This is a genomic window from Mastigocoleus testarum BC008, assembly GCF_001456025.1.
Taxonomy (GTDB): Bacteria; Cyanobacteriota; Cyanobacteriia; order Cyanobacteriales; family Nostocaceae; genus Mastigocoleus; species Mastigocoleus testarum.
In genome coordinates this window covers 173,015-288,357 of sequence record NZ_LMTZ01000085.1, presented here as the reverse complement: position 1 = coordinate 288,357, position 115,343 = coordinate 173,015, and the positions used below count along the sequence as shown (strand labels likewise).

At 37.2% G+C, this 115,343-nt stretch carries 81 protein-coding genes and 1 other annotated feature (2 of these 82 running past the window's edge); of the genes, 42 read left to right on the top strand and 39 right to left on the bottom strand.

Annotated features, from left to right (window positions below):
* Both BC008_RS47495 and BC008_RS14905 read right to left on the bottom strand, forming a co-directional pair.
* Window positions 1-883, bottom strand: partial view of a caspase family protein gene (locus BC008_RS47495; protein WP_058183643.1) — the 5' portion only. 695 nt of this gene lie to the left of the window's left edge; only the first 883 of its 1,578 coding nucleotides appear in the window; the start codon lies at window positions 881-883; its stop codon lies off the left edge, out of view.
* Window positions 884-955: 72 nt separating this feature from the next.
* On the bottom strand, window positions 956-4,177 hold the full coding sequence (locus BC008_RS14905; RefSeq protein WP_036265125.1) for an NB-ARC domain-containing protein: 3,222 nt from the start codon (window positions 4,175-4,177) through the stop codon (window positions 956-958).
* 53 nt (window positions 4,178-4,230) lie between these two features.
* On the opposite strand from BC008_RS14905, the gene BC008_RS14900 reads away from it, so the two are divergent.
* The 5 genes from BC008_RS14900 to bioF all read left to right on the top strand — a co-directional run bounded on the left by BC008_RS14900 (window position 4,231) and on the right by bioF (window position 9,779).
* Window positions 4,231-4,695, top strand: coding sequence for a hypothetical protein (locus BC008_RS14900; RefSeq protein WP_027842620.1), 465 nt, complete (start codon window positions 4,231-4,233; stop codon window positions 4,693-4,695).
* Between the two features lie 13 nt (window positions 4,696-4,708).
* Complete coding sequence (locus tag BC008_RS14895) at window positions 4,709-6,151, top strand: hypothetical protein (RefSeq protein ID WP_027842621.1); 1,443 nt, start codon at window positions 4,709-4,711, stop codon at window positions 6,149-6,151.
* A 470-nt stretch (window positions 6,152-6,621) separates the two neighbouring features.
* Window positions 6,622-7,371 carry a sucrose-phosphate phosphatase gene (locus BC008_RS14890; RefSeq protein ID WP_027842622.1) on the top strand — a complete coding sequence of 250 codons (750 nt, stop codon included), beginning with the start codon at window positions 6,622-6,624 and terminating at the stop codon, window positions 7,369-7,371.
* A complete protein-coding gene (gene ruvA / locus BC008_RS14885) occupies window positions 7,368-8,003 on the top strand; it encodes a Holliday junction branch migration protein RuvA (protein WP_027842623.1) in 636 nt (211 codons plus the stop codon). The genes BC008_RS14890 and ruvA overlap by 4 nt, the downstream gene beginning before the upstream one ends.
* Window positions 8,004-8,564: 561 nt before the next feature.
* Window positions 8,565-9,779: an 8-amino-7-oxononanoate synthase gene (gene bioF, locus BC008_RS14880; protein ID WP_036265126.1), complete on the top strand. Its 1,215-nt coding sequence runs from the start codon at window positions 8,565-8,567 to the stop codon at window positions 9,777-9,779.
* 217 nt (window positions 9,780-9,996) lie between these two features.
* Here bioF and BC008_RS14875 read toward each other — a convergent pair whose 3' ends face one another.
* Window positions 9,997-10,575 carry a BON domain-containing protein gene (locus BC008_RS14875; RefSeq protein ID WP_027842625.1) on the bottom strand — a complete coding sequence of 193 codons (579 nt, stop codon included), beginning with the start codon at window positions 10,573-10,575 and terminating at the stop codon, window positions 9,997-9,999.
* Between the two features lie 2,325 nt (window positions 10,576-12,900).
* Between BC008_RS14875 and BC008_RS14870 the strand changes: the two genes are divergently transcribed.
* On the top strand, window positions 12,901-14,439 hold the full coding sequence (locus BC008_RS14870; protein WP_058183642.1) for a sensor histidine kinase: 1,539 nt from the start codon (window positions 12,901-12,903) through the stop codon (window positions 14,437-14,439).
* A 146-nt stretch (window positions 14,440-14,585) separates the two neighbouring features.
* Here the strand turns inward: BC008_RS14870 and BC008_RS14865 are convergent, their stop codons facing one another.
* The 4 genes from BC008_RS14865 to mgtE all read right to left on the bottom strand — a co-directional run bounded on the left by BC008_RS14865 (window position 14,586) and on the right by mgtE (window position 20,158).
* Window positions 14,586-16,064 carry a DICT sensory domain-containing protein gene (locus BC008_RS14865; RefSeq protein WP_027842626.1) on the bottom strand — a complete coding sequence of 493 codons (1,479 nt, stop codon included), beginning with the start codon at window positions 16,062-16,064 and terminating at the stop codon, window positions 14,586-14,588.
* Window positions 16,065-16,323: 259 nt separating this feature from the next.
* Window positions 16,324-17,814 carry a UDP-N-acetylmuramoyl-L-alanyl-D-glutamate--2,6-diaminopimelate ligase gene (locus BC008_RS14860; protein WP_027843792.1) on the bottom strand — a complete coding sequence of 497 codons (1,491 nt, stop codon included), beginning with the start codon at window positions 17,812-17,814 and terminating at the stop codon, window positions 16,324-16,326.
* Between the two features lie 320 nt (window positions 17,815-18,134).
* On the bottom strand, window positions 18,135-18,401 hold the full coding sequence (locus BC008_RS14855) for a glutaredoxin family protein (RefSeq protein ID WP_027843793.1): 267 nt from the start codon (window positions 18,399-18,401) through the stop codon (window positions 18,135-18,137).
* A gap of 410 nt (window positions 18,402-18,811) precedes the next feature.
* A complete protein-coding gene (mgtE, locus tag BC008_RS14850) occupies window positions 18,812-20,158 on the bottom strand; it encodes a magnesium transporter (protein WP_027843794.1) in 1,347 nt (448 codons plus the stop codon).
* 1,363 nt (window positions 20,159-21,521) lie between these two features.
* Here mgtE and BC008_RS14845 point away from each other — a divergent pair.
* On the top strand, window positions 21,522-24,752 hold the full coding sequence (locus BC008_RS14845; protein WP_027843795.1) for a glycoside hydrolase family 15 protein: 3,231 nt from the start codon (window positions 21,522-21,524) through the stop codon (window positions 24,750-24,752).
* Window positions 24,753-24,856: 104 nt separating this feature from the next.
* Here BC008_RS14845 and BC008_RS14840 read toward each other — a convergent pair whose 3' ends face one another.
* Window positions 24,857-25,903, bottom strand: a complete 1,047-nt coding sequence (locus BC008_RS14840; RefSeq protein ID WP_027843796.1) for a zinc-dependent dehydrogenase — start codon at window positions 25,901-25,903, stop codon at window positions 24,857-24,859.
* A 746-nt stretch (window positions 25,904-26,649) separates the two neighbouring features.
* Between BC008_RS14840 and patX the strand changes: the two genes are divergently transcribed.
* Window positions 26,650-26,847 carry a heterocyst-inhibiting protein PatX gene (gene patX / locus BC008_RS49500; RefSeq protein ID WP_058183641.1) on the top strand — a complete coding sequence of 66 codons (198 nt, stop codon included), beginning with the start codon at window positions 26,650-26,652 and terminating at the stop codon, window positions 26,845-26,847.
* A 413-nt stretch (window positions 26,848-27,260) separates the two neighbouring features.
* Here patX and BC008_RS14830 read toward each other — a convergent pair whose 3' ends face one another.
* On the bottom strand, window positions 27,261-28,316 hold the full coding sequence (locus BC008_RS14830) for a class I SAM-dependent methyltransferase (protein WP_027843798.1): 1,056 nt from the start codon (window positions 28,314-28,316) through the stop codon (window positions 27,261-27,263).
* A 573-nt stretch (window positions 28,317-28,889) separates the two neighbouring features.
* On the opposite strand from BC008_RS14830, the gene BC008_RS14825 reads away from it, so the two are divergent.
* A complete protein-coding gene (locus BC008_RS14825; protein WP_027843799.1) occupies window positions 28,890-29,090 on the top strand; it encodes a hypothetical protein in 201 nt (66 codons plus the stop codon).
* 115 nt (window positions 29,091-29,205) lie between these two features.
* Here BC008_RS14825 and glnA read toward each other — a convergent pair whose 3' ends face one another.
* Entirely contained in the window at window positions 29,206-30,621 is a 1,416-nt protein-coding gene (gene glnA, locus BC008_RS14820; RefSeq protein WP_027843800.1) for a type I glutamate--ammonia ligase, read from the bottom strand.
* A 383-nt stretch (window positions 30,622-31,004) separates the two neighbouring features.
* Here glnA and apcB point away from each other — a divergent pair, with 383 nt between their 5' ends.
* A complete protein-coding gene (gene apcB / locus BC008_RS14815) occupies window positions 31,005-31,514 on the top strand; it encodes an allophycocyanin subunit beta (protein WP_027843801.1) in 510 nt (169 codons plus the stop codon).
* Between the two features lie 245 nt (window positions 31,515-31,759).
* Window positions 31,760-32,656: a TlyA family RNA methyltransferase gene (locus tag BC008_RS14810; RefSeq protein ID WP_027843802.1), complete on the top strand. Its 897-nt coding sequence runs from the start codon at window positions 31,760-31,762 to the stop codon at window positions 32,654-32,656.
* An 11-nt stretch (window positions 32,657-32,667) separates the two neighbouring features.
* Here the strand turns inward: BC008_RS14810 and BC008_RS14805 are convergent, their stop codons facing one another.
* The 4 genes from BC008_RS14805 to BC008_RS14790 form a co-directional block, all read right to left on the bottom strand.
* The gene (locus tag BC008_RS14805) at window positions 32,668-32,919 is read right to left on the bottom strand and encodes a Calvin cycle protein CP12 (RefSeq protein WP_058183640.1); all 252 of its coding nucleotides are present in this window, start codon (window positions 32,917-32,919) and stop codon (window positions 32,668-32,670) included.
* 749 nt (window positions 32,920-33,668) lie between these two features.
* Window positions 33,669-35,027 carry a GTP-binding protein gene (locus BC008_RS14800; RefSeq protein ID WP_027843804.1) on the bottom strand — a complete coding sequence of 453 codons (1,359 nt, stop codon included), beginning with the start codon at window positions 35,025-35,027 and terminating at the stop codon, window positions 33,669-33,671.
* 101 nt (window positions 35,028-35,128) lie between these two features.
* The gene (locus BC008_RS14795; protein ID WP_027843805.1) at window positions 35,129-36,442 is read right to left on the bottom strand and encodes a DNA cytosine methyltransferase; all 1,314 of its coding nucleotides are present in this window, start codon (window positions 36,440-36,442) and stop codon (window positions 35,129-35,131) included.
* A 636-nt stretch (window positions 36,443-37,078) separates the two neighbouring features.
* Window positions 37,079-38,161 carry a glycosyltransferase family 4 protein gene (locus BC008_RS14790; RefSeq protein WP_027845928.1) on the bottom strand — a complete coding sequence of 361 codons (1,083 nt, stop codon included), beginning with the start codon at window positions 38,159-38,161 and terminating at the stop codon, window positions 37,079-37,081.
* Window positions 38,162-40,026: 1,865 nt separating this feature from the next.
* Between BC008_RS14790 and BC008_RS14785 the strand changes: the two genes are divergently transcribed.
* Window positions 40,027-41,865 carry a sodium:solute symporter family protein gene (locus BC008_RS14785; RefSeq protein WP_036267749.1) on the top strand — a complete coding sequence of 613 codons (1,839 nt, stop codon included), beginning with the start codon at window positions 40,027-40,029 and terminating at the stop codon, window positions 41,863-41,865.
* A 1,851-nt stretch (window positions 41,866-43,716) separates the two neighbouring features.
* Window positions 43,717-44,172: a hypothetical protein gene (locus BC008_RS14780; RefSeq protein WP_027845929.1), complete on the top strand. Its 456-nt coding sequence runs from the start codon at window positions 43,717-43,719 to the stop codon at window positions 44,170-44,172.
* Between the two features lie 656 nt (window positions 44,173-44,828).
* Here BC008_RS14780 and BC008_RS14775 read toward each other — a convergent pair.
* The 5 genes from BC008_RS14775 to BC008_RS14750 form a co-directional block, all read right to left on the bottom strand.
* The gene (locus tag BC008_RS14775; protein ID WP_027844599.1) at window positions 44,829-46,340 is read right to left on the bottom strand and encodes a hydroxysqualene dehydroxylase; all 1,512 of its coding nucleotides are present in this window, start codon (window positions 46,338-46,340) and stop codon (window positions 44,829-44,831) included.
* Window positions 46,341-46,520: 180 nt separating this feature from the next.
* Entirely contained in the window at window positions 46,521-46,859 is a 339-nt protein-coding gene (locus BC008_RS14770; protein ID WP_027844600.1) for a hypothetical protein, read from the bottom strand.
* A 1,500-nt stretch (window positions 46,860-48,359) separates the two neighbouring features.
* Complete coding sequence (locus BC008_RS14765; RefSeq protein WP_201026129.1) at window positions 48,360-49,832, bottom strand: FHA domain-containing protein; 1,473 nt, start codon at window positions 49,830-49,832, stop codon at window positions 48,360-48,362.
* Window positions 49,833-49,943: 111 nt separating this feature from the next.
* The gene (locus tag BC008_RS14760) at window positions 49,944-51,653 is read right to left on the bottom strand and encodes a 4Fe-4S binding protein (RefSeq protein ID WP_058183639.1); all 1,710 of its coding nucleotides are present in this window, start codon (window positions 51,651-51,653) and stop codon (window positions 49,944-49,946) included.
* Between the two features lie 1,055 nt (window positions 51,654-52,708).
* Window positions 52,709-54,622, bottom strand: coding sequence for a vanadium-dependent haloperoxidase (locus tag BC008_RS14750; RefSeq protein WP_201026128.1), 1,914 nt, complete (start codon window positions 54,620-54,622; stop codon window positions 52,709-52,711).
* Window positions 54,623-55,024: 402 nt separating this feature from the next.
* Between BC008_RS14750 and BC008_RS14745 the strand changes: the two genes are divergently transcribed.
* The 5 genes from BC008_RS14745 to BC008_RS14725 all read left to right on the top strand — a co-directional run bounded on the left by BC008_RS14745 (window position 55,025) and on the right by BC008_RS14725 (window position 61,313).
* The gene (locus BC008_RS14745) at window positions 55,025-55,891 is read left to right on the top strand and encodes a hypothetical protein (RefSeq protein ID WP_027844602.1); all 867 of its coding nucleotides are present in this window, start codon (window positions 55,025-55,027) and stop codon (window positions 55,889-55,891) included.
* A gap of 126 nt (window positions 55,892-56,017) precedes the next feature.
* On the top strand, window positions 56,018-56,941 hold the full coding sequence (locus tag BC008_RS14740) for a DUF1822 family protein (RefSeq protein ID WP_027844603.1): 924 nt from the start codon (window positions 56,018-56,020) through the stop codon (window positions 56,939-56,941).
* 90 nt (window positions 56,942-57,031) lie between these two features.
* Window positions 57,032-59,467 (top strand): CHASE2 domain-containing protein, encoded by a 2,436-nt coding sequence (locus tag BC008_RS14735; RefSeq protein WP_027844604.1) that lies wholly within the window; start codon window positions 57,032-57,034, stop codon window positions 59,465-59,467.
* A 280-nt stretch (window positions 59,468-59,747) separates the two neighbouring features.
* On the top strand, window positions 59,748-60,731 hold the full coding sequence (locus tag BC008_RS14730; RefSeq protein WP_027846970.1) for a DUF928 domain-containing protein: 984 nt from the start codon (window positions 59,748-59,750) through the stop codon (window positions 60,729-60,731).
* 210 nt (window positions 60,732-60,941) lie between these two features.
* On the top strand, window positions 60,942-61,313 hold the full coding sequence (locus BC008_RS14725) for a hypothetical protein (protein WP_058183637.1): 372 nt from the start codon (window positions 60,942-60,944) through the stop codon (window positions 61,311-61,313).
* Window positions 61,314-61,614: 301 nt separating this feature from the next.
* On the opposite strand, the gene BC008_RS14720 is transcribed toward BC008_RS14725, so the two are convergent.
* Window positions 61,615-64,968 (bottom strand): two-partner secretion domain-containing protein, encoded by a 3,354-nt coding sequence (locus BC008_RS14720; protein WP_027845548.1) that lies wholly within the window; start codon window positions 64,966-64,968, stop codon window positions 61,615-61,617.
* A gap of 349 nt (window positions 64,969-65,317) precedes the next feature.
* Window positions 65,318-67,318 carry an AAA family ATPase gene (locus BC008_RS14715; RefSeq protein ID WP_235595867.1) on the bottom strand — a complete coding sequence of 667 codons (2,001 nt, stop codon included), beginning with the start codon at window positions 67,316-67,318 and terminating at the stop codon, window positions 65,318-65,320.
* 309 nt (window positions 67,319-67,627) lie between these two features.
* Between BC008_RS14715 and BC008_RS50510 the strand changes: the two genes are divergently transcribed.
* On the top strand, window positions 67,628-67,831 hold the full coding sequence (locus BC008_RS50510; RefSeq protein ID WP_201026130.1) for a hypothetical protein: 204 nt from the start codon (window positions 67,628-67,630) through the stop codon (window positions 67,829-67,831).
* A 45-nt stretch (window positions 67,832-67,876) separates the two neighbouring features.
* Here the strand turns inward: BC008_RS50510 and BC008_RS14710 are convergent, their stop codons facing one another.
* Genes BC008_RS14710 through BC008_RS14700 form a run of 3 tightly spaced genes read right to left on the bottom strand, consistent with a single transcriptional unit; the run spans window position 67,877 to window position 69,587 of the window.
* The gene (locus tag BC008_RS14710; protein WP_027845546.1) at window positions 67,877-68,266 is read right to left on the bottom strand and encodes a type II toxin-antitoxin system VapC family toxin; all 390 of its coding nucleotides are present in this window, start codon (window positions 68,264-68,266) and stop codon (window positions 67,877-67,879) included.
* Window positions 68,263-68,481 carry a hypothetical protein gene (locus BC008_RS14705; protein WP_027845545.1) on the bottom strand — a complete coding sequence of 73 codons (219 nt, stop codon included), beginning with the start codon at window positions 68,479-68,481 and terminating at the stop codon, window positions 68,263-68,265. The genes BC008_RS14710 and BC008_RS14705 overlap by 4 nt, the downstream gene beginning before the upstream one ends.
* 20 nt (window positions 68,482-68,501) lie before the next feature.
* Window positions 68,502-69,587 (bottom strand): TniB family NTP-binding protein, encoded by a 1,086-nt coding sequence (locus BC008_RS14700; RefSeq protein ID WP_027845544.1) that lies wholly within the window; start codon window positions 69,585-69,587, stop codon window positions 68,502-68,504.
* 173 nt (window positions 69,588-69,760) lie between these two features.
* On the opposite strand from BC008_RS14700, the gene BC008_RS50505 reads away from it, so the two are divergent.
* Complete coding sequence (locus BC008_RS50505; RefSeq protein WP_201026127.1) at window positions 69,761-69,937, top strand: hypothetical protein; 177 nt, start codon at window positions 69,761-69,763, stop codon at window positions 69,935-69,937.
* Window positions 69,938-70,063: 126 nt separating this feature from the next.
* On the opposite strand, the gene BC008_RS14690 is transcribed toward BC008_RS50505, so the two are convergent.
* From BC008_RS14690 to petN, 3 genes are all read right to left on the bottom strand, one after another.
* Complete coding sequence (locus BC008_RS14690) at window positions 70,064-70,945, bottom strand: ion channel (protein WP_027845543.1); 882 nt, start codon at window positions 70,943-70,945, stop codon at window positions 70,064-70,066.
* A 151-nt stretch (window positions 70,946-71,096) separates the two neighbouring features.
* Window positions 71,097-71,264 carry a hypothetical protein gene (locus BC008_RS50500; protein WP_201026126.1) on the bottom strand — a complete coding sequence of 56 codons (168 nt, stop codon included), beginning with the start codon at window positions 71,262-71,264 and terminating at the stop codon, window positions 71,097-71,099.
* A 7-nt stretch (window positions 71,265-71,271) separates the two neighbouring features.
* Window positions 71,272-71,361 carry a cytochrome b6-f complex subunit PetN gene (petN, locus tag BC008_RS14685; protein ID WP_058183634.1) on the bottom strand — a complete coding sequence of 30 codons (90 nt, stop codon included), beginning with the start codon at window positions 71,359-71,361 and terminating at the stop codon, window positions 71,272-71,274.
* 51 nt (window positions 71,362-71,412) lie between these two features.
* On the opposite strand from petN, the gene BC008_RS49495 reads away from it, so the two are divergent.
* Complete coding sequence (locus BC008_RS49495) at window positions 71,413-71,595, top strand: alpha/beta hydrolase (RefSeq protein ID WP_161938120.1); 183 nt, start codon at window positions 71,413-71,415, stop codon at window positions 71,593-71,595.
* On the opposite strand, the gene BC008_RS14680 is transcribed toward BC008_RS49495, so the two are convergent.
* Window positions 71,567-72,577, bottom strand: coding sequence for an alpha/beta fold hydrolase (locus tag BC008_RS14680; RefSeq protein ID WP_058183633.1), 1,011 nt, complete (start codon window positions 72,575-72,577; stop codon window positions 71,567-71,569). The genes BC008_RS49495 and BC008_RS14680 overlap by 29 nt on opposite strands.
* Before the next feature lie 98 nt (window positions 72,578-72,675).
* Between BC008_RS14680 and BC008_RS14675 the strand changes: the two genes are divergently transcribed.
* On the top strand, window positions 72,676-73,563 hold the full coding sequence (locus BC008_RS14675) for a shikimate dehydrogenase (RefSeq protein WP_027846738.1): 888 nt from the start codon (window positions 72,676-72,678) through the stop codon (window positions 73,561-73,563).
* A 240-nt stretch (window positions 73,564-73,803) separates the two neighbouring features.
* Here the strand turns inward: BC008_RS14675 and BC008_RS14665 are convergent, their stop codons facing one another.
* A complete protein-coding gene (locus BC008_RS14665) occupies window positions 73,804-74,403 on the bottom strand; it encodes a hypothetical protein (RefSeq protein ID WP_027846736.1) in 600 nt (199 codons plus the stop codon).
* Between the two features lie 125 nt (window positions 74,404-74,528).
* On the opposite strand from BC008_RS14665, the gene BC008_RS14660 reads away from it, so the two are divergent.
* Window positions 74,529-74,987 carry a hypothetical protein gene (locus BC008_RS14660; RefSeq protein ID WP_036268832.1) on the top strand — a complete coding sequence of 153 codons (459 nt, stop codon included), beginning with the start codon at window positions 74,529-74,531 and terminating at the stop codon, window positions 74,985-74,987.
* A 221-nt stretch (window positions 74,988-75,208) separates the two neighbouring features.
* Here BC008_RS14660 and BC008_RS14655 read toward each other — a convergent pair whose 3' ends face one another.
* The 3 genes from BC008_RS14655 to upp all read right to left on the bottom strand — a co-directional run bounded on the left by BC008_RS14655 (window position 75,209) and on the right by upp (window position 76,799).
* Window positions 75,209-75,487: a YggT family protein gene (locus BC008_RS14655; RefSeq protein ID WP_036265022.1), complete on the bottom strand. Its 279-nt coding sequence runs from the start codon at window positions 75,485-75,487 to the stop codon at window positions 75,209-75,211.
* 128 nt (window positions 75,488-75,615) lie between these two features.
* Complete coding sequence (locus BC008_RS14650; protein ID WP_027842291.1) at window positions 75,616-75,969, bottom strand: hypothetical protein; 354 nt, start codon at window positions 75,967-75,969, stop codon at window positions 75,616-75,618.
* Between the two features lie 179 nt (window positions 75,970-76,148).
* Window positions 76,149-76,799 carry a uracil phosphoribosyltransferase gene (gene upp, locus BC008_RS14645; RefSeq protein ID WP_027842290.1) on the bottom strand — a complete coding sequence of 217 codons (651 nt, stop codon included), beginning with the start codon at window positions 76,797-76,799 and terminating at the stop codon, window positions 76,149-76,151.
* Between the two features lie 754 nt (window positions 76,800-77,553).
* On the opposite strand from upp, the gene crtH reads away from it, so the two are divergent.
* The 9 genes from crtH to BC008_RS14600 all read left to right on the top strand — a co-directional run bounded on the left by crtH (window position 77,554) and on the right by BC008_RS14600 (window position 88,765).
* Window positions 77,554-79,092, top strand: coding sequence for a carotenoid isomerase (gene crtH / locus BC008_RS14635; RefSeq protein WP_058183632.1), 1,539 nt, complete (start codon window positions 77,554-77,556; stop codon window positions 79,090-79,092).
* A gap of 945 nt (window positions 79,093-80,037) precedes the next feature.
* Window positions 80,038-80,349 carry a PqqD family protein gene (locus tag BC008_RS14630; RefSeq protein ID WP_027842287.1) on the top strand — a complete coding sequence of 104 codons (312 nt, stop codon included), beginning with the start codon at window positions 80,038-80,040 and terminating at the stop codon, window positions 80,347-80,349.
* A gap of 329 nt (window positions 80,350-80,678) precedes the next feature.
* Window positions 80,679-81,116, top strand: a complete 438-nt coding sequence (locus BC008_RS14625) for a lasso peptide biosynthesis B2 protein (protein ID WP_027842286.1) — start codon at window positions 80,679-80,681, stop codon at window positions 81,114-81,116.
* Window positions 81,113-83,383: a lasso peptide isopeptide bond-forming cyclase gene (locus tag BC008_RS14620; protein WP_027842285.1), complete on the top strand. Its 2,271-nt coding sequence runs from the start codon at window positions 81,113-81,115 to the stop codon at window positions 83,381-83,383. Before BC008_RS14625 ends, BC008_RS14620 begins: the two co-directional genes overlap by 4 nt.
* A gap of 174 nt (window positions 83,384-83,557) precedes the next feature.
* Complete coding sequence (locus BC008_RS48355; protein WP_153009591.1) at window positions 83,558-83,725, top strand: lasso peptide; 168 nt, start codon at window positions 83,558-83,560, stop codon at window positions 83,723-83,725.
* A gap of 200 nt (window positions 83,726-83,925) precedes the next feature.
* Window positions 83,926-84,807: a phosphoenolpyruvate carboxykinase (ATP) gene (locus tag BC008_RS14615; RefSeq protein ID WP_027842284.1), complete on the top strand. Its 882-nt coding sequence runs from the start codon at window positions 83,926-83,928 to the stop codon at window positions 84,805-84,807.
* Window positions 84,808-84,844: 37 nt separating this feature from the next.
* Complete coding sequence (locus BC008_RS14610; RefSeq protein ID WP_027842283.1) at window positions 84,845-86,659, top strand: ABC transporter ATP-binding protein; 1,815 nt, start codon at window positions 84,845-84,847, stop codon at window positions 86,657-86,659.
* A 174-nt stretch (window positions 86,660-86,833) separates the two neighbouring features.
* On the top strand, window positions 86,834-87,460 hold the full coding sequence (locus BC008_RS14605) for a class I SAM-dependent methyltransferase (RefSeq protein WP_027842282.1): 627 nt from the start codon (window positions 86,834-86,836) through the stop codon (window positions 87,458-87,460).
* A 168-nt stretch (window positions 87,461-87,628) separates the two neighbouring features.
* Window positions 87,629-88,765, top strand: a complete 1,137-nt coding sequence (locus tag BC008_RS14600) for a nucleotidyltransferase domain-containing protein (protein WP_058183631.1) — start codon at window positions 87,629-87,631, stop codon at window positions 88,763-88,765.
* Window positions 88,766-88,812: 47 nt separating this feature from the next.
* Here BC008_RS14600 and BC008_RS14595 read toward each other — a convergent pair whose 3' ends face one another.
* Window positions 88,813-89,358, bottom strand: coding sequence for a GIY-YIG nuclease family protein (locus BC008_RS14595; protein WP_027842280.1), 546 nt, complete (start codon window positions 89,356-89,358; stop codon window positions 88,813-88,815).
* Window positions 89,359-89,430: 72 nt separating this feature from the next.
* On the bottom strand, window positions 89,431-89,760 hold the full coding sequence (locus BC008_RS14590) for a hypothetical protein (protein WP_027842279.1): 330 nt from the start codon (window positions 89,758-89,760) through the stop codon (window positions 89,431-89,433).
* A gap of 794 nt (window positions 89,761-90,554) precedes the next feature.
* Here BC008_RS14590 and rpsT point away from each other — a divergent pair.
* The 10 genes from rpsT (at window position 90,555) to BC008_RS14545 (ending at window position 111,789) form a co-directional block, all read left to right on the top strand.
* Window positions 90,555-90,860 carry a 30S ribosomal protein S20 gene (gene rpsT / locus BC008_RS14585; protein ID WP_027842278.1) on the top strand — a complete coding sequence of 102 codons (306 nt, stop codon included), beginning with the start codon at window positions 90,555-90,557 and terminating at the stop codon, window positions 90,858-90,860.
* Window positions 90,861-90,974: 114 nt separating this feature from the next.
* The gene (locus BC008_RS14580; protein WP_027842277.1) at window positions 90,975-91,769 is read left to right on the top strand and encodes a TatD family hydrolase; all 795 of its coding nucleotides are present in this window, start codon (window positions 90,975-90,977) and stop codon (window positions 91,767-91,769) included.
* Window positions 91,770-92,248: 479 nt separating this feature from the next.
* Window positions 92,249-92,386 (top strand): hypothetical protein, encoded by a 138-nt coding sequence (locus BC008_RS51345; RefSeq protein ID WP_235595866.1) that lies wholly within the window; start codon window positions 92,249-92,251, stop codon window positions 92,384-92,386.
* A gap of 108 nt (window positions 92,387-92,494) precedes the next feature.
* Window positions 92,495-95,893: a DNA-directed RNA polymerase subunit beta gene (rpoB, locus tag BC008_RS14575; RefSeq protein ID WP_027842276.1), complete on the top strand. Its 3,399-nt coding sequence runs from the start codon at window positions 92,495-92,497 to the stop codon at window positions 95,891-95,893.
* 353 nt (window positions 95,894-96,246) lie between these two features.
* Window positions 96,247-98,124 (top strand): DNA-directed RNA polymerase subunit gamma, encoded by a 1,878-nt coding sequence (locus BC008_RS14570; protein ID WP_027842275.1) that lies wholly within the window; start codon window positions 96,247-96,249, stop codon window positions 98,122-98,124.
* A 581-nt stretch (window positions 98,125-98,705) separates the two neighbouring features.
* Complete coding sequence (locus BC008_RS14565; RefSeq protein WP_058183630.1) at window positions 98,706-102,758, top strand: DNA-directed RNA polymerase subunit beta''; 4,053 nt, start codon at window positions 98,706-98,708, stop codon at window positions 102,756-102,758.
* A 1,938-nt stretch (window positions 102,759-104,696) separates the two neighbouring features.
* Window positions 104,697-106,061: a histidinol dehydrogenase gene (gene hisD, locus BC008_RS14560; RefSeq protein WP_058183629.1), complete on the top strand. Its 1,365-nt coding sequence runs from the start codon at window positions 104,697-104,699 to the stop codon at window positions 106,059-106,061.
* Between the two features lie 625 nt (window positions 106,062-106,686).
* Complete coding sequence (locus BC008_RS14555) at window positions 106,687-107,121, top strand: universal stress protein (protein WP_027842274.1); 435 nt, start codon at window positions 106,687-106,689, stop codon at window positions 107,119-107,121.
* A gap of 757 nt (window positions 107,122-107,878) precedes the next feature.
* The gene (locus BC008_RS14550) at window positions 107,879-109,429 is read left to right on the top strand and encodes a protein kinase domain-containing protein (protein ID WP_058183628.1); all 1,551 of its coding nucleotides are present in this window, start codon (window positions 107,879-107,881) and stop codon (window positions 109,427-109,429) included.
* 314 nt (window positions 109,430-109,743) lie between these two features.
* On the top strand, window positions 109,744-111,789 hold the full coding sequence (locus tag BC008_RS14545) for a protein kinase domain-containing protein (RefSeq protein WP_027841810.1): 2,046 nt from the start codon (window positions 109,744-109,746) through the stop codon (window positions 111,787-111,789).
* Window positions 111,790-111,855: 66 nt separating this feature from the next.
* Here BC008_RS14545 and rplL read toward each other — a convergent pair whose 3' ends face one another.
* The 5 genes from rplL to nusG all read right to left on the bottom strand — a co-directional run.
* Window positions 111,856-112,266 carry a 50S ribosomal protein L7/L12 gene (gene rplL, locus BC008_RS14540; protein WP_027841811.1) on the bottom strand — a complete coding sequence of 137 codons (411 nt, stop codon included), beginning with the start codon at window positions 112,264-112,266 and terminating at the stop codon, window positions 111,856-111,858.
* 64 nt (window positions 112,267-112,330) lie between these two features.
* Window positions 112,331-112,906, bottom strand: a complete 576-nt coding sequence (gene rplJ, locus BC008_RS14535) for a 50S ribosomal protein L10 (RefSeq protein WP_027841812.1) — start codon at window positions 112,904-112,906, stop codon at window positions 112,331-112,333.
* Window positions 112,907-112,991: 85 nt separating this feature from the next.
* Window positions 112,992-113,146: a sequence feature (ribosomal protein L10 leader region), on the bottom strand.
* 270 nt (window positions 113,147-113,416) lie between these two features.
* Window positions 113,417-114,133: a 50S ribosomal protein L1 gene (gene rplA / locus BC008_RS14530; RefSeq protein WP_027841813.1), complete on the bottom strand. Its 717-nt coding sequence runs from the start codon at window positions 114,131-114,133 to the stop codon at window positions 113,417-113,419.
* A gap of 169 nt (window positions 114,134-114,302) precedes the next feature.
* On the bottom strand, window positions 114,303-114,728 hold the full coding sequence (gene rplK / locus BC008_RS14525) for a 50S ribosomal protein L11 (RefSeq protein WP_027841814.1): 426 nt from the start codon (window positions 114,726-114,728) through the stop codon (window positions 114,303-114,305).
* A gap of 5 nt (window positions 114,729-114,733) precedes the next feature.
* Window positions 114,734-115,343 carry the 3' portion of a transcription termination/antitermination protein NusG gene (nusG, locus tag BC008_RS14520; RefSeq protein ID WP_027841815.1) on the bottom strand. 29 nt of this gene lie beyond the right edge of the window, so 610 of the gene's 639 nt are visible here — the last part of the coding sequence; the start codon falls outside the window, past its right edge; the stop codon is at window positions 114,734-114,736.

Below are 115,343 nucleotides of genomic sequence, written 5' to 3'. Positions count from 1 at the left end.
GGACTATCCTTGTTTGTTCCTGAAAGTCTACTTGTAGCAGCAAGTCAAACATCAAGGTATGTTTCATTTTGGGAGAATAAGTTTCTGATTCTGAAGCTGGTCTAGCTTCTCTTTGAACCAACCTAATTACTTCTCCGCGATCGCTAATCAGTGGGGTCTGGGGAATATTGACCGAATCGTAGTATTTTTGCAAATTTTGTTCAACAGAAACTGCTAGCATCCGGTTTGTAATCCATTTACCTTTGGGGACTAAATCTGGGTTAAGTCCAGCTAAAATAGCACCCGCAAGTATCCCATGTTTACCATCTAGCTGCTCATAGGCAACTTCATAGTCACGGGATGCTGCAATCAAAGAGCGATCGCACCCTGGACTTTGTCTTCTCAATTCAGTATCCTTAAAATTAAGTAATTCTCCAGCGAAGCAGCAATCGAGCCAAATAATCTGCTGTTTGACTTGGCTTTGCAGTAGTATATTCCATAAAAGTTCCAGTGAAAAACCCCACTGATTCTTTCTTGGAGAACTATCACTGGCTGCTAAAAAACCCTGTGTTAAATTTTGTCTTAATTGCTTCCGCAATCCGTGTCCAGCGAAGAATAGTAAAGCTGTTTCTGGGGGTCTTTCAGTTTCAGGAAGGAATAGATCGAGGATTGCCTTTTCTAATTCTTCAGTTTTGAAAGGGTTATCTGGATTTGGATCAACCTGTAATTTTCCATTGATGATACTTGCTGGGAAGCGTTTGACTCGAAAGTTTTCGTTAGCTTCTAACTGTTGGGCAATAACTTCTGCGTCAGTTGCTGGGGTGGTGAGATGCTTGCATTTACCTAATGGATCTTTGAGGAAAGGATATTTGTTTATTCCTATTACTAAAGCATCTCGACTCATATTGCATTTATATATCCAAATCTATTTATATATTTATTCAAGTATAAAAAGTTTTATAAGCTGTAGCTGACTTTAGCCTATTAATCTAAGCAATGAAGTTTCAACTTCTTTAAGAGATTCTCTTGTTTCTGCAACCCTTTCTCGACGACCAATACGCTCAAAAATTTCTAACGCCTTCTTAAGCCATTTTTCAGCTTCCCTTAGTTTACTTATTGTTCTAGAAATCTCAGACTCTCTTTGAGCAGAACGTTGTTCTAGAAGACCATAACCTCGATAGCACCATGCAATTGTATGGGTTCTACCAATAAATTCAGCTATTTTCAATGCTTCATCAAACCTATGACGTATTTCTTCTATTGGCTTTTCTTGCAACAAAATCTCCACATGACCTAAGTTTGCAGCACTAAAAGTTATTAGAGCTTCCTTATTTTGCCATTGGCTTTTCTGAGCATTTTCCAATACTTGGGAGTATAGTTTTTGTGCAAATTCATAATTTTGTCTACTTTCAAGCTTTTCGTTAATTTCATTTTTCCAATAGCCTATATCCATTGCTAAATCACCTTGATTAGAATCAATTAAAGCAATTGAATAATCTGGTTCTTCAAAAGTCCATACTGTACCTTTATTCTCAATATACAAATTCATGAGACTACGAGCTTTGTTATGATAATCATTGGCGTTCTTAAAAATTGTTTCTATTTTATTATTTAATGAGTTACTCTGATTACGCTTGAATTGTTCCATCGCCTTACCATGGAAAATTAGTGCACGTAGTTGAGCAACTTTAGCCTTATAAAGGGTTACAAAAGAATTATTTCGAGGAATTTTATCCAGATTTTCTTCAGCCTTTGCTAACCACTTTTTTGCTTCTTCATAATTATTCTGACGACAACAGACCCAACCTGCTCCAAAAGCAGAACGCCAGACAGCTTCATAATCCTTACTAGGTAAATCTTGCTGCAATTCAGAAGCAGAAGTGCAAATTTGAATACGAGTATCCCAGAATCCTCTTTCAAATAAGAAATGATTTAAAGAATCAACTATTTTAAATGTGTTTGTAAATTCTCTTTGATTGCGACACCATGAAAATGCTGCTAAACAATTGGGTAAGTCTTGTTCTAACTCTTCATATTTATCGAGCCCCAACCCAGGTCTTGCTAATTTCTCCATTAGAGCAATAAAGTATCTAACTGCTTCACTGTATATTGCTCTTTTCAAGACTGTATCATCGTCAATTTTATTTCCAGCAAAACTTCGAGTTAGGGGATGAATTGAAAAACGAAGTTTTTCACCCCCCATTAGGTCTCGATTTGGTTGTATTAATGACAACGTAATTAAATATTCAATTGCCGACTGAAAATTTTCTTGCTTAATACCACTTATTACTTGGATTGCTTCTTCCGATGCTGGAGCAGTAAAAAAAGTCATGCTCATAAGAATTCGACGGGCTTCTGTATTAAGTAAATTCCAAGAATTGCCAAAAATACTCACCAGCATATTATTTACCTGGGATTCATTTCCGGTAATTCCGCTACCTGTTTGTCTCTCACGGTTTGTTAAATTTCTTAGAACAAGTTCGAGAGGAATTCTTTGAGACAGTTGTCCAATAATCCATTGCAGAGCGAGAGGCAATCCAGATGTTATATTGTGAATATTTTTCAAGTCATCTTCAGCTAAATACTGTTTTACACCTTTATTTTTCCCAACTTCTTTCAACATTTGATAAGTTTGAGAAAAGGTGAATCCTTCTAAGTTAATAACTGAATAATCTCTTGGTAAAATATGTCTAGTTGTAATTAAAATCTTACTTGGATAAAAATTGTTATTTGCAAGAAATTTGTCTACTTGTTTATCACCAATTCTTTCAAAACTATCGACAACCAAAAGATATCTATCGTGACGAAGAAGTTCAGATACTTTTTCTTGTTTCTGACTCATTGTTAATTGGTCTGAACGATAATCAATCGCCCTTAAGACAATATCCAATAAATCAGCTAAATCAATAGGAGAGTCATTGGCTGATACCCAAATAACTTTTCTGAATAATCCTTCTACTTTTCTAGCAGCTTCTGCAGCTAATACAGTTTTACCTGTCCCACCCATCCCACGTATGACTATATTCCTAACCCATTTTTCTTGAGATTTTAAGGCTTCTTCAATAAATTGTTGCTCTTCTGGTCTTTCAATAAATTGTATTGGTGATGGAATACTGTTTTTTGATAAATTACCTGCTGCTATAGAAGCATCATTTGATGATACTTTTTCTTCTATAAGTGAGATTTCGCGACGCAATTCTAAATAACTTTGTAGAAGATTTTCTGAACACTTACTCATCCCACCTGTATTTTCAATATTTTGCTCCAAATCACTTAATTGAGATTTCTTTTCTTCCAATATTTTCAAATAATTTGGTGGTGTCATTTGAGTATTTTCACTTAAGTTATATTTATTTACGTATGATGTTGGCAATTGTTCTATACTATTTTTATTTAAGTTAGATTCTTGTATTTTTTCTTCAGAATATCTTATGGTTTTAATTAAGTTAATTTTTCCCCCATGTTTACTAATTTCTGGTTTCTGAGAAATTTTAGCCTGGGTATAGTATTTTTCTAATTGCTTATCAACAAAATTTGCTACGTCCAAATCAGTTATCCAATTGCCTTCTTGTATTCGATAAGGGTCAAGTGCTTTTAGCAAAGCGCCAGAAAGCAACCCATGCTTACCATCCAACTGCTGATAAGCGACTTCAGAACTATGAGATGCAGCAATTAAAAAACGATCGCGTTGAGAACCTTGTGCTGAAATATTAATCTCTTTGAAGTCAAGCAAGCCACCACTAAAACAAGAATCTAGCCAGACAATTTGCTCAGTAACCGGACTTCGTTGTAGTATTTCCCATAAATCTCTAAGTAATAAACCCTTTAACTGATTTTTGCGATAACCAGCATCACTAGTTGCTAAAATAGTCTGTTTAATACTTCCCAATTGCTTAACCAGTCCATGCCCTGTAAAGAATAATAATGCTGAACTTCGCTTATCTTCTGATATAAACAGTCTAGTTACGGCATCTACTAGTTCATCAGAATTAATTGGTTTTCGGGGATCTACTTGTAATTTACCATTAGTAATGCTTGAGGGTAAGCGTTGTACTCTGAAGGAACCATGATTTTCGAGTAGTTGTGCAATCGCTTCTGCATCTGTAGCAGGAGTTGTCAGATGCTTTGCTTCACTTGTGGGTGTATCCTTCAAAAAAGGATATTTGTTAATGCCAACTACTAGAGCCTGTCGCAGCATGATTGTTTTAAGCACTAGTATGATTTCAAACTATAGCGTATTTAATTAATTCTATGCATGAACCTCCTAGAATTATTTTGCTAGCTTTGCTTATAGCTTTAGAACAATTAAAATCTCCCCTTACTCCAGAAGAAAAAGAAGCTTTAGAAACTACTGCTTCACAACTATATTTAGATCCAGATGACTGGGATTTTATTAAGGAAGGATTAATTGTAACAATTGAGAAAAATCCTGATTTGTATAAGAATTACCAAACTACTTTAGTTAAATTACAAGCAGTTAAGGGTAATATTCCTTCAGAATTAATGCCTACCAAGAAAGAACTAGAAGCCGAATTAGTTCAGGGAAATAAGGAACCCATAACTTTTGGACACTTTGAAGGAGAGCCAGATCGCGAAAGTGACGAAATTTTAAACGTAACAATTAATGTATTGAGAAAGGAACCAGAAAAAACTGTTAAGAATCTCAGCTTTATTGAACGAATAAAAAACTGGCTTTCAAATCAACAAAATCCCTAATAAAACCAAATTTATGAGCGAACTTATTTATCCCACCTTGGATTTATTTCTCTATGATTTGCGGGAAGGATTGGGTGACAATGATACAGATATAATTACTAATCAGAAATATTTTTTGCGCAAACTTCCGGAACAAGTTCACCCCCGAATCAAACAAAGGGATGATATAGAAGGGGAATATATCGAATTATTGGGTAAACGAGGTAGAGAACATTTTGATAACAGTACTCAAAAGTATACTTTGAAGGGATGGTATTATCCCGTACGCTTGGGGGATTGCTATGGATTACTTTTAGATTCTTCAGTTGAGCATTCCTTTGGAAATGTACAACAGGCTAAAAATGAAGCTATTACTGTTAGTTGTTTTACAGAACTAAAGGCAGAAATAGAAACTCGATTAAATGAAACTTCCAGCACTGTTGGACAGGTATGGATGCTATCGGGACAACTCTCGAATTTTTCCCATAATGATGCGGAATTTATTGCTAAGGAATGCTGCAAGGTCAATGAAATTAATCTGAATTGGGATTCGGATTTTCGTGGTCAATCTTCTTTTTTGGGAGGAATGTTATTTGAATTATGGCATTATCGCTTAAATATTCTAGCGAATTTACCAGATCGTCTTAATATTCACCATATCCAAGATAATCACTACGTTATCATTGCTATTTATCCAGATAGAAAAACTGCCAGAGAAGCTTCTAAGTTTAACTTTGATTGGCTACGTTTGTTTGCTTACCGTAGTAAAATTATTTGGGCTTATGGTCAAAGCCAGTATTTGAAAAAAAAGTTACAAAATTATAACGTTGTTATTGATGAATACCAAAAAGCTTTTAAAGCAGAAAAGTCTGGTAAATTAGATTTGAATAAACTAAGGCATACTTTAATTAATGCTCAGAATACTCTTTGGGACTACTCTGTAAATCTTAATTATCTTTCTACTCTAAGACGTACAATTGAAATTAATTTACTTAACTATGAAAGGCGATTAGGAAGAATAAAGCAAAAGCTAAACGACTTACAATCGCCTAGTGATTTAAAATTTTTACATGATTTTATTGAAGACGTAGAACGCAGATATTTAGGGCAAACAAAAAATGATCACGAAAGCTTAAATATTGGTTTAACTCTATTGACCGATCTAATTAACGCTATTCGTGGAATCACAGAAATTGAACGTTCACAACGCGATCGCACTTTTCAAAATACCATTGCAATATTAGGTGTATTTTTGGCTACTAGTTCCTTCATTGCTTCTATTACAGGTCAATTCCCAGAAGCAAAAAATGCCGAGCAAGCAGCAACATATCCTGTCGTCGGATCGATAATATCACATTGGATTCCTGAACCTTGGCTTGCTCCAGTCCTTTCTGTAACGATTAGTATAGGAATAGGGATAGTATTTGCCCTTATTACTTGGTTGATAATTAAAATATGGGAACTTATCCGAAAATAGTTTTTAGAGAATTGAATCCTCTACAAAGGAGACAAGGAAATATTTTTCCAAATAAACTTAGCAGAAACAGAGATGTCTGCATTGGCTCGCATACATTACCCAAACTTAGTAATTATTCTGTATCAGAAAGAACATAAATATAATTAATTTGCAAATATTTCCTTAATTTAGAGAGACGTTAGCACCTAACAGAAACATAACCTATCTGTTAATTACATGACTGTGAGGTCATAATTTTGCATCTTTATTTTTCTATTTAAATAGCCTTAATTTCAAATCAACAACAATACATTCAAATAGCTCGCAACTATTGCATCAAGCTAAAAACCACCTCTATCAAGTAATGCAGTGTTTCAAAAAAAGTTACAACATCTCACAAATTAGTTAAATAACTAACAAAGAAAGAAGGATAATAAATATACAAAGCATCTACTTTTTTATACAACTGCAGAGACAAGAGGTTGAACAACGTGGCGAAATTTATGTTTGTAACCGACTTGGATAACACTTTAGTCGGTGACGACAATGCTTTAGTAGAACTAAATCAGGAATTAAGTCGACATCGCCAAGAACAGGGAACTAAGATTGTTTATGCTACGGGGCGATCGCGAATTCTTTACCAGGAACTTCAAGAAGAAAAAAACCTCTTAGATCCAGATGCATTAGTTGTTGCTGTCGGCACAGAAATGTATCTAGACGGTAAAAATGAACCAGATCCAGCTTGGTCAGAAAAACTTTCACCAGGATGGGATAGAGATCTGGTATCATCAATAACCACTGACTTCCCTGAGTTAATTATGCAACAACAATCGGAACAAGGTGCTTTCAAATTGAGTTTTCACATCGAACAAACGGCAGCGACAAAAGTGCTACCGCAATTAGAATCAGCATTACAAGATGCCAATTTAGATATAAAGTTAATTTATAGTAGTGGTATTGACCTTGACATTGTTCCTCATCACAGCGATAAAGGTCAGGCAATGCAGTTTCTGCGCCAAAGATGGCAATTTGGATCTGAAAGGACTGTAGCCTGTGGCGACTCGGGGAATGACATAGCTTTATTTGCCGTCGGTAACGAACGGGGAATTATTGTTGGTAACGCTCGTGAGGAGTTACTCGGGTGGCACAATGAAAATCCTGCTGAATATCGCTATTTAGCGAAGAATAAGTGTGCAGGTGGTATTTTAGAAGGTTTGAAACATTTTGGTTTCTTGGAATGATTAGCTATCTTAAAGGTATTGTGGCTGGCATCCAGAACAGTAGCGCCAATCGCTACCTCTTGACTCTGGAAGTAAATGGTTTGGGTTATGATTTGCAAATTCCGGGACGAGTGGCAAAGCAATTGCCAGAATCGGGCACAACTGTGCAGGTTTTCACCCATTTTCAAATTCGGGATGAGGTTCCATTTCTCTATGGTTTTAGCTCCCCAGCAGAAAGGGATTTATTTCGATATTTGCAAAGTGTGAGTGGAATCGGTGCAGCATTAGCGATCGCAATGTTAGATACTTTGGAATTACCAGAGTTGGTTCAAGCGATCGTTAGCGCTAACGTGCAGTTATTAATCCAAACTCCAGGAATCGGCAAAAAAACCGCAGAACGGATTTGTTTGGAACTGAAGAGTAAATTGATTGAATGGCGCAAATCTGCTGGCTTCTTCGTTGCTACCGGTGGACCTGCACCAGGAATTTTGGAAGAAGTACAAATGACATTGTTAGCCCTGGGTTACACCCCCAATGAAGTCAGTCATGCTTTGCACTACGTCAGCGAGGAAATTGGATTAGATGATGATGCTTACGTAGAAGATTGGATTAAACAATCAATTGCTCACCTTAGCAGCGAACATATTAAGTAGAGTGTCACCAGGTTTGTTTTAAACGAATGCTATGACTTTGTTTTGAGTAGAATAGGGTGCACAACAAAATCTTTTGGTAGACTGCCCATTGAGCAGAGGTTCGTAAGTTATGAGTAATCCTATGGTTAGCTTAATACTTAAGGTTTTTTACCGGGCTTTTGAATTATTTTTATTTGAATTGTTTTTAAAATATTCTAGATTTAGACTTCAGATTTAAATATTTATATATTCTTTAGAAGATGATTTGAAAAGGCAATTTGAAAGGGTAATTCATTTTTATATTCTTAAGTGCAAGATTGTTAAACAAAGGTGTCAACTCAACATTGATATAACAACATAAATGTTGCTTGATTAAAGGATAATCTTGCCCCCTAACTTCCCTATTGTGGTGGGATTAACTTTCAAAATTCTCCAGTATTGGGGAATTTAGGAGGCTTTCATTTATAAATTTTCTCAGACGTAGTTGCTAATAGCTGATTTACTGTACAAACCTACATATTTCTACCTTAGACGTACTTTTTTGTTTGCGAATATAGTCTATGAAGTTCTATTTGCACAACAATGCACTGTTATGACCCCTACGCTTGGCTCGAAAAATCTCTGACCACCATTCACCGTGCTGATTGGTACCGTGCAGTTAAAACTATTGCAGGGCGTCCAGGTGCAAAAATAATCTTAGATGGGCATGAAGTAATTAATTTTGCTAGCAATGATTATTTGGGACTTGCAGGGGATGAGCGATTAATTGCAGCGGCGATCGCAGCCACTCAAGAATATGGTACGGGAAGTACGGGTTCTCGCTTACTCAGCGGACATCGAAAATTACATCGAGATTTAGAAATAGCGATCGCATCATTAAAGGAAACAGAAGATGCAGTAGTTTTTAGTTCCGGATATCTAGCAAATTTAGGTACAATTACTGCTTTGGTTGGGACGCGAGATTTAATTTTATCAGACCAATACAATCATTCCAGTTTGAAAAATGGGGCAAAACTCAGTGGTGCTAATGTAATTGAATATTCCCATTGCAATGTTACTGAGTTAAAAACTCATTTAGTTGAACAAAGACAATTGTACCGGCGCTGTTTGATTATTACTGATAGCGTATTTAGTATGGATGGGGATTTGTGTCCTTTACCAGAACTCTTCGAATTAGCAACAGAATTTAGTTGTATGCTACTGCTTGATGAAGCCCATGCAACAGGTGTGTTGGGTGAAAGGGGAAGTGGATGTGTAGAACACTTCGGCTATAGCGGTAAAAATATCATTCAAGTAGGAACCCTCAGTAAAGCACTTGGTAGTTTAGGTGGTTATGTTGCGGGTAGTAATCTATTAATTGATTTTTTACGCAATCGTGCTCCCGGTTGGATTTACACTACAGGACTTTCCCCAGCAGATACAGCAGCAGCTTTAACCGCAATTAAAATTCTCCAGCAAGAACCTGAAAGACGAACTAATTTGTGGAATAATATTAACTTTTTAAAAGAAATAATAGTTAAACAGATAATCTCACAACAAACAAGCTCAAAACAAATAGCTACATCAGAACAACCAAATCTAAAACTACTACCTTCAAATTCACCGATTCTTTGTTTCCAATTACCAAATAGTAGTACAGCACTTAAATTAGGACAGCAATTAATAGATAAAGGAATTTTTGCTCCAGCAATTCGTCCACCAACAGTCCCCACAAGCAGAATTCGGATTTCTGTAATGGCTACCCACGAATTATCTCAAATTCAAAAATTAACAACAATCTTGAAAAATATTTTGTAGTGTAGTACCAAGCATCAAGGTTAGGACATTATATTCTGGCTGAAAAGGAAACAGGGAACAGGAAGTAAAAAATTTTCTAAACCAAAGAGGTAAAACTATTAAAAAAACTTAAAAAATCACAAAAAAATAAAACAGAACTTGCATTTTTGCTACAAGTTCTGCTCTATCAATTCAGCAAATAAAAACTGAATTCAAATTTTTGCACTGTCTGTACTCATTACTCCGCAGGAGCACCTTCAACAGTTGCATCTACCTTAACTTCTGTAACTCCTTTAACGCTTTTAACAGTAGGTTCAATCTCCTTAAGTTCTGCGTCGCTAGATACGGTTCCAGAAACGGAAACAACACCTGCTTCTTCTTCTTTTGCTTCCAGTTTGCTGGTAGGTAACTTGTCTTTTAATGCTTTATTAGCTTGAGTTGCGACATCACCATCAACAGCAGTTGCATCTTCTGCGGTACCTGCTGCGGTTGGATCTGTTACACCTTCAGCTGCAGCTGGATCTGTCGCGCTGTCGGTAGCTGCTGGATCTATTTTAATGTCACTAGCTGCTGTATCTGTTGCAGCCTCACCCTCAGTAGCTGCTGTATCTGCTGCACCTTCACCTTCAGTAGCTGCTGTACCTTGCTTGGCTTCTGTTTCAGCAGTTGTATCGCTAGCTTCTTGTGCAGCAGGTTGAGTTGCTTCTTCTGTAGTATCTGAAGCCTCTGGATTTGTCTGAGCGGCTTCCTGACCCTGACAACCGAAAGTACCAATCGCTAAAACACCACTTATCAGAAATGGAATAAACTTTTTCATTTCTATCTCCTAGTAAACTACTTGAAGCAATTCATTAACTTTGCGTTTGATGTTTAGGAACGAATCTTAAAGGAAAATTTTAAGACCGAAATTGAATAGACTTAAAAGGGAATTTACTTACCAATAATTAAACATGCTTAGCCAAATTTAAACAAAGATTCTTGAATCATCTTTGGCGGCAACAATTTTACATTAGGTGAGTAAAATATGACTACTGCTTGAGCCATTTAAACAGATATTTTATAGCTTGGCAACATATAAAATATTAGTCTAGTTTTAAGTCAAAAACGTCACGTTGACGATGAAAGTTACATCAAAAAATATCGATATGTTTCATCGATAAATCTTGCTAAAAACAGCATCCGTAGTTCAATCAGAGGTAATGAATAACGAACGCTCACCTAAACTATCAGCATTTTCAGACATTCACACTTAAAGCCAATAAGACTAATAAATTGCATAGCCTGAAAATATACTCTCACCATTCTACACGCGTTTTTTTATATGGACTCATTAAAGAGTAATTTAATGATTTAGATTTTAAATCATTGTTTGATAGTTTATTTTCGTAGTTTTAATTATTGTTTTATTTGTTTTTTAAGTCAGTAATAGGATAATGTCAATTTATAACTGTGATATTTTGCTCTTTACTTAAAATTAAATAGTTTTGAAATACTTATGAGTCGAAAGTAATAATATTTTTGAGTTGAAAAATATAGGTGTCCATACAAGGATAGATATAAGACGAGAAATAAAAAATTCTTAGAATGTAGATGTTGGAGTCGCAGTATAATCTGTTTCTTTTATATATATCCTCTGTCTACGATTTATATATAGAAAATTCTCAAAAACGGTTAACAATATCTGAATTTAGATATTAGGGATTTTCACATTAGTAATTTAAATAAGAATATCTTGAATGATTTTGAAGAGAAATACAATAGTCAGTATTTAATTTTTGCAGTTACATTCGAGACTGTTAATGTAAATAAACAGGGCAAATTAAGCTTTCAGCTTCAAAGCAGTTTTCCTCGGTCAACAGTAGGATGTGAAGGGTTACCTACTTTTAGAATATTCTAATCCAAGATCTATCTTAAATTCTGTGTTGATAAATTTTTTCTTAAAACTGTCATCTATATTATAAAAACGAATTTAATTATCTCTATATTGCAGGAATTTATAACTTATATAAGGTTTTAAAATTACTTAAGTCGTCATATTGTTGATTGTAAGTCGTTAATGATGCAATTTAGCATCAATGCTGCGAACAAGATGAACTTTCAGGAAGCCCGAACTCTTCAAAAATCTAATTTTCTGATTATCTGATTTTAAATTACTTCAAACACCTGAATATTGTGAAGACTAATTCATCCTTTAGACGCTTCAATCACAGATTTTGGCAAGACTCAGATTTGATTGCAAATTCTTATGCAAACTAATAATCAATACTTAAGAGTTTTGTTTTTCCTCGTTTTCTAAAAATAAATTCCTCAAAATAAAAATCTTGAAACTAAAAATATGAAGGGAATATTAAATAAAAAAACAAAATCAAGAACAAATTTAATTTTTGTTTTACCTTTACTCGGGCTGATATCAAACATTAGAGAATTAGAAAATTTTGCACCATATCGAGTTGATGCCTCCAAAAGTGTAGAATATTAGTACATAGATCCTTCCTTGATAAGTACTTGAATCGGATTAATTGGATACTTGTCATTGCATATGAATCACGTCACGCTTGTGCTAAAAGCTTTGCTGGGGCTAGTGGAGTGCTGCGTAATGTAGCATATGTCCTGTCAGACACGTAACAATAGCTGTAGCTAGAGGCTCCACCGATACCACAGGTTATAACTTCGCTACCTACAGATCCGGTATCCTATCGCTAGGAGCTAACGCAAAGCTTTGAGATTGCGATGTTTTGTAGGACAAGCTGTGCTAACACTGCCGTTTATTTTGACGAACACCTTGCGCTAACGCAATGACATAAATATTTATATCCACTTACTTAAGCAAAGCGACAAAGCGGCAAAAATTTGGAGGCAAAAATTTGGAAGTAAGACCTCTGAACGCAAAGCTTACTATTAATGACATGGGATTTGGTAAATCAACATTAAAAATTGAGGTTGTGCCTGGTTCGCCATAGAATAAGAATAATTGAATTTTGTATACCGGGTAACCAAAGGGGAAATTGCACCTGATGATGTTCGGTTCTACGACTTTCATCCGCAGGTAAATGTCGATAACCTCGTAATGTAAGGAACCGATAAATCTGGAACAAGGTTCCAAACAAGCTTTGTGCGCAGTTAAATCAAGGGGTGATAACCATTGTATCAGTGGATTTTGCCAAGCTTAAAGGACATTTTAATTAATACCCAATCAATGGTAACAGCAGCCTGTGACTCGGCAAAAGCACAAGCCCAATGGCGTGTCAGTCTAGCCGCAGCAGAGCAGTTATTATTGAATACATTATCTGGAACAAGCTCAGAATCTGGAATAAATTCAGAGGAAACTCAGGGACTGGTATTAGCTGCACCTGCACCTGTATTTAGCCAACCCGAACTAATTCAAGGTTTGCATGCTGTTACTTTCAGTGCAAAACCTTTCAATCCTCTTGCTTTACCATTTGCCTTGTCTTCAGAAGAAATATCATCGGAAAAGGAAAATTCGAGCCAAGAATCTATTTTACCTTTGCTAGCGGGAGACCCTTTGGCAAACGAGCAATTTTGTTTAGTGTTCACAAACAAATTTAGATTAATTTTGGTTTTAGCTGAAGACAGTAGTGGCGAAAAAAACTTTTTATTTTCCTTCGATGCAGAAGTCGTCGAACGGGCTTGGCGATCGCTTGGTGCAAGGGTAATCCTTAATAATCCAGATTTTTTCGCTCAACTGGAAGAAATAGTCCAAAAATATAATCCTAGAGTTCTAGACCCACAAATTTTGATGCAATTTAGTCAATTTCTGTTGGCTAATGTACCGGCAAGTGAAACAGGTAATTATATTACAGCTAATCATAAAATCAACAAACAGGCTGATCGAGTTGAGCCTTCTAATAATACTTCTAATTGTCTCGATGTCGAACTTTTACAAGCTTTTGCTCATGAAGTTCGTACCCCACTATCTACTATTCGTACAATCACGCAGTTACTACTTAAAAAACAAGATCTACCGGGAAATGTCATTAAGCGACTGCGAATTATCGATCGCGAATGTACAGAACAGATAGATCGCATGGAGCTTTTGTTCAGGGCTGCAGAATTGGAAACTTTACCTGTGGACAAGCCAGCTAACACTCAACTGACTACCATGTGTCTAGAACAGGTATTGAAGCAAAGTATACCTCGTTGGCAGCAAGCAGCAAATAGGCGCGACTTAACCTTGGATGTCCTTTTACCACAGCAGGTTCCGGCGGTAGTAAGTAATCCAAATATGCTGGATCGAGTTCTTACTGGCTTGATGGAAAACTTCACGCGTAGCTTACCTGCAGGAAGTCATATTCAAGTCCAAGTAATCCCTGCTGGTAATCAATTAAAACTTCAGCTTTTACCGCAACTACAGCAGCAAAAGCATAGTAATAGTTCGGAACCATTATTTACACCACCGATCCGTAAAGCAATTGGAGAATTACTCACTTTTCAGCCAGAAACAGGTGTTGTAAGTTTGAATCTAGCAGCAACAAAGCATCTATTTCAGGCAATTGGTGGTAAGTTGATCGTGCGTCAGCGCCCACATCAAGCAGAAGTATTAACTATTTTTCTGCCTTTGCAAGGAGTTGAAAACTCAGATGCTTACATGGGAAAAATGAAAAACTGGCATCATAAAAATACAAAGGCTCATAAGGTAAGCAATAAAGTAGCGGAAAGATAAAGATAGAATTTTGCATTTACTACTTGCTTGAGCTTTTTTAGGGTTGAGAATCATAACTTCAGAAGCAGACTGTGAAAATAATACTTCAATTGATAACTTCTGAGAGTTGATAATTCAGTTGTTCGGTTATTACTACTTGCGTATTTTTATTTTGATAAGCGTTTTGGTATTTGTGAAACGCGATCGCTCTCAAAAACTCTTGGTAAACTTACTGTGAAAGCAGACCCTTCAGACAATTTACTTTTAACAGAAACAAAGCCACCACTACGCCAGAGTAATTGCTGCACAATTGTCAAACCTAATCCTGCGCCAGTAGAATCTTCAGTAGCTCCCGAACGTACTCGGTAAAAACGTTCAAATATTTTGGGAATCTCATGTTCTGGAATTCCTACTCCAGTGTCCCGAACTTCCAACTCAACATATTTTCCGTGAACTCGTCCCCTTACCCATACTTGTCCATTACTAGAAGTAAATCTAATGCTGTTAGCAATCAAATGAATTAAGATTTGTTTCAAGCCTCCACGAACGCACCAAACGGACGGTAATTCATTGGATACTGTGTAAGCAAGCATTATACCTTTTTCATGGGCAATTGGTTGATATGTACTGACGACACCAGGAACTATATCTGCTAAATGCACGCCTTCTAAGGTCATTTCCTCAAGATTGCGTTCTATCTGAGCAAGGTCGAGTACGCCGTGAATAAGAGAATTTTGACGTTCGCATTGACTGCTAAGCATTTGTAGATAACGCTGACGTTGGGTATTCTTCATAGATGGAGAATTTAAAAGGCTCAGCGCTGTTTTCATATGTGTAAGAGGAGTGCGTAACTCTTGACAAACATTACTCAGATAATCATCTTTAAGCTGCAAGTTATTTTCTAATTTTTGATTTTGTTGTTTTACTTTGAATAAACGCTTATTACTTCTATGATATTGAATTTCATCTTGTCGCTGTAATTGCTTTGTAAAAAATTTAGCTATTAATGTCGGATCTGTAGCTGAGTTTGATTTGAGATCTACGATAGTGCTTGTTGAATTAGATTTAACAGTCTCTTTTTCAATTGCTTCTAAAGTAGAATGGATTATTTTTGGTTCGAAATTAGTAACTGTTAATAAAAAATGTTTTTTATTTATTTTTATTCTGGAAGCGACTTGTTTTCGAAGTTTTTTTCGTGGTCGATGAGACAATATTAGGCTGCACCATCGGGGCGATTGTACAATCAGAAAATATTCTCTTTGTAATTGATGTTCTCTTTTGAGTTCAATATTAGTGAAGGGAATTCCATTCTCTTCAAAAGGTGTAATATTATTTTTTGAACGCCAAGAATTTGAACCTGAAGCTTTGTTCTCTAAAGTTAAATCACTAACATAATAGTTAAAAATATTAACAGAATTTCCCAGCCAAGAACAATAACGCTGAATTTCCGAATGCCAAATTTTACCGGGAGGTAACTTAAACCACAAAGTTGCTCTAACTTCTTCTTCAATTAATAAGTCAATTTGCGAACTCAGCAGTGATAGAAAACTTGCCGGACTAAGAGACGAAACTGACTGTGAATTGTATAACTTTTGCTCCAAAAGGAGCTGAAATAACGATTTTTCAGGACTTAGAGAGACTTTCATGATTTAAGCTGTAAAATTGACACAAACAAAAAATAGAGCAAAAAATAATACTCTCTTATCTTTTTACCCTTAAGTGTCTATTTTTAACAAAAAATTAGGGAATTGCGGTGATTGGAGATTGGAGATTGGGGATTGGCGTTAGCAAAGCGTGACGCGACAGCGTCATATGGGGACTGGCGACTGGGCATTAAAATATATTATTCATTACCAATTACCAATTACCAATTACCAATTACCAAATCCCTAATCCCCAAGTTCTCTACTTCATTCGTACCACTAAAGCATCATGTGCATGTTCTCGGTCATCAAAATGAATTTTCTCAGTACCTAAAATTTGATAGTCTTCATGTCCTTTCCCGGCGATTAAGACTCCATCTCCAGATTCTGCATTCAAAATTGCTGTTTTGATCGCAGTTGCGCGATCGCAAATTACAGTTGGATTAACTGAGTCTGGGATTCCTTCCAGAATATCTTCCAAAATCTTCTCTGGGTCTTCAGTACGAGGATTATCTGAAGTCACAACAGCCTTGTCGGAAAAATCAGCAGCGATTTTACCCATTTGGGGACGCTTGGTACGATCGCGATCGCCACCACAACCGAAAACGCAAATCATTTTACCCCGAATAAATGGACGGGATGCTTTCAATAAATTTTCTAAACTGTCAGGAGTGTGGGCATAATCGACAATTACACTAATATCTTGTTGAGAATTAATTTGTACCCGCTCCATTCTTCCCGGAACTCCAGGGAATTGTGGAATGGCATTAGCTATTAGCTGTAAATCTAATCCTAAATGTAAGACAGCACCTATAGCAGCCAATAAGTTTTCTAAATTATATTGACCGATTAAAGGCGAACGAAATTCTACTTCACCCTTGGGTGTATGAAGTTTACCACTAACCCCATTGGACTCGTAGTTCAGGTCACTCATCCACAAATCAGCAGTAGAATCATTGACGCTGTAACTCCAAACCTGACTTTTCTCTAAAGATTCAATTAGTTTTTTCCCATAGGAATCATCAGAATTAATTATGGCTCTTCCTTTAAGATAGTCAGGACTAAATAATAATGCTTTAGCAGCAAAATAGTCATCCATGTCTTTGTGATAGTCCAAATGGTCTTGAGTAAGGTTAGTGAACACACTTACATCAAATTGACAACCCAATACCCGACCTTGGGCTAAAGCATGGGAACTGACTTCCATTACACTGTACTCGTTACCAGCATTTATGGCTGCAGCTAACTGTTTTTGTAAATCAACAGCAAAGGGAGTGGTGTGAATCGCAGTTTCGGAAAATCCCTGCCAACGAGTATAAAGGGTACCCATCAAAGCTGTAGGCAATTTGCTTTGATGTAAAAAATATTCAACCAGGTGAGAAGTAGTGGTTTTACCGTTTGTGCCGGTAACTCCCACCATCTTAAGCTTTTGACCGGGATAGTCGTAAAAGGTAGAAGCTATTTGAGCGCAAATTTTCGGCATATCAGTACCACTTATCACGCAATCGGCAGCTGTTGGTGGATGTTTCTCAAAAGCTTGGGAAGAAATAACAGCACCAATAGCCCCAGATTTTAAAGCACTTTGCCAAAAATCACCACCATCAACGCGCGTACCGGGCATTCCAATAAATAAATCCCCCGGAGCTGTTGCGTGGGAGTTTGTTGTTAAACCCTTAACTTCCTCATCCATTGCTGGATGTTTGGGTAATTGAATATTTTCATCGATCGCCGCAAGCAATTCCCGCAGTTTCATTGTATCAACCTCGTCACAAACAAAGGGATGAGAAATCAAAGTCAACGACGTCGCTTGAGAATAAATGAGTAGACAGTCACCGTTAATAAGAGCAATAAAACTATGTTGTTTGGTCAAGATCCTTTGAATTATGACCCTATACTAATGCTCCATACTTGCAACCAAATATATTAAGCTGAGTTTTGGCGAATATTACTGTTTACTTGTTTACCCTGATTTTAAACTTCGTCGTTGCCATGAGGTAAGTTTATATCCTGCCTCTGTTTCTCTGTGCCAATTTATCCGCTTATTTTGCACTATTTTTTTCTACATACAAATACTCAAAGATACTTCTGGAGAATTTTTTCTAGTTGTTTTACTGTTGCACGAGGTGAAGGGCGCGGTATCGGTTGCAAACTTTCTGAATCAGTTTCAGCAGCGAATAAAACAGGAACTTCGTATTGATATGCTGTAAACCAATCTTCACGAGTTGTGATATCACGAATTTCTAACTTAAACGGGATATTTTGAATTTGTTCTAATTTTTCTTGTAAACCCTCACATAAGTGGCATTCAGGTTTACCGTATAAAATTAACGTTTTAGTCATTGGTTATTTTCTCGATGTCCTACAGACACTTTAGTCTAAAGCTCGTTGATTAATGCCTAGGAAAATAAAATACCTGTTGAAACACAGAAAATAACTGTGCCCATCCAATCTCCAATAATCAATCAATATTTCTAACGCTTTCTACCAATATAACGAGCTATTATTTTAAATTGAACCTAGTTAAATTAGACCTAGGGTAATCCCAAACAAGAACCTATAGCAGTAGATATATAGGCCGAGACATCGCATATTTTACTTGAAAGGGAATAGGAAACGAAATACAGGGAACAAAAAAATTTCCTAGGTCGAGAATGTAGTGCGATCGAACCAATGACTAATAGCTTTCGAGTACACGAGTGTTCACAGTATCTTGCCCATGCATAGCAGCAACAATCTTTAAATTCTGGAACTTAGGGCAATACTTGCAAAGCAAATGAAACTAACGATAAAAATGTCAAAAAACCAATAGCATCTAACGTAGTTGTCATCAAAGGTCCACAAATTAATGCCGGGTCCAAGTTTAATTGTTTGAAACCCATCGGCAATACTGTCCCTAAGGTTACAGCAATGAGAACGTTTACTGACATTACAGCACCAGCGACAAAGGATACCCAATGTTCTCCCGATGGTGCCCACATTAACGATAATCCAGCCAAAGCACTACCTAATCCAATCGCTGTACCTAAACCAGCTAAAAGCTCCTTACGAAGCACTTTAAGGGTATCTTTTGGGGTTATTTCACCTACACCTAACCCCCTGACAGTAACAGATAAAACTTGGAAAGCCACATTGCCGCTACTATTTGCCAAAATCGGCATAATAATTGCCAATACCGGGACAATAGTAATTACTTGCTGAAAAGGTGCAATTACATTCGCAGCAGTAACATAAAGAGCAATGTTCCCCAATAACCAGGGTAAACGCTTGCGAATTGTTACTTGGGGAGGTGATAAAGCTGCTTCATCTCCACCACTTACACCGGCTAGTTTTTGAATATCTTCTGTAGCTTCTTCCTCAAGAATATCTACGACATCATCTATGGTAACTATTCCAACTAACCTTTTCTCGCGATCAACTACGGGTAACGCAATCAAATCATAACGCTTCATTAATTGCGCTACTTCTTCTTGGGGAGTTTCAGTTTTAATTTTCACTACACGATCGCTAGCTATATCCCGCAACAGTGCATCAGGTAACGAAAATAATAACTGCCTCAGGGAAACCACACTCCTCAGTTTGCGGTTGTAGTCTGTAACGTAAGCGTAGTAGATAGTCTCTTTATCCCGATCTTGACGACGAATTTTTTCTAGAGCTTCCCCTACAGTTAATCCCTCTTGCAAGCGTACGTATTCCGTAGTCATGACCCGTCCTGCAGTTCCTTCGGGGTAGCCCAAAATTGTTGCTGTTGCTTGACGCTGCTCCGGACTGAGTTCGTGTAAAAGACGCTTGACAACCCCCGCAGGTAGTTCGTCAAATAAAACAGCCCGCTCGTCTGGGCTCATTTCTTCAACAATTTGCACGACTCGACCGTCGTGCAATGAATTAATTAGCTGTTGCTGTATTTCCGGTGGTAAATATTCAAAAACGTTAATCGCTTGACCCTTATTCAGAAGCCGAAATGCAAGTGCCCTTTTTTTGCGAGGCAACTTGCTAATATACTCCCCAACATCAACAGCTTGTAAACGATTTAAATCTGATTTGAGTCGGCTCAAGTCCTCTATGTCAACAACATTATTGCTAACATTCTGTGCAAGCATAATCCCCTCCTATTGTCTCCCCCGTACTGGGAGACAAGCTCGCCAGTTCAGAGGAGGATATTACTGCCTTCGTGTGGACTGTTGTCCATAAAATCTCAAGAATTGGAATTGATAAACCAATTAGACACTATAATTAGACACTATAAGTCATAATACTAACCCGGAAGTTACTTATCCGGTAGATCCTACCCCTCTATAGAGAAAGTATGTGATATTCAGCACACATTTATTTTTATGTGCTGTAATTTCAATTTTCTTAGAGTAAATTTTACTACTATGAAATTCTGTGTCAAGGGAATCTTCTATTTTTATTCTAATTTCGAATGGGTCAAAATTTTTACAATTTATTTGATGTTTTTTTTTGATATGATAGGAGGTAAAAACATGTAATAACACCGATTATTTTGTGAAGATATTGTAGTTTTTATTTCTTGACCTCCAAATTTATCCTTGTTAAGGGCGAAATATATTAATTAACAAACGCAGGATTTTTATCTAACTTCCGATGTTATTCTGATGATTACAGCACTTGGAAGTAATAATTTGTAGACTTATTAGCTTTCTTCGTCGATTTGGTCGGAGCGAACAATAATGTTAACCCTATAAGTTAATAAGGAGCGAACGGAATCAAATATTTATTCGCTGGAAATACAATAATTACACCTTCTAGGTAATTTTATCTTGGCAGCTAAATAACTTGATTCTTGCATGTTGGCGTACATTTAGTGTTATTAATAAAAGATTGAGTTCAGCTTAAATTTAAGAGTAGACAAGTTTGAGAAAATGTGCATTATTTGACACTAGCGCTCAGTGTCATCGCCTTTCTTAAGTATATTTTATTTTGTCTAGAATTTATGATTAAATGTAGAACGTCAATAAAATTAGAGTTTAGCAAACTATAAACTATGATTATTCTTGATAGTACAAGTCAAAATAATTTACTAAGCTAAGATGGGTGTGAATATATCTTGAAAGTAAATCTTAAAAGTACGTCCCGAACGCACATGTTGAAAATATACTCCAAAGATATATCCTAAAAATTTACCTTTAAAATACATCTTGAAAAATAAACTTAAGTTTATTTTATAAAATGATTTTTATGAGACTTAACTATCGGCATTTTTCACATATTTACTTTAATTTTCTTCTAAAATCTCTAAATGCCGAAAAAATATTATTTTTAAACAATACTTCATCCAAAAATAAAATCTAAATACATTTGTATATAAGTTCCATAGCAATTATTCTCTAAAAGATTAAATTAGTAATACAATCATTAATTACAGAAAATTTTATATCTTAATAGATATAATTTACTTCAAGGCTGAAGGGTGATAATTCCTTAAAAGCTCTGGAAATTAACATGAAAATAGCCACGGACGTACCAATTCGCCTCGAATATTATTATCAGCAAATCAAGACTATTATTCTTCAACGCCAGAATCCAATTACTGGTTTGTTGCCTGCTTCCACAGCCATAACTGCTCACGGTGACTATACGGATGCTTGGGTGCGGGATAACGTTTATAGTATTTTGGCCGTTTGGGGATTGGCATTAGCATATCGCAAAATTGATGAAGACCTTGGTCGGACATACGAGTTAGAGCATAGTGTCATCAAATTGATGCGGGGATTGCTATTTGCAATGATGCGACAAGCTGATAAAGTTGAGCAATTTAAGCATAATCAGTCACCCTCGAATGCTCTTCATGCCAAGTATGATACGACAACGGGGGATGTTGTCGTTGGCGATCACGAATGGGGTCATTTGCAACTGGATGCCACGTCCATCTTTATTTTGATATTGGCACAGATGACGGCATCAGGGTTGCAGATAATCTATACCATTGATGAAGTTGATTTTGTTCAAAATCTTATTTACTATATTGGGCGGGCTTATCGCACTCCAGACTACGGAATTTGGGAAAGAGGTAACAAGATTAATCATGGTAATCCAGAATTAAATGCTAGTTCTGTAGGAATGGCTAAAGCCGCGCTACAAGCTATTGATGGACTGGACTTATTTGGAGTCAGGGGTTCCCAAGCATCTGTAGTTCACGCACTTCCAGATGAAATTGCCCGTGCCAGAATTACCTTAGAATCCCTATTACCTAGAGAATCAGCTTCAAAAGAAATAGATGCAGCATTATTGAGCATCATTAGTTTTCCGGCTTTTGCAGTCATAGATAAGGAATTACAAGATCGTACCCGTGCTGAGATAATTAGTAAACTAGAAGGAAAATATGGTTGCAAGCGATTTTTACGGGATGGACACCAAACAGTTATAGAAAACACCGAACGTTTGCACTACGAACCTGAGGAACTACAGCAATTTGAACATATAGAATGCGAATGGCCTTTATTTTTCACTTATTTATATTTAGATGGGCTATTTTGCAAAAATGAAGCGCAGGTTAAACGTTATCGAGAACTTTTACAGAAAATAGTTATCGAACGAAATGGTTCGTATTTGCTCCCAGAATTATATTATGTACCGCGAGAAAAACTTGAAGCTGAAAAGTTAGAGCCCCATTCCCAACCTCGTTTGCCGAACGATAATATTCCTTTGGTTTGGGCACAAAGTTTATATTTCCTCGGACAAATGTTGGATGAGGGATTGCTAGCATTGGGTGATGTGGATCCTTTGGGAAGACACCTGTATATCGGTAGAGAACGCCAACCGATGGTGCAAATTGCTTTGATTGCTGCAAATGAAGATTTGCAAGAAAAACTTTTAATTTACGGGATTCCAACTCAAACACCCCAACAAGTTGCACCAATTCAAATTCGTCAAGCTAAAGACTTAATTACCATTTACGAACAGATTGGGTGTAATGAAAAATTAGGTTTAACTGGACGTCCTGCAAGGTTACCCCGTAGTTTAACAACATCGAGATTTTTCCGTATTGGTGGCGAAACTGTAGTTCTTTTACCTTCGTTTTTAGATTCTCAGCAGTTTTATTTAACTTTAGATTACCATTTTCTCCTAGATGAATTTACCACCACATTGGCTTATATCCAGAAATATTGGCGAGATCCGGGACGTCCTACCTTAACTTTGATGCTGACTCGTATGACCCAGACTATGATGGAAACCGGTAATCCAGAATTAATGAAGTCACTTCAAGATCTCAAAGACGGTTTATTTAATGGCGTCAGAGTAAAACTGGGTCGTTTAAATCAGTTTATGTTGACTTCTGCAATTGAAAGAATTGATGTTTCACCTAACTTTGAATTTTCCTATTCCTCTGTTGATAATGCTGTCCCCCGTTGTTATTATCTCTCCTGCGATCGAGAACAAACTTGGCCATTAGCTCATACCCAAGAATTTCAGATGGAGTGTGAAACTAATTTAGAACTATTATTGTCTTATTTACACGCATCAGAAAATTTATACGAACAAGTTGAGCTATTACAAACTCTAACTCGCTTACATGGACTTGAATTTGAAACCGGTTTTGGTACTTTTGAATGTCCTGCAAGGGTAAAAGATTTACTGAATGAAGTTTATACCAGAGCTGGAGAATTAGGTATTTGGGCTGTGGTACGACGGGCTGCTGGTTTGCTGCAAATGGCTGATATGCACCTGTCGGATGTTGTTACAAGTCTACTGGTGCGGGGTAAGCAAATCGCTATTGGTCGGTCTTACAATGAGGATTCTCTGATTACCGTACCCCTATCCCATAAAGAAATTGTCGAAAAAATCAATCATTTTTGTGGTGAGGATATTCGCGATCGGGTCTTAACTCAAGAGATTCTGATTTATTTGAGTAACTTAATTAATACCGAGCCACAATTATTTGAGGGACTGATAACTATTAAAGTTGGCTATCTGATTTTACTAATTACTGGTGAATTGGCGTGGAAATTAAATGTTACTCAAGATGAAGCGTACGAACATTTAATGCAACTTTCGCCGTTTGAGGTGCGAAATAAGTTACGTTACTGTTTGGTAGAGTATGTGGGTGTAAGTGAAGTTTTACGCCAGCAAGAATCTTTGCACAGCCAACAAAGGGAAAGTGAAATTAATTGGAACCTGCAAAGAGAAGGTTCAGAAAAAGTTGAAAATCCACTCAACGGATGGCGACATTTTCGTAATATTGAAGGTACTACAGGAAGGGTACCAAAAGATTTTTATCAGCAAGTATGGTTGTTAATGAAGCATTGTCAAGGCTTAGTTGTTGGCGATAAATTAGAACGTCGCAATCGCCTTGAGAGTAAATTATTGATTTCGGAGATGACGCCAGGAGAAAAGAATTTTGCCCTAACGGTAGAACATTTGTTGAATAAAATTGAATCTCCAGAGTACCGTCAGATAAATATTGAAGCATTAATGCAACTTGCTGTGATTGTTGCGAAAAATCCTAAATTACAAATTGCTGAATATATAGTGCTTGATGTTGTGATCGGTCATGCTGTACGTCTATCTTGGTTGGAAGATAAACCAAAAAGAACAAGACACTACGATGAAGATAAAGCTCAAGCATGGCAATCATTTTACGATTCTTCCCCTCAGGAATGCGCTGTTTATATTGTCAAAGCGTTTAGGTTCTTAATTATGTTTGCGCAGAAAGTTGGGGTTAGTAATGGGTAATGGGTAATGGTTAATGGGTAATGGGTAATGGGTAAGAAATGGTAACAGGATTAGTGATTCCGATTATTCTCAACTCTGATCGGCTTACCTTTACCCCTACTTTTTTAAGGATGAATTAAAATTTTATAAGTATCTGATGCTGGGGAAATAGCTTGTTCCACTGCAGCAGATAAATCTTTTAGATGATAGCGATCGCTAATTAATGCTCCCACATCAATCCGACCCTTAAAAACAATATCTGCAGCTAAATTTTGTAAGCGGTATGAGGAACTGTAACTACCCATCAAATCAATTTCACGTCGGTAAAGAATATTTGGATTAATAGGAATTTCGACTTCATCGGGAAATTCTGCAAAGAATAATATTTTTCCACCCTTGCGGGTACAATCCAAAGCCTGAAAAAAAGCTTTATCGCTTGGAACTGCAAGTAAAGTTACATCTACTCCCAAACCATTAGTCAAATCATTTATTTTGCTAGGTAAATGGGGATCGCGAGCATCAAACGCAGCTTCTGCTCCCAAAGTTACAGCTTTTTCAATTCTTGACGGTAATAAATCAGTAGCAATCGCTTTTGCACCAAAATACTTGACTAACATTACGAACATCAAGCCAATTGGACCCGCACCGGTAATCAAAACTGTTTGACCGGGAGCAATTCCGGCTTTTTTAACCGCTTTCAGACAGCAGTTGGTGGGTTCAACAAAACTAGCAACTTCAAAGCTGACATCATCAGGAATAGGAATTAAACCACCATTGCTGACTATATGACCGGGAACTTTAACATATTCAGCAAAGCCACCACCACTAGGTACAAAACCTGCAGTAGTACAAATATTTTTATAGGTATCACACATAGAAAAATTATCATTGAGGCAATAAGCGCAGTGCATGCAAGGAATATGATGCATTACTGCTACTCTCTGTCCTACTTGCCAATTCTTCACGGATTGACCAACTGCAGTAATTGTACCTGCTGTTTCATGCCCAAATATACGTGGCGGTTGATAAAGAGGATAGCGAATCTTTTTGATATCTGACTGACACAAGCCAACAACTTGCATTTTTACCAGTACCTCATCTGGAGAAAGGGAAGGTACTGGAATATCTTCGTAGGACAGTTGGTTTACACCTCTAAATACTTGTGCTTTCACCTTTTTTCATCTGCGATCAATGCTTATAGATCTACCATCTCTTGTACCATTTGAAAATTTATTAAATGGAATTAAATGGAATTTTGTTTTACTAATGGAAAATCAACGGTTTTAAGACCTACTTTGGTTTATCCTGATTTCTCAATTTTTCTCAAATAACACCTGTGATTGATACTTATATGTTTTGACATGGAATTCACATGCGTTTGGCATAACTATACTTATAAATATAGATTTTTTTTAGAATTACTTTTACTGTAAATTTTGTTTAAATTCACTAGTTGATTTTACGTAAAAATACAAAATTGTAATCTTCTTAACTTGATATTTTTTCAATTTATTTGAAAAATAAATCAAATATTACTCCTACAAATAAATAGTATAAATACTTAAAATAAATAATTTTTGAGGAATTTTAATTTTTAAATTACGTAAAAGCACAGATTAAAAATATATGTCTTAAATTTTGTCCAAGATAGGTAATTAAGTAGATTACCAGAGAAGTATAGATATTTAATTTTATTGGAAGTATTTAAAGCTTTTCTCAAGATTAATCATTTGTATTTAAATGCATTGCATCTCTTTCTCTAGTGTATTAAATTACTGTTCAGGCATGAATCTAATACATTTAAATACTTGGTAGGCCAAAACAGAAAAATTAGAAAAAATACTCACGACAAAATATCCGGATGCACTAAATAAAACTCAGTATCAGTGATTTGAGAGTCTTAAAGTAAAAATTTATTATGCGTACTGCCACTTCTATTTTTGTCACAATTTTCATGTTCGGTTCTCTAGCTTTCAATGCTGTTTCCACTTCCGCACAGGCAATTGAACAATCATTTATACCTAGCGACAACCAAGAATTGATAGCCAATAGAGATTCAACAAGGCCCAGTAAAGGTACACCTTACAGAGGTAGTGGGCGTAGAAAGTTTATGTAGTATTTCATTGATTTATATTTAAGCACCTGAAAAAATAATTCTATCTGATTACAAGATTTACAGTTAAAATTTTAACCGTAACGACATTTGGCCTTATTGTTAGATATATTACTTTTGTGATTTTCGGCAATTATATATAACAACTCAATCTATCTAAATTTAAATGATTTAGTTATGATGTATTTGTTGTTGATTATGTATATGAGTTTTAGAAATTTTTACAGAAGACTATTGAAACTTATTTGGTAATACTGTAATCAGTAATTATTAATTGAAAATACCAATCTACTTTAATGAAATATTGCAGCAATAATTTATTTGCAGCAATATTTTTATTTGCACATATAAAGACGCGACATTTCGCGTCTTTAACTATTTGAAAATATTTGAAAAATATTAGGTTGACATCAAAATCAAACTGGTTTGCGAGCAATCAAATACTTACTCATTAAATGAACTTGGGTATCAACACTTTCAAAACCAGCTTTATGCAGACGTTCCATTAAATCATCAGTCATATAGTTTCTGTAGTAAGGTTCGTGAAAGGTTTCTGAAAAATTCTCCATTATTACCTGCATTTGAGGTGAATCACTCATTTGAATTGAGTCGCAGATAATAAAAGTCCCTCCTGGCTTTGTTACACGAAAAGATTCTTCTATAACTGATTGTCGAACCGGTGCTGGTAATTCATGAAACAGAAATACGGAAGTAACTGCATGGAAATAGTTATCCAAATAAGGCAACTCTTCTGCATTAGCCTGTAGTAATTGCGGTAGTTCTCCAGGAATTTGAGATAAAACCTCATTAGTTTTGCGTAGATAAGCAGGAGATAAATCCACACCAAACAAGGATGCTTCAGGTAAGGTACTGCGAATGGATTTGAGTGTCCGACCTGTTCCACAAGCAACATCTAACACTCTAATTTGCTTGGGTAATACATCGCTGAAAACTTCCAAGGAGTTCTTGAGGGGTGCGAGAACACGTCGTCTCATTGGATCCGCAGAACCACCAAACAAAATTTCGACTTGCAAATCATATAAATTTGCTGATGCATCACTCAAATAGCCATCGGCTTGGTGGTGAAAGTTTTGTGCGTAGTAGTTTGGATACCCCTTAATATCAACCTCAGGAGCAAATTCTTGATATTTTTTGTTTTTAGCACGCTCCCACATTTGGGGCATATCTATTAAGATTGCAGGATAATAACGAAAAAAGTCTTCCCAAGAATTATCAAATAATACTTCCTTGGGATATATTCCCCGTTGCGCATCTTCCCAATCAACCTCTGACAGATGATTTAGTCTTTCTTGTAACTCAAGTAAAACTTCATTTGGTATGGGTTTACTTTTTGTCTCTAGGGGAGAAACAATATCCATTAAGCGATTACTGAGAGTCTTGTGCGCCAAAGCAAATAAACTCTTACCCTGCTGAAAACTTTGGTATGTAAATTTCGTTATCGTATCGGACATAGAAAACCCAGGTTGTTAACTTTTGTTTCTTAAATTTTAAATAATTTTCACTAAGAAATCATAAGCTTCTTCATTATTTGCTTATTTTCACCATTAATACTTTATGCAAGGATATAACCGAAAAGAATAACTTTCAGACCTTTTAAGGCTATTAGGTCGATAAAAATACGTATGGCATGAGTCAGGAGCAATCGCCTTCTCTCAGTATTACTCTGGAAGTATATTAGTTTTTATTAAAAAGTTAGTATTTTGTGTTGTTCGTTACAGTTTTTTGGATATATTAATGATGGGGTAAATAAAAGCGAGCGATAACTGATTAATAAGAAAGGGCAACCCTATTGAGGAAATATATCTACCTTCTTCATAACCGTAATAGCTTGATCGAAAATAAAAACTTGGGTAAGCCCTCCAATAAACCTGTATGAGGTTGATAGAAAGAAAAGTGTAAAAGCTAGCCACCTAGCAGAGTGTAGTGTGGGTAGTATTTGGTGTTACGCCAGCAGCTTTTATCCCATCGTTAAACTTGTGTGTCCGATTGGTGATTAAAAGTTACAGATTCAGGAGAGTTGTGAGATGACTACTCAAGACAAAGCACGCGCCTTAATGATGCAGCACTATCATCAAATTAAAAACCGCCAACAATCTATGCTAGAACGTGTAGTAGAAGAAATTGGTTTACCAAAAGAAATTGCTGATTATTGGCAACCAATTCAAGGAAAAATCAGTCCTAGCGTCAGGATAAGTTGTGATCGCTCCTACGCATCAATGAGCTAATGCACTAGTATAAAAGAAAGCCACCCGTAGTAGGTGGCTTATTCATATAATTAGGTGTTACTTTGTCGCAGGGTAATAAACAATTTAAGAATAATCTTTTGTCAACCCTTGCAAATTAAACATCGTAATAGAGGGAGAACTCGTAGGGATGGGGACGAAGACGTAAAGGATTAACCTCATTATCCAGTTTGTAGGAAATCCAGTTTTCAATGAAGTCTTCAGTAAATACGCCCGATTCTGTCAAGAATTTATGATCTTTTTCCAATGCTTCTAAAGCTAGTTCTAAAGAACCTGGCGTTGAAGGAACTTTTGCGAGTTCCTCTGGAGAAAGATCGTAAATATTTTTGTCTAGGGGCTCGCCAGGATGTATCTTATTCTTGATACCATCTAAGCCAGCACATAACATTGCAGCAAATGCTAAGTAGGGGTTACAAGTTGCATCAGGACAACGGAACTCCAAGCGCTTAGCTTTAGGATTATCACCACTCAAAGGAATACGCACGGAAGCAGAACGATTACCTTGAGAGTAAGCCAAGTTAACAGGTGCTTCGTAACCTGGAACTAATCGCTTGTAAGAATTAGTGCTGGGGTTAGTAAATGCTAACAATGCTGGGGCATGCTTGAGAATACCACCGATGTAATATAAACCCATTTCGCTCATGCCGGCATATTGATTGCCAGCGAATAAGGGCTTACCATCTTTCCAAATGGATTGGTGAGTGTGCATTCCAGAACCATTATCTTGGAATACTGGTTTCGGCATGAAGGTAACAGTTTTGCCGTATTTGCGACCAACATTTTTGATGACATATTTGTAAGTCATCAACCAGTCAGCAGCTTCAATAATCTTACCGAAACGGAATCCTAGTTCGCACTGACCACCTGTTGCAACTTCGTGGTGATGTTTTTCAATCGGTACCCCACACTTTGCCATTGTCAACAGCATTTCCGAACGAATATCTTGTGAGGTATCTGTTGGAGGAACGGGGAAATAACCTTGCTTGTAACCGGGTTTATAAGCTAAGTTAGGACCTTCATCTTTACCAGAATTCCAACGACCCTCTACGGAATCTACGTAGTAGTAACCTGAATTTTCATTTTGGTCGAAGCGGACATCATCGAATATGAAAAACTCAGCTTCCGGACCAAAAAAAGCAGTGTCGCCAATTCCTGTAGAAACTAAATAATCTAATGCTTTTCGAGCAATTACTCGCGGACAACGGTTATACCACTCCCCGGTACGAGGTTCTTTAATACTACAAATTATACTTAGAGTTGGCTCTTTCATGAAGGGGTCGATCCAGGCAGTGTCAGGATCGAGTACCATTGCCATGTCAGATTCATTGATAGCTTTCCAACCCCGAATACTTGAACCATCGAAAGGAACCCCTTCGGTAAAAGAACTTTCATCGATTTGGTCTTGATAAACCGTAAGATGCTGCCATATTCCTGGCATATCGATGAACTTCAGATCAATCATCTGAATATTTTGGTCTTGAATCATTTTCAAGACTTCTTGTGGGGTTGTCATGGTCACTCCTTAATCTGCCTATTTACAATAATCAACCGATAAATTTTAAAGCATTGCTGACCCTGCGATCTTAAAACCGAGATGGTGACACACCTGGAATATCTTATGAAGACCAAATTCAGTATTTTGTCATTTTTGTTACAGAACTCTTTATTTAAAGGTTAGATTAACCTTTTATAGAACTAACTGAAGAAGTTACTACACAAAACTCCACAGTTTATGTGTTCGGGGCAACTTTGGCATAGAATCCTAAAAGTAGGTCACATAGGTCACAGATTAATGTGCCAGAGTCTTACTTAGTTTGCTGGTGCAAATCGTGGCATATAATAGCAGCCAATTAAATAAATATCAAACTATAGATAGGAACCATAGGGAGAAAAGCGATGCGCGATGCAGTGACAAATTTGATTCAGAATTATGATATTGCAGGGCGTTATTTTGATAGAAATGCTATAGATAGCCTCAAGTCTTATTTTGAGAGCGGTACATCAAGGGTAAAAGCTGCTGCAATGATAAATTCTAATGCTGCGGCTATTGTTAAACAAGCTGGTTTGGCTTTGTTTGACGAGCTACCAGAATTAATTCGCCCTGGCGGTAATGCTTATACTACTCGCCGTTATGCAGCTTGTTTGCGAGATATGGATTATTATTTACGCTATGCTAGCTATGCGTTAGTTGCTGGAAGCATGGATGTTTTAGATGAGCGGGTGCTGCAAGGATTACGAGAAACTTATAATTCCTTGGGAGTCCCTATTGGACCTACAGTTCGTGGAATCCAAATCATGAAAGATATAGCCAAGGAGCAAGTAGCAGAAGCTGGTATTAGCGATACTAGTTTTGTTGATGAGCCATTTGATTATATGACAAGAGAATTAAGCGAGAAAGATATTTAACAAGCAATGGGGTATTGGTGATTTGGTAGTTGGTATTTGGTAATTGCTAATGGGTAATTGGTAATTGCTAATTTATTAATTTATTATCTCCCCAATCCCCACGCACTTGTGCGTTAGCATTAGCGAAAGCGAAGTGTGACGTTAGTCAGAGGCTTTGCCAACGTCGTAGGCTCTAGCGGTGCGTTAGCACAGGCAGAGAAGCGGCACGCCGCAGCCCTATCCCCGATCCCCAATCCCCAAAAAATTTGACTAAGCAACGACTGGATATTTTATTAGTACAAAAAAATTTATGTTCCTCTCGCACTACCGCACAACGGTTAATTCAAGCAGGAGAGGTGTTTGTTAATAACCTACTAATTGACAAAGTGGGAACGGAAGTTGATGTTGCAGCGATAATTAAGCTTAAAGAGCGATCGCGCTACGTTTCCCGTGGTGGAGAAAAACTGGCTAAAGCTCTAGAGGAATTCCAAATTCAAGTTTCTGGACGTGTTTGTTTGGACGGTGGAATCTCCACTGGGGGTTTTACAGATTGTTTGCTTAAAGCCGGTGCAAAACGCGTTTACGGGATAGATGTGGGTTATGGACAGGTGGACTGGGGCTTACGAAATGATTCGCGGGTTGTACTACGCGAACGTACGAATTTGCGCCACCTTACAGCAGAAAATTTGTATCGGGATTTAAAACATGAAAATCCAGATAATAAAACTTTAAATGATAATGAAACTTTAGATGATAATGAAACCCTCCCCGTAGTAAAGGAGGGTTATGCTGACTTAGCTGTAGTTGATGTATCTTTTATTTCACTGACCAAGGTATTACCTGCAATTTGGTTGCTAACTCAATCACCTCGCGAAGTAGTATTGCTAGTTAAACCACAATTCGAGGTAGGAAAAAGTCGAGTTGGTAAAAAAGGTGTTGTGCGCGATCTTGACGACCAAGCAGATGCTATTTTCCAAGTCCTAGGAGCCGCACAAAAGCAAGGATGGAATTACGCCGGTTTAACTTGGTCGCCAATAACAGGTCCCAAAGGAAATATCGAGTACCTGTTATGGTTGAATGTTGATAACAAAGAGTCTGCACCAGATCTGGATGCAATTAAGAGGGTGACAAAATCTGCTTTTGCTGAACTAAAGAAAAATTAAACTGAAGAAAGCTAAACGTCGTAAACTAGGCATTCAATAGCTTCGGGGTGATTTTCGCAGTACACTTCTAGGGAGTTTTTGCGCTGAGCTGCTTGTTTCTGGTGAGATTTTTCTGCTTGCAATTCTTCAACGATATCCCAAGCTACGGCACACTCACTCGAACCATCTCCTTTCTCTTGACAGGTGGAACGAGCTTCAACAACAGCTTTCTGAATTTCTTCTGTGAGCATTGGGTTTGTAACTGTTTCCATATTATTTGCCATTACCTTAAGCTCCTCAATCGCTAAAGAATGTAATTTGAATTTGGAACGTTCCGCATTTCAAGATAACAAGAATAGAGTGTTAAATGCAAACATTTTGTTGGAGAAATTTTGTGTTTTTGAAAATTATTTTTACTTTCAATTTTTAATATTAATTGCAATAAGTAATAGTACTCATTTTTTGATATTGGAGTCAAAATTTAAGCAATAAATCAATAGTAAATCTAAAGTAAATTATAAGTTCAACAAATTTAACTCTGAATTATATCTGGGAATTTTATTAATTTAACAATTGTTCAAAATGTCAACTGCTATACTTATATTTTGCTATATTTTAAGAGTATCTTTTCAGCTAAAGTTATTAAAGACACCTGTTATATTGAGTACTTCTGTTAATCTTTAATAAATCTAAAACTCCTTAATTTTGACAAAAATCAGGCATGAATCTTGCCATGTCTTGCTTACAGATATCCAAGTGTTCGAGATTGTATGCCGAACAAAATTTATGGAAGTGCATATTTTATTTAAATAAAATATCTGAGAGCAAGTTTATATAAATACTTAAAATCATATTTAGATATTGCCTCAGTAGATTTGCTTGCAATACCAAGCACATATTTTTTTATGATTAACTAATATAAACTGATATTTTCTATATATATTTCAAATCAAAAATCGAGTGAAATATTTTTATTTACGAGTTTCTATAACCCAGGGAAATTAAAGGTTGGAAGCGATAAATAATACGAACATTAAATATTTCTTTTTTTGTTACTTAATTCTTGTTGCAAGCGATACAGAATCGTATTTGAATCTACTTCAGAAAGAATTTCTGTAATTACTGTGCTTACACCTAATTGACCCCAGCTACAACCTTTTTCTAAATATAATTGAGCAGCTTTACCAACTACATAGGCTCCATAACCTGCGATCCCACCTTGAGTTATTGCAGTTCCTGCAAATGCTGTGAGATGCATGGGATTTTCTCCGGATGCGATCGCAGTTGCACTTTTCCCTAAACCCAACATAAAGCTGCTGGCTAACTCACTTAACAATAAACCACCGGAACTAAATAAAATGGTCTTAAGGATTTTTCCGGCTTGGTAACCAGTCATTGGTAAACCGTATAATTTTGCAAGAGCGCGAATTAAAGCTAGGTCGGTAAGAGTTCCACCCACAACATCTAAAAATGCAATCGGGTTCAAGCCAACAGCTAAAGCTTTGTATCTAGCAAATCGCCAAATTAAATCTTCTGCTTGGGCTTCGCGCAGGTCAACACTTTTAGAAGCAATTGATTCTTCAGCAGTTTTTGCTTGTACTAATGCATTGAGTGCCAGTAGCGATCGCCCCTCCCGGTTAAGAATTTTGAGAATAGTTTCCTTTAACTGTTCGATTTGAGGAGGTGGAGTTTCCCATTCATAATTTACAGTACCGTCAGGATATTCAACTCTTACTTCTAAAGGTGTTGGCTCAGCTGCAACCATAACAATTTCATCTGGTTGCAAAGGTTTTTCCTGTAAGATGACTGCACCTAATTGTTGTAAATTGTTGTAGATATCTGCTTGATCTGTATCTGGATACAAATCAATTTTGTTGAAAACTAAGATTAATGGCTTTTGTGCTTGTCGTAATTCGGATAGTGCTTTATATTCCGTTCTTGTAATATCCCCAGAAACTACAAATAAAATTAAATCAGCTTGGTGAGCAATATCTCGCGCCATTTGAGCCCGTACTTCTCCAGCAATTTCATCTAAGCCAGGAGTATCAATTAATTCAACTTGAACTTTCCCTCCCGGTTGCCAACGTATGGAACGAGGATACTGAGTAACACCATGAAGAGGACCTGTTTGAAGCACTTTTTGCCCAAACAAAGCATTTATAACTGCAGACTTACCACGACTTACTAATCCAAAAGCAGCAATACAAATTACGTTATTATCTAATTTGTTCAGGGTAGAAGTTAAAGACTCCAGTTCTGGTTTAACCAAACCTGCTAACTGCGGATTAGATGATAAGTGTCCGGGCTTGCGAAAATTACCATACCAAGATATTGCTTGTCTGAGACTAGCACGAGCACGGTTTAAATGAGTTTCTTGCTGATTTCTAGACACGAGGAGAAAAAGTTAAAGTCAAAGGTGTATATTATTTGATTTTAAATTTTATATTGGGGAAGAAGATAATAACGGGAAATTAAAGTATTCCTGGGCTTGGGCTAATTGTTGATTTTTCTCTTTCTCTGCTCGATGACACTTGCAGAAACACCATAATACTCAGCTGCTTGAGACATATTTAGTCGTAGTAGATATTCTGTTCCTAATTCCATTGGTGATTCTGGCTTTGAAGGAGTAATTTTCAAAGCACGCATGATTTCTGCTGCAACAGCTTTTGCAAGTAGGGGGGGAACAGAATTTCCTACCTGGCGAAAACCATGCCATTTTGTTACATGAAAACGAAACCAGTCCGGATAAGAATGTAGTCTTGCGGCTTCTCGAACGGTAATACATCTTCCAGTAATGGGATGAATCGGACGAGGAGAGGTAAAAGCACCCCTATTTCTGGCGGTTCCAGCCCTTAGAGTATTGGAAATGCCATTTTTATCAAGTTTACGAAAATGGCTAATGGGTTCTGTTTTCCCCGGTAAAGTCTCTTGAAATCTTTTAATTGACAATTCAGAATGTTTTGTACGAATACTTGAGGTCAAGATTTGTGCATCAAATACACGCCCATAAGAATAGTCTTCTTTCCAAAATAAAAACCCCCGTAACTTACTGCTGTAATTACTCGGTTTACCATAACCGGAGTTTTCTCCAGAGATTTTTGTCCAATCCTTATCTAATAACTCTGGATGTTCCTCAACTTCTGGTAAATCGCCAATAGCATCCCATACCGTAGGAGTTGGAATTAAATGGGGTAAATCTACAATATATTTTGATTTACTAGTATTAGCGGGCTTAGTAATTGGTTCGGGATATTTGGGTAAAGATAAATCTTGGCGAGATCCTAACAAAAATAACCTGGCTCTACTTTGAGGTACACCGTAATTGGCTGCATTAAGTACGCGATATTTGCTTTCTACTTGATAACCTTTAATCTTAAATAATTCTATAATTTCCGAAAGAAATTTTTTGTGTTTTCCAATAGTCAAACCGGGTACATTTTCAAATACAAAATACTTTGGTTTTAGTTCTAAAACTAAGCGCAGATAGTGAAATACTAATTTATTCCGGGGATCGTCTAAAGCACGTTTACCAATAGTTGAAAATCCTTGACAAGGAGAGCCACCAAATACCACATCTACTTCTCGATCACCAATTTGAGATTTATTTCTGATGTCTTTGCCAGTTAGATGTTCGACACCATGACATAAAATAGACCAGAAGGGAAAGTTAAATTCATGAACTGCACAATGAATTGGGTCTAACTCCACCGCTGCAAGTACGTCAAAACCTGCTTGCTCAAAACCAAGGCTCATACCGCCCGCACCAGCAAATAGATCCACTGCTATGGGTCTTTCTTGAATATTCATTTTATGTTTCAAACTATCCCACAGCCTAGAATACACATTATTCTTGCTTGGTTAGTCTTATCAATTTGTTTTTTTAACAAAAACAATAGTTGCGTGCGTATTTCTGGAGGTTATCAAGTATTTTTGGAGTAACCTGAGGTTGATTTTGTCTGTCCCCATTCACAATTGATACTAAGTTCGGGTTAATTACCCCTTTTTAGAATGAGAGAGGGAAGTGTGGGAGGTGTGGGAAGTGTGGGGTGAAATCCCAAAAAATATAAAGAGGTTTTAAAAATCGGATTTGGTATGAGGGCGTGAAAAAAAATAAGGAAAGGTATCCCTTTCCCCTACAAAAGCTATATTAATTTATGTTCTAGAAAAGCAAAAAACTTGGAGATTGCGCTAGTGAATAAAATCCGTAGAGGTATTTCGAGCGAGACATTACATTCTGTAACTATCTCTTCAAAGTACCAAAAAATTCGATTCACAAAGGGTCCATACATCTTCTATGGATCTTGCTTACTGAAGTTATAAACTAAACATCTCTACTTTTTTCTACTAGTAAGTTACATCTGCAGGAAGCAACCAGGTATTTTCAAGTAAAGTATGTTCTCAGTAGCTTGGTATATTTTCTTTTGTTTTAAAATCGCTACTCACTCATGACACTATCTTTGGTAACGGGTAGAGTCGAGCAGGATGGGAAGGATAATTTTTTACAGAACCTTGTAACACTTTCTCATAAGCAGCTTCATAACCATCCACCATTTGGGTAATGGTAAAGTTATTTTTTACATATTCTCGGCATGTTTTACGATCCAATTCTAAAGCTGCTGGGATCATCTCTGCCATCTCATCATAGGTTTGACAAACAAAACCTGATTTTCCATGAGCTATAACTTCAGGTACTGAACCCATTTTTATACCAATTACTGGTGTACCAGTAGCCATTGATTCAATCATTACTAAGCCAAAAGGTTCGTCCCAAGTAATAGGAAAAAGAGTGGCGGATGCATTACCAAGCAAATCTGCTTTCTCAGCATGATTGACTTCACCTAGAAACTCAATTTGCCGGTTATCAATCAGAGGTGCAATCTCTCGTTCAAAGAATTTGACGTCTACTACATCAACTTTTCCTGCCATTTTTAATCGCCAACCTGTTTTCTTGGCAATTGCAATCGCATGTTGTGGTCCTTTTTCTGGGGAGAAACGTCCTAAAAACGCCAGGTAAGGTGGATCTTGAGGTTTGGGATAGTAAGAGTAATTGCCAATATCAATGCCGTTATAAACAGTCTTAACATAATTAAGATCTATTTGACGTTGTGCATCACTAATACTGATATAAGGTTGCGTTGAGTGATAACCAAATATTTCGCCACTGTCCCGGCTAAACCGACCATGTAGAGTATGTACTGTTGGTGTTGAGACTACCTCAGCTAAAGGTAATGCCCAAACTCCCACATGGGAATGAATTATGTCGAATTCCGTAGCTCGCTGATAAGCTTGGCTAGGCGCTAGTACTTCGTACAAAGGTCGTTCTTGAATTTTTGAATCCAAGCGTAATGCACGAGGATAAACAGCTTCTAGAGATGCCAATGTTTGCGAATCACCTGAAGCAAACAAGGTAACTTCATGACCTCGACGCACAAGTTCATCAGTCAAACGACCCACTACAAGCTCAATTCCTCCATAAGTAGGAGGCGGAACTCTTTCCCACAACGGGGCAATCTGAGCAATTTTCATAAGTTGTTTTGGTTCAGAAGTTAAATTCTTCATTGGACAAGGGGTTAAATAACCAAGGAAGTCAAATTTTAAGAATTTGTTTTCCTAAAGTTTGAGATAACCAGAAACTGCCACTAAATTAAGCAAATTTAGTTAGTGTTAACCCTTTGCACGCACCTCCAAATTAAAGCTTTTATAGAACTATAGTTCAGCTTTTACATCACTAACTATGTTTTTTGCTTTTGACCACGACATCTATAATTAGGTTTATATGAAAATTATGTATTTGTCAACATTAAGTAGATATAGGTGTAAGTAATAATAACTTTTTATCATCTTTTTGCGGGAGATTTAAATATTGAAGTTCTGAAAATTTGGCAATCTCAAAAAATATCCTATCTAATTACAAATAAATATTTTGTTGATTTATTTTCAAATATTTAAATTATTTTCTTGACTTAATTTAATTAATCAGCCACTTATAATTAAGCAATAAAAGGTCTTAATATTTACTAATTAATATTAGTGACATAATTGATTATGTATAGCCTTATTCATATAAAGAATTTATATAAATCTTCAATAAATAAGCTTATATCTATAAGTTTAGCATTTGAAATTATTTAACTCTTACCCTGCGAAAAGAATCAATCTTCAGCAATAAAGCTCTTTATATAAATTTATATTTTCCGAATTAAGTTTTATTTAAATAATTTATAATATTTTTTATTGTAATTTAGGTTAGATTTTCTTACTTTAAACAAGATGTACATGCTACTATTTAAATCCTACCAATGAAACGATAATGAATATCTATATAGTTAATTGTGATTGTTCTTAGGTATAACGAAGACTTAAATAATTTTTTAGAACAGTAAAAATATATCCCATTAATAAGTATGAATAAAAGTCGTAAAATATTATTTTATATCCTGTAAAACCTAATATTTTCTTCATCTTAAGCGATCCCAATCTATAAATAAAAATATTTGAGAAAACAAAAATTACTACTACGAATAGAAGAAAGTATTGCTTTAGTACTTAGCAGAAGCTTGCAATAGCTATTACATCTTCTAAAAAAGATAAAGATAACAGTTTTTAGGGATATTACGTCACTTTTGTGTAAGCACCAAGTAAAACTTGTCTGGCTAAAAATAACTCATCATGATTACTAAGTAATGACGAACCGCAAGCTATGTGGAGTTCAAATCTTCAACCTGTTCTGAAATATGAGTAAATTAAGAAATTGAAGTAGATCTACCAATAAATTAATTCTTGCTTGAGAGAAGGTATCTGGGTAAAGTTATATTTTAATTATTAAAATTAGAAAAGAAGCGCAAATTAATGCCTTAAGATGCTTACATAGTTTACTAGAAAATTATCTTCACCCGTGCAAGCCAAATAACTTGCAAGATATCGTTGAGTTTTATACTGCTTGTCAAGAATGTTTAGATTTGTCCTTGACATATTAAACGGTGGGTAAAATTGAAGAAATAAACTGTGTAAAGAAATTCAGGCTTGTGTTGCAGTTGGGAATTTTGGTTTTGTTCTAACGCTCACAATAATTTGCACCTCAGCAATATAAAGCTTGCAAGGATAATCACTGTGCTAGAAGCACAAGAATAAATTTTAGTGTATCTTAGTTCATACTTAGCTACTTAAAATGGTGAATTTAGTTAAGTATTTTCACCTCTTTGCCGGTATCAATATCTATCATTACTTGGGTACATATCGCTTCAAGTGCAGTTATTCTGAATTTGGATGCGAACATTGAACAAGAAAATACTTACATTAATAATCACTACTGAGTAGTTAAACTTGCCAGTAAAATGAATGATTCATTCTTAGTTTTTTGTGTGGTGTATAGTGAGTAAAAATTAAGTCTTATGCATGAGATTGATTACTTCATTGTTGCAATTTACTTGCTTGCCATAATTGCATTTGGTATTTTTTTAGAGAAAAAAGCATCAACTGGTATAGAATCTTACTTTTTGGGCAATCGTAATTTGCCTTGGTGGGTTTTAGGAGCTTCGGGAATGGCTTCTAATACTGATTTAGCAGGGACAATGGTGATTGCAGCTTTAATTTATGCCTTGGGAACTCAGGGATTTTTTATTGAAATCCGAGGTGGAGTAGTTCTAATCATGGCAATTTTGATGGTCTTTATGGGGAAGTGGAACCGTAGAGCAAAAGTAATGACCCTAGCCGAATGGATGCGCTTACGATTCGGAACGGGAAGAGAAGGTAATACAGCCAGAATTATCAGCGCGGTAGCGAATATCATATTTTCTATTGGTGCGATGAGTTACTTTGCTGTAGCCGGGGGAAAATTTTTAGGTCAATTCCTTACTGTAGATGACCATACAGCATCAATACTACTCATTGGGATGGCACTGGTATATACGGTAGCCAGTGGTTTTTATGGAGTAGTCTGGACTGATGTTTTTCAGGGAATATTGATTTTTCTGGCAATTATTTATGTTTGTGGGATCGCTTTACATACTGCAACTATTCCAGAAACTTTTTCTGTATCTATCCCTAATGGCACAGGTTTTGAATTATACAATTGGAATTTTTCTGATTGGAGCAGTATATCTCCGTCATTTACCCTTGATTTACCAGGAAATTACGCCATTTTTAACTTATTTGGTGGAGTAATCTTTTTCTACGTGGTGAAGGTTTTTATGGAAGGCTTTGGTGGTGCTGGTGGTTATATGATCCAACGCTATTTTGCCGCCAAAAGCGACAGAGAAGCCGGTTTATTATCTCTTTTTTGGATTTTCTTACTATCATTTCGTTGGCCTTTGGTAACAGCTTTTGCAATGTTGGGCATTCATTATGGGGCCACCAAAGAAGTGATTTCCGATCCAGAATTAATTTTACCAACTGTAATTGGTGAATACGTTCCCACTGGTGCCAGAGGACTACTGATAGCTTGCTTTATTGCTGCAGCTATGTCTACCTTTGACTCTATTATTAACGCCAGTGCAGCTTATTGGGTCAAAGATATTTATCAAGCCTATCTCAAACCCCAAGCCTCAGAAAGTCAGTTAGTTGCGCAAGGTCGTCTTGCATCTATTCTTATAGTTCTGCTGGGATTGTTATTTAGTTTCAATATCACTAGTATCAATGATATTTGGGGATGGCTTACCTTGGGTCTTGGTGCAGGTTTATCCGTACCATTAGTATTGCGCTGGTATTGGTGGCGTTTTAATGGTTATGGTTTTGCTATAGGCACAATTGCTGGCATGCTAGCTGCAATTATTACGAAGTTAATGATAGAACCTAGCTTAAGCGAACCACAATTTAAAGAGTATGCTTTATTTCTAGTTCCCAGTATCTGTTCTTTTGTTGGTTGTATTTTAGCCACAGTTCTAACAGAACCAACTGAATGGGAGACAACGAGCAACTTTTATTTAACTACCAGACCATTCGGATTTTGGGATGAAGTACGCGAACAACTTCCTAATAATATCCAAGCAAAAATCAAACAAGAGAATCAACGAGATATTTTAGCTACTTTCGTCGCTATACCTTGGCAACTAACTTTATTTATGACGGGAATAGCTTTTATGATGAAACGTTGGGATACCTTTGGTTTTTTGCTATTAGGCTTTATAGTCTTATCCATAGCTTTATACTTTACCTGGTTTAGATATTTATCTAAAGAGGTAAAAATAGAAAACAATCTCCAAAATAGCGATAAAATTTCCAAAAATCAATAGAATCAGAATGTAGGATGAGTAATGAGATTGAAAATATATTCCCACTTAGAACATAATATTTTGTGAACACGTAATTGAATTGAATGGTTTCAAAAACAGTAACAGATAGTTGGCAAATTCTCGGTTAGACATATAGTATATGCAACTCAAGTCTCCTCACACAATTAAGTAAACTGTGGATTTAGCTGATAGAATCCGCAGTTTTATTTTATTTTCTCCTTGGCTGACAACTAAAAATTCTTTAAGATAAATATTAAAACTAGGCATTTTCAAATAAATTCGCAATTTTATCCACTAAATTTAAGGTTATTAAGTACTAACTATTTATGACATAAATTTCCCAGATTAATTTATATATACATGAAAACGGGGGAAAACTAAGAATGCTTATTTTTCAAGGAAAATTGTATTAACACAATTGTTACAATTCTATTTTGCTAGTATGATTGTATATAGTTAAGCTCCTCACACCACACTTAAAGCTGTGAAACTTATAGTTTCACAGCTTTTTATTTTTCATACATATCAAAACTCTAAACTTATTAATAACAAGTAATGTCAACCCCCTTCGGGGGAATTCAAAATATGGCTAAACATCACGCAGCGCTACCTACGGATCCGGTACGCTATCGCGCTTGCGCTAACAAAATTCAAAATTATTATCCCATCGATAAATCGAGGGGCTTGAAATAAGGAAAATATATTTTTTCTTTCCACGGATAAATCCGGGGCTTGTATCCAGTCTATTTTTTGGTCATGATTTGCTGATAATAATATTTATATAGGTTACAATTAATTACTTTTTATTGTGAACAGAGAAAAGTAAAAATCTATTAACAAAAATTGTAACTGATTCGTGAAACTTAGATAAATTGCTCCTAATTATAGGAATCCTATTTGAGTTGCGAACAGATAAATTCTGTAAAATGCAACAGGCGCAACACTGAAGCCTTTTGTCATAGGTGCTGTTCAGGTTCTGTCGCATCTCTACAATATTGATTTTTATAAACGATTTAGGACGACTATATCTGAAGCTTTTTTTATTTTCTTGTGGGATCGAAGGCTTGGTTTTCCATGTAGTAATTTATGGCGCGAATTTTACTGGGTTTTGACCTATGGAAGAATTCAAGGGCCAAGAGTATAATTCTCTCGATAACAGACTTTCAGCTTCTGAACTGTACCTCACTTACTTACAATCCGCTATAGGTAATTCTGTAATGGATATACTAACTTTTATTTCTAGAAGAATGACGAGTGATTGAATTAGGTATTGGTGTAATTAAGTTCATTAGATTACGGTTTAATCTAAATATTTTTAAGTAAAGTATGATGTCCTTAGGCTGACGTTTAATATTAGATATGGATATTTGGAAAAATTTAAAGTGTCTAGGTTTTAGTAATGAGTTTATAAATATATTCACAGGTATTATGTCAGGTGATATTTTGTCATTAAATAAGAATTGGTGGTGTGTGAATTATTGATTTATTATACCTATCTGCTCTTGTAGATCTGTTTATTAACTAAGATTTACATAAACTATCTATAGAAATTTATGAAAATTTAGATACATTCTATATTTCAAAGTTAAATAAGCATTACTCTAACTATATTTGGTGTGATATTTTTAAATAAAGAGCTAACAGCAAAATTGGCGAATAAATTATAATAAATACTCTCAGCACTTTCAGACACAATGGGAGTATGGGTGTATTTTATGCCATATTTCGCTAGCTTTCTTTGATAGAAGTCTAAGAGCAAAATAATTTCTTGGGCTATATCTGCTTGAGAAATATTTCCTAATTAATCAGCTTGGGCTTTGGTATTTAAACTTACACCAAAGGAGACTGGATATGGGTCGTCTACTATACGAGGAATCCGTTTCATACAAAGGATATCTCATCATTCCTTTTGTTTTCGGTAAAGCCGATAAATACGATATTTTTTCCTACAAATTACTATCGGCTGTTGGTTATAATAGTCAATTTCATAAGGTAGAGAATCCTGCGACTATCTACGGTAGTAACATTGAGAATATAATTAAGATAGCTAAGGAGCATCTCGATCTGCATTCCGATTTAGTCGCTTATAGTGATGCTTTTAAGCTTCGCTATACATATCGGAATAATTTGATTATTGTCTTTAATCAAGGTGGTAAATATTTTTACGACCACTACCCGTCAGATTCGTTAAATAATATTGCAGCGCCAAAATTATTTAGATCTGAATATGAGTGTTTGCAGTGGATTAAAGAGGGATTGGATCGTTTAAACATCAGAAAAAAGATCCAGAGTTGTACTAATCAATAAATTTTTAGATCTCAATATTCCGATTTATTTCGCAATTCTCAGACTAATTGTATCGGTGAGATCTTTACCAAGAGTTTAAAAATAGGTTAACTAATCACAAGTAGTGATTTTGAGGCGGGTACCTTACCCGTTTTTTTTATTCTTTCTTATTAATGTGTAGAACTACGTAGCTATGTTAGGACATTGATGAGTTCTAAAACCAAATCCGATTCTTAAAACCCCTTTATATTTTTTGGGATTTCCCCCCACACTTCCCACACCTCCCACACTTCCCTCTCTCATTCTAAAAAGGGGTAATTAACCCGGATTTAGTATAAAACCTATGTCCTCGCTTAGCCTGCGGCTTTGGAGTCCGCAAGGTGAAGTTAGTCAGAGCTGAGCCTCTAGCTGCGCTACCTATGGATCTGCTAATGACTTGCACGTAGCGCTATATCTATCCAGCCTATAAACTCTTGTAGGATTTCTATTCTATGCTCCCCCAAACACAAACTAATTTCTAAAAAATGGGCAATCAAGACGCTCTTAGTATTATTTTATTCTGGGGCAATCACCAATCGAGTTAAGTAACTCAATCTCCCAGCTACCAACACAAATCAAATTCAAAATAATAATTAAATTTAAATTTGAAATAAAAATCAACAATAGCAAAAATCAAACTAGGGAAGCCAAAAATTAGGTAACACTGATTTACCCACCTCGCGCACAGTTTGATTAATTCGTCTGGCGACTTGAATATGTCCTTCGTCTTCTTCCACTGGTAAAATGTTAGCCGGCACTCCTTCTTGTAAATACTCGATCGCTAGGTTTGCAGCTTCTAAACCGGTAACATAAGCTTTTTCCTGGGACCAAGAACCATGACGATTAATAATCCAATCACCACTCATAAATAAGTTAGAAAAACTAGTTTTAGCTGGAAGCATATGACTATAACTACCAGGAGCAAAATGAGTAACTGCTTGTGGTAAACGAATAACACTACTGTCAATAACTTTTGCTTCCCTGAAAGCAGGAACACATGTTGTTAAATAATTATGAACTATTGAAATAATTTCTTTATCTTCCAAGGCAATGAATTGATTGGCGTGGTAAAAATCTACTTCTACAACTGTCTCTGGTTCATCTTTATATTCATCATGCAAAGCATTTAAATCAAAAAATGTCCATCCGGTAGTGGAATCAAAACCAAAACAAGCATTGGAAGGACGGGGAATATTAATTTTGCGATCGAACCACAGACGAGTTGCTAAAACATCTATTCCCCCTAAATTACTTAAATTCCGAAATTCTGCTCGGCTTTGCAAAACGGGACTACCCGAGACAATTTTTTTCATCCCATTAATACCAACTGCGAAAATCGCTGCATCCGCAGTAAAAACTTCATCACCACAGACAACACCTGTGATTTGGTTGTTACTATCGCTGATTAAATCGGTAACTCGTCGATTTGTTAGGATTTTTCCTCCGGCTTGTTCAATTTTTTCTGTCCAAGGACGGAAGATTTTTTCCCCAACAGTTCCTCTACACCAAACAACATCAAAATCTGCTTGATGAGCAAGGATAAAAAAGTAAAGCATTCCCAAAGTAGCTGCTGCGGAACATTGTTCTCCTGGTGCGAATAAACCGACCAGCAACATAGGTTCAAAAGATTCTTTATATAGTCTTTGCGACACACCAAATTGTTTGAATAATTCCCTTGCTGTAACAAAGTCATAACGTCGCCATGCCGCATCTGAATTATCAAAATCAATAACAGCGTAAAGTAAAGGTAGAGCGCTAAGACGATCAACTAAGGGCAAACGTTGGAATTGGGTGTATACAAAAGTTCCAAGAGGTGTTGGTAACCGAGGTAAATCCTGAAAAATAGGTGATTCTGCTTCTAAACCGATGGGAGAATATTGTGAAGAACGAGTCCAAGTAGTGAAAGGGTTAATTCCCAATTCGTTAATTAAAGCGAAAATATTTCTGTAGGGATACCAAAAACCATGAATCCCCGCTTCTGTCGAACGTCCACCCTTAGTTTTCCAACCTGCTACTAACCCGCCAGGGTAGGAACCTGCTTCCAGAAGTGTTACTTGATAACCCTGTTTTGCTAAGTGGTAGGTTGCCCCTAATCCAGCCCAACCAGCACCAACAACAACAATTTTTTTTTGCCGTAACGCTTCTGACATTTCTGCCTCCTGATTTTGTTTGTTGTTAGTTGCAGCAAAGACTATATCATCTGTATTATTACACTCCTCATATACTTTTTATACCTTTTATTCCCTATGTTGTGACTTTTTGAGATTAAGCAGTATATCAACCAAGCATAAGAATCGCTTGGTTGAAATGCTTAAATTACCGATAATAAACTAATATTCCTCCTCAATTAAACGCTTGCCGATATACCAAGAAACAACCCTATCTTTACGCCACTGATAGCCGTACCATGCAGTATGTTTCTTACCTGATGGCTTTTTACACCAACAGTACTTATTACTACATTCAAATGCCTCAAGCTGGTACGCAAATTTACCAACCCGCTTAATCTCTAAAACCTCTCGTCTTGGCTTTGTAGGGATATCAAATTCTTCCTCCAATTCTCTTTTAGCGATTTGCGTTCCTAACCAAGATAGAAGAGCCCTTTGCTGCGGTAATGGTAATTTTGAGATGTGCTGCTTGAGCTCGAAATTTTCTGTGATAATATTCATCGACTCAAGTGTTTAAACTATATTCAATCTTTCATCGTACTATTTGAATTTTCTTCGTCATTCTGACTATAAGTTATTTAAAACACCAATATTGGTAAGTAGGTTTGCTTGATAAATAGTCATAGGACTTACCCAGTATTGGTTGAATACACTGTGTTGAGACTAACGTTAAGCAATCGTCAATTGATATTGCGATCGCCCTTAAAAGCTCCAAAAATCGTGAGTACGCTTGGAGAGTAATCCATAAGATATTTTTATATGCAAAAAGAAAAATAGACTCGGTCTGATATCGAGTAAAAAAATCATACATAGTAGACCCTAAAGAAAAATTCACAATTCAAAAGCGAAAATATACTTTCAAATAAAAATTGAAAACATACGCATAAGAAGCAAACTATGTTGTAGGTAAATACATTATTCGGCGAAATACCTACAAAGTCTATCTGCTAATTTCTTGCTTAGTTTGTACTGCTGGTAGAAAGGAAATGATTTTTCCCAAAACTAAGTATTTGATGTAGGGCGTTTCATTACACCCAATAAAGACATTCTCACCCTGGTCAAGTAGATAGAAAATTTCCATGAAAACGTAAGTAGCAAAACACTTTGCTCTTATCTAATTGCTAGCACACTTCAAATTTATAGTATGTCTGGGGTAGAAAAGATTCAGAAATAGAATTTACTACGGCTTAAGGTGTATTTGCAATAGAGCTGGATAATAGATGCATGCCTAATATAGAAAATAACTTTACGAATGCGTTTGTTGTCAATGCGACTGAAAACGATCAAAAATAACTTATTTTCACTTAGGAAGTAGCTATGGGGGAAGATGCAAACAAAAACTCAAGACTCAAAGCATAGCATGCATTAACGCTTTTTATAACAAAATATTTTACGCGGTCGATATTTTATTCATTTTACATACTACTTTCTTTATCAAATTTGACTGTTCTTAAGAAATATGTGCTGTAATATTTTTATCGCACAAGTTTTTGTTGCAAAAGTTATGTTCTAAAAATTTATGTTCTAAAAATTTATGTTCTAAAAATTTAAAACGTGCTCTAATTTCATAGAATTTATTTAAAAGTAATCTATTTAATAAATTAATCTGTCTATTTGATTAATTTATTTAAAGAAACCAAAGAGCTTAACCTAAATTTGTAGAAATAAGTAATTGGCTCAGGACATTAATGAATCCTGAGACATATAAGTAAATATTAAAATTTTGCTGTGCTTACACTCCAAAAAACCTCTCGTTTCTTGTAGCTGGACTTTAACATCCTATGGGCATGGTCTTTTTTCATTGTACACAGCACTATAATAAGAGCCTCTTATCTCTTATTATTAGGATCGAAATCGATCTAGTGATAAGTTTGTAGAGGCTCTATCTGTAGCACTAATGATTAGTATACTTTGTTACGCTTAAGCATTTTAGTGAAGAAGTAAAAGAAATAAGAGTATTTTTAGTTACATATCATTATGTAATAATAACCTTGTGTAAATCTAGCCTTCAATTGTTACACGTCCAGCAGCTTTAGCAACGCAGGTTAGAACAAAATCATTTTCACAATCAGAATCTTCTTCATAAACAACTTCTCCAGACACTTTATGTAACTTGCATTGACCGCAAGCTCCCATCTGACATCCATAGGGTAATCTAATACCTTCCCTTTGAGCCGCTTCTAAAATAGTTTCTTCTGGTTCGCAAATTACTTCCTTTTGAGATTTAGTAAAAACTACAACATCAGTATTTGAGGAAGTGGCAGCTATATGGGTATCTTGCGGAGAAAATTCCGATTGTCTATGGATTTCTGGTTTTGGTGATGGTAAAGATTTTCTTCGTTTGTTGGAGCCAAAACTTTCTTCATGGTAGGAAGACATCGGGAATCTCATTCCTTCAAGGGTTGTTTTCACACCATTTCTAAATCCATCAGAACCACAAACATACACAAGACGTTCTTTGAAATCGGGTGCGATCGCTTGTAGCATTAAATTATTTAGCCTACCGCTATAACCCGACCAAGTTGGATGATGAGTACCAGTTAAAGTAATAGCTAATTTAAAATTCGGGTACCTTGACGCCATCAACTCTAATTCTTGGCGGAAAATAATATCCCTTACTGTTTTCGCACTATGAACAAATATAACATCAGCATCTGGTTTTACATCACATAACCATCGAGACATCGACATCATTGGTGTGATACCACTACCAGCAGAGATAAACAAAAATTTTTCGTTGGGATGTTCAAAACAAGTAAACTTACCCATTGGTGGGCTGATTTTTACTAAGGAACCAACCTTGAAGTTATCGTGTAACCAGTTAGAAACCAAACCAGGGGGAATATTAGATACCTCTGAAGTTGAGGGAACCCGCTTAACAGTTATTTCCAAAGCATGGGGACGTGAAGGACTAGAAGAAATTGAGTAAGAACGTTTTACTTGCTGACCGTTAATTTCTAAATCTAGGGTGACAAACTGACCGGGTTTGTAGTCATCAAATACCGTAGATTGAGAAGAAACTAAGCGAAATGTTTTTACATCATGGGTTTCATCTATGATTTGAGAACAACGAAATATAGGTTGAACTTCACTACCAATAGTTACTTGTTTGGGACTACTGGTTTCTTGTGGTTTTAGGAACCAGTAAGGTTTCGATTCATCGTTGATTTCTTCAAATAAAAGAATAAAATCGCCAATTCGGATCGCATCACCGGCTTTTAAAGAATATTCTTGGTTGAATTCAACTTCTTGATTATTGATGCGAGAACCATCGGTACTAGCCAGATCGATAAAGCAGTGATTTCCCTGATGAGCCAGGATAATACCATGGACCCGACTGATTTCTGGACTGTTGAGAATTAAGTCACAACTGGGATGTCTTCCAATTACACATCGTTGTAAGATTTCTGTTTTTGAGGAAAATATTTTTTCTTCTAAGGCTCCGGTTAAATGATTAAAAGCTGTAATTTTCATAATTATTTGAACTCCAGTTGGATTGACAAGCGCAAGGGGGTTTTGATTGATTGGGAGCTATTCGTTATTTTTAAGACTCAAACCTGAGATTTGGGCTACTTTTGGCTGCTATTAGTTATTTTTCGGAGGGCGTCGTTTCGCTCTGATTTCTGTTTTTGCTGGGGTTGCTTGTACCTTTTTGGGCGAGTCTGAAAGTTTTTTGGGTCTTAGGACTGTTGTTACTTGCTGGGAAGGTACCGGATAAACAGTCGATGGTTCTTCTTGAGTTAGATTGGACAATACACTGTAGTGTTCATCATCATTTAACGCTAGTTGCTGACGTAACTCTCTAAGAACTTCAAAGGTGTTTTGAGGAGTTATATTTCCTTGGGTCAAAGTTTCCCGCAATATTTCTTTATAGACTTGCAAGCGGTCTCGACGTTGAAATTGAGGTAAAACAGCAGTCAGGATAAATAATTCATTGGATGTCAGGTCATCAAGAGAACGACCTTTTAAAAAGCGGGAAATATCAATTGGTAATTTTTTGAGTTGACGACGAAAACTGTAAATTAGAGTATCTCTTTGGTACTGCTCAGAACTACGTCCCCAAGTTTTAGCCAACCACAAAGTACTAACTAGGATTACAAAGCCGTTAAATACTAAGTTCACTTCGGAAGGAAAGCGTAGAAGTTCCGGACGACCACCATAGATGAAAAAAGCATTGAAAGCGATGAAGGTGCAAATAGAAAGAGATCTGTGCAATACTTGCTCGGAACTTATGTTAGGATGACGTCTTCTAAGATGAGCACGATATACTTTCTCTAATTTGCTGCACAGCAAATAAACGGCGATGACAAAGAATCCTAAAGTTAAAGGAACTGCAAGGATTTTAGGTATATTAATTGCCCGCTCGAATATATAGAAACCTGGGTCAAACAAAGTTCCTAACTGATTTTCTTCATGGGTCCAAGCACCGGAAAAATAATAATCAAAATTGCCAGCATACAATCCGTAGTAAACAAAATAACCAATAGCTAGTCCAAGATAGCCGTACTGTATAAATCTGCGCCCGGGTTTTTTTAGGTCACTCCAGTAGGAATTTTCTGCATTTATATCCATACAATTGGATTTACAAGCCACACAAGCACTTTTCTCTTTAGCTGTTTTTTTGTCTATTTCTCGACACATGGACTGGGTAATGCTTCTCGGAGGTGCAGAAGAAGCGTCGCTTCCTAATAAACCAGCAGGACCGGTAAAAACAGTTTGGACAAGTCCAAATGGACAGACGTAATGACACCAACTACGACCACCATAGAGAAAGACTATTAAGATTGCAGAGAAAATTGAAAGCAGAAACCATGAGGCTAAAGCCCATCTTGTAGAGTTAATGAATAAAATTCTAAAATTTAAACCAACAAATAAGTAAGCAAATTGTACGTACAGATGATTGCGAGTTAGCCATTTATTCTGGCTGATATCTAGTTTAGATTTCAAACCTAAAGCACGAGGGATTTGGGAGAAGAAATATAAAGGACAAATACGTCGCCAAGTTTCGTGTCCGAAAACTAGTACGATCATGACTGCACTGGGTACAACCATACCCCAAAAAATTCTCGCTCCAATTGGATAAGCATTTTGTATTAATTCTTTTCCTTGGACGAAAACCTTTATTGGTGGATCGTCACTTAACTGTAAGTCACGTAATGGAGACAACAAGTTGCTGGGTTCCGTTAAATACTGGCTTATGGGATCGTAAAATAGTGAGACAATTAACAGCGTCCATCCGATTACAAGCACCCATCTAATAGCGTGCATTGTTTTTTCAGAAGCCTTACTCAGCATTGTCTTTCAACCTCCTTTACAAAAATTTTCTTTATCAATAATGAATAATTAGTTATTAATAGACATTAAGTTCGATACATAGATTTGAGTACATAGATTTGAGTACATAGATTTGAATACATAGATTTAAATACATAGATTTGAATACATAGATTCGAACACATTAAATTAGAGTTTTTGGCTTTGTCGTTTCATCTACGTAATTCTTACTATTTCCTTCAAATTGTTTGTCTCCCATTCCTGAATAATTTAAGCAAAACCTAAGGATTTTAATTATTTTATTCTTTGTTGACAAAACCTCAGAAATATGAGCTAATACCTTAAATATAGAAAGTCAATAATACTTTTTGAGAGCGACTAATTACATACGAATACAAATAATTGAATAATTTCAAATGTTGAAATTATTTGAATCTATTTGATTATTTCCATTAACTCGAAATATAGTTTTTGTACTGATATGAAATTGGGCGTAAAACATGCTGTACTGCAACAGTATGTAAAGCTTAAGGGCTTATTTACCTGATTCTATGAGAGTAGTAAACCTTAATCTAAAAACTATAATTCGTGTAAATTTCCAGCAATTGAATATCTCTACACATAAAACTCTATACACCCAAATTAATATTGCAACTGCTGCAAACACTTCAGGAAAATTGATTACTAGAGAAAACTTGAATGAAACTTATAAGAAGATAATGAATTTGGCTTAAAATCATCACATATCCTCACGTAAGACTATTTATAGTATTTGTTCTTAGAAGTTATTTTTGATTACATATCAAAAAAGACAAAAGTCAGAGATAATTTTTTGATTTGTTTGTACTTATCTTGACTCTTGTCTTCTCCTTTTTACCTTTAACTTCTTTTCTTTGTCTTATTTATAAATACAGAAGTAGGGATGAGTAACCTATACAGATCTTGAACTTGTTTATTTCAATCAAGCTTGTGCTCTCATGTGCTATGCACTACTATTAGGCGATCTACACTATTGATGTAGGTTTTATGTCTTGATACTTATGCAAAAATTACACCTAAGCTGCCAATAAATTTCCTCACACTTCCAAATTACCTACATTTAAGATATCCACACTACCTTCAAAAACTCCAACAAAATTCGGGTTTTCCAGGGGATAACTACTAGGGAGTCCAAAATTACTAGACTCAATATTTCCAATTAAAGTAGTGCGATCAATATCCAAGGATATAATGTCTTCACTGTTGCTAAAATAACTATTGTGGAGTGTTAGATTTTCAGCATTAGCAGGATTAATTAATTCATCTACTTCTCCACCATTGATTTCTCCACCATTGATGAAAAACTGAGTTTTTTCCCAAACACTCTGAGCAATTTCTTCTCCTAACTTTCGCCCGTTCAAATCTCCTTCAGTAAAATGGATTCCCCCATAAAGTCGAGAAATCCCAGATTCATCTGCAGCTTTACTAAAAGTATCCCACTGTAAAATAACTGTTTCTGAAGGTGTAATATCTGGTTCAAAACGCGATTCGCCAGGTTTAAAACTAACAGAAGCACCAAATTCATCACTTCCGGTAAATAATTCCAGAATGGTTGCACCTGCTGCACTAAAGCTACTGTGACCGGAAGTGTACTCAGCAAATGGTGGAGAAGGATCGCTACCAGGAGTTTGATATGTCAGAAATTCAGTCGCCAAAATTGTCTGAGTTCCTTGTCCCGGTTGCCATGCATCAATTACAAAACCACCTTTTTCTTCGCTAAATTCCCCTATTAGTCCTAATTTACCAAGCTCCCGTACTGCTCTGACTGGACGAGTATAGTCATAAAACCTTTTGGCGTCCCATGTGGCAATACCTGCATCGAATACAGCATTTCCCAAACTGAAAAATAGTTGAGCGTCTTCATCTAAGTTATTATTGTCCCGAGCTGAAACAAATTGTCCAAAGGTCATGGAGGTACCGGGAGGAAATGAAGTTCCAGAACCATCTTCCCAGAACTCTGCAATTAACTTCTGCTCGTCAGTTAAATTGGCACTGATATCAACAACTTCTTCTACTTGAGCAATAAATTCGGGATTAATAATCGTTCCAATGAGACTTTTATCAATTTTTACTGTGAAACCATCTTCGAGGGTAATTGTCTTATCCTCTAAATTTACAGAGCCATCCACTAACAGAAATGGCTCTGGTGCTTCTGGTCGGAATTGCTCGCCAGATTCCAAAGCAAAAGGTTCAATATCTCCCCACTGGGGTGTAAGAAATTGTTGAATCCTTTTTTCTTCCCCTGGTTCAGCATTAATTGGTACCCTTTCTGGAGTCCAACGCTCAATATCAACTATTTCATCGGGGCTATTAACTGCTTGATAATTACTGTTGTCGGAATATGGAACTCCGAGAATTCCATTCGGATTATCTCCAAGCTGATTTGAACCATCTTGACGGCGAAAGTCTAATAATGCAGCTGCAGAAACATTACCGATACCAGCAGCAGTAGTGATATCTGTAGTATTGTTGTGTGGATCGAAACCTAGTTCGAGCATTGAATTTTCAAATATCTCTATTTGATCGGGAAAAAGGTCTCTCAAAACCCGATAAGCTCCATAACTCATCGCCTCTATTTTGTTAGCTTCAGTAATCTCTGATGAAGGGCGTTGCAAGTCATCAGAGAGTTGAGTTGATATGGCTTTAGGATCGTAAGCAGCCCAAGCATCAAAGATAGCTGTATGGATCATTGCATAAGCACGAGATGCAACGGTGGGACCCGGTGAAGCCTCAATTACAGCTTGTTGAACCACTCGATCCCAAAATACAGAAATAGTTGGCGAAGGGTCACTAACTGTTATCAATTGAGTTTTTGGATCCACTATCAAAGTTGGAGCATTGTTATAATTAATACCCGGCTTTATATCTTGTGCTTCTTTAGCTTCATCAAGAGATTCCACAGGTAAACTTTCTTGTCCTAAAGAGTGTTCGTTACTCATTGTGTTGTCCATTGTACTTATCCTTCAAGTTGGCAGAGTAAAATAAAAACCAAAGCAAGGTTCTCAAATTTTTTCCATTCACGAGTATTAGAATTTACATTTAACTAGAGATCGGTGGTAGATATTGATGACGTATAAATAACGTCATGATTTGAGTTTATTTTTTCAATACCTCAGGCTTTATTTGAAAACTAAAAGTAGGTTTTAAGTTTCAATTATTCAGTGTGTCGTTGGTTTCAGATTTTGCCTAAGTTTATTATCTCATCAGAGTTATTATCTCTCTATGTGTGTATTGTGATGCAACAGCATATGTTTATGTAAATATTTCTTTACTGAAATATAATTTTGTTTACATAATTTTCCTTTTGAAGATTTGAATACACAATATAAGGTCTTGAAGACAGGACTCAAGCTATGGTTTCAGTTTATCCAGTCGATGTCATTGTGCGATCGCATAAACTTTGTCGTGAGATAAAAGTTCAAATACCCTGTATCTATCAAGAGATCTATGATGAAGCGCGTCTGGAATTATTATGTCATGTTGAGGAAGACGACTATAACAAAAGTCAATTGCAATCTCGGATACGTTCATTAGATTTTTTTTTAAAAAAAGCTGTTTACCAAAGAATTGATAAGTTAGCGATTAATGCTCAACAGTTTGTTGACTTACCACTTCATAACCCAAATAAACTTGAAGCTCTTACCCAACTTTTTAATGCCATCATTATATGTGGAAGGTTAAAAAAGCCCCAAATGTATAAAGTTGATTTACAAACTTATGAGGATATTTCTGCTGATTCTTTAACTGAGCTATGGCGATTTATATGTTTAAAAATAGATAAGTTTGAGGCAAATAGAGTAGATGATAATAATGAGTATAGCAAATTTATGGTTTGGATTAATTCCAGTATGTCTTACATAATTAAACGCTCTTATTTTAGGAATATTGACATTCAATCTCATAAAATCAGTAAAGAATACCAAATTATTCTACTAGATGAAGATAATTATGAAAGTATATCTGCTCCATCTGAAGAAGCACCATTTGCGGAAATAATTAGAGAATTGATTGATGAAGACCCAGAAAAAATTTTTCAGAATACTTGCATGAAAAAACACCAAAAAATTAATTTTCGGACAATAGCTCTTCTTAGTTTAGAAGGACTATCTATGAGAAAAATATCAGAAAAATTAGGAGTTCCACAGCAAAGTTTATACACATTTTATAATCGTAGTATTAAAAAATTTATGCCAATCTTCGAAAAATACTTACACGACTAAAATTATGTATACAAATCAAATTATAAAAATCAAATCATACAAATTAAAAAAATTAAAATTACGAAGCTAAACTTACATAAAGAATGTAATCAAAAAGAATGTAATCAAAAAGGAATTATATTAGCGATGAGTTGCCACAACGGTATATTAAATTTAAGTTTTCCCATATCTTCCCAAGCTTATGCAATAGCTGAGGATTTTCAACGTCATCAATCCCATGCTCAGAAAATTGAACAGGTTTCCCGTAATACGGTAGCAGTATATATTGTTAACTTTTATTTAGAATCTCTGGGCATTGAAACTGATTTAACATCAAGTGATAGTTGGAATCCAGTAATGCAAACCTTAATGAATGTTGCCGATCTGAAATTAAAATATTATGGCAAATTAGAATGTATTCCTGTTTCTCCACATGCTTCATTTGTTCGTCTCCCTGCAGAAATTTGGTCTGAGAGAGTTGGGTGTGTGATTGTTGAGTTAAATCAAAGTCTGAGAGAAGCAAAACTATTAGGGTTTTTAGAAAAGGCATCTATTGAAGATATTCCTATTACCAGATTAAGAAATATTTGTGAATTACCAGAATACTTAAAGCAACTTCAATCTCCGGTTAATTTGATTCAATGGTTCGAAAATAAATTTGTCGCTGATTGGCAAAAAGTAGAAGAACTTTCCAGCCCCCCAGAATTACAACTGACGTTTAGAAATACTGCTAGAATTGCTAGTAAATCAAGTATTAAAGGTGCAAAACTCATAGACTTGGGTATAGAATTGGGCTCTCAGCCAGTAGCATTATTAGTAGCAATTACTCCAGAAGAAGAAGAGAAAGTTGGAATTCGCATTCAACTACATTCTGTTGGAGATAAATTATACTTACCACCCCATGTAAAACTTGTAATGCAATCGGAATCAGGGGATAATATTCAACAAGTAGAAGCAAGAAATCAAGATAATTATATCCAGTTAAAAAGGTTTAAATCGAAAATAGGTAAATGCTTTCACATTAAAATTATTCTCGACCGATTTAGTTGGACTGAGAAGTTTGAAATCTAAACTTTGACATCTAAACTTTTACATCTAAACTTTGGGATTTACAGTTTGAAATATAACGTTTAAAATTTAATTCTCGCTATGGTGGTAAGAATGTCTAAGCTCGTGGTTTTAAGCTTAGTACAAGGTGATTTGGAAAATGGATTTACTACAGTCAGTGCAGAATTATGGTTGGACAGCGATTCATATCCAATGAAATTTCATGCTGCTTTACCTGCTATTCCAGAAATTCCTATTTTGTATCGGCGTTGGAAGTTTCTATATGAAGCTTTAAATCAATGTTTCAATTTAAGCCGAGGGATTATAAATTCAACTGATAATAGTTTGACAGTTCGTAGTGCTCAAGATAGTAATGCTAAAAATGGTAATTCTAGAGATGGTAATTTTATAGATGATGATTTTGAACTAGAAGAAGAAGATGTAGTTCAGGTTTCTGAGGTTGAGTTTCGTCAGTTATGCGATCACTTCCAAGTATTGATCAATAATTGGTTAAATTCTGAAGAGTTTCGTCTCATAGATCGAAAACTACGCAGATATTTAGATCCAGATGACGAGATTAGATTAATTATCCAAACAAATGACGATTTATTACGCCGCCTTCCTTGGCATTTATGGAACTTTTTTGAAGATTATCCCTATACAGAAGTTGCTTTAAGTTTACTAGATTTCCAAAGGACAAGTAAAAAATCCAGTAAAAAAAAAGACAAAAAAATCAAGGTTTTAGCAATTCAAGGAAACGGGGAAGGACTTAATCTCGAACGAGATCGAACTTTCTTAGAACAACTATCAGGTAAAGCAAAAATTGAGTTTTTGGTAGAACCAGAAGCGAGACAATTAAACGAACAACTTTGGGAACGGGGCTGGGATATCCTGTTTTTTGCTGGACATAGTTCCAGTGAAGAAAAGGGAACTATTCAAATTAATCGAACCCAGACAATTGGTTTGGATAAGTTAAGAAACGCTCTGAAAACGGCGATAAAAAATGGTTTAAGGTTAGCTATTTTTAATTCCTGTGACGGTTTAGCTTTAGCGTCATATTTGGAGGATTTAAATATTCCCCAAGTGATCGTGATGCGCGAAGCAGTACCCGATTTTGTCGCACAAGAATTTTTGCGACATTTCTTAACTGAATTTTCTCGAGAAAAATCATTATATACAGCAGTACGTTTGGCTAGAGAGAGACTGGAAAGTTTAGAAGATGAGTATCCTTGCGCAACTTGGTTACCAGTTATTTGTCAAAATCCAGCTGAAATACCGATGAGTTGGTCTCAGTCCAAAACATCTACACCTTTTGGTGGGAGAGAACTAATTGCATCTATCTTATTGATTTGTTTGGTTACCCTGAGTGTCATGGGTTTGCGTCATCTTGGAATACTGCAAAAATGGGAACTGCAAGCTTACGACCAATTAATGCGATCGCGTCCCGATGAAGGACCGGATGGGCGAATTTTGGTGGTTGGAATTACAGAAGAAGATTTTCAGCTTCCAGAACAGAAACAACGCAAAGGTTCTTTATCGGATGAAGCATTAGCAAAATTATTAGATAAATTGGAACCTCATAAACCCCAAGCGATTGGATTAGATATTTTTCGTGATTTTCCCATAGATTCAAAGCAAATAGAACTAAAGGAACGTTTACTTAACAATGCTGTCAAGGAGGTTCCTTTATTCAGTACATGTCATGTAGGTGAATCAAAATCGAAGTCAAAGGGTGTTGCTCCACCACCGGAAATATTAGAACAGCATCTCGGTTTTAGTAATGTTTTGGCTGATTCTGATGGTGTTTTACGTCGCCATTTATTATCAATGCATGCACCTCATTATTCTGCTTGTCCGACAACCTGGGGACTCAGTTCTCAATTAGCATTACATTACTTAAATAATAAAGGTATTGCACTTGAGGTAAAGGAAGAAAACTGGCGATTAGGAAAAGTTGTTTTGCAATCTCTACGGGAAAATGCTGGTGGATACCAAAAAGCTGACACTTGGGGAAATCAAATTTTATTGAATTACCGTTCCTACCGTTCTCCCAATGATATTGTGGAGGTTGTCACGCTTACAGAAGTACTCAGAGACAAGCTTAAGCCAGAATTTATCAAAGATAGAATTATTTTAATTGGGGTAATAACCCCGACTTCTGGAGACGATTTTCTCACTCCCTATAGTGAAATTCTCAATTCTTCCCAAAGGTATATGCCTGGGGTAATACTTCACGCTCAAATGATTAGTCAAATCTTGAGTACGGTATTGGATGGAAGACCTTTGCTATCACCTTTACCATTGTGGGGGGAATTTATATTTGTGTCGATTTTCGCTGCGTTCGGAGGGACTATTGGGTGGCGTTTTGATTCCTTTTCACTCTTATTGCTGTTAGGAGGAGTTGGGGTTACTATTATCTATGGAGTTAGTTTTGTTTCATTTATACAAGGTATTTGGTTACCTATTGTTCCATCAGTATTGACATTTGCGATCGCGCAAATCGTTTCAGCAACCTATTCAAAATCTCATAAATTTAAGATAGGTAATTAGTAATTGGTAATTGGTAATTGGTGATAGGTAATAGGTAATTGGTGATAGGTAATAGGTAATTGGTGATAGGTAATAGGTAATTGGTGATAGGTAATAGGTAATAGGTAATTGGTAATTGGTAATTGGTAATTGGTAATTTTTTAATATAAAAAAGGATAAATACTAATTTTAGCTTTTTATAAAAAATTAGTTTAGTAAGATATTTCGTAAATATTATAAAGGCTTTAGATCGGAAGCTTTCATTTTTTATATATTTTTTTCACAAGCCGATAAATTTATTATGTTTAAAAAGCAATTACAACATCAACACTGGAAAATTTTATTCATCATTAATCTAACAGTATTGAGTTTTATCCCAACATCAGCGGTTGCAAAAGAAACATTAAATTTGAATCGAAAAATATATTCAGATAAAAAAGTATATTCAAACAAATCGTTACATTCAAAACAAAGATTAAATTTTCAAGAATCGACCGACCAATCTAAACCTAGAAAAACTAAACCTAATAAAAAACCTTTATGGGAAAGATTACCTTTTAATCAACCCACAAGAAAATTACCCAGAACTACGCCAGTTAAACCGACGAGAAAATTTATCTATTTTAGACAACCCCAACGCCAAGGGACACCCCGTGGAACTAGACCCGCAGGAAAGCGAGGTTGTTTGATTGCATCAGAAATACCCTTTTCTCCAGTAGTACCTGTGACTAAAGGGACTGAAAATACTGAACTACGTTGGGGAATAACTACGAAAACACACCCGACATTTTGGTTTTATATTCCCCATCACATTGAGTCTGTTAAAAGTGCTAAGTTTTCTTTGCGAAATAGAAACAATAAAACGATTTATGAAAGTAATATAAAATTAACTGACGCACCAGGAATTATCAGCTTTTCTCTTCCTGCGAATGCACCAAATTTAGAAATCAATCAGTGGTACCAATACTATTTATTTATTGATCGCTTATGCAAGCCTAAGATACGATTGCAAAAAGATTTTGCTCAAGGATGGGTAAAACGGGAAGCAATTACTTCTCAGCTTCAAGCTCAATTAAACGAAAATATATCGGCACAACAAAAAGCGATATTATATGCACAAAATGGAATTTGGTATGAGACAATCAATACTTTAGCAACTTTAAATAATACTAATGCGCAAAACTATATTTGGGTACAACTTCTGCAATCTGTTGGTTTAGAAAAGATATCAAAAGTACCTATTATTAGTTGTTGTTCGCCAAATCATAGCGCTACGCATAATTAAAATGAGTTTATTTCTTAACAGGTGCTTTTAATCTGTTGGTACACGGGGTTTGTTGTAGCCAATGCTGAATAACTTTATGGTGCAAAGCCGTGGCTAATAAAGCCGTTGCTAATATAGATATTTATCCTCGCTCTGCAACGAGACATGTAACATAACAAAATGGGTGGTGTAACATAATATATAGCTGAGCGACCAGTACAAGGTGTAAAGATGATACGAAAGCTATTTGTTATTGGAGTGCTTTCGGTGGCATTTTCGGGTTGTTTCCCACTCAATTCACCTTTCGAAACTCGAGAAGATTTGGAACCCAATCCACTTATCGGTACCTGGGAAGTTGATTCTAAAAATCCATTAGCTGTCTACTTTCCCTGTAAAGAGATAACATTCGAAAAATCAATCTCATTTTGCGGAAGCGGAGGTCCTGCAGAAAAAAATACCTATGAAGTTCGTAGTGGGAGTGTCGTTGTACATGGCATATATGCTGGTAGGGAATATACCGCAGTCTATAATGTTATTAATCGTAATACGATATCGCTTAATTTTTCGGGTCGTGGAGAGTTGCAATTCAATAGAATAAAATAAAAACACATACAAGAAGATAGTGACTGCGCAACTATCTGCACCACAAACAGGAGAGTTGTGTTCTGAGTTTAATGTTCTTACTTAATTACGTCACCGCAGACTGCAAACTCTCCGCTCAATTTAAACAGTTTATTTCCAACAAGTTATTTCAAACAAGTTATACGATGTCCACTTAATTACTTATGAAAAAATATGTTTGTAGTAGCGCTTTAGCGCGAATGTTTGTCTATTGCGCTAAAGCGCTACTACGAACCTTATTACAAGTGTTTTACCGGACGTGATATTATTTCAAATAAATTCTTCAAAAACGATTGCAAATAGTAGATGTTAGCCAATTATTACTAGAATTTGCATTCGATGAATCAGCAGTTAAAACTACTTCTCCTTTATCGTTGTAATACCATTGAGTTGCTTCGATGATGTTTTCTATTTTGTTTGGGGATGCTTCGCTTTTGAGATCTGCATCAGATAAATTGGGTTTTTTTTGGTTTATTGGTTTAATGCTAGCCCAACCGACTTCCACTGAGTTGCTATTCAGAACATCTTTGGGATTTACTGGTAAACCACCGCGCCCAACAATAGTAAAACTACTTCGGGCGTAATTAGGAGTACTGCAACCTTGAGCAATCCTTGTATCGACTGGTTCCGATGGTAAGTTGATTAAATCACTTTTCGGTTCTGGGTCTAGAGTATCAATTTCTATCGTGCCATCTAAAGAAGGGTTTTGCTGTGAAATGGCTGTAATGTCATTGGTTGATAGTTGACTTGGATCCAATTGATTTGGATCGTTGGTATTTAGTAATTCTGCTAACTCTTCCCGAGTACGAGGTATCATACCAAAGATACCTGCGACATTAATTCTGACTTTACCACCTTTGCCGTTGAAAGCATTCGCCGTAATATCGCTGTTTTGATTTGGAGCAGCAATAATAAAACCATCGGGGATATTAATAGTGATGTTACCACCATTTCCCCCAGTTCCTTCGGTACCTGCTGCTGTAGAAATCTGCTGACCATTGCGTAACAATAGAAAATCTCTTATATTCAATGTGATATTTCCACCGTCTCCAAATATAGTTTGAGATCTAATACCACCATTTCGCAAAAAAATAGAATCAGCATTAATATTTATACTTCCTCCATTTACTGGAATGTTAGGATTATCTGCATTAGTAGTAATACCACTATTTTCTAATACCAATGAATGAGTCCGTAGAGTTATATTCCCTGCATTGACTTTAGCTTCTGTTCCACTTGTAATTCCACTATTGAGTAAAAAAGTAGAGTCAGTATCAATATTAATCGATCCAGCATTTCCTTTATTATTATTACCATCAACACCAGAACCAATTCCACTATTTTCTACTAATAATGACTTAGTCTTGACGCTGATATTACCAGCATTACCGCTTCCAAATGTTTTACTATTCCAACCACTTCTATTTTTAATAGTAATATTTTCGGTTGCATTGACATTAATATTTCCAGCATTCCCAGTATTTCTAGTTAATGTTTCAAGGGCTCCTCCATTAAAAAATGAAACTGTATTTACATCGATATTAATTCCTCCAGCATCACCATTACCAAATGTTCTACTACCAATGGAACCACTTTCAATTTCAACGGTATCTGCTTTAATATTTACCGTTCCTCCATTACCACTCGAAGAAGTATCACTAGTTATAACTGCATTCTTAACTGAAAGTATATCAACATCAATATTTATGTTTCCCGATTCACCATTGTTAGTGGTACCACTTAAAATTCTTCCACCTTTTAATTCTAAAGAGTCAGCATTCATAAATATTGAAGACCCTTGACTTTGATTGGAATTGCTGTTGTTATTAGTTATAATATTAATTCTGCGCAGTGATGTATTAGAAGCACTGATAGAAAAAGGTTTGGCTATTCTAGCTATGGTGTTATCGACGTTTATCCCTATTTCTTCTGCATGAAAATAATTTGCAGCATTAACACTAAAGCTTCCACTGATTTTATTGATATCCACATTTTTAAGACTGATGTTTCCTCCTCTATAAGTCTTATTTTTATTTCTTAAGTTTTCAGTTTTTAAGTTTTCACTTCTGAGAAATATGCTCAGAGGAGAATTATTAGATGATAGATTAAGTCCTTCAATTTCGATACTATTATTTGCTTGTAAGGTAAAATCAACCGTTTTAGTAATATTGATTGCAAAATCACCACTTACTTTTATATTTCCTTTTTGAATATTTCCTTCTTGAGTTGCAATTCCATTTGCGATCGCAGTAAAACTAGTTCCGGTGTTGATTTGGTTTTCAATATCCTGAATGCTTACTGCAACTGTGTCAGTCTCAGGGATAAAAATATTTGGATCGTTGCTGCTTAAAGGAAAACCTGTTTCTTCGTCTACACCAGAAATATCAACATTTGGGGTTTCTAACAACCAAGTACCAGCTAAACCATTGTTAGCACTAGCATCTGCTTCAATACCTTTGGTGTCGAGAAAATTTTGGCTTGATGTCTGAATTAAACCACCATTACCAGAGTTCGATCCTGCTTTAGCGCTCAAGCTTCCGTAAACACGGTTGGAATTTCTCGAGAAAATCGATATCTGTCCCCCGTCACCTCTAGTTAAAGCATCTGCTGTAATTCTTGCTTCTGGGGCTACATAGGTTGCATTTGCTTTCATACCCTTGGGATATTTCCCATCATTTCCAATTCTGACCTCACCACCACCTACATCACCAGAAACATCGATGGAGGAGTTTGCAAATAAACCAATTCTTTCTCCCAAAACAAGTACCCTACCACCTTGTTTTCCTATTTGGGTATTGGAAGCATCGATTCTTCCTTGGTTGATAATATTTCCAATTTCTAGATCGCGACCTAGAAATTGGTACTCCACATTTTGCAGTTCTCCAAAATCTCCCAAACTTGCAAAACCTTCCCCCGGAACAGCAGCAAGAGAGATTTGTCCGCCATTAGTTGTTAAATTTCCAGTATTAGTAAAATTAGTACCAACCAAAGTTAGGTTTTGTCCCGGTTTAACTTCCAGGTTTCCCTGATTGGCGATCGCTCCCCTACGACGACCCCGACCAAACTGTAAACCGGTGGGAGTAGTCATTGTCAGAAGTGGAGGTGAAGAGTTACTAGTATCCCTCGCACTAAAAAAGCGATCGTCAGCAAATTCCAAACTGTCAGCTGTACTTCCAATAAAGGAACCACCAATATCTAGTCTGACATTATTCCCAAATACAATTCCATTGGGATTAATCAAAAATAAGTTTGCTGTACCATTTGCACGAATTAAACCATCAATATTGGATACAGAATCTCCAGTAACTCGGTTAATAATATTTTGAATATTTCCAGCATTGTTAAAATAAGCCGAACTTCCATTAGGAATAGAAAATTCTTGGAAGCTATGGAATAAATTACCTCCAGCTTGCGTTCCACCTTCGATTTTTGTGGTGTTTCCTTGCTGTGTAACGCGGGAATTATTGGGTAGAGTTCCGTCGGGGATAATTTGAGCAGATACCCGATTGGGAACAAATGTGAAACTACTGGTAATTATGAATAAACTTCCCAACAGCATCTGATAGCTAGAATGTTGAAAGAATCTAAATTTGGTAGATATCTTAGATTTATTAGATCTATAAAAATTTGCACCCATAAATTCTTTTTAACTTAATGCTTCTAAATTAAAATGTTGCGATCGCTCCCAAAGCTCCCCAAGCTATCCATTAAGCGATCGCGATAAGTTAATTTAGCGATCGCGATAAGTTAATTTATTTATACGCTCACATTTTGCACTATAAAAAAACTATTGGATAAAGTCATACAAAACTTGCTGAAAGTCTCAATATAATAGTTAAATTTAGTTTAAACTAACAACTTACATCATTTTCATAGACGCCTTGGAATAAATTCCCAGGCTCATAGAAAAAGTCTGATAAATCAGACTGGGTAAGCTTTGTAGTGGGTTTTAACCTACTATGGCTAACACCAGTACAACTCAAAACTTATCTTGCAAACCATCGCCGAATCAACTCCACTTGGAAGCGATAACCATCTCCTTCTTCTTCATTCTCTATTTTTTCAATCAGTTCCCGTTGCAATAACTTTTGAAAATCACTTTCTAACACGCCAGGAATTTCTTGTAATATAGTATTTTTATTAACAATTACCCCTTCCCCTCTTGCAGCCATAAACCTGAGAATATCAAGCCCCATCGCATTTACTTGATTATTTTGAATATCAGCAAAGAAAAAACTACCAGTACCCAAGGCTTCCGTAACTGCTGCTTCCACATCTGCTAAAGTTGCTAATCGTCGCACTGAGGGGTCTTGTTCGTTTTTATAGGCGACGATTTCACTACAAAGTAATTGTACTAAGAAGGGGTGACAGCGAGTAAGTTCTAACACGCGCTCTACAGTATCCGGTTCGTAGCGCAGCATAAAATCTTTTACGGGACGCTCAATTAATCGACGGGCTGATTCTTCTTCCAAGTAACTGATATGCACCACTTGCACGTTAATTAAGTAACTAGCCCAACGCTGATATTCTTCAATGGTATGGGAGCCAGCCAGCATGACTTTGAAGCGGGGACGATGTTGGATCAGGTGACGTAACATTCCCAATACGTCTTGTTCGTCAAATCGTCCTTTAGTAATTGCGCTGTCAAGTACCTCGAATTCATCTAGCATCAACAAAGCGGTATTTTGTTCTAGTACCTCTTCTACGCGATCGAGCCATTCGTCAAAGCAGGTGAAGGGGTCATCTTTTAAGGTTTCGCGGGTGAGTGGTGGTAAATTAACAGCTTCTTTTTTTGCTGAGGTAATCATCCCCCTGGCGAGATTGTAGAGAAAACCTGTGTAGTTATTTGCTGATGAAGGTGCACCTTGCAAGTCCACAAACATAGGGATGATGGAGTTGGGTAGGAGTTTTCCCAAGTTGTAGAGGAGGGAAGTTTTACCCATGCGGCGTTGTCCGTAGAGTAGCAGGGGTGGGCGACGGCGATCTAGGATTAGTTGTTCGATGCGACTTCCGATGTCATCGCGTCCGCTGAAGATTTCTTGCTTTTGGGTGAGGGGAACGGCGAGAATGTAAGGAGAGTCAATTTCCTGGCGCAGTTCAACTTGTTTTGCTAGCTCTTCTACATAGTTGGTGATTATTTCATGCCATTTTTGAGCGATCGGGTAAAAACGGGGAGCATATTCGTTACTGCTGCGAGTAAGATCCTGTAAATTTGCATTTAATCGATCTGCAGTAGTTGTAAGGGCTAAACGCTGGTTATAGTTACTACGCTGACTGAGAGCAGAATCTACATATTCACTGATGCGAGTGAATATGCGTAGTATGGGGCTGGCTTTACCTTCTAGCTCTCCAATTACCAATTTGTGGTAAACTTTACGGATAAATTCAACCGATTCAGAGCTTTCCAACATTCGTGCATCCAGTTCAATTTGTGCAGCTTGAACAGCCCAGCGCTGACGGCTATTACTTAATAAATAATCAATAGCTACTTGTCCTTCATCTGGTTTTTGCTCCATGACTTGCACTAAATGCTTATCCAAGCCAATCAATGGTATTAATTGATATTCGTCCCAAAATGAAGCATGTAAGTGTAAAAAACTTAAATGGTGATCTGTGAATCGTTGGTCAAGGCGATAGAGTATGTTATGGAATAAAACCAGAAAGGGGTAAGTTAGCACAGGTCGCCATAAATTTATAGTTGCACCCACGCCGAACGCCACGCCGACCGCCACGCCGACCACCACGCCTTCCGCCACGCTGAACACCACGCCTTCCGCCGTGCTTACCGCGATGCTTCCCGCCACCATTCCCGCCGTGTTTACCGCGATGCTTCCCGCCACCATTCCCGCCATGCTTCCCGCCACGCTGACTGCCACGCCGACCGCCATGCCGACCACCACCACACCTCCCGCCATGCCGAGCAACACGCCTCCCGCCATGCCGACCACCACGCCTCCCGCCATGCCGAGCACCACGCCGACCGCCACGCCAACCGCCATACCGACCACCTCACCTCCTCCCGCCATGCTGGTGGCCACGCCGACCGCCATGAACACTATGCTTACCGCCGCCACCCCGTAAGCCAAGTCATTTAATGGTAAGCCTAAAAATAGTAATCTTGTTATAAATACTGCTGTTCCAGGTGTTACGATATATACTTGTATCAGTAGTTTCCACACCTTACGATTACACCATTGTATTGATTGTATATTTGTGGATGTATAATACAAAGCCGGGTCAATACGCTTAAGGTGATTTTTCCAAGCTTGAGGACGAAAAAATAGCCAGAAAAGTAGTTGCAGACTACCCAGTATGAGGTTGGGGTGTGGTTCGGGTGCGTCGGTGTAAATTTTGGAGTAGTCGATGGCGGATTTCATTGGGAAAGTCAAAAGTCAAAATTCAAAAGTCAAAAGATGACCTACGGTCATACTGCGCTAACAAACCACGATCTACGTTCACGCTATACTTCTGGTTTTAAAAGGCTTTCTACACCTAATTAATTTTTAAATTGCTATCTATTACGAAATTAATGTAACAAATAAACCCTAATTGAGAGTTTGGACATTGGGGTATGCAAGAATTTTTGCATCAGCAGTTAATAATGGGTATCCATGAATTCTTGCAGTTGCGACAATTATTTGATCAGCCGGGTCGCGGTGAAAACCTGTAAGTTTAGTTGATTCGACAATTATTGGAATCGTTAGTTCAAGTAGCTGCACTCCTTGATAAGCCAAAGCTGCTTTTAACCATTCGTCAACTGAAATTGACAGAGAAAGTCTTCCAACCTCAACTAATTTGGCAACTTCCCAGCAAGAAATTATGCTAATCCCTAAACCTTGGGACTGGTATTTTTCTATGCATTGTCGATGCTTCTCAGTTAATCTTTGATTATCATCAACCCACCAAATCCAAATATGGGTATCAAGTATTATCATTGCAGCATTTCCCAATCTTCTAAAGGCACAGCAGGATCAAATGGATCGTCATAGCGAATAACTGTACCATGCAAAGGATAAAGATTTGATTCTGAGGGATGTTTAGGATTTTCTAAAATGATAATTTCTACTTGTTCCCCAGCCTGAAAAGGTAAATCCTTGAGGTTCAAGGTTCCGTTTTCAGTTAAAGTTGTTTCTATACGGTGTGCTTTCATAATTATTCTTCTTTTAGCCTTTATCCCGATTTTAAATGATTGAAATGTTCGACTTGTCGCAATCCTTCTTCACGCCAATCATCGGTATCCCCATCTTCTAAATGAAACAAGCATTCTCGACAGAGAATTTGCAATACAAGGGGTACACATTGACTTTGCTCAATAATCCACTCCACATCATCATTTGCAAAGGTAATCGGCGAACTTGCTATTAATTCTCGCGCTTCTTCCTCTTTTAGGGCTCCCAATGTTGCGGTGTAACCAAAAATATTGAAAAATGGCGAACTATGTCCCGTACTATGAGCAAGTTCAATGGGTGATTCGTGGGTAGCTAAGATAAACGCTAGATTTCCACCTGTATGGTTAGTTGCTAAAGAACGCAAGCTTTCCCAAAACTCATCGTCCAATTCCAGACAACGTTTCAATCCGACACCAATCTCATCCAGTAAGATAACTGTGGGATTATGTAAGTTATCACTCATCACATCCATAAAGTTATCTAAGTCGCACGGTTCTGGTGTCTTCATCCGCAAATTTTCCAGAATGTGGGTTAAAAATCTTTCCTTACTTTGCATGCGTGGGTCTTGAAAATCAACAAAAACCCATCGATATATTTCTGGATTCGGTAGCCAGTCAGACTTTTGATTGGGGCGTAATTCTTTTACTGGTGTGGTGGTAATATTTTTCAGATAATGAAGTAGAGAAGTTTTACCAATGCGTCGTTCACCAATAATGGCAGCATTTTGTAGGGGGTGGCGCTTCAGTAAATTAAATAGGCGTTTCAGTTCTTTTTGTCGTCCGAAGAAATGACGGGGATGAGTGATGGGGGGACCGGTTACAAAGGGTGAGTCTTCCTCAATGTGGTTGTTATTTGCTTTTATTTCTGTTTCTTTGTCTGCTATTTCTTGCCAGTCTTGACCCAATTTTTCGCTAATTTCCACGAAATTAATGTAATCAACTGGTTTACCACTGAGAAAATTTTTGACCGTGGACAAGGAAAGTCCGATTTCAGTAGCAAAAGCCTTTTGACTAGGATAGCCATTACGACGCAGTGCTGATTTAACTTGTTGAATGTATTCTTGTGCAACACGCAGCGATCGACCCATCACCTTTATCTCTTTATACCAATTCAGTTGTTAATTATAAGGTAGTCAATCCTATTTGCTAGCTGTAATAGGGCAAAAATCATCTAAAAATCACCTCAAAAAAGCTTTTTCTCAACCTATTTTTCATCTACCCACAAATTTTAATGAGAATATACAGAGTTGGGAAGAAAGCCATGAAACACAGTTTAACAATTTGGTCGATTACCTTACCTCTTTGTGGACTACTAATGTTTAGTATTGGATGTGCGACTACTATTTACATGGTTAACGGTCGATATCGTATTGATGTTGTAGTCAACGCACAAGGACTACAGGTAAAAACTGACGTAGATAAAAGAGAATGCAACTAGTAAAGCAAGTTGCTATTAGGAACTTTCAATTAAAAATATACCACTCGCCAGGGCGCACGTCGGTGCGCCCCTACGGGAAATAAATAATGATTAAATATTTTTTAGAAGTTCATCAATGAGTCTTTTCTATTCCAACGGCATAACATCATGAAAATGAGTCATATTCATAACTCGTTTACCATCTGGAGTAAACGATAAAATATCAACAAAGCGCATATTCCACAAAATCTCGTCTGAAATATAGGAATACCGGGAATGAATAGTTTGAGAAATGGTTTCATCAATCCCAGTTAAAGTAACGATCAGTTCTCCTACTTTTTCCTGAAGCGATTCTGCTGTCTCGTTATACAACGGACTACTTTCATTGATTTGATGCATTACCGTCCAACTCAACGAAAAAGCCGGTGATTGACTGCGTACCAACTTCAGATCGTAAAAGCGACGCATGAAATCTCCTTCTTTCGTGATTTCATTACGCACTAGAGATACTTTGATCTGTGCTTCCAAAATAAAATTACCCCGTTGGTTCGCAGCACGAAACATTAAAGTTGGAATACCATCATAAGGCGCAATTACAGCAAAATTAGAAAACATGACTTTGGCTGTAGGAAGCGAAAATCGGGCAAAAACTAACCCGGTAGCCACAGCCATGATAAAAAAACCTACTAATGCTTCAATTACTACTAAAATATCGGCGTATAGCGTGGTAGGGTGCATCGCACCATAACCAATTGATGCCATACTTTGAACGCTGAAAAAGAAAGCATCACCAAAATCACCCGGGTGAGCACTTGCAATTCCATTTCCACTCGCCAAGTATAGCAAAGCAAAAAAAGCATTAATTGCCAGATAAACCGCAGAAATTAGCGCCAGAAAACGCCACCAAGAAATGGTGAGCAAAAAATGGTACAAACTTCCCCAAGATGGACGGGTACCAAGACAAATAAGATAGGATCTTCCCTGACGTTTGATAAAACGAAGCTCCGGAGACTTACGATTTTTCCCCATTCCCCTTAACCAAAATCCTCATAGAGACGTAACATGTTACGTCTCTACATTTTTGACCTACCATGGTACGTCTCTAAATTTTTGACCTACCATGGCGCGTCTCTACATTTTTTTCCACAGATGTCTGATAGGTCTTTGGTGTAGTTTAGGTTTACTTACGTTTTGCTGCTAGCGAACGACGGGTTTCCCGTTTTTCGTTTTCCTGAAGTCGGCGATCGCGCCAACCCAAAAACGTTAAATAACCTATACCTAAAGTAACTAGCACCAATAGACCCAAAGCCGCCAAAGCCAAATAATTTAGGAATTGAGCAGTTTCCACGATACTTCTATAGTCCGTTACGACCCCAAACTACCATTGCAATTGACCAAGTAAAAACAACTAGTAACGAAACCCAACCAAATGTCAAAATGCCCATAGTGTTTTCTGATTAAACTTATTTACAAAACTACTTCAATATTTATCATACTTGGAATATTCATTATTCTTATTTTCCCATTACCCATCACCAATTAGCAATTACCATTACCCATCACCCATCACCCATCACCCATTACCCATTACCCATTACCCATTACCCATTACCCATTACCCATTACCCATTACCCATTACCCATTACCCATTACCCATTACCCGTTACCTGATTTTTAATCCAATCTCCCAACAAAGAATTAACCTTTTCTGGTATTTCATCATGGGGACAATGACCAGCTTGGAGAAAATGTTCGGTCATTTGCGGATAGTACTGGCGATATTTTTCAGAACGTTGTTTCGCATTCATCCAAGGATCCCCTTCTCCCCACAGCAGTAATAAAGGACTGGTTAATTTACCCAGCAATTCATCCACTGTTTCTCCTTGACGAGTACTAAAAACCGAGCAAAATACGTCAAAAGCACCAGGATCGCCTGAAGGACGACGAATTTCTTCTACTAATTGTTCGGTAACTGCACTTTTATCTAAATAAACTTTTTCTAAGGTTTGGCGAATCACCCAGGGTTGACGTATGTACTGGAATAGTAAAAATTGGGTTAATCGTTGTTGAAACACCCATTTCACAGTATCGCCAAATACAGTTTGTACTTGTTTAACAAAATCAAGCGATTGATTTTCTTTAAGTGAAACTTCTGTTTTTACTAGGGGTTCTGAGTCTGAAGATTCGGAGCTTGAAGATCCAGAACTTGAAGATCCAGAACTTGAAGAAGGTTGATTATCGCTGAATGGTCCAGCGCTATTAAGTAATACAACGCCTGCAACTGTATCCCGACGCTGAGCAGAAACAGATAAACTGGCGTATCCACCCAGGGAGTTACCCACAACAACAACTTTTTGCCCGATGACTTGGGTGATAAAATCATAAAGCTGATCGCGCCACAAGTCCCCACTGTACTCCAACTTGGGTTTCGCAGACCTGCCAAATCCTAGTAAATCAATGGCGTATACCTCAAACTCTTTGCACAATTCAGTTATGTTTTTGCGCCAGTGATCGGTAGAAGCACCAAAACCATGCACCAAAAGCAAAGCAGGATGTTCAGTTTGCTTTGCTCCTGCGTTAACATAGTAGACTTTATGTCCTTTCCATTCCCAATATTGACCGGGAATTGGTTCCGTAGACACAGCTTTAGTTACCCGCATAACGTTAACAAATATTAATCTATTTTAATAATTTTAAATTATTGAGTGATTTTTATTAATTCTCCAGAAAGAGTAATTGATTTTCAGGGGTAAAGTACATGACAAATTTCAACAGAATGATTACCGGTAAAACCAAGCTATTGGGGGTTATTGGACATCCAGTGGAGCATTCCCTATCGCCCAAAATGCATAATGCTGCTATTACCCACTTAGGATTAGATTATGTGTATCTACCATTTCCGATCGAACCAGAGAACTTAGAGGTTGCAGTTGCAGGTTTAGCAGCAATTGGTGTTGTTGGATTTAGTGTTACAATTCCCCATAAACAAGCGATATTACCTTTATTAGCCGAAGTAGACCCAATTGCTCGAGCAGTGGGAGCCGTGAATACGGTAACTTTGAAGAATAATCAATGGGTTGGGACTAATACTGATGTGGAAGGATTTGTATGTCCTCTGCGGAAGTATGACCGTAATTGGGAAGAATCTGTGGTAGTAATTTTAGGTAATGGAGGAGCAGCTAGAGCGGTAGTTGCAGGTTGCAAACAGTTGGGTTGCAAAGAAATTCATATTGTGGGGCGAAACCCTGCTAAGTTACAGCTATTTGCTGAAAGTTGGGTCGATTCCCCTCTAGAAGTAAAACTACAAGTTCATGAGTGGAGTGCATTACCGAGTTTAATACCATCGGCAAATTTATTGGTAAATACAACTCCTGTGGGAATGTACCCGAAAGTAGAAGAATCGCCGTTAAGTATTGAATTAGTCAGTCAATTACCCCAGAATGCGATCGCTTACGATTTGATCTATACTCCCAATCCGAGCAAATTTCTCCAAATCGCCCAAAACCAAGGTGCAACTAAAATTGATGGTTTAGAAATGTTAGTTCAACAAGGTGCGATCGCCTTACAAAGTTGGTTACCAGAAGAAACCATACCTGTGGATATTATGCAGCATACATTAAGGGAACATTTGGGTTGGGCAAGTTAGGTTTTAGTTTGATATTCAAGCTGAAATTTAAGAATATATTGAAAATTATCAAGAATATTCTTTAAATTGGTAACAGACAAAGAAGAATTCCTTATTTTAAGCTTGTTACCGTCTTCCACACTCTTAATATATAAGGGTGTGTTAGACGCACGAAAGCATATCTTTTTTGGGTCACCTTTATCGCTGTGCCGTAAGGCTCCGCCATATAAAATTAACAACATCCAAGGGTGTGTTGTAATTTCAGTCTTTTTCTAACCAACGCCAATTGTAACGGTTCCATTCGTAAATTCCCTGAATCACATATTCATTGTCGTCATCAAAGCGAACAATGCAATCTGTCTGAGGATACTCATCCGTACCAACTTCTTCAATTTTGACTACCGTACAGGAGAACCATTCAGGAGCACATGCTCCATTTTCCTGTACCCATTCCCATAAAGCATTGCAAACTTGGATGCGATCGCCTATTTTGAGTTGAAAAATATTTTCGTTCTTAAACTGATTGAAATGATGTGGTTCCAAGCGATAAAGCCATTGAACTCCGTACCGGTCTCGAATAAATTGTACTTGTTGTGAGTTTCGGTTGTGCAACCAATCATTAAGTAATTGCGCTTTCCAAGAAAAGTTTTGTTCTTCTTGACTTTTGACAAATTGTAAAAATAACTCCAATTCTTCGCTTGTGAGTTCTTCCAAAGGATTAGCAGAATTAGATGCACCAGAATGAGAATTTTTAACTGCTTCTACCAAAATATTTTTCTGTTGTTCGGTTAACGGACAACTAGCAGTATCGCAGCGGAAAAAAGCTACTTTTAATGCGGCTTCAATCTCATCTGGATTCATAACTTTTGTAATGATGTAAAGCTCAATTTCCCAATTATGACAAAAGCGAAATAAAATTCTCTGATACGTAGAAGACCAAATAGAGGGTAATCTAAAGTTAATATTTGACTTTGTGGAACGGATTTATGCTGCAATATATACAGTCGCAAAATGAGAATTTAAAAAAAGGGCTGATAGTTGTTTTTATTTACTCTATAGTTATTATCTTATCTTGGATATTTACTCCTACAGCTGAAGCTTTAACACAGATTAAGCTTTCTAAGCTTTCTTACCAAGAATGTCCTCCAGAACTAGCTAAAGGACAGGTTGCTAGCGGTAATTCTATGAGTGCTAATTGTTTTATCGTTACCGGGAAGGCATATAATCCTAGTTCCAAAAAAGTTTATGATGCAGATATTTTCGGAAGAATTTACGATGCAAATAATAATCCGGTAATGCAAAATCGCAACCGTTTAGGTTCCATTACTGAGCTTTCACCAGGTGACAATGATTTTCAAATCAGAATTTCTGTAGCTTCTAATCAACCTACACCATTGAAACTAAAGAAATTTAAAGCTTCTGGCTTTAGTTCTCCGGTTCGTTAATCACCAATTACCAATTACCAATTACCAATTACCAATTACCAAAAAATAATGGCGATGTATAATCGCCAATCATCTTACTATTGATATATCAATTCCCTATCTGACCTAATATGGAGATAATTCCAGAATACATCCCATAATAAAATACAAAAGAAATATTACAGAAAAAATTCCAGAATTAGAGCCGACAATCAGAACCAAGAATAGATGTTGAATTGATACTAAAATCCAACTCCAGCGAAACCACTAGCTAGAGTTCCTAGAACATTACCCAATATCTGAAGCACAAAAATAGCTAAGATTGGGGATAAATCAATTCCTCCCAAAGGTGGAATAAAAGACCGGAAAACATTTAAGTAAGGATCTGTGACCTGACTTAACGCTGCAAATGGTTGGTTATACCAGTCTACGTTGGGGAACCAAGTTAAAAGAATCCGGATGAAAAGGAGTAGGGAGTATAAGGATATAAAAGTAGACAGGGTAGTAAACAGTAAATTCATGGATGAATCAGTTTCCTGCTAAGTGTCAAAAGATGTCTTATAACAATTTTAATTTAGCCGATGCTGCTATGGTTTTCCTTAACTTTATCAGCAATTAGCGTAATATACTGCGATTGGGAGCAAGAGAGCTAATCACGAGCAATCGAAGCTTTATCATTATTATCTCTTTCCCGGTCATCATTTACATTACCCAACTGCTGACGCACATCGTCAATTGTTGCATTTAGCTGAGCAATCTTATCTTCTAGTGATCGCCGAGCTATTTCCATATCTAAATCATTACCATCTGCGGGAGACATTTGGTGTATTTTTGCGGACGTTTCTCGACCCCGCAAAGGTCTATTTTTTACATCTAATTCTTCTTCGCCAGGGGATAAATTATCGCGTCGCGAAGCAAATATAGCACCAACAATACCTCCAACTACACCGCCGACTAATGCGCCAGTCAGAAAACCACTACCGAAACCATCTCTTTGACTCATATTCTTAAGCCTTTAAAAAACACTGTAATTGTTAGAAAATTGCTCGCCAAAAAATAGATATCCCAAAAAATTAATTACCAAAAAATAGATTCCCAGAGAATTGATTATCGGAAAGTTGATCGTCAGAGAATCGCCGAGCGGAAAATCTACACTACTTTTCCGTAATGGTGCATGGTAGTTCATGTTCCAAAAATGCGATCGCCTGCATCTCCTAAACCTGGCACTATAAATCCTTTTTCGTTAACGATTTCGTCTATTGTGGCAGTGTAAACTATCAAACCGGGATAAGCTGCATTTAGTTTTTGCAAAGCTGGAGGAGCTGCGACAACAGATACAATGCGTGTTAATTCCGGATTGATTCCCCTGTTTACTAATTCTACCATTGCGGCCATGATAGAACCTCCAGTTGCTAACATTGGATCGGTAATCAGCACCCTAGTTTCGGGATGAAGTTTTTCTGGTAGTTTGTTTAGATAGCATTCAGGCTGTAACGTCTCTTCATTGCGTACTAAACCCAAATGATAGATTGATGCTGAAGGTAAAACTGTTTGAGCCCCCTCTAGTAAGCCCAAACCAGCTCTAAGGATAGGTACAACAGCCATTGGTACCTCTGGGTCTACCAGGGTAACGTTAGCATGTTCTAGAGGGCCTTCTACCGTTAAATCTTGGGTTGGGAGCCATTCCCTTACAGCTTCATAACTTAACCAACGTCCCAATTCGGTAATAGCACTACGAAATAGCGCCGGAGGAGTTGCAGCATTACGAGCTATTCCTAGCCAGTGCTTAATTAAAGGATGGGGTGGAACATAGACACGCAATTGTAGCGTCATAACACAGAAATAGCAATAAACAGCGCATAAGGACTGAAACAGTATAACAACTTGGGAGATCAACGCAAAAACATAGGCTCAAAAAAATCAATTTTTGTAAACACGTAATATAAGCTACTTATTTATTCTCTTTTATTATGTATTATCACTAATAAATTATCATTTTAGGTGGGATTTATTGAGAATTTTCCCCAATGATTGAACATCAAGTCATATTTGTAATTTCCTAAACTTGGCTCTCCAATCCAAAAAAATCCCACAGTTCGCTGCATATAACTAAAAATCCAAATGTATCCCTGAAAACTATTGCTATTTTTTCTCATTAGTAGTTGACATTTTTTCTCAATCAAGATTATATTGATAATTAAGTGTTCTCCTCTCTTTAAGGATCGGCAGACGGGATTAGCCAGCAGAAGCAGGCTCGTCCCTCTTTTTTTGGGTTGAGAGAGTAAAGTATTTTTTCTTACCTGATTGCATAAAATATTCAATACATATTTTCTTTTATTTTCAATACTAAGATGAATACTATACATATATGCTTAGATGATAGTACCTACTTTAAATTATTCTGATATCTTTGTTTTCCCGGTGAAATAGCATCTTTTGTAAAAGATTAGCTAGCAATAATAAACGTTGTTTTTTATTTTTTACAGTGTATTGAATCAGAGTCCATAAAGTATAAAAAGCTTCTTTTTTTTAGCTTGAGCCTTAGGCTGATAAAATAAGCTCTCAGATTTTTAAACTACTCTCGTTTATGATTCACCGGTCTGATGCTCAAGGATTTGGGGTAAATTCTACATTTGATGTCATAGTTGTCGGTTCCGGTATTGGTGGATTAGTAACAGCAACTCAGCTAGCAGCAAAAGGTGCAAAGGTTTTGGTGCTGGAAAAGTACATCATCCCTGGAGGAAGTGCAGGTTATTTTCAAAGGGAAGAATATCGATTTGATGTCGGGGCTTCCATGATTTTTGGCTTCGGTCAGAAGGGGACCACAAATTTACTAACTCGCGCTCTTGCAGCTGTTGGTGTCAGTCAAGAAACAATCCCCGATCCCGTTCAGGTTCACTATCATCTTCCAAATGGATTAGACATAAAGGTACACCGGGACTATCGAAGATTTTTACGACACTTAATTACGTATTTTCCCGATGAAAAAAAAGGGGTAAAGCAATTTTACAATCGATGCTGGGGGGTATTCAATTGTCTTAATCAAATAGAATTACTTTCTTTGGAAGAACCAAGTTATTTAATGAGGGTATTTCTCCGCAATCCTTTTGCTTGCTTCGGTCTTTTAAGAAACTTACCTCTAAATGCAGGGGACGTAGCACGTCGTTACATTAAAGATCCCCTACTATTAAAATTTATTGACATGGAATGTTACTGCTGGTCTGCAGTTCCCGCACAAATGACACCAATGATTAATGCTGGAATGGTATTTTCTGACCGACATTATGGTGGTGTTAATTATCCTAAGGGGGGAGTTGGACAAATCGCCGAAAAGCTAGTAAAAGGTTTGACTGAGATTGGTGGTCAAATACAATACAACGCTAAAGTTAAGCAAATTATCACAGACAAAGGTCAAGCAATAGGCGTAGAGTTAGCAAATGGTAAAAGTTACTATGCTCGTCGCATCGTCTCCAATGCTACCCGCTGGGATACTTTTGAGAAATTATTACCACAGATCGAATTGCCAGTTACTGAGAAAAAATGGCAGGAAGCCTATGAAAAATCACCCAGTTTTTTGAGTATACATTTGGGGGTAAAAGCAGAAGTTCTTCCACCGGGAACGGAATGTCATCATATTTTGCTCTTAGAATGGGACGAAATGAGAGTTCCGGAAGGTACTATTTTTGTCTCGATTCCCACTTTGCTGGATCCGAGCTTAGCGCCGAATGGTTATCATATAATTCATTCATTTACTCCAGATTTAATTAATCATTGGTCTGGTTTAACTGATGCTGAATACCAAGAGAAAAAAGAAGCTGCTGCTTGGCGAATCCTTGCAAGGTTAGAAACACTTTTTCCAGGTTTGGAAGCTGGCTTAGATTATATGGAAGTTGGAACACCACGCAGTCACCGTCGATTTTTGGGTCGGGTGGATGGTACCTATGGTCCCATTCCCCGGAAAAAATTACCAGGTTTGCTGAAAATGCCATTTAATAGAACGGTAATTCCAGGACTTTACTGTGTGGGGGATAGTACTTTCCCTGGTCAAGGTTTAAATGCTGTAGCGTTTTCTGGTTTCGCATGCGCTCATCGTATTGCTGCGGACTTGCGACTAAAACAAGTATAAATACTGTTGATGTATCAGAGATAAGTTTTTCTACCATTGCTCAGTGTTTATAGTTACTAATTCTCAGGGATTAATATAAAGTTAGGGTTAAGAAATTAATTTTCCCCGAAAATAAAACTTGTTGTTAGAGTTACAATTTTCGACAAAGTCTACGTTGTTAGATAGTTAACTTGATATTGAAAATACGAAAATAGCATGTATTTATCCGATGGCAAAATTATCTAAAATTATGTTTTTTTGATAAAGCTAATGTATTAATCAACTAAGCGTATGTATACTACTGTTTAGATGTATTAGTAAATACACAAATATCATATACATAATTTCTAGGGTTTCTCAAATTCGGCTAGTTTTTAAGTAGAAAGATTGCATATAAAAGTCTACCCTGAGAGTAAAATTAAACTTAAAATTTTGCCTTTCTAAATTGTTTGATACAGGAGAAAGAGTTTTAGCTTTACCATTTGTTTGTAAAGCTAACTATTCAGAAATTTTTGAATATAGAATTTTGAGTAGCAAAATTATTTTGTATCAAATCTGGGTGTTTTCAATATTTTACGTTTTTAGTCATGCTTATGGGATTGGGGTTAAGGGATTGAGGATTAAATCGAAAATATTGTAGGTCTAATTCCTTGTGTTCTACCAATAGTTTTTGTTGTTCCTTGTTACGCTACATTACCTTTTGTGTACCCAATTTTTATTGAGTTCAGTATTTTAAATTCAATTCTGCTCGGACTTAATTCCTTAAGGTTTAGCTATTCTAGAGTTAAATTTTTTAGAGTTAAAATTTTTTAGATTGAAAATTTCTTAGATTTCAAAGTTTCTAGAAGTTAACTTTTCTAAAATTTAATCCTTCTAGGATTTAAATTTATTTGAATTTAAATTTATCTGAAAGTGAATAGTTTTGTGATTCCTAGTAGTAAAAGATAGCGTATTAAAGTTAAAAGTATGAATTTGAATAAACAAAATAGCCTAATAGATGATAGCTCGATAGTATCAGCAACAAAAGAACAAATTTCTTCTGACCTGGGGGGAGAAGCTATTATTCTCAATCTCAAATCAGGGGTTTATCATGGTTTGAATGAAGTCGCAGCAAAAATTTGGAATCTCATTCAAAACCCAAAACCTGTTGGTGATGTTAGAACAATTCTTTTGGAAGAGTATGAGGTAGATTTTCAGCAGTGCGATCGCGACCTAAAGGAACTACTCCAGGAACTTACAAAAGTAGGACTAATAGAAATTAATAATCAACAAGCATAACGCTGCGCGCAAGTCATTGGCGTCAGTCTTCTCGTAAGAGTAAGTCAAAAGTCATGCGTATGTCCTACGGACACGCTGAGAACGCGCTACGCGTATGACTAAAGTCACGCTAATGCTAGCAAAATAGACCGCGCCCATAGGGTGATCGAAAGTTTACAAATCATAGCTTTTAGGATTTACCGATATCCTAACTTTATTGCGTAGTGCTATGACCTACAGCGAAGGAAATTCCAATACAAGTTGATAGATAAAATCTGTCCCATTTGCTTTTCCAAAGATTTTTTTACCCTACCCTATAAGGAATAAATTTCCAAGCTCTGCAAGGTTCTATGAAACAACTGTATCAGTTACTTAAAACAGGATATAAAGAGCGCAAAGTCTTATTGATGACATCAATTTTAATTGCAGCTATCCGTTTGGGACTGTTGTTATTACCTTTTCAAAGATTGTTAAAACTGCTCGACCAATTTAGTCAGCAAAATAACACCGTCAGATTATCAGTCAGAAAAATTTTGTGGTCGGTTAACGCTGTAAGTAGCCGTATTCCTGGAATCAAATGTAAATGTCTCGCACGAGCATTAACTACCCAGGTCTTGATGAAACGTTACGGACATACGTCAAAATTACAAATCGGTGTCGCCAAAACAGCACAAGGAAACCTGGAAGCTCATGCTTGGGTTGAAGTTGGAGGTGTAATAGCGATTGGAAATATCAGGAATATTTCCCGCTTTATTCCACTATCGTCACTTGAAGGAGTCAAGCAATGAGCGCTATTGCAGGTATAAAGTACCTTGATAATTCGCCATTAGACTGCGCAGATTTAGTTCTGATGTTGAATACTTTAGCCCATCGAGGACCAGACGGTGCAGATATCTGGGTTGATGGAGATATCGGTTTGGGACATCGAATGTTGTGGACGACTCCAGAATCCCTAATTGAAAAACAACCTTTGGTAGATCGAGTTAGGAATTTAGCGATCGCAGCAGATGCGCGCATCGACAATCGTGAAGAGTTAATTTCTCAATTAAGTTTAGATGGTTTCAAGGGAACGGGGAACGGGGAACGGGGAACAGAAAAATTTCCTAAAAATTATGGTGACTGCTATGATTCCCCGAGCGATCGCCCATTAAATCAAAATGACTCTGGTTTGAAACTAGTTACAGATAGCCAGTTAATTTTAGAAGCTTACAAAAAATGGGGTGAAGATTGTCCGGAGTATCTTATTGGTGACTTTGCTTTTGCACTTTGGGATGGATCTAAACAGACTCTATTTTGTGTGAGAGACCATTTTGGAGTCAAACCTTTTTATTATTATCAATCCGATCAAATATTTGTTTTTGCTTCGGAAATCAAAGCTCTTTTATCTCTTCCTCAAGTTCCATGTCGGCTAAATGAAACTAGAATTGGTGACTATTTAACATTGATGATGGAAGATAAAGCGATCACCACTTACAAAGACATTTGGCGTTTACCCCCAGCCCATAGTATGGTTGTAAGTCCCAATGGAATTCGTATTCGTCAATACTGGGAACTCGATCGTAACAGAGAAATCAAATTATCCTCTGAAGAAGAGTATGCTCGGGAGTTTAAGAGGATTTTTACAGAAGCTGTGCGCTGTCGTTTGCGTAGTGCTTTTCCGATCGTTAGTCATTTGAGTGGAGGGTTGGATTCTTCTGCTGTAACTTGTGTTGCACGGGATTTATTAACTAGGACTGAAGATTCTCCCGCTGATAATAAAAGAATTACAGATAATAAACTTCATACAATATCAAGTATTTTTGAAAAAGTTACCGAATGCGATGAAAGTCCTTTTATTAACGCAGTATTAGAACAAGAAGGAGTAATACCCCACTATGTTTGGGGTGATCGGTTTAGTCCCTTATCAAATCTGAGTAGTATTTTTGAATATGAAGATGAAGCCTTACTCGGTCCCTCCCATTTTTATCCTTGGCAATTGAATCATAAGATTAATGAATTAGGGTTACGTATTAGTCTCGATGGTTTTGATGGGGATACTACAGTTAGTCATGGAACGAAAAGATTAAGCGAACTGGCTTATCAAGGAAAATGGGAAACTTGTATTCAGGAATCTAAAGCTATTAGCAAGCATTTCGGTGGGGAAGCTTACCGCATATTTCGCACCCACTGTTTACCATATCTCCAAAATTTAGCTCGAGATTGGCGCTGGTTCGGCTTTTTATCTGTAGTTGGGAAGATTCACAAAGAGTTTGGTGGTTCGCGCAAGCAATTAATTATTCGTTATGGAGTGAAGCCTTTAATTACAAGCTTAATATCAAATTCAAGATTAAATTCAAAATCAAATTCAAAATTAAATTCAAAATTAAATTCAAAATTAAATTTAAGAACTAACCCAATAACTAAATTTATCCCCAAACTGCGACTGGAAAAACTTTATCAGAGTTTTGTAGATAATTCCGTCGGGGATATTTCGGATAAATCTATTAACCCTTTAGTTAAAGAAAAATTTTCCCGTCGAATCGGTTTATCAGAGCGCATCCAGAAACTAAATTCCTCTACAAAGCAGTTTACCAACCTTAGAGAAGAACATTACTGCAGTCTTAACCAAGGGATATTAGCTTACACCTTAGAACAGATTGACCAATATGCTGCGAGGTTTTCTATCGAAGCAAGACATCCATTTATGGATAAAAGGCTGATTGAATTTTGTCTTGCATTACCTGCAGAGCAAAAATTAGCTGGAGGTTTTGGACGGATAGTAATGCGTCGTGCTTTAACAGGTATTTTGCCAGAAAAAGTTCAATGGCGCGGAGGAAAAGCAGATTTAGGACCTAACTTTATTGATGGTTTGCTAGTACGCGATCGCCAAATCCTTGAACAAGTAATGTCAGAGAAAGTAGCAAATCTGGAAAATTACATCAATATGGATTTTTTAGAAAGCTCGTATCAGCGCCTAATTTCAACAGGTAAAAAAGCAAGCGATCAGGATTGCATGACAGTTTGGAAAACGGTAATTCTCGCCCTGTGGCTAGAACATAAACAAGTTTCATCGTAGAAATCGTAATTCTTAACAAGTTTCAATCATCAATATTTCTTGGCAGGTTTTAGCTTTATTTCCCTGATTTATATATTTTCCATCATTTAGCTATACCGTAAGTCCAAGCATCAGAGGTGTATGCGAAAGCAAACCAAACAAACTTAAACTTTAAATTGAAAAGGAGATTTTCTGATGAAGAAACAGTACAAAAAGCCAACATTATCTACCCACGGAAATGTCGAATCAATTACTCAAGTATTAGGTAATGATAAGATTGAAGATTTTCTCATTTTTAACGGTACTGTTGTAGGCACTAGTGATGATTCAATTGACTTTGACTCTGATAAGCATAAGCCTTAAGGACGAAATATACTAATAAGCTAAATGAATTCATCAAGTTAAAATGAATTTACTCTCAATTAGAATGAATATTTAGAATAATTGAGTTAAATAAAACGGGTGAATTCAATATCGCAGGGATGTCAATAATATTTGATTTATCCCTGTGTTAGCTTCAAATATTTTTAGTGACATAAAAACAACACAAACTATCATTTTTAATGAAATTATATCAAGCTTATAACTTAAATATTGCTTCGGAAATACCTTTACCACAGTTGGTTGAAACTAAAGGGAAACCAGATGTATTTATCAATTTAAATAAAACAGATGAGAAATTAGAACACAATGGTAGCGATCGCTGTCAAGGAAGCATACCCGGAATTGGTAAATTTCTGATTCAAAATGGACGAAAAATATTAGTTAACCCAGAGCCAGGCGTGGAAATAGATCGACTGGGTATAGTTCTAACTGGAGCTGTTTTATCTGTAATTTTGCGACAAAGAGGTTTTTTAGTTATACATGCAAGTTGTGTGGAAATAAACGGCAATGCAGTTGCTTTTATGGGTGCTTCTGGCTGTGGTAAATCTACAATTGCAGCTACTTTTTATACTCATAATTATAGAATTTTGAGTGATGATATAATGCCAATCAAAATTACTCCAAATTCGGCAATAGCTTTACCTTCTTATCCATCTTTTAAACTATTTCCAAAATCTTTAATTTCTTTAGGAGAAGATACAAAAAAATTATCTTCAGTTACCCATAAATCACTCAAGTTATCATATAATTTCACTCAAAAGTTCCAAGAGAAACCTTTAAATATACAGAAAATATATGTATTAGCTAAAGGAAAACAACATGCTATTAAAAATCTCAAACCCCAAGATGCATTTATTGAGTTAGTACGCCATACCCGAGCAATAAATCTCATGGATAGTTCGGAAAGCATGAGCAAACACTTAAGTATGTGTAGTCAGTTAATTCAAAAAGTTAGTTTTTGTCGCTTTACTCGCAAACCTTCACTAACTGACTTACCCAAATTAGTCAAAATGGTGGAGGATGATTTGACACAAGTTAATACAAGAGTATTAGCTATTTAATTAATTAATATTCACTAATTAGGTATTGCAGGTGAAGTTGTTTAAAAAACTCCGCAATAGTAATAAAGTTTTATTTGATTTACGAAAAATTCTAGTACTGATATGGCAAGCTTCTGGTTATTGGACCTTAGCTTGGATAATTTTATTACTATTACAAGGACTATTACCTGTTTTTTCTCTTGCTCTAACCCGCCAAGCAGTTAACACTTTAGTCATAGTTGCAGGAAAAGGTACTTCCACAGCAAATATCTACCAAATTTTGATACCAGTAGGTTTAATGGCTGCAATTTTGCTGCTGGGAGAAATTTTTAATGCTGCTGCAGAATGGATTCGTACAGTTCAGTCAGAATTATTACAAGATTATATTAATGGTTTAATCCACAAACAATCGGTTACGGTTGACTACAGCTTTTATGAATATTCAGAATATAACGATAAACTAGAGCGAGCTAGGGAAAAAGCCAGTGGGCGATCGCTCGCTCTATTGGAAAATATTGGTAGTCTCCTACAAAAAACCATAACCTTATTGGCAATAATAATTGTTTTGCTGCCCTATGGCTTATTGTTACCAATTGGTTTAGTGGTTAGTGCAGTTCCTGCATTTTATATTCTGATTCATCTCAATAAAATCCAATACAAATGGTCGCGACGTACTACCACCACCCGACGACGCCTATCCTATTACGATATGCTGCTCACAAGTAATACTACTGCAGCAGAAATCAGGTTATTTGATTTTGCCAATTATTTTCAATCTTCCTACCAAAAATTGCGTCAGCGATTGCGGACTGAACAACTTCAGTTATTAAAACAGCAAACCATAGGTCGTTTTGGTGCAGTAATTCTAATATTGCTGCTTACCGGTGGTGCACTGCTTTGGATGGGAAGACAAGTTTTGCTGGGAATTTTTACTCTTGGAGACTTAGCCTTATTTTTCCAAGCATTCAATCGCGCTCAAAATATTGTTAAAGCTATTCTTAGTAATTTAGGAAAAATTTATCGTCACAGTTTATTTGTAAGTAACTTATTTGAATTCTTACAGATACAACCAAAAATTATCGATCCACCCCATCCAGTTCCCATTCCATCAGTACTCGAGCGGGGAATTCGGTTTCGACAGGTTACTTTCTCCTACCCCGGAACCCAAAAACCTGTATTGAAAAACTTTGACTTAACCTTACCCGCAGGAAAAGTTGTAGCCATCGTTGGCGATAATGGTGCGGGGAAAAGTACTTTAATCAAGCTTTTATGCAGATTTTACGACCCCGATACGGGAAGCATTGACCTAGATGGTATCGACTTGCGCGATTTTCGGGTTAAAGACTGGCGTCGATTAATTACAGTTTTATTTCAATCACCAATTCCCTACCATACAACTGCAAGTGAAAACATAGCTTTGGGTGATATATCCAACACCTCAAGCCAAGCAGATATCAAAGCAGCAGCAATTGCATCGGGTATTCACAATAAAATCACGAGTTTACCTGCGGGATATAACACAATGATGGGTAAATTATTTCCAGAAGGTACGGATTTGAGTGGGGGAGAATGGCAACGTTTAGCACTCGCAAGGGCATTTTTTAGACGTTCCAGAATTATGATTTTGGATGAACCCACCAGTGCAATGGATCCTTGGAGCGAACAGGATTGGCTAGAACGTTTTCGTAGCTTAGCTCGCGGTCGTACAGCGGTTGTAATTACCCATCGCTTTACCCTTGCAATGCAAGCAGACATAATTCATGTTATGCAATCGGGTCAAATTATGGAATCAGGTAGTCATAACGAATTACTCAAACAAGATGGATTTTATGCTACCTCCTGGCGATCGCAAATGCAGACTAGTAGTCTGTGACATTAACCTTGATAGAGCATACAAGTTTCGCTAGTCACAACAAATACAGCTTCTATTTAATTGAAAACTCAGGACAACAGATAAAGAAGTTTTATAAACAATACTTATAAATTTTCCCTAATTACTAAAAAATCATATTGAAACCATATATGAGTATCTCCAGGGATTTTGAAAATGATTTCTTATGAAGAATTAAATGCACAGCAGGAAGTGAGTGAAAAAGATCCTTTTACTTCAGAGCGCTATCAGCAGTTCTATGGCTTTTTCCCTGCGAATGTAGAAACTGTATTGGATATTGGATGTAATACTGGGAGAGGAGGTCAAGTACTTAAAAAACTAAATCAAGAACTGAAGATTTTTGGTTTAGATTGTGTTCGAGACCGATTAAATAAACTTCCCAATACAATTTATGAGCAAGGTATTTATGGATTGTCAACAAATATACCTTGTGACGACTATAAGTTTGATGTTGTTGTTGCTGGAGAATTTATTGAACACATATCCCCGTCAGACGTAGATCGAACTTTAATAGAAATATTTCGAGTTTTGAAAATAGGTGGGAGATTTTTACTAACTACTCCCAATCCTTCAGATTTAAAAAAGAGAATTCGTAATGAAAGTGTTTTAGGTGGAGCTCATATTTCTCAACATTTTCACGATACTTTGAAATTAAAACTGAGAAGCACGGGTTATTCACGTATTAAAGTATATGGCAGCGGTAAAGTAACAAGATATCTTGGTTATTATTTTCCCTATCTACATGTTTATGGTAGTTACCTGATGATAGGAGATAAAAAGTAAAAAATTTTTCAATATATTGATGTTCCCAAAAAATAAATTGAAATTTAAGTTGTAATTTAGCTTCAAATTCAAGGTATTACTTCGAAACTTAGCTTCGAGAGTTCAGAATGGTGATGAGATGAAAGCATCATCATACCCGTGTGCAGAATTCTATAAAAATATTTTTATATGCAACTATTAGCTGATTCAGACCTCGAAAAACAGAAAATAAATCTTAGTCGCGATATTAGCCCCGAAATAGAGTTACTGTTATATGCTCTATATCCCGAAGTTGAAGATCGCACCCTAGAGGAAATTAAAGTCTTAGCTCAAAAACCAATTGATTGGAAGTTTTTTCTGAAAACTGCTTATCGACACGGAGTCGCACCTCTTTTATATAGCCGTATCAATAATAACTGCCCAGAATATATTCCCGAACCCGTTCTCAGGGAACTTCGGAGTATTTTTCATGCTAATGCCCAGAATAACTTGTTTATAACTGGGGAACTAATAAAAATTTTATCCCTATTACAAAAACAAAATATAACTGTATTTCCTTATAAAGGACCAGTTTTAGCAAATTCAATCTACGGTAATGTCGGTATGCGCCGATTCTGCGATTTAGATATCATGGTACAACCCAAAGATATTTTTGCAGTTAAAGAGTTACTAATTTCTCTGGGATATCAACCCAAACGAAAAATGAATCGGGCTCAAGAATTAGCCTACCTGCGATCGAGAAATCAACATACCTATGATTTTATTGACGAACCCAAAAAAATTCTCATAGAAGTTCACTGGCGTTTAGGACCAAAAGTTTTTACTGATATCAAGCCAGATGATTTTTGGAATAATCTAACACCAATTAACATCAGTAATATTACTACTTTAACCTTACCCCCTGAGTATTATCTGCCCATTTTATGCGTCCATGGCTCGAGACATATCTGGACAAAATTAGCTTGGTTATGCGACATCGCAACACTCATTTATACCAATCCAAATTTAAATTGGGAAAGAGTTATTCACAATTCCGAGAAATGGCAGTGTAAAAGAATACTTTTTGTCGGCCTTTTACTTACAATAAATCTGTTTGAAGTGAATTTACCACCAGAAATTTACCAACAAATCAAAAGTGACAAAATCATAGAAAAAATTATCCCTCTTGTTTACGCTCAATTATTTGACAAGGTAAGAACTTCAGAGAAATTTTTGGGGAAAACTCTTTATCACGTACAAACAAGAGAGCGCTTACAAGATAAATTATTGTACTTACAATCTTTTATTCATTGGTTCAAAACCACTAGCATGGGATTGTCAATTTAAGTATCCCAGCAGTTCGAGTATTATCAACAACATTAACATTGATAGATTTATTTCAAATCCAACAAACCTTCTTCCTTCAACTTTGGATTAAATCGAACCTGCATTTTTAGACCTCGTGCTTCTAAAACTTGGAGAATTTCTGCTTCTACTCTTCGCGCTACACTTTTGAGAATTTTCACTTTGGCGATTTCATCATTAGCAGGATTTTCATAATTCGCCTGCTCTTCTGGGGTAATTTGTAATTTTGCATCTATCGGTTGGGTCCATTTTGGTTTCTCATCTCCATTCCCTAGAGGGATACTACCATTTTCTTCAATCCAAGCTTTCTCAATATTTTCTAAAATAGAACGACTAGGACGTTCGATAGTTTCAGCTTTTAACCAGTAACACTTTTGTGGTTGTCGAACTAAGCACTGCTTTAAACTGATAAAAATATTCCGAGAATAACCAACAAATTGCAATACTTTTTCAGCATCAAAAATGGCATATACTCCTATTTTGCCCTGGTATTGCTCTGGTAATTGACCATTTTCATCAATAAAAGAAATATCTGTTAAATCCCTTAAAGCAGGTACGTTGGTTTGAGCTTGCATAGACTTAATGTGAGATTATTTTAATTTACTTTAAATAACTTTAAACAACTTCAACTTATTTCAAAATTGAATTTACTCGCTAATTACTTTTTGATAAATCGCACATAGACGACTGGGTTTAAAAATCTTGGCATTAAACATGAAGTTTGGTGGCACATTGACGATTAGATAATCATCAGATTTGTGATACTTTTCAAATTCTTTAGGCATACCTTTAGGTGTATTTATACTATATGGTACGGGTTGAAATAGTAATTCCGTAAATTTTATATCCTTGCACTTGAGTGTTTGGCAAATTTGTCCAATAAAGTTTTCACTATTTAATAGATTAAAAAGGATTTCTTTTGCTTTTGCATCCAGTACAAAGCTTCCATCAAAACTTTGAATAATTTTTAAAGCCATTGTAATTATGGTGAAAATCAATTTAGGAATTATAACTGAAATGATAATTATTTAGTGACACAATTTGCATAGTTTAATTTTTGCGAAGTATATGAAGATTTTAGTCTTATATGATTAAGTAATAAGGCACTCAAGAATCAGCTATTAAAATCTACGCGAAGTTAAGATTTATGAAAAATAATATATTTTACTAAAATCACAAAGGCTTAAATTTTTACAAAGTAGACAATAATCGCCATTTAGCAACTACCAATATTTATAAAATTGACTATTTATTCAACTATTAAATAATTATTTTGGGTTACATTATTGTCTCATTTTTAATTTAACTAACCGGATAATATTTATATGCTTATGTGATTGAATATAAGTTGATTGAAAATATAAATTTAAAATCATATCCTCAAATAGTATCTTATAATGAGATAACACACGTGATAGACCATCTAAATAGATATAGATTTAGCTGGTAAAGCTTAGATTGAAAATTTTTGCTATATTTGAATCAAATGGTTTTCTCTAGCAGCAATTATCCAAGTCGATCCCTTTACAAACACTAATCCTTTAATACCAAAACAAATTTTTTCAAAAATCCATATCAACGTTCACGGAATAAAGGCTTAATAAAATATTTATAACTGCTTAAAAGTACCTTAATAAATCAAGTCTGGCGATGTATCTCCATGCCACGGCAAAAATATTTTTTGCTTCAATCGTACCATTGGCAATATCAATGCTATATTAGTATCTCTAGTAGTGTGTGTAAGTATTAATATCCTTTGTAGGAAGTAATTGTGGCGAATTCAAAGTCTGCTCTCAAGCGCGCTCAAATTGCAGAACGCAATAGACTGCGGAATAAAGCATATAAATCCGCAGTTAGAACTTTAACGAAAAAGTTCTTAGTTGCTGTAGATAATTATGCAGCAAATCCCAGCCCAGAATCAAAACAAGAAGTCAACCAGAGAATGTCTGAGGCTTACAGCAAAATCGATCGCGCAGTAAAGCGTGGAGTTTTCCATCCCAACAAAGGTGCCAGGAAAAAATCCCGATTGGCGAAAAGATTTAAGTCTTCAGTACCCGAGACAGCCACAGCATCTTAAAGTCATTGACGAATAATCGATATTCATTTAGTTGCTATTCAATTTTTTCTAGCTCATACCCCACAGCTAGAAAACAATGGTCTATATTAAGTGACAGCTAAGCTCATGACTAAGATGCAGCTAATTGACACTCACGTTCATATTAACTTTGACTTGTTCAAAGTCGATTTAGAAGAAATACGTTCCCGGTGGCAAGAGGCGGGTGTTGTACGTTTGGTGCACTCCTGTGTAGAGCCATCGGAATTTTCTAGTATTCAGGAAATAGCTAATCGCTTTGACGAAGTTAGTTTTGCAGTTGGACTACACCCATTGGATGTTGATAAATGGCATGATGGGATGGCAAATCAGATATTGTCCTTAGCAACGAGCGATCCCAAAATTGTTGCGATTGGTGAAACTGGGCTGGACTTTTACAAAGCCGATAACTACGAACAACAATATTTTGTATTAGAGGAACAGTTGGCGATCGCGACGGAATTAAATTTGCCTGTGATTATCCACTGTCGCAACGCAGCAGAACCTTTAAGAAAAGTTTTAGCAAAGTGGCGAAATTTAAAAGGAGAACGTCTGCGTGGCGTAATGCACTGCTGGGGAGGTAATCCGGAGGAAACTCAATGGTTTTTGGATTTGGGCTTCCACATCAGCTTTAGCGGTACGGTCACTTTCAAAAGTGCCAAACAAATTCAAGCTAGTGCAGCAATGGTTTGGGATGAAAGGCTGTTAATTGAAACTGACTGTCCATTTTTAGCTCCGGTCCCCAAACGCGGTCAAAAGCGTAATGAACCTGCTTACGTACGTTTTGTTGCAGAGCGAGTAGCAGACATCAGAGGACAAACAGTAGAAGCAATAGCAAATCAAACAACTAGAAATGCTTGCGAACTGTTTGGATTAGTGAATCATAAACTTTGAAATCCTAAGAATTTGAAGCCTTAAAAACTTTGAAACTTGAATTTGAAATCTGAAAACTCTTGAAACCCAGTTAAATCAAACGTTCAAAATTCAACCCTTCGGCTTAGAGAAATTATGATATTATTATTTATTCCAAATGATAAAGCTTGCGCCATAATAATTAAGGGAAGCAAAATATAACAGATATTCCCTCATTCAGATTGCTATTTCCTTGTAAGTCCATGTATTCTCTACAAGTGAACGCAATTGAATGATAATGATGTTTTTGTACAAGCTTGAGTTAAACTATTGCTCTAGGCCACAATCCAATTATACAAATCTTTAGCAAATTATTAAACATAATTGCCTTGTGAGTAGAAACTACCCGTATGCGAAGACTGAGCGCGGGATGCGAATAAAGAGGTGAATATTCTTTTCCGTTAAACAATGAGGATGAGTATAAATACATACTATTAACATCAAGGGGTCAGAATGGGGAAGTGAGGAAAACCAAACATATTCTCAAATCGGTTGAGGAGTGGATTTTGGGTGTAGCGCCGAAAAAATCCGCCTTGGCTCAATTTGTTAGCGTTTGGGGAAAGCATACCCTTGCTACAATCGCGAACGACATAATTTAATCGCTTAATCGCTCCATTTTGTCTGTTCCGGGCGTTCAGATAATTTGGTGCCCGAAAAAAAATCAAGTAATTGCGTTCTTGTTTAACCAGGTTGACAAAGGTAGAGGCATGACGAACGAAACAATAATGGAACCCGCCTTCCTGTTGCCCGACTTAATTGAAATCCAGCGATCTAGTTTTCGTTGGTTTCTAGAAGAAGGGTTAATTGAGGAGCTGAATTCTTTTAGTCCCATTACAGATTATACTGGCAAACTAGAACTGCACTTTTTAGGTCAAAACTATAAGCTCAAAGAACCGAAGTACAGTGTCGAAGAAGCCAAACGACGCGACAGCACTTATGCTGTACAGATGTACGTGCCGACTCGTTTAATTAATAAAGAAACAGGGCACGTAAAAGACCAAGAAGTATTTATTGGCGATTTACCCCTAATGACCGAACGTGGAACGTTCATCATTAACGGTGCTGAAAGGGTAATTGTTAACCAAATTGTCCGATCGCCTGGGGTTTACTACAAATCGGAAATTGACAAAAACGGTCGACGAACTTATTCTGCTAGCTTAATTCCTAATCGGGGTGCATGGCTCAAGTTCGAAACAGACCGTAACGATCTGGTGTGGGTACGTATAGATAAAACCCGCAAACTATCGGCACAGGTCTTACTTAAAGCCCTAAGCTTATCAGATAACGAAATTATGGATGCCTTGCGCCATCCAGATTACTTCGAAAAAACAATTGAAAAAGAAGGGCAGTTTTCTGAAGAAGAAGCCCTAATGGAGTTATATCGTAAGTTACGTCCCGGCGAACCCCCAACGGTTTTAGGGGGACAACAACTGCTAGAATCCCGCTTTTTCGACCCCAAACGTTACGATTTAGGACGTGTAGGACGTTATAAACTCAACAAGAAATTACGCCTACAAGTCCCAGAGACAGTAAGAGTTCTGACTTCCCAAGATATTTTGGCAGCAGTCGATTACTTGATTAACCTTGAGTATGACATCGGTTCCACCGATGATATCGACCACTTGGGTAACCGTCGGGTTAGAAGTGTTGGCGAATTATTACAGAACCAGGTCAGAGTAGGTTTAAATCGTCTAGAGCGGATTATCCGGGAACGGATGACCGTATCAGACGCCGAAGTTCTCACCCCTGCTTCATTGGTGAATCCTAAACCTTTGGTTGCTGCAATTAAGGAATTTTTTGGTTCCAGCCAACTGTCACAATTCATGGATCAAACCAATCCATTGGCGGAATTAACCCACAAACGTCGTCTTTCGGCTCTAGGACCAGGTGGTTTAACCAGGGAACGGGCTGGCTTCGCCGTACGAGATATTCATCCCTCCCACTACGGACGGATTTGTCCGATTGAAACACCTGAAGGTCCCAACGCTGGGCTAATTGGTTCTTTAGCAACCCACGCCAAAGTTAACTTGTATGGTTTCTTAGAAACTCCTTTTAGACCTGTAGAAAATGGGCGGGTAAAATTTGATTTGCCTGTGGCGTACATGACTGCAGATGAAGAAGATGATTTGCAAGTTGCTCCAGGTGATACTCCTGTAGATGAGAACGGTAATATTCTTGGCGATATCATCCCCGTACGCTATCGCCAGGATTGGGCAACAACTACACCAGACCAAGTAGACTATGTAGCGGTATCTCCAGTACAAATTGTATCTGTTGCTACAAGCATGATTCCCTTCTTGGAGCACGACGATGCAAACCGTGCCTTGATGGGTTCAAACATGCAACGGCAAGCTGTACCTCTACTTAAACCAGAACGCCCATTGGTTGGTACTGGTTTGGAAGCTCAAGCAGCGAGAGACTCCGGGATGGTGAAGGTATCCCGTACTGATGGGATTGTAACCTATGTAGATGCAACTGAAATTCGAGTACGTCCGCCTTCTCCAGATGGTAGTGACGACAGGGGACAACCTAAAGAAGCTTTAACTGCAGCTTCCTTGTTCAGTAATCCTCCCGCAACATTGACCGGTACTCCTAAACCCAGTCCAAACGAAATTGTCTACAAACTTTCTAAATATCAACGTTCCAACCAAGACACTTGTTTGAATCAAAAGCCTCTGGTACGTGCCGGTGAAAGAGTAGTTGCCGGACAAGTGTTAGCTGATGGTTCCTCCACAGAAGGTGGAGAACTGGCACTAGGACAAAATATCGTCGTTGCTTATATGCCTTGGGAAGGCTACAACTACGAAGACGCAATTTTGATTAGCGAACGCCTAGTACAAGATGATGTTTATACTTCGATTCACATTGAGAAATATGAAATTGAAGCAAGACAAACCAAACTTGGACCAGAAGAAATTACTCGGGAAATTCCTAATGTTGGTGAAGATGCTCTGCGTCAATTGGACGAACAGGGAATTATTCGTATTGGTGCGTGGGTAGAAGCTGGAGATATTTTGGTTGGTAAAGTCACCCCCAAAGGTGAGTCAGATCAGCCCCCAGAAGAAAAACTTTTGCGAGCCATTTTTGGTGAAAAAGCAAGAGACGTTCGAGATAATTCTCTGCGAGTTCCCAACGGCGAAAAAGGTCGCGTAGTTGATGTACGTTTGTTTACCCGCGAACAGGGTGATGAATTACCCCCTGGGGCTAACATGGTAGTCCGGGTATATGTAGCCCAGAAACGGAAAATTCAAGTTGGCGACAAAATGGCAGGACGCCATGGAAATAAAGGAATTATTTCCCGGATATTACCAATTGAAGATATGCCTTACTTGGCAGATGGCTCTCCTGTAGATATTGTCCTCAATCCCTTGGGCGTACCCAGCCGGATGAATGTTGGGCAGGTCTTTGAATGTTTACTGGGTTGGGCTGGTCAAAATTTGGGCGTACGTTTCAAGATTACTCCCTTCGACGAAATGTATGGGGAAGAATCATCTCGCCAAATTGTCCATGGCAAATTACAAGAAGCCAGGGATGAAACTAACAAAAACTGGATATATAACCCCAAAGATCCGGGCAAAATCGTAGTATACGATGGGCGTACGGGAGAACCATTTGATCGCCCTATTACCGTTGGTGTGGCTTACATGCTGAAACTGGTACATTTGGTGGACGATAAAATTCACGCTCGCTCCACAGGTCCTTACTCCTTGGTTACTCAACAACCCTTGGGTGGTAAAGCACAGCAAGGCGGTCAAAGATTTGGAGAAATGGAAGTATGGGCGCTGGAAGCATTCGGTGCAGCCTACACCCTGCAGGAATTACTCACAGTTAAATCTGATGATATGCAGGGACGTAATGAAGCTTTGAATGCGATCGTAAAAGGTAAAGCAATTCCTCGTCCCGGTACGCCAGAATCCTTCAAAGTTTTGATGCGCGAACTGCAATCCCTTGGACTTGATATCGCAGTGCATAAAGTCGAAACACAAAACGATGGTAGTTCTTTGGATGTAGAAGTGGACTTAATGGCAGATAATAGTTCTCGCCGGACTCCACCCCGTCCAACTTATGAATCCCTCACTCGCGAATCTATCGAAGAAGAATCATAGAAGTATAAAATCCTACAAGGTGGAGTAAATTAAAATCTTCCACCTTGTAGATAAATGCTTAATTCTTCGCTGAAAAATCCCTGTGCTGTGAGCTTTTCGATTCAAAGTTTATTTCCAGAAATTAACTGCAAGAAGATTAGGTTTTACTTTTAAGTTTTGATTTTGAGTATTAATTTTGAATATTAATTTTGATTCTGATTTTGATTTTGAGTTTGAGTTTGAGTTTGAGTTTGAGTTCTGCTCAGTTTTAAAATTTTGCCCTCCTCACAATTGAATAATCCTCCTAGCACGGCGAATTTATCATCCCGTGTTCCTTCATGAAGTCACAACTCAAGTTGGAGAATACTAGACACATGAGACATACCCAGAATAATCAGTTTGACTATGTAAAAATCGGTTTAGCATCACCAGAACGCATTCGCCAATGGGGTGAAAGAACATTACCTAACGGTCAGGTTGTAGGTGAAGTCACTAAGCCAGAAACAATTAATTACCGGACCTTAAAGCCAGAGATGGATGGCTTGTTCTGCGAGCGGATTTTTGGTCCGGCAAAAGATTGGGAATGTCACTGCGGTAAATATAAACGGGTACGTCACCGGGGAATAGTTTGCGAACGTTGCGGTGTAGAAGTTACCGAATCGCGAGTACGCCGCCATCGTATGGGCTACATCAAGCTGGCTGCACCTGTAGCTCACGTCTGGTATCTCAAAGGTATTCCTAGCTATATTTCTATTTTGCTAGATATGCCCCTCCGGGATGTGGAGCAAATTGTCTACTTTAATTCCTACGTGGTACTCAGTCCTGGAAATGCTGAAACTTTGACCTATAAACAGCTTTTAACTGAGGATCAATGGCTAGAAATAGAAGATCAAATTTATAGCGAAGATTCTCAACTTGAAGGAGTAGAAGTAGGTATTGGAGCCGAAGCACTGCTGCGCTTACTGTCCGATCTAACTCTGGATCAAGAAGCAGAAGGTTTGCGAGAAGAAATTACCACAGCCAAGGGTCAGAAGCGGGCTAAATTAATTAAACGTTTGCGGGTAATCGATAACTTTATTGCCACCGGTTCCAAGCCAGAGTGGATGGTAATGACTGTAATTCCCGTTATTCCACCGGATTTACGTCCGATGGTACAGCTAGATGGTGGTAGATTTGCTACTAGCGATTTAAACGATTTATACCGCCGGGTAATTAATCGTAATAATCGATTGGCGCGTTTGCAAGAAATCTTAGCACCAGAAATTATTGTCCGTAATGAAAAACGGATGTTGCAAGAAGCTGTAGATGCTTTGATTGATAACGGTCGGCGCGGACGAACCGTGGTTGGAGCGAATAACCGTCCGTTAAAATCTTTGTCAGATATTATTGAAGGGAAACAGGGACGTTTCCGACAAAACTTACTAGGTAAACGGGTAGATTACTCCGGACGTTCAGTAATTGTCGTTGGACCCAAATTAAAAATTCACCAGTGTGGTTTGCCAAGGGAAATGGCAATCGAACTGTTTCAACCATTTGTGATTAACCGCCTCATTCGTAGCGGTATGGTCAACAATATCAAAGCTGCTAAAAAACTGATATCAAGGGCTGACCCCAGCGTTTGGGATGTTCTTGAAGAAGTGATTGAAGGACATCCGGTCATGTTGAACCGAGCGCCAACACTGCACCGTTTAGGAATCCAAGCTTTTGAGCCAATCTTAGTAGAAGGAAGAGCAATTCAGTTGCATCCGTTGGTTTGTCCAGCATTTAATGCTGACTTTGATGGCGACCAAATGGCGGTACATGTACCCTTGTCTTTGGAAGCACAATCAGAAGCGAGATTATTAATGCTTGCTTCCAATAATATTTTATCGCCAGCAACCGGGACACCAATTGTAACACCTAGCCAAGATATGGTTTTGGGTGCTTATTATTTAACAGCGGACAATCCTAAAGCAAAGAGAGGTGAAGGAAAATACTTTACTTCCCTTGATGATGTGATTCTAGCTTTCGAACAACATCAAATCGACTTACATGCTTACGTATACGTACGCTATGACGGAGAAGTTGAAACAGACAAGCCAGATACAGAACCAGTTAAAGTTCACGAAAACAGTGATGGTAGTAGAACTTTAGAGTACAAGTTCCGCAGAGTCAGACAAGATGGCAATGGTAATTTTATCTCTCAGTATATAAAGACAACACCTGGACGGGTAATTTTCAATAAAGCTATTGAAGAAGCGATCGCCAGTTAAAGGTTACGAACATAAAGGCTAAAGTCATACACCAATGACCTTAGCCAAAATTGTTACTTACAGTTTTTGAAGTTAGAGTTTTTTGTCGTACGTATTCAAGTTTTTCAAGGGGCATTCAAACCAACAGAATGTGGCAAATATCACAGAAGTGACCTTTAAGGTAATACTCAGTTATTAACTCGTAATCAAACCACTTACAAATGTACGAGCTTCCATCCTAAATTTATTGAGATTATGCAGTTAGAGTCTTAGCTGCACTAAATTATCTTGGGGATCTGCTTACTACAAACTACTTCTGTGTAGTGCGTGCAAATTACGAATAATTTCTTCGCTGTTTTCTTATAGTTCCTTAGCTCTGTCGAGCAAATTATCAAATGTGGCAGTTAGTTAATACCCGGCGAAATTCTCTATTTTACCCGTTCGAGGAAAAACAGAAAAGTACAAACACAAACAAACTTATCTTTATATCTATCACTCAGCAAAAAGTAACAAGTAATAGCTTTTCCAAGTTTTTGCTTGGGTAATTTTAGTTGATGGACAGTTCACTATTTACTAATAACTGACTAAGGGAACTCGGACTTATGAGTAACGAGCAAAAAATGATTTTTCGCAATCGTGTAGTTGGTAAAAAGCAACTTAAAAAGTTAATTTCTTGGTCTTTTACGACCTATGGTACGGCACGCACGGCCGTGATGGCAGATAAATTAAAAGCTTTAGGATTTCGTTACGCTACTAAAGCCGGAGTTTCCATCAGTATCGATGATTTGATGGTGCCTCCATCCAAACGAACTTTACTGGATGCTGCAGAAGCTGAAATTCGAGCTACCGAGGAACGTTATCAAAGGGGAGAAATTACTGAAGTTGAACGATTCCAAAAAGTTATTGACACTTGGAATAATACCAACGAAACTCTCAAAGATGAAGTAGTTTATAACTTTGAGAAAAGTAATCCCTTGAATTCGGTATACATGATGCAGAACTCTGGGGCAAGGGGTAATATTTCCCAGGTTCGACAATTGGTAGGTATGCGGGGACTAATGGCAGATCCCCAAGGACAAATTATTGCCTTACCAATTAAAACAAACTTCCGGGAAGGACTTACTGTTACCGAATATATTATTTCGTCTTATGGTGCGCGCAAAGGACTAGTAGATACAGCATTGAGAACTGCTGACTCTGGTTATCTTACCCGTCGCCTAGTAGACGTATCTCAAGACGTAATTATTCGGGAAATCGACTGTGGTACTAGTCGGGTTATTCCCATACGTCCGATGAGAGAAGGCGAGAAAATATTAATCCCTCTGGCTACACGTTTGCTGGGACGCGTAATCGGCGTTGATGTCATACATCCCAAAACCAAAGAATTAATTGCCGCACGTAATACCCCGATTTCTGAAGAACTGGCGAGTGAAATTGAAAAATCTGGCGTGCAGGAAGTGCAAGTTCGTTCTCCTCTTACCTGTGAAGCTGCTCGTTCGGTATGTCAGTCCTGCTATGGCTGGAGTTTGGCACATGCCAAGATGGTAGATTTGGGTGAAGCTGTAGGTATTATTGCTGCTCAAAGTATTGGTGAGCCTGGAACCCAGTTGACCATGCGTACTTTCCACACTGGTGGTGTATTTACTGGTGAAGTTGCTCAACAAGTACGTTCAAAAACTGACGGGAAAGTCGTCTTTAAGAAAAAATTCCGTACCAGACCCTACCGTACCCGCCATGGGGAAGATGCGTTGTACGTAGAAACTAATGGTAGTTTAGTTATCGAATCAGCAAGCGGTCAAACATCGAAAGAGATTTCGATGACCCAAGGTTCAACTTTATATATTGTTGAAGGTCAGCAGGTAAAACAAGGTGAACTATTGGCAGAAGTTGCCTTGGGTGCGCGCGGTACTCGTGCCAATACAGAGAAAGCTGTGAAAGACGTGGCTTCTGACTTGGCTGGAGAAGTTAAGTTTGCCGGAGTAACTTCAGAACAAAAAACTGACCGTCAAGGTAATACTACCACTACTGCTGCACGAGGAGGACTAATCTGGATTTTATCTGGGGAAGTATATAATCTTCCACCAGGAGCCGAGCTGGTAGTGAAAAATGGTGACAGAATTGACACCAATGGCGTGTTGGCAGAAACAAAATTAACAACAACCCATGGAGGTGTAGTTCGCTTACCGGAACCAATTCCTGGTAAGTCAACCAGAGAAATTGAAATTATCACTGCTTCGGTAGTCCTAGACCAAGCAAAAGTTACCGTACAAAGTCAGCAAGGTCGTAATAATTACTTAATTACCACTGGAAATAATCAATCCTTCAATTTGCGGGCAACTCCTGGAACCAAAGTTCAAAACGGTCAAGTAGTTGCGGAGTTGATTGACGATCGCTACCGCACCACAACAGGAGGTTTACTCAAATATGCCGATGTTGAAATCCAGAAAAAAGGTAAGGCAAAACAAGGTTATGAAGTAACCAAAGGTGGAACCTTACTGTGGATTCCTGAAGAAACCCATGAGGTAAATAAAGATATTTCCCTCTTACTCGTAGAAGATGGTAAGTATGTAGAAGCCGGAACAGAAGTAGTTAAAGATATCTTCTGCCAAAATAGTGGTGTAGTCGAAGTTACCCAGAAAAATGATATTCTCCGAGAAGTGGTTATTAAACCTGGAGAACTCTTAATGGTCGACGACCCTGAGAAAATCATGGGTAAGGATGGCTCATTTGTCCAACCAGGTGAGGAAATCTTAGGACAAGTCGTTTCCCAATTACGTTACGTTGAATATATAGATTCTCCCGAAGGTCCGGCAATTCTAACTCGCCCAGTGGTAGAGTTCCCCGTTTCTGAAAACCCAAACGTTCCTTCTACAACTTCAGTCAGTCAGCAAACAGGACGTTCAATTCAATTGCGAGCAGTGCAAAGACTGCCCTATAAAGATGCCGAACGCGTTAAATCTGTTGAAGGTGTCGATTTAATGCGAACTCAGTTAGTGCTGGAAATAGAGCAAGATAACGAGCAAGAAATCAATACTACTCCCCTAGCTGCGGACATTGAATTGATTGAAGATTTAGACAACTCAGAAATCCAGCGTTTACAGATGGTAATCCTCGAATCATTGGTGATTCGACGCGATATAGCTGCTGATGCAACCCAAGGTAGTACTCAAACCAAACTAGAAGTAAAAGACGGAGATACAATTACACCTGGAGCAGTGGTCGCACGAACTCAAATTCTTTCCAAAGGGGGAGGTATTATTCGTGGAGTCCAAAAGGGAGTAGAAGCAGTTCGACGTTGTTTACTCTTGCGTGAAAATGACACCATCACCAAGCATATTAATGCGGAACCGACGATAAAAGTTGGCGACTTACTTGTTGAAGGGGCTCCTATTGCAGAAGGTATATTTACCGAAGAGTCTGGACAAGTTGTTCATGTCAGCAAAGCCGCTGCAAATGGTGATAGCTCGGCACTAGCAACCCAACAAAGCACCATAACAATTCGTGTTGGTCGTCCATATCGAGTCAGTCCCGGTGCTGTCTTGCAAATAGAAGATGGTGGTCTGGTACAACGTGGTGATAACTTAGTGATGCTGGTTTATGAACGAGCTAAAACTGGGGATATCATCCAAGGTTTGCCCAGAATTGAAGAACTTCTAGAAGCGCGCAAACCAAAAGAAGCTTGTTTGCTGGTACGCAGAGGAGGAGAAGTTAAATTTGTTTATGGTGATGGGGATGAAGTAATTGCAGTTAAAGTCGTTGAAAGTAATGGTGTAGTTACGGATTACACATTAGGTCCCGGTCAAAACTTAATGGTCGGCGATGGTGAAATTGTAACAGCCGGACAGACATTAACTGATGGACCTGCAAATCCCCACGAAATTTTGGACGTATTCTTCAGTCTTGGCTCAGAAGACGGTACCTACGCTTGTGCTAGCTATGCTCTGGAAAAAGTCCAAACATTCTTAGTAAATCAAGTACAGTCAGTTTATCAATCCCAGGGTATTGATATTGCCGACAAACATATTGAGGTAATTGTTCGTCAAATGACCTCAAAAGTACGTATAGATGATGGTGGTGACACCACAATGTTACCTGGAGAATTGATAGAACTACGCCAAGTCGAACAGGTAAATGAAGCAATGGCAATTACTGGTGGTGCTCGTGCAGAATATACCCCCGTGTTGCTAGGTATCACTAAAGCATCTTTGAATACAGACAGCTTTATTTCTGCTGCATCATTCCAAGAAACAACTCGTGTACTTACTGAAGCCGCAATCGAAGGTAAGTCCGACTGGTTGCGCGGTCTGAAGGAAAACGTAATTATCGGAAGACTGATTCCTGCAGGTACTGGTTTTAACACTTATGAAGAACCCAGTCCAATCGATGATTACCCCACAGATCTCACCAGTAGTGTCTTGGATGAGGTTGATGACCCAATGGATATGGTGTTAGACGATCGTACTGCTCGTGCTTATAATTTAGACTCGCCGACCCTTACTGAATCTGGATTTATGTCTCCGACAATGGATAATTCAATATTAGGTGGTGAAGATGAATTGATTCCCCCAGAAATTCAGGATTTAGGAGAAGAGCGGCAAAACAATAATGATTTCCCTGGTGGAAGCAGTTTTAACTTTGGTGACTTTTCCAGCTAGGTAAATATTTTTGTAATTTGAAAAAGCATTCTCATAATAAGAGAATGCTTTTTTCTTACTTATGTTCTGTGTAATTAAAAAATTGATATATCGCACTATAATTTTGTCTCACATAAGATTATTTAGTCTTATGGAAATACTTAACCAACGCTTGAGCCATGGTTTTATAAAGACTTACATTTGACATTATTCGGAGTAAAAAACATATAATTTTTCACATTAGGTAGATTTTTTTTGAGTCAATAAATTATTAAATTCATAACTATTGCCTAAGTTATATGCTCTACATATCAAGACAAAAAACTAATTAACTATACAAATTTTTATCCTGTTATTTTTAATCCTAATCATCAACATAGAGTATGTTAGTTGAGTACAGTACGGCAAACTTGAGATACATCTATGTCCTTTATAAACGTTTTGTCACGATGAATTAGTTTCTATGTTTGCAAACATAAGATGTACAAGATTTATTTTTATCGAGTAGGAACTGCTATATATATTTTTTCAAAATCAAAGGTAATTAATGGCTTGCTGTTTGCGTAGCGTAGCGTTAGCTAAAAAAGTAGAGTTACGTAAATCTAGAAGCCACAAAGCTTGCAAAACAGTTATTTCATACCTTAGTTTCTAATCTACCTAGCTATATTGCAAACTAAAGTGCAAGGTTTTTGAGACTGTAAATGTTATTTCCTTGCACTTGTTTGACACGAAAAAACTTTAAAACCTAACCTGTATTACTTTCTAGTATTATTCAGCAAGCCCTAGTTACTTTACAGTATTAGTAGGTTTGATTATGAAACACTTGTTTGTCGCTAGTAGTTTGGCATTGAATCACGAAATAAGATTTTTATATGACTGTATTTTCAAAATTAATGCTTTTTTTTAACTTCAAATATAATAATTATAAATAGGTAACAGCTTACTTAAAATAATCAGATAAATCTCTATAAGTAGCTTTTTTTAGAATAAAAATACTAATGATGTGAAATACAAGAATATGATTAATTTTAAACCACAAACAAATAATTTAAACCTGCCATCAAAATAGTCTGAGTAATATTATTTTTCATAGTTGAATTTTTATCTTGAAATATTAGCTTGCAAGGTAATATACATAGTTAAGTAAATATTAATACACTTATATTGTTATACTTTCAAAGTAATATCAATAATATCTTTCAATAATCTTGAAAATAATAAGTAGTGATTCATTCAAAACTATAGTAAGCCAATTGTAAAAATTTCGTAAAGAATGCAAAGTAACCTAAGATAATTGAATGCTGTATCTGAGATAGTGCCACCTAAATTATTGTTCCAATGATTTCGAAGTTTACAAACTAAACAAATCAGTATGTTTTTCAAGCAAAAAATGCGTTAAAATTAAGATACTAAAGTACGGCGCACTCTAACTTACCCAAGTTTATCAATGTAAAGTTATAAACAGAGGTAAATAATTTAAATATAGTATGTCCCCAATTAGGACATATCAACTAAGTCAAATAAATTGTTAATTTCCCAAATATGGGTACCAGAAACTAAGATTTTGATATATAGCGTTTGTACAACTAATAGCTCATGAATTACAAGGATAGGTAAAATTTATACTGTTATCCCTTTTGATGAATGAATATAGTGTGTGGCACTAGTAACAAGTACACCCATTTACAAATACTTTTTTGAAATTGGGAAAATAGTCAGAATAGAGCATATCTAATACAACCTACATTTAGTTTGCACTCAAAAACTAAATGTATAGTAAGTAAATTTTTAACCTAGATTAACTAACACCATGTGCCCTCAAGCCATGGAAGTTTTAAAAAAATACAAGTTAAGCTAGATAACAGAGTTCAAAAAAGCTACTAAAACCTCTTTTGAGGAAGGTAAGCAATATTTTGAATTCAGGTGGGTATATATTAAAGTTGGCATTGTCCTTACTCCATGCTGCGAATCATCACTCAGCAAGCAGATGTAATAGCTGAACTACAGCGGATCTGCAATCGCACAAATGACGAACAAGTATTTCACAAGGAAGCAACAGTAAAAGAAGTGTTGCAATCTGTGAAATCTCAAGGTGACAAAGCTCTGCTACATTACACTGCAGAATTTGACAAACAAAAATTCACTCCTGAGGAACTGCGCGTTAGTGGCTCAGAACTAGACATTGCTTATCAGAAAGTTAACTCAGACTTGCTCGAAGCAATTAAACTAGCGTGTCGGAGAATAGAGGCTTTTCACCGCCAGCGAGTCCCGAAAGATTGGGTGCACTTTGGTTCGGATGAAATTGTGCTAGGCAAGCGTTATACACCAGTAGATAGTGCAGGTCTGTACGTTCCTGGTGGTCGAGCCGCTTATCCAAGTACGGTGCTAATGAATGCGATTCCAGCAAGAGTTGCTGGTGTCGAGCGCATAGTAATGGTAACTCCACCAGGAGGGGACAATGGGATTAATCCAGCAGTGCTAGTTGCAGCACAAGAAGCTGGTGTTAAGGAAATTTATCGTATTGGTGGAGCACAGGCTGTAGCGGCTCTTGCCTATGGTACAGAGACAATCCCCAAGGTCGATCTAATAACTGGACCAGGTAATATTTACGTTACCTTAGCGAAGAAACAGGTCTACGGGACCGTAGGCATTGATTCTTTAGCAGGACCAAGTGAAGTACTAATTATTGCAGATAAAACAGCCAACCCGGTCGACGTAGCAACTGATTTGCTTGCCCAAGCCGAACATGACCCGATGGCTGCGGCAATATTGCTCACGAATGATACGGTGTTGGCAAAAAATGTACAAGTAGCAGTAGAAAGACAACTAGTCGATCATCCAAGGCGTACCCTTACAGAAAAAGCGATCGCTCACTATGGTCTGATAGTAGTTGTGGAATCTTTGCAAGCAGCAGCAGAATTTTCAAATGAATTTGCACCGGAACATTTGGAATTAGAAATCGAAGACCCTTGGGCTTTGTTACCTCAAATCCGCCATGCTGGGGCAATATTTTTAGGTCATTCAACACCAGAAGCTGTAGGAGATTATTTGGCTGGACCAAATCATACATTACCAACTTCCGGAGCAGCCCGTTATTCCTCAGCATTGAGTGTGGAAACTTTTCTTAAACACTCCAGTATTATCCAGTATTCTCATACAGCTTTAGAAAAAGTCGCAGGTGCAATTGACTTATTAGCAACAACAGAAGGTTTACCTTCCCATGCTGATTCAGTCAAACGTCGGATTCGAAAAGAAGAGCGACAAGAAACACCTTCTCCAGAAAATAATACTCAGTCGGAATTTCGAAATCGAGAAACAGAATAAATAATTATTTTTTTAAGTTGGAGACGTGGAATTTCTGCGTCTCTTTAATTTGCTTAATATTTTTAATTTGCTTAATATTTCTGAGTTGACACTCCCACGTCTAAAAGGAGTGGGTTTTGTGCTCCGAGGCTATAAGCTGGGAGATTATATTTTGCATATTTTGCTATAAAGAGAACAGGAAACTGGGAACAGGCTTGGACGCAGCAAGCTGAACAGACTCTGTGCTCTTTCAACGCGCCATCCGGCGTAGCTACCTCGCAGGGTGCTAATGCTGAGTAAGACAAGAAATAAAAAATGTCCTAACGCAAAAATATAGTGATATAAAGATTGAAATAAATATTATTATCCAAAGACCTTATAGCTAATGTCAGTTTAATTGCTCTATTTATTTTTAATCATGAATAATTTTACATTTGGAAATTTATTGTCTATTTCGAGCGATGCTTAATTCTTAATTTTTTTGGAGACCTTTGACAAAAACTAGTTAATGGCCTCAAACTAAAGTTTAAGGAATATACAAACCGCAGCATCTTTCTACTTTGGCTATGCTTGGGTGCCATAGCTTGTTTTAAGATTACCAATTTGATGTTAGATGTTGGCTCTTACTCTTGAGGAGAAAATAGTGGTGCTAAAGACAGTTTTAGTTGCTCTGGATGGTTCAGAAATATCAGGACAGGTTATTCAGACTTTGCAAGAATTACTACTCCCTTCAAATAGCAAAGTTGTTTTTTGTCACGTCTTTCCACCTCCAGAATCAGAAATGCAGCTAGTCGCAGACCGTCCCCATTCAGAGTCAGCAACTCTTCCTTACGTACAAGTGGAAAAACAATTACAGTCTTACCAAGCCCAATTAAAAGTAGATAGTGAATTGGAATTAGTCAGTGGAGATACAGCTGAAGAAATTATTCGTCTTGCCAACATCTATAAAGCAGATTTGATTGTGATTGGTACTCGTGGTTTAACTGGTATGAAACGAATTATTGAAGGTTCTGTCAGTTCCCAAGTACTTGAGGATGCTCAATGTTCGGTTTTAGTTGTTAAACCAAAATTATACAGGTAGCTGACTGTTTACTAATAATTAACTACTTCGTATTTGGTTAATATAAGTTTGACTATAAATTTGGCCGATCTGAAATTTAGATTAAAGTTATGTATTTTATCGGTAAAAGAATAAACATTACTCTTTTGTCTGGATTTTAAAAGTATTTTAATGAAGTAATTAAGTTAAGAAATCAAGATTTAATTGCATCATGAATGATATTTTCATTCATCTAATAGTCATAATTGGTAGCAACTAGCCTTAAATTTTATTTTCCTTTATTTCATATAAAGTTTATTCTAAATATCTCTGTAGCTTCTTGATAGGTATTGATTACAGGCTGAGCCGCACCTGCGGTGTTTATAAGCGGCGTAGCCGTTCACCGTAAGTGCCCCTCACATCCGCGCCGCGCTTAATGCGTTCAAACGTCGGTGCTGCAGGCTAAACACGTACCGTAAAACATAACAGACCGCGCTGAAACCTGTGAATATAAGTTTGTAACTTTTGTTAAAATTCAGCATTAGCATACGTAAGTATTGAGTGTTCGTTAGCTGCAGCTAAATGAAATGCTAAGTTGCATACAATAGTTATATACTTTTCCAATATCGCAATGAAGCTCATTCAAATGGACTTAAATAAAATAGTACCATAACATCTTGCGTACACTATTTTATACATGTTGTCAATTTTTACTGATATATAATTATTCGAAGTGCTAGTATCTTACTAGCATCCAACTTTAAATACGATACTGTTATATTCTTGTAAACTAACACCGATGCTGCTTAATAACCGCTATCAAGTTTTGCAAACCTTAGGAAGCGGTGGATTTGGGGAAACTTTTTTAGCAGAAGATACCCAAATGCCTTCCTTGCGTCGTTGCGTGATTAAACAATTAAAACCAATAGCTAGTAACCCCCAGGTTTACGAATTGGTACAAGAGCGATTTGGGCGAGAAGCTGCAGTGTTAGAAAAATTGGGAGAAAATAACGATCAAATTCCTAGCCTATATGCTTACTTTCAGTTTAAAGAGCGATTTTATTTAGTACAAGAATATGTGGAAGGTGAGACGTTAACTGCAAAAATTCAGAAGCAAGAGTCTTTATCTGAAAATGAAGTACAAGATATCTTAACCAGCTTGCTACCAATTTTAGAATACGTACACAACCAAAAGATTATTCATCGGGATATTAAACCAGAAAATATCATTTTGCGGCACCGAGATAAAAAACCTATATTGATAGATTTTGGTGCAGTAAGAGAAATAATGGGAACTGTAATTAATTCCCAGGGGAATGCTGCACGTTCGATTATTATTGGTACCCCAGGATATATGTCCAGCGAACAAGCAGCAGGTAGGCCGGTCTACTCAAGTGACCTCTACAGTTTGGGAATGACAGCAATATATCTATTGACAGGTAAAAAACCCCAAGAGTTACAAGTAAACCCAATTACTGGAGAACTTATCTGGCATGAATATGCAGCAGGTATAAGTCCAGGAATGATAGGGGTAATTGATAAAGTAACCCAATATCATCCAAGAGATCGTTTTTCTACTGCGGGAGAAATGTTAGAAGCTCTAGAAAGTGATTTTGTACCTTTAGATCCGACGGTGCATTATGTCCGAGAGCCAGTAGATACTCAACCACCTAGTTTTGCTGTTTCGTCTTCATCAGCATCGCCTGATATTATAAGACAAGATTTATTTTCAACTACAAACATTTCTAGTACGAATAAATCGGACGCTGGAGAAAGTAAAAAAAATCTTATTCTCGGTTTAGCCATAGGGAGTTCAATCCTAGGGAGTTTGATTGGTGCTTCGGTAATTATTGGTTTTATGTTAAATAGATCGCCACAAGTTGTGGAACCAAATACCCAAACATCTATTCAACAACCAAATACAATTCAAAAACCTAATACAATTCAAAAACCTAATACAATTCAACAACCCAATACAATTCAAAAACCTAATACAATTCAACAACCCAATACAATTCAAAAACCCAATACAGAATCTCAAATTTCCGAGACGGCTGAACCTCCTAGTGATGATTACTCTTGGCTTTCTCAAAGATTAGCAAAAAATGTAGATTTGGATGATAAAAGTGCCTTAGACCTAGATATCATGCGAAATTCGGTTTTTGCTCGTCACGGCTATCGTTTTAGGACTATCAAATTACAAGAATATTTTGATAAACAGCCTTGGTACAAGCCCAAGTATCTACCACAGGACTTCCCAGACAATTTGCTCTCGGATATAGAAATACAAAACGTAGAATTTATTGCTAAATATCAGGACAGTAATAATAAAAGATATTTTCCGAAATAAATTTATTAAATGATAATTGTTAATTGGTTATATGTTTTAAGGATTTATAAGATATTTTGTTCCTATATATTTCCAGTAGCGAACTACTTCATCACTACTGTTCACTGTTTTGAGAATTGTATCGAACAATATTTAGATAATAATCGGTCTTTCAAGCATACTTGTAATTTATTTTTAAATTCTTATATTTGGGATATTTCTTCTATCTAATCGCGTCTGCACATGTTGTAATGTACTCTTTTAGTTGTGATGTACTCTTTTAAAGGTGTGCTTACTATAAGTAAAAATAATAATATTACAGCTTTTCACGGAGCATGAACACAAAGCTGCTGAACAATCGTTATCAGGTGATCGAAGTATTAGGTGCAGGTGGATTTGGTGAAACCTTTTTGGCTGAAGATACCTATATGCCTTCTCGTCGTCGTTGTGTCATTAAAAAACTTAAGACCATAACAGGTGACCCACGAACTTATGAAAAAATCAAACAACGCTTCGAAAGAGAAGCTGCGACATTAGAGTTTTTGGGTGAAGGTAGCGACCAAGTTCCTAAGCTCTATGCTTATTTTTCCGAACAGGGACTCTTTTATCTGGTTCAGGAATGGATCCAAGGTCAAACTTTAACTGAAATAATTGAAGCCAAAGGTGCTCTTTCAGAAACGGAAGTGAAAAGCATTTTATTAAATTTGCTTTCTGTCCTTGATTACGTGCACAGTAAACATATTATTCATCGGGATATTAAACCGGATAATGTTATTTTATCTGCTAATACTGGCAAACCAGTTTTGATTGATTTTGGTGCGGTCAAAGAAACTATACGCACAATTGCAAATTCTCCAGGACGCTTTACAGAATCATTAATTATTGGTACGCCAGGTTACATGCCCAGCGAGCAGGCGATTGGACGTCCAATTTATGCGACAGATATTTATAGTTTGGGTTTAACAGCAATTTTTCTGTTGACTGGTAAATGTCCTCAAGAGTTACAAACAGATCGCCAAACAGGGGAAATACGTTGGCAAGAATATGCACCGGGAGTTTCTCCCCAACTAGCTCAAATCTTGAATCAAGCTATTCAACTTCAAGCAGGCGATCGCTTCACCACTGCGAGTAAAATGCTCGATGCTTTGAAGACTGAAAATACGGGCATTCCCAGCACCATCAAAGTCAAACCCAAACAGCCAGTAACTCAAAAAACTATTGCTCTTGCTCCCAATGCTGGTAAGTCCAATCAACCCGTACAGAAATCTAAATCTTTATCCAATTCCAAAAATAATTCAGTCGCTCCAACTTCTTCGATTTTGACCTCGCAAGTTTGGCAAAAACCCCCTGTAATTATTGGGAGTTTAATACTTGGTAGCTTACTTGGTGCAATAGCCATTTCCAGTTTTGCAATTTCCAGCTTTGAGCGTCAGGAAAAAAGTGAAGAGAGTTTTGCTAAATCAAATGTTGAATCAGCCAGGGAAACACCATCTTCAATTAACCCTGGAGACAAAAATCCTACGGAAAATTCTTTAACATCTCCATCGCCTAACACTGAACCTGAAAATAAGCTTAATCCGGTAACCTCACCTTCCCCACCTGTTGATACGAATACAGCACCAGTTGATACAAATGTAGAATCTGCTGCAAAGACACAACAAGAGCCAGAAAATACTGAAGAAAGCGAGTCAGAAAAAGCTACTCAAGAGAATGAAACAAATCAGCAAGTAAACTCAGAATCAACAAATACTGTCCAGAATTCAGAAAATAATCGTTCGACTGTACCCACATCTTCTACTCCAGATAATACTCCCATAGGACAAGATGGAGAAAAAACTCAGTCGTCACCAGAAAATTCTGCTTCTCCCCAAGAAAAATCCCCTGAAGTTTCTTCCGAGGAAACAAATTCTCCACAGGAACAGAAAGCAAAAATTGAAGAGCAACAAATAGCAGCAAATAGAAATAACAATATTAGAGTTCCTGCTTTTCCTGTTGGAACAACGAAGGATGCTATTCAAGGAACCCTAGGAAGACCAAATAAAAATTCTCGAGGAGTATACAGAAACACCCGAGCTTATCTTTATAATCAGCCAAATGAGGTAGATCTTGGCTACATAGTCGATAAAACATCTGGAGCCTTAAGACAAACAGAAGTTTCCTTTCCTCAATCTGCAGGCAAAGATGCGATGCAAGTAACGCTACAAGGAATGTTAGGCGGTAATATATCGAATGATATTAAAAAAGAATTAGAAAGAGTTTATCAGCGTCAAAAGAGAAAACACTGCTTTAGAGGAAATGGATTAAAAGGAGTTATTGAACGCAATCAAAAAGGTAGAATTTACATAGCAGTCTGGGATTCCAAACTACACAGTGGATGTTAATTGTTAACGGTTAAGCATTAAGTTTAACCGTTAACCATTTAATTAAAAAATATTAATTGAAAACTATTACTTGACGCTAACTTTAGCTCCAGCTTCTTCAAGCTGTTTCTTAGCATCTTCAGCAGCTTCTTTCGCAATCGCTTCTTTAACAGCCTTAGGAGCAGATTCAACTAATTCTTTTGCTTCTTTTAGACCTAAACCAGTGATGCTGCGTACCACTTTAAGGATCGCAATTTTCTTATCAGCAGGTACTTCTTCAAGAACAAGGTCAAATTCAGTCTTCTCCTCTTCAGGCTCAGCAGCAGCACCGCCACCACCAACTCCAGGCATCATACCGGGCATCATCATCATTCCGCCACCAGCAGAAGCAGAAGCATCTACACCAAAAGCTTCTTCTATTTGCTTAACTAATTCAGAAGCTTCCAATAGTGTTAGAGATTTTAACTGATCTAAGATTTCGTCAGTTTTAGCAGACATTGATGTACTCCTTATTTCGGTGAATAATTAACTTTGATTGAATGTAACGAGTCAAACCACGAATCTAAGATTCGGATTCTTGAGACCCTTCCTTCTCCGATACAGCTTTGACCGCACGTACCAAGGAAGAAGGTACTTCGTTGATTCCCACAGCCAACTTGGTTGGTACAGCGTTGATTCCCACAGCCAACTTGGTTGAAACTGCTTTGATTCCTCCTGCCAAACGAGCCATAAGTTCTTGTTTGGAAGGTAGTTCCTTCAGTGCTTTGATGTCATCTTGGTTTAAAGCTTGACCATCGAGCACGCCACCACGAAGTTCTGTTTTCTTAGTGGCTTTCTGGAAATCCTCATAAGCCTTAATGGCTTCCTTCATTTCTTCTTTGACAAGAAGAAAAACAGAGGAGTCTTGAAGGAAATCCGTCATTGGTTGCCAACGTTCGTCATCCTTGACAGCAAGGCGCATCAGAGTATTCTTGGCTTTTTTGCAAATTGTCCCACTGGATCGCATTCGATTACGCAGATCGCTGATTTGTGCAACCGATAACCCCTGGTAATCAACAATCAACGCCAAGGAAGACTCATCCAAAACCTCTTTGAGGTCAGCAACTATGGCTTTTTTTTCCTCTAGCGTTTTACCCATCTAATCTCACCTCCTTAAAAAGTGGCTTTTCTTCTCATAATTTTTCAGCAATTGCCTTGTGGTACGTGCCTGCAAAAAAATAGATTCTGCCAAAACAATAGACTCTGACTGCCACGAGCCAGAGTCTTTCAGAGACATTAAGAAACAGAAGTCTCTACAAAGTTTTTCAAAGGTGTGAACCTCGGTAGGAAATTACCCCCGAAGGGAACCTACTGTCTCTGGCTTTTACCTATTCAATTATGAGTTTTATTTGACCGGCTTACTTAATATAAAGTCTATATACGATCACACTAAGTAATTACCAGCCTTAAATTACTTGTCTTAATATTTGTCTTGAATTTTGAGCCATAGGCTATGAATTGCATTCAAGCAGTCACAGTTTTAGGTTTAAGATTAGGAATTTGGAAGTTCAAAATCTTTGTTCAACCAATAAGACTTAACACTCAAAATTAAAAGTCAAGATTAAGAAATTTACAACCTAAGGCTTATAAATTACTACAGAACTTATTATTAAGCAACCTCGGCTAATGCTAAATCTCGAAGGCTACTGATATTGACCCGAATGGAGGGTCCCATTGTTGAGGAAACATAAATCGTACGCCAGTACCGACCCTTAGCACCAGAAGGACGATTGCGATCAATAGTTTCTTGTAATGCCTTCAAATTGATTAATAAATCTTCTGAGGGGAATGATACCTTACCAAACATAACATGGACAATACCAGTCCGGTCAGCACGAAATTCCAATTTACCAGCTTTAAATTCTGCGATCGCACTAGCAACATCAGTTGTAACCGTACCACCTTTTGGAGAAGGCATTAAACCGCGAGGACCAAGCAATTTACCCAGCTTCGCTACCTGCGGCATGACATCTGGAGTCGCAATCAATTTATCGAAATCCATTCTTCCCTGTTGGATTTCGTTGATCAATTCTTCCGAACCAGCAATATCAGCACCAGAATTACTAGCTTCGGTTACTTTTTCACCTCTAGCAATTACCGCAACTCTAATTGTTTGCCCAGTACCTTTTGGCAATACAACCGTAGTCCGTAATTGTTGGTCGGTATATTTTGGATCGATCCCCAAGCGAATATGTGCTTCTGCGGCTTCAGGGAACTTAGCTGTTGCTGTTTCCTTTAAAAGATTTAAAGCCTCTATAGGCTCATAGTCTTTATCTTCTACTTTTTCTAATAACGCCTGCATTCGGCGTGAGAATTTCTTTCCCATTTTGCTCTCCTGGGGTAAATAACGAGTACATTTCTCTCCCCCGATATTTTTTACTTTTTGATATTTTACTTAGTTCGCAGTTCGTCCTTACTTTCACAAAAACTTAGCAGCAACTAAATAAAGAATTGAAGTCCTTACTAACTAGAGACTAATAATTAAAAATTAAGAACTAGTCCTTAACAGTCACACCCATATTTTTGGCAGTACCCGCAATAATTTTCATTGCTGCCTCAATGTCATTGGCATTAAGATCGGGCATTTTTGTTTGGGCGATTTCCCGCAACTGCTCTGTAGTAATGGAACCAACTTTAGTTTTATTTGGCTCGCTAGAACCTTTACTGATTTTTGCAGCCTTAGTGATGAGTACTGATGCTGGCGGAGTCTTGAGGACAAATGTAAAACTCCGATCTTCATAAACCGAAATTTCTACAGGTATCACCATTCCAGCTTTATCAGCTGTTTTGGCGTTGTACTCCTTGCAGAACATCATAATGTTGACACCATGTTGACCCAAAGCTGGACCAACTGGCGGTGCTGGGTTGGCTTTCCCAGCTTGAAGAGCCAATTTAATGAGCGCTGTTACTTTCTTCGCCATTTTGACTACTGTTTCTCTACCTGATTAAATTCCAATTCCACTGGTGTATCACGTCCAAAGATTGAGAGCAAGGCCTTTAGCTTACTCCGCTCGGGACTGACTTCAATCACCTCACCTTCAAAGTCTTTAAATGGACCAGAAAGCACGACTATCTTATCACCTGTAGCCATATCAATTTTGACTACTGGTTCTTGTTCTGTAGTCTGCTTAAAGATTCTTTCTACTTCTGCGTGAGAAAGTGGTACCGGTTTGACGTGACCTCTACCTCTTCCGGTTCCTCTTCTTTGTTCGGCTCCCACAAAGTTAATTACGTGGGAAGTATTACGAACCACCTGCCAGCTTTCATCATCCATCGTCATCTTGACCAGAACATAGCCAGGAAAGACTTTTTCTTCCGTTTGTTGGCGACTGCCATCCTTACGAATTTTTACAGCTGGGGTGTGAGGAATTTCTACCTGAAAAATTTTTTCAGCAACATCAAATGTTTGGATGCGCTGTTCCAAATTAGTCTTTACACGTTTCTCACATCCGGAGGCAACCTGTACTGCATACCAGCGTGCTTCTTTTAAAGCATTGATTGCCGTTTCCGTAATTTCTTCTGGCTGTAATCTTGAA

Coding starts and splice junctions, on each gene's coding strand:
- BC008_RS14630 (WP_027842287.1), top strand. CDS start 80,038: ATGAATTTGAATAAACAAAATAGCCTAATAGATGATAGCTCGATAGTA.
- BC008_RS14675 (WP_027846738.1), top strand. CDS start 72,676: ATGACAAATTTCAACAGAATGATTACCGGTAAAACCAAGCTATTGGGG.
- BC008_RS14805 (WP_058183640.1), bottom strand. CDS start 32,919: ATGGCAAATAATATGGAAACAGTTACAAACCCAATGCTCACAGAAGAA.
- BC008_RS14550 (WP_058183628.1), top strand. CDS start 107,879: ATGCTGCTTAATAACCGCTATCAAGTTTTGCAAACCTTAGGAAGCGGT.
- BC008_RS14745 (WP_027844602.1), top strand. CDS start 55,025: ATGGTTTCAGTTTATCCAGTCGATGTCATTGTGCGATCGCATAAACTT.
- BC008_RS14580 (WP_027842277.1), top strand. CDS start 90,975: ATGCAGCTAATTGACACTCACGTTCATATTAACTTTGACTTGTTCAAA.
- BC008_RS14565 (WP_058183630.1), top strand. CDS start 98,706: ATGAGTAACGAGCAAAAAATGATTTTTCGCAATCGTGTAGTTGGTAAA.
- BC008_RS14780 (WP_027845929.1), top strand. CDS start 43,717: ATGGGTCGTCTACTATACGAGGAATCCGTTTCATACAAAGGATATCTC.
- BC008_RS14655 (WP_036265022.1), bottom strand. CDS start 75,487: ATGAATTTACTGTTTACTACCCTGTCTACTTTTATATCCTTATACTCC.
- BC008_RS14595 (WP_027842280.1), bottom strand. CDS start 89,358: ATGCAAGCTCAAACCAACGTACCTGCTTTAAGGGATTTAACAGATATT.
- BC008_RS14775 (WP_027844599.1), bottom strand. CDS start 46,340: ATGTCAGAAGCGTTACGGCAAAAAAAAATTGTTGTTGTTGGTGCTGGT.
- rpoB (WP_027842276.1), top strand. CDS start 92,495: ATGACGAACGAAACAATAATGGAACCCGCCTTCCTGTTGCCCGACTTA.
- BC008_RS14740 (WP_027844603.1), top strand. CDS start 56,018: ATGAGTTGCCACAACGGTATATTAAATTTAAGTTTTCCCATATCTTCC.
- BC008_RS48355 (WP_153009591.1), top strand. CDS start 83,558: ATGAAGAAACAGTACAAAAAGCCAACATTATCTACCCACGGAAATGTC.
- BC008_RS14680 (WP_058183633.1), bottom strand. CDS start 72,577: ATGCGGGTAACTAAAGCTGTGTCTACGGAACCAATTCCCGGTCAATAT.
- glnA (WP_027843800.1), bottom strand. CDS start 30,621: ATGACAACCCCACAAGAAGTCTTGAAAATGATTCAAGACCAAAATATT.
- BC008_RS14785 (WP_036267749.1), top strand. CDS start 40,027: ATGCATGAGATTGATTACTTCATTGTTGCAATTTACTTGCTTGCCATA.
- BC008_RS14865 (WP_027842626.1), bottom strand. CDS start 16,064: ATGAAAGTCTCTCTAAGTCCTGAAAAATCGTTATTTCAGCTCCTTTTG.
- BC008_RS14845 (WP_027843795.1), top strand. CDS start 21,522: ATGAAAATAGCCACGGACGTACCAATTCGCCTCGAATATTATTATCAG.
- BC008_RS14750 (WP_201026128.1), bottom strand. CDS start 54,622: ATGGACAACACAATGAGTAACGAACACTCTTTAGGACAAGAAAGTTTA.
- BC008_RS14615 (WP_027842284.1), top strand. CDS start 83,926: ATGAAATTATATCAAGCTTATAACTTAAATATTGCTTCGGAAATACCT.
- BC008_RS14570 (WP_027842275.1), top strand. CDS start 96,247: ATGAGACATACCCAGAATAATCAGTTTGACTATGTAAAAATCGGTTTA.
- BC008_RS14720 (WP_027845548.1), bottom strand. CDS start 64,968: ATGGGTGCAAATTTTTATAGATCTAATAAATCTAAGATATCTACCAAA.
- rplK (WP_027841814.1), bottom strand. CDS start 114,728: ATGGCGAAGAAAGTAACAGCGCTCATTAAATTGGCTCTTCAAGCTGGG.
- BC008_RS50505 (WP_201026127.1), top strand. CDS start 69,761: ATGAAACACAGTTTAACAATTTGGTCGATTACCTTACCTCTTTGTGGA.
- BC008_RS14760 (WP_058183639.1), bottom strand. CDS start 51,653: ATGCTGAGTAAGGCTTCTGAAAAAACAATGCACGCTATTAGATGGGTG.
- bioF (WP_036265126.1), top strand. CDS start 8,565: ATGCACTGTTATGACCCCTACGCTTGGCTCGAAAAATCTCTGACCACC.
- rplJ (WP_027841812.1), bottom strand. CDS start 112,906: ATGGGTAAAACGCTAGAGGAAAAAAAAGCCATAGTTGCTGACCTCAAA.
- ruvA (WP_027842623.1), top strand. CDS start 7,368: ATGATTAGCTATCTTAAAGGTATTGTGGCTGGCATCCAGAACAGTAGC.
- BC008_RS14600 (WP_058183631.1), top strand. CDS start 87,629: ATGCAACTATTAGCTGATTCAGACCTCGAAAAACAGAAAATAAATCTT.
- rplA (WP_027841813.1), bottom strand. CDS start 114,133: ATGGGAAAGAAATTCTCACGCCGAATGCAGGCGTTATTAGAAAAAGTA.
- BC008_RS14860 (WP_027843792.1), bottom strand. CDS start 17,814: ATGAAACTGCGGGAATTGCTTGCGGCGATCGATGAAAATATTCAATTA.
- BC008_RS14705 (WP_027845545.1), bottom strand. CDS start 68,481: ATGAAAGCACACCGTATAGAAACAACTTTAACTGAAAACGGAACCTTG.
- BC008_RS14790 (WP_027845928.1), bottom strand. CDS start 38,161: ATGAAAATTGCTCAGATTGCCCCGTTGTGGGAAAGAGTTCCGCCTCCT.
- BC008_RS14710 (WP_027845546.1), bottom strand. CDS start 68,266: ATGATAATACTTGATACCCATATTTGGATTTGGTGGGTTGATGATAAT.
- BC008_RS14660 (WP_036268832.1), top strand. CDS start 74,529: ATGCTGCAATATATACAGTCGCAAAATGAGAATTTAAAAAAAGGGCTG.
- BC008_RS14620 (WP_027842285.1), top strand. CDS start 81,113: ATGAGCGCTATTGCAGGTATAAAGTACCTTGATAATTCGCCATTAGAC.
- BC008_RS14735 (WP_027844604.1), top strand. CDS start 57,032: ATGTCTAAGCTCGTGGTTTTAAGCTTAGTACAAGGTGATTTGGAAAAT.
- BC008_RS14625 (WP_027842286.1), top strand. CDS start 80,679: ATGAAACAACTGTATCAGTTACTTAAAACAGGATATAAAGAGCGCAAA.
- BC008_RS14650 (WP_027842291.1), bottom strand. CDS start 75,969: ATGAGTCAAAGAGATGGTTTCGGTAGTGGTTTTCTGACTGGCGCATTA.
- hisD (WP_058183629.1), top strand. CDS start 104,697: ATGCTGCGAATCATCACTCAGCAAGCAGATGTAATAGCTGAACTACAG.
- petN (WP_058183634.1), bottom strand. CDS start 71,361: ATGGGCATTTTGACATTTGGTTGGGTTTCGTTACTAGTTGTTTTTACT.
- BC008_RS14825 (WP_027843799.1), top strand. CDS start 28,890: ATGACTACTCAAGACAAAGCACGCGCCTTAATGATGCAGCACTATCAT.
- BC008_RS14605 (WP_027842282.1), top strand. CDS start 86,834: ATGATTTCTTATGAAGAATTAAATGCACAGCAGGAAGTGAGTGAAAAA.
- patX (WP_058183641.1), top strand. CDS start 26,650: ATGCGTACTGCCACTTCTATTTTTGTCACAATTTTCATGTTCGGTTCT.
- BC008_RS14895 (WP_027842621.1), top strand. CDS start 4,709: ATGAGCGAACTTATTTATCCCACCTTGGATTTATTTCTCTATGATTTG.
- BC008_RS14700 (WP_027845544.1), bottom strand. CDS start 69,587: ATGGGTCGATCGCTGCGTGTTGCACAAGAATACATTCAACAAGTTAAA.
- BC008_RS14590 (WP_027842279.1), bottom strand. CDS start 89,760: ATGGCTTTAAAAATTATTCAAAGTTTTGATGGAAGCTTTGTACTGGAT.
- rplL (WP_027841811.1), bottom strand. CDS start 112,266: ATGTCTGCTAAAACTGACGAAATCTTAGATCAGTTAAAATCTCTAACA.
- BC008_RS14900 (WP_027842620.1), top strand. CDS start 4,231: ATGCATGAACCTCCTAGAATTATTTTGCTAGCTTTGCTTATAGCTTTA.
- BC008_RS14875 (WP_027842625.1), bottom strand. CDS start 10,575: ATGAAAAAGTTTATTCCATTTCTGATAAGTGGTGTTTTAGCGATTGGT.
- BC008_RS14770 (WP_027844600.1), bottom strand. CDS start 46,859: ATGAATATTATCACAGAAAATTTCGAGCTCAAGCAGCACATCTCAAAA.
- BC008_RS14730 (WP_027846970.1), top strand. CDS start 59,748: ATGTTTAAAAAGCAATTACAACATCAACACTGGAAAATTTTATTCATC.
- BC008_RS14830 (WP_027843798.1), bottom strand. CDS start 28,316: ATGTCCGATACGATAACGAAATTTACATACCAAAGTTTTCAGCAGGGT.
- apcB (WP_027843801.1), top strand. CDS start 31,005: ATGCGCGATGCAGTGACAAATTTGATTCAGAATTATGATATTGCAGGG.
- BC008_RS14665 (WP_027846736.1), bottom strand. CDS start 74,403: ATGAATCCAGATGAGATTGAAGCCGCATTAAAAGTAGCTTTTTTCCGC.
- mgtE (WP_027843794.1), bottom strand. CDS start 20,158: ATGCTTGCACAGAATGTTAGCAATAATGTTGTTGACATAGAGGACTTG.
- crtH (WP_058183632.1), top strand. CDS start 77,554: ATGATTCACCGGTCTGATGCTCAAGGATTTGGGGTAAATTCTACATTT.
- BC008_RS14905 (WP_036265125.1), bottom strand. CDS start 4,177: ATGCTGCGACAGGCTCTAGTAGTTGGCATTAACAAATATCCTTTTTTG.
- BC008_RS14855 (WP_027843793.1), bottom strand. CDS start 18,401: ATGACTAAAACGTTAATTTTATACGGTAAACCTGAATGCCACTTATGT.
- upp (WP_027842290.1), bottom strand. CDS start 76,799: ATGACGCTACAATTGCGTGTCTATGTTCCACCCCATCCTTTAATTAAG.
- BC008_RS14545 (WP_027841810.1), top strand. CDS start 109,744: ATGAACACAAAGCTGCTGAACAATCGTTATCAGGTGATCGAAGTATTA.
- BC008_RS14690 (WP_027845543.1), bottom strand. CDS start 70,945: ATGGGGAAAAATCGTAAGTCTCCGGAGCTTCGTTTTATCAAACGTCAG.
- BC008_RS14795 (WP_027843805.1), bottom strand. CDS start 36,442: ATGAATATTCAAGAAAGACCCATAGCAGTGGATCTATTTGCTGGTGCG.
- BC008_RS14765 (WP_201026129.1), bottom strand. CDS start 49,832: ATGAAAATTACAGCTTTTAATCATTTAACCGGAGCCTTAGAAGAAAAA.
- BC008_RS14725 (WP_058183637.1), top strand. CDS start 60,942: ATGATACGAAAGCTATTTGTTATTGGAGTGCTTTCGGTGGCATTTTCG.